This window comes from Paenibacillus sp. 1182, assembly GCF_017833915.1.
Classification (GTDB): domain Bacteria; phylum Bacillota; class Bacilli; order Paenibacillales; family Paenibacillaceae; genus Paenibacillus; species Paenibacillus polymyxa_D.
This window is the reverse complement of sequence record NZ_JAFICR010000009.1, coordinates 57,672-173,014: the sequence shown is the minus strand read 5'-3', so window position 1 is coordinate 173,014 and position 115,343 is coordinate 57,672. Positions and strand designations below refer to the sequence as shown.

Here is a 115,343-nt window from a genome sequence, read left to right as displayed (position 1 = left end):
TTCTTTCTTATGATATTCTAACAAGAATGATAATTATTATCAAGTCCTTTTTCGGTACAGAAAGGCGCTTTTCGCTTGTATACAATCATTTCTCTGCTACTTTATAAATCCACGCTGAAAAGGACACTGCTGTTCTCTCTAAAGACAAAAAAAAGAAGCGTCGCTCTGAACGATTCGCTTCTTGTGCTTGACCTTTTGTAATTGTTCCTGCTTGGTCGGCTTCATTCGTATGTGCTGTGAAATCTCGCCATAATGGTCATTTGTTTTGCGGCTCTGTGCCGCGCAATAGATTCCAGCGCGTTTTGCCTTGCTTAGCGCTTTTTGTGTTTGAGTACGTGCCATACGGCTTCACTCTCCTTCATTGGACTCCTTTTATCATAGCATCCAATAGTCAAATCGTGAATGGTTTGTCTGACTCAAGCATTCTTCAATTCATTAAATGTCTGAAAAAATATCCGGATCGCCACTGGAGGCCGCTACAATAAAAACAATAACTATAAAAATGATGATCAGTGTATAAATCAGTGTACCGATAATACTACATACCAGTCCAGCAATGGCCATACCTCTGCCTTGCTCGCCATGACGATTAATTTCCTTCAGGGAAAGACTGGACAAAATAATACCCACAATTCCGATAATCAACCCAAGATAGGGAATGACAACAGATAAAATCCCGAGCACCATCGAGGCAACAGCTTTACTATTGGTAGGTGGAACTACTGGGGGCGGGTTAAATGGGGCGTTATAATCGTTCGTCTCCTGAAAAGGATCGGAAGATCGAGGCTCCTTGTACAAATCACTCATCTGTTAAATTCAACTCCAATACGAAAAATAGCAATTATATAAGTTCTAGGGTACCACAATCTTACAAATCAGGACAGTACTTATTTCGAATTTTTAAATTAGAACGTTAAAAAGAAGAAACATAGCGATATTAGCACTTTTTGAGGTAACTGGGCATACAGTATTTTACCTGTTACAGATCAATTGTGCTCCATGAGAGCATCCTGCCAAGGAGGTCGGAGCTATGCTATATCGTGCAACATCCCACAGAAAGCGCTCGCCTCACAAACGTTTAAATGCAAACACACTTAGGATAATATCCACTGCTATGCTGCCATTTTACAAAGCTATTGCAACCCGACGTGCTTTTGCCGTCCAATGGTCACGAGCTGTCGTTCAGGCGAATTTGGATCGGATGAAATCCCTTCTCTGCTCAGTAGCTCCATTTGCCGCCAAACAAGGCTTAGGCACGAACGGCATCGGCTACTTTATTTCCTTTTTAGCTCAGCCACCGATGCTCTATTATACGAATGGAACAACGATTCCACCGGGGACTGTGCAGTTTACATTTGAGCCGAGAGTTCATCGCGCCATCGCAAAAGCCGTTTTTCCGCTGTATCGCGAATTGGCACGTAATCCATGTTTTGCTTCTGCCTTAGCCAAAGCGATCAACAGACAAGACCAGCGTGCAGTTCATGTCATGATCCGTAGTTTGATTCCATCCTCTGCGCTGAAATCCGTACAAATTGAGGACGATGGCTTTGCATTGCTTTTTAAGTATTCCTTTAGTAAATACCCCTATCGCAATCTGCTCTTTCGAGAGTTCACTTAAAAAGGTTGCTACTAGCGTGCTTGCTTGAGTTCTCCAATGAGCTCTTTTCCCAGTTGTATGGCCATATCTGTCAGCACTCGGATTTCGTCCTTGGATGCATGGTCCAAATGTGTCCCGCAGCAAATGGCAAAATTGCCCGCAAACTCTTTTCGTAAGCGAACTGCAATTTCTTCGGTAATATAAAACTCCTTGTGATTTTGCAATTGCACAGTTTGAATCGGCTCGAGTCTGGCCCCTGCTGTAATCGTTCCCAAATGGGGCTGATCACCGCCAGAAATGAGTACAACGATATCTTCCCCCATAAAATAGGCATCCAGTACAAGACGGATACGTCCGCTTTCTTTTTGCAAATGAATCATATGATCCTCTCCTGCTAAAATATTATTGTGAAACGATTCACTTTATAGAGTTCTACTCATTGTATCGCTTCCTGAACGGTTCGACAATTAAAAATGGCCCACAGCAGCCTATAAACCGTAGCTTGCTGTGGGCCTTCATTGTTATTCTAAAACAAGCATTCCATTTCCTACTGGGTGTTAACGGATCGTGATCGTATGCACAGTCTTACCGCTTGCGCCGTCATTATCCGTCACCGTTAGCTCCACGGTATACGTTCCAGCTGTGGTGAATTTATGCTTCACCTTGGAACCGACCGCCGTATCACCATCCCCAAAATTCCAGCTGTAACTGACGATCTCACCGTCTACATCACGGGAAGCTTTGGCGTTAAATTGTACATTTTTGTTCTTCTTAGCGGATTCATTAGCCTGAATAATGGCTACTGGCTTCTCATTGGATGTAGGTGGATTCGGATCAGGGTTCTGTCCCCCACCATTGGTTACATACAATCTTCCCGGCGCCTCCGTCTCCACTTCATTTCCCGCTGCATCCCTTACCCGGATCACGATGACTCCGCCTTCCAGGTTCAGAGAAGATGAAGTGAAATAAGTACCTTCATAGTGGCCTGACGAAGTCTCATTTAATGGAATATCGTTGCGGCCCAAAGTGGACAGGTTGAAAGGCAGCTCCACATGGAAGGACGCCTCCAAACCGGATGCACTGTCAAAAGATACCCGTACTGACTGCCCTGGAGTAATACGCACATCCTCAGCAGGGTTAATGTTTTCAAGCTTCGGCAGAGCTGTATCGACATACACCGAGCGCGTAACGGTTGTTTCGTTTTCGGCAAGATCCTTGGCCGTCACCGTAATTTGATTTTCACCTTCGTTGATAAGCAATCGCTTGTTAAAGGTGCCGTCACTTCCAAATTCGGCTGGCTCGCCGTTAATCGTCAAATCGGTGAGGAATTCGTCATACACCGTACCGGTGACGCTCACGACACCCGCATTCGTACGGGCTCCTTCATCTGGCGAAGTCAGGATCAGACCCGGTTTAGTCTGGTCAAGTGTCACGACCACCGGTTCGGAACGATCCGTTATTTTGCCGTATACCGCTGCTTGGACACTTAGCGGATTAGCACCTGGTTGAAGATCAACCGACAAACTGAACTGGCGATCCTTCACCTTCGTTGTGCCAGCCAGCTCCTTACCGTTAAAGAGCTGAATATCGGCTCCTTCTGCCGGAGAAGTTCCTGTTACGGTAATCGTCTCTTCCTGCGTATAGGTAGCCTTCGTAGGAGTCGTAATCGTTGGAGCATTCACCGGATATCTGACGATAGCCCGGATCATGTAGTTACCCTCCTCCTCAGGTGATTGGCTCCATGTGCCGCTTACACCTTGCCAACTTCGAAGCGCATTGGGACTGCTTTCATCTGTAGCAAGACCCGGCGACTGTGTGCCTACAGCAGACTGTGTATATACGATGTAGAAGTCACCTTGAACCGTCACCGGCTCTGGGAGCTGTACCGTCGTCCATTGTGTCTCATCCCGTACGGCAGTCCCGTCGAATGGACCAGCCAACAATCGTCCAGGTGCTCCTGCGGCACCGGAGGCGTCATAGACAGAATATTGGAATGCCGTTCCTCCCGGATTCGGGAAGGCAGAGTTCCAGAACAAAAGCGATGCTCCTGTCACTTGAGTCACTTCCGACTCAGGTGTCATTCTGACTGCCCATGAATTGCCTGCCGCGTTAAAGGCTCTAGCATTTTCTCCTGTCCCGTCATCGTAAGCAATGCCTCCTTGGAACCCGATAAAAGGTTTCAACATGACATTCGCTTCCACACTACCGTTCGGAGGAGCAGTAACGGATACACTGTCGCTATAATAATTTTCGGCTGCAATGGACAACGTGTATGTTCCTTCCAGCACGTCCAGCGTAAATTCTCCAGCCTCATTCGTTTCGACCGGAGCAATGCGTGCATCCTCCACCACCAACACTTTCGCTTTTTGGATCGGTTCACCGGATTGCTTGTCGGTAATGACCCCGTGAATCGTACCGTGAGGTATGGCCTGAAGACTAAAGTTTGCTCTGATGACTTTGTTATTCTCAATCGTGACTGCTTTCGTTTGAGGAACGTAACCGTAGGCTTCAGCCTTCAGCGTATAGTCGCCGGCTACATGGGTGAAGCTGTATTTGCCCGTGGTCGGATCCGTTTTTACCGAACGTCCGGTTTCCAATACCGTAACCGTAGCGCTGGCTGGAAGACTGTCGAGACCGACACGTCCACGTTCCACCGTTGTTTCTGCCGGCTTCACTTTCTCCTGGAATTCACTCTTTTCAGTACTTGTAATTTTGTACAGCGGGAACTGTTCTTCCGCTTTTTCCAGCTTGATATTCGACTCAGGTACGATGTCCTTAGTCACTGTCGTAGCTGGAATGCCAAGCACACGGAAATCGTCAATATACCAGCCGTTCTTGTTCACACTGTTATCCGATTTCAAACGGAAGCGAATTTGGATTTCATTGCCGGCGTAGCTATCCAGATTGTAATAAACTGGAGCCCACTTTTTCCCGTTCGTATTGTGAGAGAATTTGCCCAGCTCGCTCCACGTGTCACCATTGTTTTTGGACACTTCCACATAACCGTAATCATAGCCAGCCTCAATTTCAAACCAGTGATTGAAGGTCAGTGTTGCGTTGCGTACAGCTTGCAAATTAATTTTTGGTGAAACCAGCGAAAATTCAGCTCCGTTCTCATAATTGCTATCCAGATCGGTTGCCCACACATTGGGTCTGGACGCTGCGCTCTCTGGTCCTACTTCCTTGGGAATGCCGCGTTCCCACTCATCCTTAGTACCAGAATGAGTCCAGCCATTATCCGAGCTGCCGTCAAAATGATCGCTATACAGCGTATCCGGCACGTCTACTCTCAGAGAAGCCTCATTCGACTTGATTCCTTCATTACCACTATAATCCTCAGCCGCCACTGCATAATGATAGGTCGCTCCACCGACCGTGATGGTATCTGTGAGTGTCAGTGCTGAGGTTGTACCGATGGAAGTATAATTTTTGCCTGATTGGGTAGAACGATACACCTTATACTGCTTCACATCTTCATCGGAGGAAGCATTCCAGGCCAGTGTGACGTTGCCTACAGTATCTGCTTCAGCAGTCAAATTGCTCGGCGCAGCAGGTGCAACGGTGTCTGGCTCCTGAATCGACAGATCGTCAATATACCAGCCATCTTTCACAACCGTATTGTCACTAGTAAAGTTGAACAGGAGGTATACCTTTTGACCCGCGAATGCCCGCAAATCAAGATATTGTGTTTTCCAGCCGTTGCTGGCGCCGGTAAATGATAATACCTGCTCAAACGCATTCTGATTGTTTGTGGTTGCTACGTACACTTTGCCGAAATCAGAATTGTTTTCAAGATCGTACCAATGCTTGAAGCTAACCAGTGCCCCTTTTGAGCTCTCGGTCAGATCAATCGGAGGGGCCATAAAATAACTGTTGGAGTTGGTCTGATATTGGCCTTCGAGATTGGTCGCGATGACCTTTGTACCCGAATGTGCGCTTTTAGGGCCGCTTGTTGGAGTTCCCCATTTCCAAACACTGCCCTGTCCACCGATATTAATACCGGCAATGTCTTTTTCAAAGTCTTGTGTGTAGCCTGGTTTTACCCCTTTAGAGATTTTCACCTTATATACTTCAGTTTCAAATCCGTTATTACCGTAATCATTTACACGAATATAGTATTCCAGACCAGCGCTATCCACCAAAAAAGTCGGGATGGATGCTTGATATGTACCATCTTTGCTGTCGCCGGAGGTCCGTTCCAACGGAATATATACATAATTTGACGTACCCGCTGTTTTGGCAAATGCCTCAACGGCTGTCACGCCGACATCATCCGTTACATGAGCAGTCAGAGGTATATCAATACCCTCGAATGCCGCAGCGGGCGGTGTATGCTCGAGAACAGGTGCTTCCAGATCGTCGCCACCCGTTACAACTTTACCAGACACGGAGCCCAGACCCTGCATGACCGAACCGACCGCATCCAGCGCATTAATGACACCATGTCCGTAGCCATTGTTTGGTGAAGTAGGATATGTGCTGTCCGTTCGTGGTGTAGCCGTATTCATCAAAATTTCCTCAAGTTGATCTACGGTAAGCGAATGATTCGCTTGCAGCAACAGCGCTGCAAGGGCCGCAACATGAGGTCCCGCCATAGAAGTACCGTTATATCCGCCTTTATAGGCGCCACCAGCAACAGATGACCGGATATTAACACCCGGCGCGGAAACTTCGGGCTTCACTTCACCATAGGGTGAGGGTCCTAACAATGAGAAGCTGGCCAGATTATCATTGCTATCCGTGGCTCCAGTAGCGAAGGATTCCGGATAGTTCGCCGGATTGGCTACTGAGGCAGGTCCGCCCGGATTGGAAAGAGAGGTGTTACCTGCAGAGAATTCGGGGAAAATTTGAGCATCCCGCCATGCCTGAACCACAGGCCGGAACCATTCATCAAGACCCGGTCCGCCCCCCCACGAGTTGTTCACTACGTCTGGAGCAAGCTCGGGATGAAGATTCCCTTGGGCATCTTTTGGCGCAAGCAGCCATTGACCGCCATCCAGTATAATTGCATCCGTCGTTTCCGGATTAAAAATCCGAACCGCAATCCACTTCGCGCCAGGTGCAACGCCCACTCGGTTCGTTCCGTTTTCCTCAGAGCCGACCATCGTTCCCATCGTGTGCGTACCATGGGAATCGGCTTCCTGATCGACCGGAAGCGTCGAATGACTATGCGGATCGTACCAGCTCAGCTCGGGATTCACGACATTGCCTGCCGCGTCCAGACCCCGCCATTTGCGATGAAGGGCCGGATGTGTATAATCTACACCTGTATCCAGATTGGCGACCACGATTCCGGTTCCGTCGATTCCTTTTTCCCAAACTTGTGGTGCGTTAATATGGGATATGTTCCATTCCACCGTAGATGGGTCTACAGCGTTCTTACCTGCATTGCCAGGCTTAGCCGATGTTTTGCCATCGTCCTTCTCCAGCTCTACAGCTTTCTCTACCGATGCAGACTTCGCCGTTGCTGCTGTCGCTGTTGCAGCTGTTTCAGCCGTTTTGGCATTTGCTCCCTCTGCTTGCTTGTCAACTGTCACCTTTTGCAGATAACGCGTTTCATTCGGTAAGACTTTATCGACCTCAGGTAGTTTCGAAATATGATCCAGCACCTCCTTGGTGCTTGTTACAGCCAATGCATTGACAATAAAATAGCTTTTATATTCCTTCACTCCGCCGCTCTCTGATTGCTTGTCCAAGTAATTTTCAAGCCCATATTGGGTTCTTGAAGCGGTTTCACGCAGAGAGCTGATCACATGGCTGCGTGCAGCCATTTTGGCAGCGGAGGGTGTTATTTTCTCAAGTGAGGCCTTTTGGAGAGCATTTTTGGAAACCTTGTTGGTGTCTACCTGTTCTTTTAATTTGACCAGATAGGTAACATAGTTATTCTCCTCAAACTGTTTGGTCAGTTTCGGAGATACCTTCGCGGTCGTGACCTTGTGAGAGGCTGATTTCAGCTCCAGCTTGGAGCCATCCGGTGTGTTATTCGCCAAAGCAGGTTGAACAAAGGAAAAGGCCATTAGTAAAGATAGTCCGATAGACAGTGGTTTCTTGAATCGTTTAGGTTTAATCAATTACTTTTCCACTCCTTTTACTAGGTTTAATGTTTCTGAAATAACCTGTACAGAGTAAGACCTCATGCCTTGCACATCAAACACACGGGTTGCGCAACATGATGTGGTTGGCGACCACCTCCTTCATAGAATATAGAGGCACAAAAATATTTGGCTGTTCATAGATGGCAGTACTTCATAGGCGAGTTTACAATCCCAATAGAAGAGCGATGAAATTCAGTAGAAACCAAGGAGAAAAAGCAGGAGAACTTCGAAGAAAAACATGTTATATCATTACAGTTTATATTAAAAATTGATATATAATCATATATTATGGAATAGTATAAAGTTATCAAAACAGATATACAAGTCATTTTTTTGCATTTTTCTTGAAATTCTATGACTTTTATATTCTTTTATGTACGAAAACCCCTTTTTAGCGGCTACGTAATTAGTGCATTACACGGTTAGCAGGTGTATGCAATCTCTGTACGAGCCGCTCAAAGGGATTTTCGGAAGACTTTCTTAATCCTGTCTGATTATTTTTACTTAAGTACGGAGTTCACCGCAGCAAGCGCGTCGATCAGACCATATCCGTAACCATTGTTCGGTGAAGTCCGATACTGGCTGTCTGTCAGCGGAGTTGCTGTTTTTGAAATAACATCCTCCAGTTGGTCCACGGTCAAAGATGGTTTGGCCTGAAGCAGTAATGCTGCTAATCCGGCAGTATGCGGGCCTGCCATGGAGGTACCGTTCCATCCCCCCTCATACACTCCGCCCGGTACAGAAGAACGGATGTTTACACCAGGAGCCGAAATTTCAGGCTTCACTTCGCCATAAGGAGAAGGACCGCGCAGCGAGAAGCTGGCTAGCTTGTTGTTAACGTCCGTGGCTCCTGTCGCATAAGCCTCCGGCAGATTTGCCGGATTGGCTACAGACCCAGGTCCGCCCGGATTGGACAGTGTTGTGTTGCCTGCGGAGAACTCAGGGAAAATCTGAGCCGCTCTCCACGCCTTGGTGACTGGACGATACCATTCATCCAGGCCAGGTCCACCGCCCCAAGAGTTATTCACCACATCCGGTGCAAGCTCAGGGTGCTTTTTACCGTTTTTATCTACAGGAGCAAGAATCCATTGTCCACCGTCCAGTAAGATGGAGTCGGTGGTATCTGGATTGAATACTCGAACCGCAATCCATTTGGCGCCAGGAGCAACACCGATTTCATTCGTACCGTTGCTGTCCGAGCCAACGCTTGTACCCATCGTATGTGTACCATGTCCATTTGAATCAGTTGGCAGCGATGCTCCATCAACCGCATCATACCAGCTCAGTTCTGGATTCACGACCTGACCGGAAGCATTCAGACCACGCCATTTTCTTTTCAACGCCGGGTGAGTATATTCAACGCCTGTATCCAGATTGGCGACAACAATGCCTTTGCCGTCAATGCCTTTGGCCCAAACCTGTGGTGCTTTGATTTTAGAGATATTCCACTCGACACGGCTTGGCGTTACCGCATCCTTATATACGGATTCTTCCACCGATTTTTGCGCATTCTCTTCCGTCACAGCCGTATCTACAGCGGCCTGATCTGCAACCACTTGGTCAGCTGTAGATTCCTCAACCACAGGCTGGGCATCCTTATCTATTTCTACCTTTTGCAGTTCCCGCTTTTCATCCGGTAAAATTTTGTCGATCTCAGGAAGTGTGGCCAGATTATCCATGACCTCTTTGGTGCTGGTGACCGCAAAAGCGTTCACGATAAAGTAACTCTTGTACTTTTTGACGCTTCCGTTATTAACTTCTTTCTTTAAGTATTCTTCCACGGATTGTTGCGTTTTTTCTGCTGTATCCATGAGAGAGTTCACAACTGTTGTACGTACAGAAAGCTTAGCAGCAGCGGGTGAAATCTGCTCTGCAGAGGCCTTTTGGAAAGCATGCTTGGCAACGGACTCCGTATCCACCTGATCCTTCAATTTAACCAGATAGGTGACATACTCACTGGCACTGAATTGTTGGTTCAGTTTGGCTGAAACCTTGGCGGAAATGGTTGATCCTCCTCTGAGGTGGTTGTGCTGGAATCCCCATATACCGGGGAAATTAGAGAAAAGGCAAGAAGAGCGGTAAAACTGACCGACAGCGTCTTTTTGATATTTTTCGACTTAATCAATACTTTCCATTTCCCTTTACTTGGTTTTTTAATTCTCAAGGACAACCTTCCGGACAGCTACGTCAAAAGCTCACAAAATAGCCTCTGGTACTCACCTCCTTTAAAAAATATAGATTCCGCCGGGGTGAAATCCATAGATCATCATTCTGAGGTGAACAACCCTTGGTGCAGACCGTAAAAAACGAGCATCGGGTAGAAACAGGTGGACAAGTTTGAAAATGATAAGTGAAAAAAATGAAGAGAAAGGTAGGATAAGAAATTTAGAAGTAATCGAGGAGGTTAATGTGCAAGTATTAAAATACAATTTAAAACAAAAGAATGAAACATATGGTATCTTTTGAATCTAGTATAGTGTCATAAAATCAGATATTCAAGCATTTTTTTGAATTTTATTCCTTTTTTCCTTGAAGAAAAGAAAAATCTCTTCCATTTTCGAAGCAAATGCAAGTCTTCATTGTGCACTTGGTTTCGGAGATCAGAAGAGATTTTTCGACATTCAGCAAGAAACTTAAAAGAGTGTTATCTGCCGCTATTTACAGGTATGGGAACCGAGACGGCTCCATCTGGAAAGGATGATTTGGTTGGCTGCGGTCTGCGGCACAGACTCGTACATTCTCGGAAAGCCATTTGCCTGCATCCACAGCAATGATCCTGATTCACCAGTGCAAGAGCAGCCGTAAGGGCCTCTCCTGTGTGTTCAAAAAAATGCTTTTGTCCAATCATGTCGTAGCATCCAGTTTTCTGTAGTAATGCCAGCGGTTGAGGCTGGAGTCCGGAAACAAGCACTGTCCCGCCAGACTTCCGGTATTTCTGAATTAATGCAGTAAAGTTACCTTCTCCCGTCATATCCATAAAAGGAACCTTTCCCATACGTAACAACAAAATCCCTTGTAGGTGATCCGTCCGGCCTCCCACACCTGAGTTTTCCAATACCGAGGCTGCACCGAAAAATAGAGGGCCTTCCACATTGTAAATAGCCACTTGTGGACAATCATGCTGATCTGTAACCATATGCGCGCCTACTTTTTCATGTTTTACAGAAGGATCAGGAAGTACCTTGTCTACTGAAAGTGTACTGCTCATACGTTTAACAAACAATACAACCGCTAGAATCAGGCCTACCTCCACAGCCGTTGTCAGCGTCGTAAAAACCGTCAACAAAAAGGTGACAACCAGCACAATAGAATCCGCTGTCCGCGTTTTGAGAATGTGCGCAAAATGCTTGCGCTCACTCATATTCCACGCTACTACCATCAGCACCGGAGCCATACTGGCCAACGGAATGTTAGATGCATAAGGTGCAAAAAGCACCAGAATGAGGAGCACCACGAACCCATGTACGATGCCTGACATAGGAGAAACAGCACCATTACGGATATTTGTGGCGGTGCGGGCAATTGCACCTGTCGCAGGAATACCGCCGAACAGCGGTGTCAGCAAATTAGCAATCCCTTGTCCAACCAGTTCACGATTGCTGCTATGCCGGGCTCCCGTCATACCGTCAGCTACCACCGCTGAAAGCAGAGATTCAATAGCTCCCAGCATTGCAATAACAAGTGCTGGCGGCAAGAGTTTCACGATCAAATCCCACGTCACCGCAGGAATATGTAGCTCAGGCAAAGATGCTGGAATTGCGCCATACGCAGAGCCAATCGTAGCCACCTGCCCTGGAAAAAGTAAAGCTGCCACCAGCGTTGACAAGAGTAGACCAACCAGTGATCCGGGTATCTTGGGCCATTTTTTAGGCACCAAAATAAGCGCGGCAAGACAGATACAAGCCGTCAGGATACTATACACATTCAGTGAAGGAAGTCGATGGATGAGCTCTGCCATGGAAGGCAGAAAAGTTTCATGCCTCTCTACCCCGCGCAAGCCGAGAAAGTTAGCAATCTGACCACTGAATATCGTCACGGCAATTCCGGCCGTAAAGCCAATCGTTACTGGCTTGGGAATAAACTTGATCAATGCCCCCAGCCTGAGTACACCCATTAAAATGAGCATAATGCCCGCCATAAAACCGGCTATGAGTAAGTTCTCATAACCGTATTGCATGACAATAGCTAGCAAAATCGGAATAAACGCGCCTGTAGGTCCTCCGATCTGGAATTTGGATCCTCCCAGCAGCGAAACCAAAATTCCCGCAACAATGGTCGTATACAGCCCATATTCCGGCTTTACTCCTGATGCAATGGCAAACGCCATACCGAGTGGAATCGCCACAATCGCTACAATACTTCCGGAAATGAGATCCTTTCGCAAAGCCCCTGCGTTATAGCCTTCGAACCTTCCTATCCACTTCATTCCTGTAACCCTTCTTTTCTGTAATAGCATTACTTCTCGTTACGTATACCTTCCAGCAACGAGATAGCTTCGACCAAATGATTGTCAAAAATCCGTCGCGCCACTGCAAGCAGCTCCGTCAAAAGCGGATCACGTAGTGAATACACAACCGATGTACCTTCCTTGAAGCTGTTCACCAAATTTTTGGCTCGTAAAACGGCCAATTGCTGCGATACGGCAGAACCTTCAGAACCGAGCGCAGTCTGCAGCTCGTTCACATTCCGTTCCCCTTCACTCAGCACCTCCAAAATGCGGATGCGCAGAGGGTGAGCCAATGCTTTGAAAAAGTCGGCCTTAAATTTCTGGAGATCTCCTTCCATGCCTGCTCCGTCCCCCTCACAGAATTGTCCTATAAACGATCAACAATATCTGAATATTTGAATATTTAGTACAATAACAGCTTCGGGCCAATTGAACTATGATGTTACTCACACTTCACCATGAGTAAAGTCACATTTTTCCACACTTCTACCTTTCAGGGGTTGACAGCTTCCACAGGTTTCCATTAACATAGCAATTAACTTTAAGAAAAGGGGGCCGACAGACATGACCGTGCTTTACATGATAACGACAGACAGGCAGCATGATACAACCACATATTTGAGTTTTCGTCTCATCGGCCCCGTTCGGGCGACATGATGGGTGATATCACGCTGTCTGACGGCGTGATTAGCCAGGCTTTTTTATTTTTTTATGCTATTGGAAGAACAAGTTATTTTACGTATTTATGATGTGTTGATCATAAAATGTAATAACACTTTCGGTGCAAGAAGCCGTAGACGACAAGTCTGCGGCTTTTTTTGTTTTTTAAATCTTTTTATGCAAGTATTTATGAATTTACTTGAAGAAGGGAACTACCCATTTATATGAATATACAACATACAACCGACTCGTCCTTGCATGAAGGACCATACAGCCATCTGATGAAGCTTCCGGCAGGTGATCTAACCGTCTATGCTTCTCAGCAACTTTTCTCCTCACTGGATTACAAAGTGTTCGAGATGGCTAATAACAATTTACAAATTCCAGGTATCCGCTATATGGGATACACACCAGATGTACATGTAGGCGTCGGAACCTGCATCGGTACGACTGCTGTATGGGGAATGGAGGATGGTTACGTATCTCCCTCCATCGTCGGCAGTGATATTGGCTGCGGCATGCGCGTACACCTGACCAATCTGCACAAGGATGCTTTGAAGGAAACCAAGCTGCGCCGTAAGCTGGTCAAAACCATCGACAAATATTTGCCCATGGAAGCCCACCAACGCGGGCATTATTCGGATATCCGACTGGAGCATATTGTACGCAAGGGTCTACACGGCTTACCCAACAAATATATTCCGGACAGCTACACTCCTAAGAAATCCACCTCACTCACCCATGTAGAGCACAGTAAGTTCTCCTTTGACGAGGAGGTGCTGAATCTTGTCGAAGACCGTACATGGCACCGGGCTCACCGACAGCTCGGCACACTGGGTGGAGGCAATCATTTCGTCGAAATTCAGGCGATTGAAATCGCGGAGGAAAACCGTGAAACAGCTGAAGCTTGGGGGATGTTCGACGGTCAGGTGGCTGTGATGATTCATTCTGGATCGCGGGCTTGGGGTGGAGCAGTCAGCCAGGCTAGTTCATCTGCCATTGCCAAGACGATGAGCCGTCTCGGACTCGGTACCTCTGACCCGAGACTGGTATTCGCACCGCTGGACCATCCCGAAGCTGCACATTATGTCGATATGATGTATTCGGCGCTGAATTATGCCGTGGTGAACCGACATCTCATCGCATACTCCGTGCGTGAAGCCTTTCGCGATGTCTTTGGTACAAAGTGCGAGTTGCGTACTTTGTACGATCTAATGCACAATTATGCTTGGGAGGAATCCCATCCGGATCACGGTAGTGTGTTTGTGCATCGTAAAGGTGCTACGCGTGCTCTTCCAGCAGGACACCCCGACAATCCGCGGCCTTATCAGGCGACAGGGCATCCGGCCCTGATTCCCGGCTCTATGGGAACAGCCTCTTATATTATGGTAGGCTTACCGGGCGGTCAGGATAACTTCCACTCCATTTGCCATGGAGCAGGCCGTATTCGTTCGCGTTCTGCGACCAAACGACTCGTCAGTGTGGACGATTTTGCAGGGGCCCTGGGTGTAGGGACAGACGACGAAATTGTGGTCAATCAGGCATCACTGGAAAGCATTATCGACGAATCTCCGCAAGCCTACAAAAATGTAGATGATATTATCGAAAGTGTCACCGGGGCAGGACTCGCAGCAGTTGTAGCCAAATGCAAGCCGCTAGCTGCCCTGAAAGGAGCCAAATAATTTGAGTATAGACATCCCAGCTATTTATGAATTTGATGAACGTACAGATGGACGCATTACCGGTTATGCCGCTTATGCCCGTCTGATCGACGGTATCAGTGAAGCACTCTATAACCGCTATGGCGTAAAATACGTGCTGTATGCCAGCGATGATCCCAATATTGAGTATTGGGATCTGCTGGAGGAGGATATTCGTTCAGGCAGTCCCGACCTGGAGCATGTGGCACGGGTCTTCGATCGTTTGGAGGAACGCACCATCCAGTATGACGATGACGGGCCGACTCCTGAATACGGCGTGCATCTGTCGATGCGTAATAATGTATTCGCCTATCCCAAGTGGGGCATCGCGCTGGCGCGAGTTCCCTTTTTCCGTGATAATGGCGTGTACAATGAAGATTACGTATTTGCGATAGGCGACCAGGAGCTGCAAGGCTTCCTCGCGGGAGTACGCGGTCGTGAACGTAAGCAGAATATGAAGCGTGTCACCGTGTTTACCGACACAAGCCGTGGACTTTCTCGGCAGGCAGAGCCGATAACCCGCGCAATTACGCGAGATGACGTGATTTTGAAAGCGGAAATCAAACGGGATATTTTCCGATCACTTGATCAGTTTTTTGAAGCGGATCGTACCTTCTATCAGACTTATAACATTCCTTACAAGCGCGGCATTCTGCTATACGGCCATCCGGGCAATGGTAAAACAACACTTGTAAAATCAATTGCCAGCAGTGTACCGGGTCCGGCAGCCTACTGGCAAATTACGGAGTATACAACCAGTGAATCGGTCAAAGAGGTGTTCGAGGCGGCTACTCGCCTGGCTCCGATGGTGCTGGTCATTGAGGACATTGATTCCATGCCTCAGGAGGTGCGTTCTTTTTTCCTGAATACCCTCGACGGTGCTACATCCAAGGAGGGCATCTTCCTGATCGGAACGACCAATTATCCCGAAAAAATCGACCCGGGTCTGATGAACCGGGCAGGGCGTTTCGACCGGGCTTATGAAATCAGTTTGCCTGACGAAGCGCTGCGACTGGCATATCTCAAGTTGCGTAACTTCCTTGTTTTTGCAGGAGAAACGGGTACACAGAAGGCGGCAGCCATGACTGACGGGTTTTCGCTGGCACAGCTCGGAGAACTTTATGTCAGCACGGCTCTGGAGTGGCATGAGCAGGGAAAAGCCGATATTGAACTGATTATCAAAGGTATGCGAGGCGAGCTCGATAAGAGCCGTAAGCAGGACTGGCTAAAAAATGTGGCCGAAGGACGAGTCGGGTTCTTCTGATTTATCCTTTCATTGCCTTATCAAGAAATTTATGTTACGTTGATAAACAATAAAGTATCGAAAGGGTGACCTTAAGCCAATGATCTACTAATCCTATTCCACCAAAGAAAAAAATCGTAATCTTACGAATTTTCTGGATAGGATTAGTGTAGGCTTTTGGGTATTAACGATAAGAGCATTGCTTCTTTGACGGGAGCAGTGTATCTTCTTGTTCGTATGTCTGCCTCCTATCCAGAAACCAATGGATAAGGAGGTTTTTTGCATGAAAAGAATACTTGGGATTCTAATGATTAATATCTTCATTGTTATGGTGGGCGTGGGTTTAATTACCCCCATCCTGCCGGAACTGATCATTGAGTTTGGAGCCAGTGGGCGGGCAATCGGTTTATTGGTAGCAGCCTATGGCATAACGCAGTTCCTGCTCTCTCCCCTGACTGGACAGCTGTCTGATCGATATGGGAGAAAAGTTTTTATCCTCGTAGGTGTCATTGTTTTTGCTGTAGCTAAATTTATCTTTGCTATCGGAGATGAATTATGGATGCTGTATACCTCAAGACTTCTGGAAGGAATGGCAGCAGCCTTGATTGTTCCACCCATGATGGCATATGTAGCGGATATTACAACAACCGAAGAACGCGCCAAAGGGAACAGCCTGCTCGCCGCAGCCATGTCATTCGGATTTGTTATTGGACCTGGATTGGGTGGTCTTCTTGCAGGATATGGAACGAGAGTGCCGCTTTACACAGCGACAGGTGCTGCTATAGCTGCTGTTATTTTTTCAGTGTTTTGTTTGCCTGAAAGTTTATCGAAAGAGCAAATGAAAGCAGCACGGGCAAGAATGATTCAGAAGGAATCTATTTATAAACAATACGCGAGATCATTGAAGTCAAAATATACAATGCTCTTTGTACTTGTCCTGGTGATGACCTTTGGACTCGCTAATTTTGAATCTGTTCTTGGTTTATATGTAACGAACCGCTTCCAATTCTCGCCGCAAAATATTGCTGTCATTCTGACCGCAGGTGCTGTGATCGGAGTCGGTATGCAAGCATTAGTTGTTGCTAAAATAATCAATAAGTTTGGTGAACAAAGAGTGATCAAAGGATCGCTTCTTTTCACCTCTGTTGCTTATATTTTATTTCTCTTAGCCAAAGATTTCTGGAGTATCTTCCTTGTCACTTCCCTTATTTTCTTTGCCACAGCTATGCTTCGTCCAGCTCTTAATACACAATTATCGAAGATGGCCGGGAATGAGCAAGGATATGTAGCTGGTATGAATAATGCCTATATGAGTGTTGGGAATATTTTAGGCCCTACTCTAGCGGGTTTTTTATTGGATGCAAATCTGTTCGCTCCATTTATAGCAGGCTGTTGTATTCTGTTGATTACTTTTTTGCTTACATTAAAAATGAAATAAAAGAAGACAACTGATGAGCAAAAGGCAGCTACGGGTGCGAGGCTTATTTTTCAATGCCCGGCTGTAGCTGCCTTTTATTCAGTCTAAACGCTTATTTTAATAAATACTGTAGTTCCCTTTATTCCACTTCCCCGCTCAGACGATTCAAAAACTGAATAGCCCGTGGACTGGTGGGCTGCTCCAGAACCTCATGCGGCGTACCCTGCTCAACGATTATGCCCTGATCCATCAAAATCACATGGTCCGCGACCTCGGCTGCAAATTTCATTTCATGGGTGACAATGACCATCGTCATTCCTTCAGCAGCCAGTTTCTTCATGACCTTGAGCACCTCGCCTACCAACTCAGGATCGAGCGCGGAGGTCGGCTCGTCGAACAAAAGCACCTCAGGTTCGACCGCCATTGCCCGGGCAATACCGACCCGTTGCTGCTGTCCTCCTGATAACTGATGCGGATAGGATTCGGCTTTATCAGCCAACCCCACTTTTTTAAGCAATTCCAATGCACGTTTGCGCGCCTCGTCCTTGCTCTTTTTCTGAACCGTGACTTGTCCCTCCATCACATTTTGTGCTGCTGTCATATGTGGGAAAAGGTTGTAGGATTGAAACACCATCCCTGTCCGCTTGCGCAGCGCCAAAATATTTTCTTGCCGGAGCTTCGTTCCTTTCGCAAAATTCAGTGCAATATCCCCTACTTGAATCTCTCCTTGGTCAGGAATCTCCAGCAAATTTAAGCAGCGTAAAAACGTTGTTTTACCAGAACCGGAAGGACCGATGATAACAAGCACCTTCCCCTTACCCAACGTTACGTCAACACCCTTAAGCACTTCCAGCGAGCCGAACGATTTGTGTATATTCCGAATTTGGATCACCGGTACAATCTCCTTTATCTGACGGAAAAACGGCCTAGTCGCTTCTCCAGGTAATTTTGCAGCACAGTCAAAATAGTGCTAAACAGCAGATAAATAACCCCCGCCTCGGTATACACCAATAGCGGTTCGTATGTGGTAGCTACAATCTGGTTAGCCGTTCTGAACATTTCCACATAGGTGATGGTCGCAGCCAGTGAGGTATCCTTCACCAAGCTGATGAATGAATTAGCCAACGGAGGTATGGACACACGGGATGCTTGCGGTAGCACGATACGTCGCAATACTTGCCAGCGCGTCATCCCCAGGGAGTATCCCGCCTCCCATTGGCCTTCCTGAATAGATATGATAGCCGCACGTATAATTTCAGAGCTATAAGCCCCTACGCTGAGGGTAAAACCGATTACTGAAGCAATAAACGGGTCCAATGTAATACCTACGGAAGGTAAACCATAGAAAATAATATACAATTGCACCAGCAACGGAGTTCCTCGAATCACCCATACATAGAAGCCGAAAATCAGCTTGAGTATTCTCCATTTGGACAGCCGGGCTAACGCTGTAATCAGCGCCAGCACGAGTCCCAGAGCAAAGGAGATAAGCGTGAGCGGAATCGTAAAAGAAACCCCTGCTTTTAGCAGAGGCAATAATGAATCCATAATGATTTGTATTTGGCGATCATCCATTGTACAGACATCCTTTGAAAAGATAGGTTTGAGAAGATTCGGTTCGCCTTGGCGAACGTTTGGTCTTCATTTATTATTTGGATACGTCGGCTCCAAAATATTTCTCGGAAATTTTCAGATACGTACCGTCAGCCTTCATATCAGCCAACGCTTTGTTTACTTCCTTGATCAAATCTTCGCTGCCTTTATTGAATACAGCTGCGCTGTGTGAAGCATCTGGAGATTCGTCCACCTTTTTGATGGGTGCGTCTGGCTTTTGCTTTTTCAGATCGAGATAGGATAATCCATCATTGACGGTCGCATCCACCCGTTTGGAAGTGAGGAGGTCAATGGCTTGGTTGAATCCCTCTGTTGCCACAATTTCCGCACCGTTGCTTTTCGCGATTTGAGTCAGGTTGCTGGTCAGGGATTGCCCGGACTTTTTCCCTTTTAGATCAGCAAATTTATGGATGTCTGTATTGTCTTCGCTTACGATCAGAACTGCCTTGGAGACAATGTACGGATCGGAAAAATCATATTTTTGCTTGCGCTCGTCTGTAATGGATACTTCATTGAACACTGTGTCAAACCGCTTGGAGTTCAACCCTGCGAATATGCCGTCCCATTGCGTCTCGATAAACTCCGGTTGTACACCCAGGCGTTTGCTCACTTCAGTCGCAATATCGACATCGAAGCCCGTCAGTTTACCAGCAGCATCATGGTAGGTAAACGGAGCATAGGTGCCTTCCGTGCCAATTCTTAGCTTGCCGCTTGCTTTTACAGATTCAAGAGTAGCTGTAGCAGTGGTATCTGCTTTTCCATTATTAGATCCGTTTTCTCCGGTAGATGCATTATGGGTACTGGCGCCTTTATCGTTGTTCCCGCAGGCCGAAACCAGCAATGCCATCACGATGAGTACAATCGGCAAAAAACTAAATTTTTTCATGGTATCCACACTCTTTCCCTTTTCTTGATAACCTAGCACGCGGCTGGTCATTGAATAGTACATCATTCATTTTCACGCGTCAATGCTTTTATCCAATAATCCCTATGAAAAAGGTAAGTTATATATTTTTGTGGCCTAAAGTTATTCTAGGTTGACTCTTTCATTGGCAGGTTATTCATTATAACTCCCCTCACAGCAACTTTTTCTGTACCCTCACGTTGGAGATTTCGTATAATAGGTTTTAATATGCAATTTAGAAATATGTACCGGAGTGTGATCATGGATACCCAGAATTCAACCTTATCCTCTACTTCACCTGAAGGCAGTCCCTCGGCCTGGGCTACTTTCACTTCACCCTTAAAACAATCCAAAGCGTTCACCTTGTTGTGGCTTGGACATTGGATCGCAATGTTGGGGAGCTCAGTCACCACAGTCATTTTGCCACTGGTTATCTATTCCCTAACAGGCTCGACTACTATCATGGGACTGGCGATGACGGTTTATATGCTGCCTAATGTACTTATTCTGCCTTTCGCAGGAATGATTGTGGACAGAATTGACCGAATCCGTCTCCTTCTGTTTACGAATATCGCCCGGTTTGGGCTGATGTTCATTGCGGCCGTGCTGATGTTTACGGGCGGGATGAAATTGCCGTTTCTATTCGTTGGCCTAGCGTTATACGGATTGATGGACGGTATCTTTAATCCCGCTTATTCTGCCTTACGTGCACAGGTGTTCACACCGGACATACGCAATGCAGCCAACGCGCTTAGCCAGATTAGTATACAAGCCGTCCGTCTACTTGGTCCTCCGTTAGGAGGCTTCATTGTATCTTTTTCCTCACCGGGTGTGGGCTTTGGGCTGGATTCTATCGCTTATCTGATATCTTTTGCCTGTTTTTGGATGCTGAGCGCTCATTTGGCCTCCATCATCGGCAAAGGTCAGGTAGATCCAGAACAGCAAGATCAGGGGGGACAGCATTTTCTCAAGGATTTTATCGCAGGCTTTACCATTCTCAAAAGCCATCCTTGGCTATGGATTACGATTCTTGCCTTTTCATTCATTAATATTTGTTATTCAGGCATTATCGCTGTACTCATTCCATGGCTGTTCAAGGTTCATCATGGCTACAATCCAGTCGTATATGGCATTGCGATGGCAAGTAGCGGTATTGGCGCCATGTTGGGGGCCTTTGTGTATGGATCACGCAAGCATTGGAAGCATCGTGGCCTGCTCGCTTACTTAGGAGCTTTTGTCAGCGGTCTTGCTTTACTACTGTTGTCTGTAGTCACTTGGATGCCAGGACTGATTATGAGCATGATGCTCGAAGGGTTTGGCATTATGATATTTGCGATTATCTGGGAGACGAGCCTTCAGGAATTAGTCCCAGCCGAGTCTTTTGGACGTGTAGCTAGTCTGGATCTAATGTTTTCCTTTGCCCTGCTCCCTGTCGGCTATCTGGCAGTAGGTGCTGTGGCGGATAAGCTTGGTGGTATGTTCACCATGGGTATGTTTGCAACCATCGGCATGTGTATCGTGCTAGGCGTTCTGAGTGTTCCTCATATCAGGCGTTTTCAATAGGACTTTTCCTCAAAAAAAAGCTGCTCCCACAGGTTCATTTGCGAACCTTGCGGAAGCAGCTTCTTTCCATTTTAGCCTTGTGCCCCATAGGGGCTAGTCTATTCAATGATTCGTAAAGTTAGCCTCTAGTCCGTCCAACGGAACGGAAGATCAAGCTTACAATCACGACCAGCACAATCGCACCAATTAATGCAGGAACGATGTAGAATGATCCGATTTCAGGACCCCAGTTTCCCAGAATCAAGCTACCCAACCATGCGCCGATAAAACCAGCGATGATGTTACCTATCACGCCACCCGGAACATCACGACCTGCAATAATTCCTGCCAACCAACCAATAATACCACCAACAATCAATGCCCATAACCAACTCATTTTGCGTCACCTCGTTTAAGTTTTTATCGTTGTGTTCTATTATTAACCACTCGAACTCCTTTTGAACACACAAAAGACGATTGGTTAATATTACCACAGTATGGAACACTGATTTAGGGACTTGATACCATCTTACGTGCCTCTACGACTATTTATACCCCTTGTGTGAAAAGTGTGTCTCATATGCGTTTATCCTTGTATTCCTGCTTTTTTTGTGCCATCCTCACATTATGGCTTCATCAATGTCACTTCATGCATAAGTTACAAAAATAACAGATTATTAAGGAGTGACCCCAACTGGAGTGTCGAGTAGGATGTGCCGCGTGCTGCATTGCCATTACGATTTCTTCCCCTATTCCCGGCATGCCAGATGGAAAACCAGCTGGTGTTCCTTGCCCTCAGCTAACTTCCGATTACCGTTGCCGATTGTTTGGCAAACCTGAGCGCCCAGTTGTATGCAGTGGGTTCCATGCTGATGAGGATACGTGCGGAAGCACTAATGAAAGAGCATATCAGCTACTGAGAGAGCTAGAGGAGTCAACTTTACCGGGTAAAACTTAAGGAGAAGTTCATTCTATATGAAGGAGAATTTTGATTATGAACGTTATTGAAAAAAGAATTGCCGAATTGAAGCAATATCGACCCGATCTTACCGCCCCGAAGGATATAGATTTATTCTGGGCCAAAACACTGGAAGAAGTCCACGCCAAACCTGTACATGCGTTCAAAACTCTCGTAGAAACGCCATATCCTCATATTCTTGCCTACCGGGTTACTTTTGAGGGTGTCGATGATACGCCTCTGCATGCCTGGTATGTACGCCCCCGATTTGCCGGAGATCAAAAGCTGCCATGTATCGTTCTGTTTCATGGCTATACAGGCGGAAAAGGCTATCCTGAAGATTATTCCTCCTGGCTTATGCTTGGCTTTGCTGTATTGGCAGTAGATGTACGTGGTCAAGGTGGAGAAACGGGAGACCGTCTGGGTGATGCTCATGGTACGGTTAAAGGCTGGGTAACGAAAGGAATATTGGACAAAGATACCTGCTACTACAAAACGATTACAACTGATGCCCTTAGAGCCGTAGATTGGGTAGCGGAGCAGTCGGATGTCGATTCGGCTAAAATCGCAATCAGTGGCGCCAGTCAGGGCGGCGGACTTTCATTAATGGTGGCTGCGCTCAGCGATAAAGCTGCTATTACAGTAGCGGATATCCCCAATATGTGTCATATGGATTTTGGTATGATGAATTCTACCAGTTCGCTGACGGAAGCAGCTGAATTTGCTAACCGATTTCCGGAGCATTTGGAGCAGGTGCTACATACATTAAGTTATTTTGACGTGATGAATCTTGCTCATCGTATTCGTATCCCGATCATGGTATCGGTAGGGTTCAAGGATACTGTGTGTATGCCAGAGACGATTTTCGCCGCTTATAACCGTATTGAATCACCGAAAACGATTGAAATTTATCCGTTTACCGGACATTGGGTTGAAGGCTTTCAAAGACGTAAAACAGTTGAATTTTTAGTGCAGCATTTTTCATAATTCCTCCGGTGCACAAAAAAAAGAACACCACGCATCAACCTGCGTAATGTTCTTTTCTGCTGCATCGGGGCCAGTCCCGCTTACGCCAGACAAACTCCTCGACAACTCACACAAAACAAAACTTCTAAGATTACGATGCAGCTCGCTGTTCTGCTGCCGAATCCCCTGTCCATTTTCGCACCCAAACAAAATCCATAATCATCAGACCAAACGGAATGAAGGAGGCAAACATAATAAAAAGAGGCCGCCGTATAGACCAATGCAGTGCTGTTTTCCCATAGATCAAAGCAACGAGGAGCAACAAAAAGCTCACCCGGTATATGTTACCAATCACCATAACCGCCTGGGCCATGCCCGCTGCTTGCAGCGGCTGGTGGGTGAATAGTATCGCCAAATAAGCTATAGCTTGAATCCAGAGCATGAGTCGGACACGCCCTAAAGGTGTTCTTAACACAATTTCAATCCCCTCTCCATTAGCAAGGATGTACTCTCATCCTTTACACATCCTTTATTATAACGAAAAGGTCCCCAAACTCCAACCTATCCATTTTGAATTTTGACCTAGTGAGTTGTGTCTGATAGAGTTGTGTAAGAGGTGATTATAAATGCTTAAACTGGGTATACTGGACCAGTCTCATATTCCTGAAGGCGGTACTGCTCAGGATGCATTATCCAATACAACAGATTTAGCCCGCGAAGCTGACCAACTGGGGTACAGCCGTTATTGGGTATCCGAACATCATGCTTCCAAAACACTAGCGCATTCCAGCCCTGAGGTGCTGATTGCGCATTTGACTGCTCACACATCACGCATTCGTGTGGGTTCAGGCGGTATTATGCTGCCACACTATAGCGCGTATAAAGTCGCCGAAAACTTCCGTTTGCTGGAGGCACTCCATCCAGGACGTATCGACCTGGGAATAGGACGGGCTCCCGGCGGTTTACCGCTTGCTACTCGCGCCCTGCAGGAAGGCAAGTACCAATCTGTCGAACAATATCCACAGCAGATTCTCGATTTAATCGACTACTTCCATGATTCGGTGCCTGACAATCATCGGTTTGCCGGTCTTCATGCCTCCCCGATGATATCGACCGTTCCTGAATTATGGTTGCTCGGCTCCAGCGGAGAGAGCGCCCGATTGGCCGCGATGATGGGGGCCTCCTATGCCTTTGCCCAATTTTTCGGGACTCCAGGCGGTGTAGAAGCTACTGCACGTTACCACGAGCAATTTCAGCCTTCGATCCTGGGTGATAAGCCCCATTCCATGGCGGCAGTTACGGTGGCCTGCGCTGAAACCGAAGAAGAAGCTGAGCAGCTGGCGTCCAGTGCTAGTTTGTATTTCCTTTTGCTCATGCAAGGTAAAGAAATGAGTTCTCTTCCGTCGGTGAAAACAGCAATGTCCTATCCATACACAGAGTTGGATCGTGAGCGGCTGCGTCAGTCCGCAGCATGGCGTGTTGTTGGTACCCCTGAACAGTGTAAGGAACAGCTACTAAGACTGGCTGAGCAGTATCGTACCGATGAGTTACTGGTCGTTTCATCCATTCATGACTTTGATAAACGTGTTCAGTCCTACCGTCTGCTGGCCAAAGCTTTTGATTTGGTATAGACAGCCGTTGAACGGAGGCTGAGCTTCAGAAACATAAAAAACCCCCGCCAGCCTATAATGGCAACAGCGGGGGTTTGTCGTAGAGAAGGGTTCATTGGAACCAACCCATCTACACTATGGAAGTAATTCAAGCACTACAAAAGTCTAACACCATATGGTACTTTGGTAGTATACACATCGAAACTAAAGTTCCAGTTGTTACCTCCTAAAGTTCCAGTTCGTATATACCAAAGGCGCATATTCTATACTCCAAACCTTGGAAAAATTGCACCCAAAAGTCCCATTCTTTACTCATTCCGATAAAGTTAATAACGGTTAAATTCTAAGGTTCCTAAGGTTCTATACCCCAAACCAGCTTACCCTGCTGATATACAGTGCCATGGTCCCAGTCTGCAAATGCTTTTTGGGTAGCACCATAGGAGTAATCGTTGGTCTCATCAAAATTGCTCCAATTTGCAGCATGAATACGGGGTTGAATTTCTCCGCTTTCCCCACCGGGCTGAATCGTTCCGGCTCCATCTGTGAAAGAAATCTCCACATATTTATCAGCCTTGGCCTTTGGATTCGGCAATGTTACAAAAGTTGCTTTTACCTTCTCATTGCCAATCCTGGCCCAGTCTACAAAAAACTGCTGAGCTTGTTTGCTTTCATCTGTGTAATAGTAGCGAATTTTTAGATCGCTCAACTTCACAGCTGTTTTCCCTGTATTTTTGATATTAAATTCAGGACGGATTGCGTTATCCTTGGCATTTGTGTCACCGGTGCGATACTGTAGCACAATTCCTTGATCGTTACTGCCTGGTGTACTTCCTCCGTTGTCGTTATCGCCGCCGTTGTTGCCACCACCGTTATTACCGCCAGTGTTGCCATCTCCGCCGTTATCCCCACCGTTGTTTCCGCCTCCACCAATGTTGCTGGAGCCTTCCAGAATCGCCTGTTTTACGAATTTTCCAGAAGCGGACAATTGTGAATCAGGCCATCCGCCCTTACGGTCAGCACCAGACATCAGCGCAGCAGAGGTCTCATTTTTATCTGACAGCGACCAGTTAGTCCAACTGATTCCACGGCTAGCCAGAAAATCAGTCCATACTTTGGATTCATTCAGGAACGGACCACCGTTACCCGAAGCATCGCTTGTACCCCACTCGGTAGCAAATATGCCCACGCCTTTGTTCAGTGCATAATCGACCCGATCGCGCAAGAATTGTCCATGCGTACCCGCATAGAAATGTACGGTATACATTGTATTCTTGTCTGGAAGTGGATGGTCTGCTGCATCATGTACATCCTGACTCCATGTGCCTGTTCCTACAATAATAATATTGTCCGGGTCCTTAGCGCGAATAACCTGAGATACCTCAGACGCATAAGGTCGGATTTGATTGTTCCAGTTCACATTTCCATTCGGCTCATTGGCAAGTTCATAGATTACGTTAGGTAAATGGCCGTACTGAGTTGAAAATTCATTAAAGAAAGCTTTGGCTTCATTTTTATGAATGTTCGGATCGCCATCTGAAAGAATGTGCCAGTCGATAATGACGTACAAGCCCAGTTTCTGTGCTACCTCAATCGCTTCTTTCACTTTATTTTTCAAAGAAGGATTGGCGATATAACCACCTTCTTCAGTGTACAGTGCAACCCGAAATACGGAAATGCCCCAATCGTCCCGTAGCCATTTCATAGAGTCCTGATTTACCAGATCCCCAAACCATTGGACGCCGTGAGAGCTAATACCTTTGAGTTGCACAGGTTTACCGTTTTTATCCACCAATTTACCATTCTTTACTGAAAGTTGTCCGTAACGTTCCACAGGTGTCGTCCCAGCAGCCTCTGCTGTTTGCGTATTCCAGTTGAATCCGTTCGTTAACGTTAATAGTAATACTGCTGTTAGCATCACCGCTACTCTTTTTGCGATCCTTGACAGGATCCATTGCCCATTCATCATTTACACATTCCTTCCTTTTTATAAAGTAGATGAGACTTATCAGTACGTTGTTCTCTGCTCTTTTACCCCCTCCTTTATACAACAAGAGGATCAGGTCCAAACATCGATGTCACTTACCTGTATATGGATGATACTACTATTATAGTTAGTTCCATGTTACATTTCGACTTTATGATAGAAAATGAACAGGAAGTCACGGTTTTGGGATGTGTTCTACTTGGTTGGCTACTATGGAGTACTAAAGGGACAAAAGACTCATTTACTAATTGCAAAATTCGGAGAATTTTAGTTATTTTAATAAAAAAAGACCGCTTCCCGTGCCTTGGCTCGGTAGCAGTCTTATAGATGATCTTATATGTGATCGAATAATGTTACAAATATCGTCTTAACGTATGATCTCCCTATTACCCCTGAGCAGTTGCTTGAGGTTCTTTGGTCGTCTGATCTTTCTTCATATCGCCGCCATCCGTCGCTTGCTCTGTCAGTACAGTCTCAGATGAGTTACCTATTACCTTGTCAATAAGTTGTAGCCAAGGTTCTTCACTACCTCCACAGCTCTCAATATCACCGAGCAGGGACTCTAGCGTGGTTCCTTCTTCTGGCAAATCAATAACTAAACTGTCTTCGTCAACTTGGATGGTGCAGCAGGTTTTCATTGTAAATCCCTCGCTTAATTCATATTTGAGCATGCAGTAAGCTAGCTCAGATGGGATGAACTCCCATGGATTCCGGGATAAGCCCGTTGAATCCGTCTGAAATTATAAACCTAATGCACATCAATTGCAATGAACAAACCTTGAATTTTTAAGAATTAGCGAGTGGTACGGGCAGGAATGGAAATCTAAACGAAGTGTTCGTGCCAGTAATTTTGGATTTATAGAAAATCAGTTCAAACAATCAGCAAGCTCCGTAAAAATCACGCCAAGCGCATAAGCCCCCGCGTCTGGATAACCAAGGCTTCTCTCTCCTACCGTTCCGGCACGGCCCATACGCGCCACGATGTCTTCCGTCTTTTTGGCCCCTAATACAGCGGCTTGAGCACCACTTACAAAGGCTGTCTTCACGTCAAAATCTAATTTTGCGCTCTCCAACCAGCTATCTGCACATGGCACTAATGCATCTATAAGTGTTTTATCGCCAACAACGGCTCCTCTGCCGAAAGAACGTTCGCCTGTTGATTGTATGCCTTGCACCGCAGCCTGCATCATATCTGCGAATTCGGAAACGGTGAGTTCGGTTCGTTCGCCAGCAGATCGTGCCGCTGCGCGAAATGCTGAGCCCCAGATCGGACCCGAAGCGCCACCGCAGTATTCCATGATGACGAGCGAGCATGAATGAAGAAAGGCTCCCATCGTCAAAGAGTCTTGATTCAGGATGTCTCTCCATTCCCGTTTCAGCTGACGAAATCCCTTAGCAACGCTCATGCCAAAGTCGCCGTCGCCTGCATGAGCGTCAAGATCGCAGAAAGGTACCTCATTCTTGATGATAACCTCACTCATCTTATCGACTAGGTAGGTAAGATTGTTCAACGTAATTTTGTTGTTTTCAATAACTGCGAAGGCAGGGTCCGTTTCTACCTCAAAGGATACTTGCCGCTTTTCGTCTGCTACAGTTGAAATATCCGTGAATACGACATGATCAACAGGTCCAGCCACCTTGAACGCAGGCGCGTTGCTTTCATGAGAGAGGAGCGTTTTCAGTTCCTTGTCCAGCTTCATGATGGAAACCGAGATACCTGCCATATCGATACTCGTCATATAATTGTTGACAAAAGTACGATCAATCTTGACCCCCTTCGCTGCTAGTTCGCGAGTGACCGAATGGTTGAAGAGGTACAGTTCTTGCAGAGGCGTACCGCCGAAACCATTGATCAACAGGGCGATTTCTCCGCTGAATCCAGTTTCGATCTGCATGTCTCGAAGGAGATCGGTTACCATTCTGGCTGCCAGCGTATCTGCATCCGTCAGCTTCTCGCGGCTGGTCCCAGGCTCGCCGTGAATGCCAACACCGTACTCGATTTCATCATGCCCGAGCTCTAATGTTGGCGTGCCCTTCGCCGGCACGGTACACGAAGTCAATGCGAATCCGATACTGCGTACATTCGCAGCGGCTTTCTCGGCTACTGCTTTAACTTCCGCCAGACTCCGGCCCTCTTCCGCCGCTGCACCCGCGATCTTGTGGACGAGTACCGTTCCCGCCACTCCGCGCCGTCCGACTGTATATAGGCTGTCTTCTACCGCGATGTCGTCCTCAACCTTTACATAGTCCACTTCCAGACCGTCTTCAGTGGCCAGATGGGCGCCGTTTCTAAAGTTCATAATATCGCCGCTGTAATTTTTGATAATCAGCAGCGCACCTTTTTTCCCGGTCGTCGCTCGGATGGCCTGATATACTTGAATTTGTGAGGGAGAGGCGAAGACATCACCGCAGACCGCGGCATCGAGCATCCCTTGGCCAACGAAGCCGGCGTGGGCGGGTTCATGCCCGCTGCCACCGCCGCTGATGAGCGTTACTTTCTCCGCGTTCAATTCCTTTTTCTTGAGCACTTTGTATTTTGGCAGAAATTCCAACTCAGGATGCGCGAGCGCAATACCACTGCACATCTCAAGGACCAAATTTTCCGCACGGTTGATGACCTTTTTCATGCTACTTTACCTCCGCTTTGTACTGGCTCCCGATACGGTTGGCCGCAGCGATTGCCGCTGCAACCTGCTCCACTGTGACCGGAAACGGCATGGAATGAATCGATTCCTCCAAAATGCAGGCCTTTGCAGCTACTTCCATAAGTTCTTCCTGGCTGATATGATCGACGCCGATATCAGCCAAGCAAACCGGTAAACCGACGGCTAAACAGAAATCAAGTACCTGATGTAATTCTTCCGTCGGTGCGTTTTCGAGCACCAGCTGTGCGATCGTGCCGAACGCAACTTTCTCTCCATGATAATAATGATGCGTGCCTTCCAAAATCGTGAGTCCATCATGAATCGCATGGGCCGCCGCAAGTCCGCCGCTCTCGAAGCCGAGGCCTGAGAGTAAAATATTAGTTTCAATGATATTCTCGAGTGCTTGCGTAACCTGGTTTTCATCACATGCCGCTTTTGCTTTGGCACCGTCTTTCAACAGCATTTCATAGCATAGCGTTGCAAGTGCAATCGCCGCATTTGTACCTACTGCTGGCGCACACTGTCCTTCGCGTACTCCGTTAGGCAGTCCGGCATTGACCCTGGAGTAAGAACGGGAGGTCGCACGGGCTTCAAAGTAAGTCGACAGTGCATCACCCATACCTGACACAAGGAATCGGGTTGGTGCATTGGCAATTACGGTGGTATCGACTAATACGACACTCGGACTTTGCTTAAAATAGGCGTAATCGTCGAAAGCACCTTCCGGAGTGTACAGAACGGCCGAGTGACTTGTCGGTGCATCCGTCGCAGCAATCGTCGGACAGATGATAAGCGCTTCCCCTTGAGCCACACATTTCGCCGCGTCGATCGCTTTCCCGCCGCCGAGACCTACGATACAATCGCATCCGTTTGCAGTAGCAATTTCCTGAAGTCTGGACACTTCCTGTCTGGAACACTCACCCATAAAACCGCTTTCAATAAAGGTCACGTTATATTTACCCAAAGTGGAATCGAGTTTATCTTTTACCCGCGCCACATCGGCAGGATGCGCAATCAGTAAAGCGGATTTGCCGAAGGTGCTCACATAGTAACCCAAATTCAACAATTCGTTTTCACCTTGTACATATTTGCTTGGGCTGATAAAAGCTTTTCTCATCTATAATTCCTCCTTATGATTGTGTTGGCTTCGTTCTGATTAAAACTATAACCGAACCATGTAAACTTTACATTGGAGGAATCAAGGAATATATTATAATCTACAATCGTATTTTTTTGCACTAAGGATCACGAATTGTACTTTTTTGTTATCGCTTACAAGATAATTTACTATTAAGGGATGAGATCTTGATACGTGAACATTTGAGCATCCAGAAAATCTTTGATTTAAAAAAGTGGGAGCAGTTGCAGGATTCATTAGCATCCGTTACCCAATTAGCCATTCTCACCGTCGATTATAAGGGGAATCCCGTAACTAGCCACAGCCAATGCCAATCGTTCTGCAAGAAGGTTCGTCAGAATGAGAATCTTCTTCCCTACTGCCAAAAATGTGACTCTCGCGGTGGACTTGAAGCGGTACGTTCCAACAAACCTTATATTTATCTCTGTCATTATGACATCGTCGACATCGCGGTACCGATCATTATTGACGATAAGTACATTGGCGCCGTCATGGCAGGTCAGGTCCGCTTAGCCGATCCTTCGAGTGCCCTACAGCTGGAGCAAATCCTCACGTCAAAAAATGAAAAACTGTACAGTTCCAAATGGGAGGAACTTAAGAACGACTACGCCGATCTGCCCTCCATGACCTATCAGAAAATTCAGACGATCTCCAACATGTTATCCTTACTGTGTAATTATATTGTTGAAGAAGCGATGAACAAAAATCTTCTCGCAGAAATGTTCGAGAAGGCGTCGGCCACACAGTCCACTCCGCAGTTGTCCGAGATCCTTCCTGGCTACTCGCTGGAGCATATTGAAAACCTTAAGAAAGAAATGAATAATTTCTTAGCAAATGCCTATCTGAATTCCTCAGGAGATGTGGATATTTCGTGCGGAAATCCCGTACTCAAACCCGCCTTCGAATATATCTTTGAGCACAAGGGTGAAACTTTTTCTTTGAAAGCCATGGCTGACTTGTGCCACATTAGCCCAAGCTATTTTAGTCGGCTGTTTGCCAAGGAAACGGGTGAGAACTTTTCCAGCTATCTTTCCCGCCTGAAGATTAAATGGGCGAAGCAGTTGCTCGAAGCTACAGATATTCCTGTATCTCAGATCAGTAGCGAGCTCGGCTTTAATGAGCCGGGGTATTTCATTAAAATATTCAAAAAGTATGAAGGAACAACGCCCGCGGTGTACCGAAAGTATTACAAGGGATAAAACAAATGAAAAACAGATGATTCACGGGTCTAACGTCACCATGATCATCTGTTCATATTGTTCTGCTCAAATTACGTATCCAGGTTGTGCTTCTCAGGCTACCTGAGATTGTGTTTTACGCTCAACACCATCTCCTTTTTATCAGCAATTTTATGGAGTGTTTTTTATCTTTACTGTAGTGTTTCTGACTGATCCTGGGCGTTCGTTTCATTGTGCATGGATTCCGATTTTTTCTTGCGAAATAATTTGGCAAAAAACTTGCCTATCACGCCAAACACACCTGCACAAGCAGCACCAATAAGTAGGATAACCTTAATTCCCGCGCCCTTAAAAAAAGCAATGAGTAATGCCAACAAGCCTACTTTTTTAGCTACTGCCAAGCCTGCTCCTCCCAAAATCAACCCGGTTAGGCCGTATTCGGAAATTTTGTCCGTTGAAGCATTAAAATCCTCGTACCGCTCACCTGATTTGACTGTCAGCTTGGGTAATATGTTCTCATTCAAAAACTTCTTATCTGCGTCCAAATGCGCAGGATCGGACACTAATATTGCAGAGATATAACCCTGACGAGTGAGCAAGCGAACATTATAATTGATCAGCTTTTCCTTGTTCCCATCCTCCGCCAACATAGACCAGGTTAGATTATGGGTCGCTTCATTATAAAAAGGCTCGACATCCCAGCCCGTAACATACAAGCGATCACTTTCCGCTTTTTCCTTATTACTCTCTTCCGTCCCCTTTTTATAACTATCTAGAATGGCATCCGCATCGATATCTTCTTTTTCATCATCCTTGATGTGTCCAAGTTCATCGTATTCAAAAACAACTTCCCAATTTTGATTTTCATCTTTCGGAAATATACTCCCAATCTCCTTACCAGATGGCTTGTCATGATTCATCTCGTTTGCCTTTGCTGTGTTAGCTGCATCCAAGAAAAGAAGAGATGAGTCCAGTTCAACCGCAGCCATTTTTCCCAAGTCTACCTTTCGGCCGCCCTCAATCCAATTTAATTGTTCATTAGATGAGGCCCACGCGTTACCCCCACTGAGTAACACCAGACTAAGCGCCAACAGCGCTCCAAAAATCGTTTGGCCCCATTTCATTTTGTTACTACATCTGTTATCTAGTCTCTTGTTCAAAACTCATTACCCCTTTATAAATTCCAATATCTCCCGTGTCCCCAACCATATTAGCCACTGCTTCATATTTTGTCAATTCACAGTAGCAAAGGGAGTTTCCGAGACTTAATACTCATTTTTATACATATGTATGCAAATATTCTAATCTAATCGAACTGAATTTATAACATGTGAATAAGCGATAAGAAAACCTCATAAAGGACAAGCACAATTGCGCAATAGCACTACTTCTCCGTTCCAGTTTCCTACTTATGAATTCCTAAAAGAGGCTTATTCCTTGATACGACAACCCCATTGACTTCTAGCTTAATTTCGAACAATCCATCTAGCATAAAAAATGTCGAATTTCATCAGATTAAGGAATGCATAATTCATCTAACAAGAGACTTTAGTCTTAGTGACTTTTTGCCTGTTTTTAGACATATGTCAACTTTTTTATTTAAAAGAATGTATAGGCTTTCATAGAGTCGATTTAATTAGAAATAAGCTAATAATTGAGTAGCCTTCTAAGAGTTCACTGCTTGTTTTGGAGACTAGGGACTATTCACCAATACTTTATAGTGTCACCATAGCGCACAACTGGTTATTCTCTACGAGAAAAAAACTTATTCCTCTCATGTTCGAGTGAAATAAGTTTTTTAAGATAAATTATAATTTTGGGGCCAATTAATTGTGTGAATTCTTTTTACAATCTGTTATTCTCGCTCTTTTAATTAGCTATTAATATCTTTATTTACATGCATTTAATCTATTAACTTCAACAATATCATTTACGTTGTATTCATCAAACTTTTCAAGAAGAGCACCAAAACCTTTTGATAGTTGAAATTCCATTTCTTCCTGATATATTGGACAAACAACTAAAAATTGTATTGTTTTATCTTTACTTAACATTAACGAGCTAAATCCTTCATCTTCACGAATAGGAGGTAATAATAGCATACAAGTGAAATTATTGTCATTTGCAATTGGTTCTGGAGGATCCCCATTAGGTATAGTGTCTCCATAACAAAACCATGTGTTTCTTTCATGCGGGAACTTGCCAAGTTTTCTTAGCCAACCAAATGGCCAATAATCTTTAAAATCTTTAATATCCTCTTTAGCCACAGGCCATGATGCCGGAAGATACATGATAAGTTCTGTATATTCCCAATCTTTATTATCTTCTGAAACTTGTGCAGGTAATAAGCTCATTCCTGACGTTATAATAGTATGAAAGTCTCTTTGGTCGTTTGCTCGAAAAATGATTAAGTTTATATTTAGACTTTCTGAAACGGTCTCTATATTTATTAAATCTGGCTCACCAATGTATTTCTTATAATGTTCTAATAATTGATTATTTATATCCAATATTATCACTTCCTCTTATAAGCAATCTCTTTGTATTGAAGTCCTCCCATAGGCTGTTAGAATACCAATAGGCTTCCTTGAGGCCACTTCCCTTTCCAACCACAAGGTATATGTCCTGAATTATATATTTCCAACAATTCTGTATGAAAGCCTGGTTTTACATACGTGCTATAGGCATATTCCATCATTGCAGTAAGCAAATCCCACTCAACGCTCTCATATATACAATTGTTTAATTTATTTCTTTCTATAAAAGTAGAAATATTTTTAAGGACTCCATCCTTAAGTAATAATTTAGCCTCCATAGTAATATTATTCCACTGTCTGTATTCTTCTCGCCAATTCTCATGTAGAGTCGAAGTTAGTTGATTTCTTATTTGGAGTCTAACATTATCCCAAGTAGAATTAACTTTTTTTTCAACATCAACCCAGTTACGTATTTGCGTAACATTAACATTGAGTGTAGCATTAATAGCATCCCCACAGTTACTGAAAAAGTCAATTTTAGATATTGTATTATCGTAAAAATCCTTTACTTCGTTCATTTTCTTCCCCTCAGTTTAGTTTTATTTTTTGAAATAAATATTTATATATAGAATTTATTTGTCCTGGTATTTTTGGTATTGGATCATCATCTTGTAAACCATATTTTAACCGTTGGCTTCTAGCTTTCTCCACTACATCTAAGGTTTGTTTTTCGGTTAATCCGGCCTTTCTCAACGATTTATATAATGCTACGTTATATTCAGCATTTGTAGGAATTAAACCTATTTTATCCCCTTTTCTATATCTATTAAAAAATTCTTCCATAGTTTTATGTGCCATAAAATGTGGTGAACCAACATCCTTAAATGCATTGCCCTCTAATTCGATAGTATATCCTTCATCTGACGGGATTACCTGTTTGCCATTCCCATCTTTTTTAAATGCAGCATCTTGATTAAGGTGATGCTTTTGCTTCCCAGATTTATCATATTTCCACTCACCATACTTCTTAACAGTTACTTTTTCTTTACTTCCTACTGTTCCCTCAACCTTTTTCGCCGCGTTCTCTTCCATTTCCTTCATGACCTTGTTGTAATTCTTCTGCACATCCGTCTGTGGAAGTGGTCCGCTGTCCATCTTATTAACGTGCGGAACTGGCGCTCCGTTGGCTGTGGCCAACTTCCCGGGGCTGAGGCCGTCTGCCATTTTACTCAGCTGCTCATTGAACTTCTGTCCCAGTTTACTGCCGGCCTGCTCCAGCTTGGTTACAGCTTTGCCAAAGCCTGCCCCGACTGCATCTACACCTTTGCTAATCCATTGCGGTGTAACTTTGCTGCCTACTTTTTCAGCGAATCCGCCAATGGCCTTGCCTACTTTGGAATCCAGTACGCCTACGGTGACAAAACCCAATCCCGCGTCCTTTGCTACTGAGCCCCAGTTGATCTTTTCACCACTCAGCACCTGACTCGCTAGATTTTCCGCGGCATTTGTGACACCGCCGATCGCTGCTTTCCTCAGTAAGGTTCCCCCTACACCGAGAGGGCCAAAGATTGCTCCAGATACCGCCCCGATTCCCGATTCCTTCAAGCCGGTCAGGGCATAGTCGCTGAAGTCGCTCACTTCCCCTCGGGCGATATCTGATGCGGCCAAGCTTGCTACACCCAAGCCACCCGCCAGCAGCGCTCCTCCGGCTACCGCTGCAATGACCACCGTACCCGCTCCAAGCGTCGCTACCGTAATGGCTGCTACCACGGCTACGGCTCCCACAACTGCCAAACCGCCCAAAATATTCATCCCCAGCTTGCCCCAGTTAAACGGTTCAGGGGGTGGCGGCGGTGGAGGTGGCTCGCCTTCCTTCGGTTCATCATCAAACGGCGGGTATGCAGTTCGGTCGCTACCGTCCGCCCAGACGTTTCCTCCCAACACGTGGTATTCGTTTTCTACCGAAAGCCCCGTGCTTCCTCCCGTTTGATACGCCATGACCTGGCTGGTTCCATCAATAATGATTTTCTTCGGCGTATTCAGAATGATTTCTTGCTCTGCTTCTAACGATAACTTCTTGGGACTAGTTAATTCAATCCCAGTAGCATCGTCCAGACTCATCTGCAATGTCCCACCCGGATCACCCATGATATGGATGCGACCCGGTGCCATTTTCAGCTCACTTCCATGCTCCGTTCCAAAATATCGATCATTAGGATTACTCGTTTTCGCGCAACCGTCTCCATTTGTACGAACCGCACCCAAAATCATTGCTCTGGAACCAGACGCATCTGGAAAGTACAGGCTTGCCTGTGTTCCCACCTTCGGCATACTGTACATCGCACTTCCCGTTGGGGGAGCGAACGGATACCAATGCGGCTCGGATACCCCATCATCCTTATCAATCGCCAGCCGCAGCTTCACTTCCTCTCCCCGTACCGCAATGACCTCTCCTTCCAGAGAAATTCCGATTGTTTTGGGATTGGGGATGAAATCACTGCGAATGCCCTCTGCGCGGGCCAACACATAACTGAATAGCAAATGCCCCTTTTCCATGCGGCTTCGCAATTCAGTTACAATCATTATTTTCTGGCGAAATTGCACCTCGTCTCCAAGAGCATACCGTTCTCCGCTTTCAATCTCGTATTTGAAAAAGTCGGTATCATGTAGCCCGGCTGACTTTCCGCCTGCCCGCTGATAGCCCTTTAAATCCTTACTTGCCGTATATGGCGTATCCTTCCGAATTGTTCGCTGGGTGCCAGCAGGCATGCCGAAATACAGCTTCGGCGATGCGGACTCCCATATGTCGCTGACCACCACTGTATGTAAACGGCTCGCCATCCGTTTCATAAACTCCCAGTCGGTTTCATCATACTGTAAAATGGCTTCGCCTACCGACTGCTCTCCAGTCTGGTACAAGACATCACTTCGCTCATAGCCTTGAGCAAGCTTATTCACTAACTGTTTATATGTGTGTTTCTCCTCAGGAAAAGACCGCTTTCTTTTGACAATATCCAGCTCAAATGAGCCACTGATTCCTTCCAGTGTAAGTGTATACACTCCATTATGGTTCTCAACTTCTACCGTATGGACGACACCCTTAAACAAGCTGATTTCCTCTTGTCCATTCTGCGCATACACATGTAGCTGATCCTCTGAGGTCGCATCCAGCGCAGCCGTGGCATGACTCGACTCCTTACAAATGCCTGTGAGTGTAATACGCCCATGCTCACCCGGCTTCCACTCGATCTGAACATCCTTTAAGACCTGAATGGGGTAGGGGGAATCTATTCGAATCTGATCATATCCTATCATGTTTCAAACCTCCCTTCCAGCTACTCCTCCTGCTGGCCATTCGTATGAAATTCGATAAATCCATGATATAAACAACTCTGAAATGAAGAGGTCGTCAAGGCTGGCTGGCCTTCCACCTTTGTCGGTTCTTTTGTGTTTTTCCACTTATCCGTCAGCATTGGTAGGCATGGCTTCCCTGAGATTGTGGATCCATCTTCGGCGATCAGATATATAGTCTCGGCACTCGGCTGTTCTGGACTGGTACAAATTCCAAAATGAGGGACATTCTCAGGAGAATAATCTCCTTCATTCATCATGGGTTTACCGTTAACATAAGCCCCGTGGCTGTTCGGCAAATTGATCTTTCGAGGATGGGTCCCGCAAGTGCAACGCATACAAGCCCCCCGTACGACATAATACTCATTGTCTGACATGTGCCCTTTCCCTCCCTATTTCACCTGAATTTGCTCCAAAGCGATCCCGGTATAATCACGCCGCAGTATACTTTCTGCAATGTCCAAACGGACGATGATCATCGGGATAGCACTCTCCTGGATTGTAAATATCTTGTGGCCCCGAATAGCATCTGCACGTAATACCAGCTTTCTAAGCACACTTTGATCTAAATTCCATTCGCTTTCTGGATGTACTGCTGCAAGCCGCTCCACAAAAGGAATATAGTAATTCTTCTGTATCCTCTGTTCGATCTGAGTAAGTATCGTTAATTTCATAGGCATCTCCGGCACATAGGCCTGGACAAGGCGTTTTAAAGCATCTGAAATGAGTGGGATGGGACTTTCTAGATAATCAATAAAAATACTTTCTGCATCTGCCTTCACGTGAAACATCAATGGCTTGACAATATCCTCCGGCTGCAAATCATACAGCTTCCACGGATCAATCGTTTCCATCACCTTTTGTAGCGCAGGAACATGGGTATACCGCACATCCTGTTTTAAGAGGAAATAATCCATAAAGATTCCTCCTTTCGTGTCTCAGCTCCCTCACTACGCGTAAAACGGCACAATATTTCGCTATCATCTCGATACTCTCCAGCAAATATCGTGCATACATTTGCTTTTGGCATCCTTTCTAACGAAGGGGAAGCTATAAAAACTGGCATCTGGCTTTTCAAGAACTCTACAGTGAGCAGATGGTATTTGACCGCCTCAATTTGTTGAATTTGTTCAATATCCATCGTCGAGATCTTACGGGCATAATCTGATTTAAGCTTTTCCAGCTTAGTCATACGATTGAACAGAGGCTCGAAAACAAAGTCTGCCGACCATTCCACAGCGCATTCAGTCTCATCCAGAAACCAATTTTCATCATAGGCATCTAGACGATAAACCGCTTTATTTTTCGCAACACGAGTTCTGAGCAAGGAGATATAAATATATCGAATATCCCCCTTACGACCTTGCTCGTGCTGAAGGGTAGCGAGCTGGCATAGCGACTCTAGAGCTGCTATAAGCTCGTCTTCAATGGCTTGCTGGCGCGTCAGAAAGTTGTTTTCAATAAGAGCCAAATCATGTATCCATTCCGTAAATACGTGCTTTTCCAGCAAATCCTGCAACGCAGCATCCCGATCCATGAGCTTCATTCAATGTTCACCTTACCCCCGGTTAATCTCACATCGTCCATGATGTCGAGTTTGGCTCCGGATTGAATAAAACTTACGCCTTCTTTCCCCTCCATAATAATTTTCGCTCCCCCTGTAATTTGGATATCTTCCTGAGCAGACAGGGTTATTTTTTTGTTACTATTAATTTCGATCCCGCCTTCATCCGTGAGACGCATGAGCATTTGCCCACTGTTGATAATTTCTACTGCACCAGGCTTGAAAACGACTTGTTTGCCGTATTTGGTGCTGATACTTTTAACCGCAGGATCACTTCTTTTAACAGGATCAGAGGAGGCAAGATCGACAGAACTGGCGGCAAAAGCATGCTGCTCCCGTTCATCCGGAAAGTACAGACGGATTTGATCCCCTGCTTCCGGCATAACATACCAGCCGCTGCCATCAGGAGAAGAATAAACCGTAGAATAGGGAAACCACATAGCCCCGGATGCACTCGAGCCTTGATCAATTTCCAGCTTGATTTTTACTTTCTCTTTGGAAATATCAATCACCTTGCCAAACAGAGAGGCTCCTGACAGATCATAGGCATAGACAGTTGGGCATTTTAACCCATGTTCATCACGTAAAATGTAACGATTCACGATCAGATTTCCTTCTGTGGTCGTTTCCGCCTTGGCTATGTAAAGCGTTCTTTTGTGAAAAATGACGGAACTACCGAGTTCTAGCACTTTGTTGCTGGTCACTTCATAGCTCAAGCTGTTAGACTCGCCATATTCCGGCAGTCCGTTACGGGACATGAGCTTGTGCTCCTTCAAGTCTTTTTTTATGGAATAGTTATGTTCGTTCAGCGATTGAGGGGCACTAGAATGGGGGACACCAATCACATATTTCAGTCCTTGTTGCATCGTAATTGGAATTAAAGCAGCATGTAGCCGAGAAGCAATTCTTTTGACAAAGGCCCAGTCCGTTTCATTATATTGCACTAATAATTCACCGATAGCTGCGCTATGAGAAGCCTCATCAATCACTTCTGCATCAGTATATGAACTTGTAACATGCGAAAACAGTTTGTTATACGACTCTCCTGTTTTTTGGAATGAACGACGTTTAGGGCGAATGTCCATCATTAAGGTTTCACTGCTAGCCTCAATCGTAAGCTCGCGTACTCCGTTTACAGCTTTTACAGCAATATTCGTGACGATTCCCTGAAAAAACCGGATCTCCTTGCCTTCACTTTTTAAGAAGACTTCGATGTGCTCATCTTCATCTGCTTTTTCTACGTATTGATCCAGCTTGTCCTCCGAAACAATTCCACGTATGCAGAAGCTCACATGTTCGTTTAACTGTTTAATGAGATGGATACTTAATACACGCTGAAACTGATAAGGGGCCACTTGTACATCTGCCGTGGTGTAAATGGGGTTACTCATTCATATCCCTCCTTTTCTGCCTCGTCAACCGTTTGAATGGTGCGTATCATCTGTAGGGCGACATCCCGCCATTCAGCATACTGCTTATACGGACAACAAAATGTTCCCATGACCGTCTTTCCTTCCAGCTCAAAGTAAAACATATTGTGGTAGATGGGCTGGTCCAGCGCAGGACTTTTAAAGTCAAAATAGCCAATCTGCTTACCATGTACCTCTTCTATTTTTTCTTCATAAAATACATGGGCAGGATTCATATTTTTCATCATTGCCTTCATGCCAGAAGTGAGCTGTTCCACCCATTCATCTTGTAGCGTCTGGTCCACCCGATTCAGGGTAACATCCACACTGCCCAAATCATTCGTCAAAATCATTTCTGGACGTTGCTCATGAGGATATTTAATCTTTTGCAAATGCTTGGGCATTGGACTAAAGATAGAGGGGACATGCATTTTCAGCCGATCCTTAAAGAAAGACCGCTCTTCAAACACATAGGATTGACCGTCAATGATTATGGGTCCTGCTAAAATATTGTTAGGCCTCTTCAGCTTCTCCATCTCACGGAGCTGATCCAAAATCTTTTCATCCTCATATTTCATAATGCACACTCCTCTACCTGATTTTCTAATCCACAATCATCCGTCCGGCTCCGCCGCCCTGCCAACGGCCTGCTGTTCGTTTTCCACGTCCGGCGCCTTCCAGAATAAGAACTAGCTGTCTATGCAACTGAGCATGAGAATAATCTCTGTATTCCGCACCATTTCGGTTTGCGATGTAATGCTGAATGGATTCCCTGTCTACAACTTCCGAGTTCAGGCACATCAACGCAAACATACAATCCATCGGATCTGATGCACCACTTTTAAGCAGCTCGGATGCGAAGTAGCGCATCGTCTCCGGGCGCAATGTACTCTGCTTCAAACCCGCAAAAGGAGCATGGATATCACTCCATGTATTGAATTCCGTTGCCATGTCGGCAAAATCCTGATAATCCGAGCGAAGCACGGCTCCCTCTTTGAGCTTGAATCGGCCCAGCTCCATCTCATCCAGACCGATTTCTGCCTCATCCTCCAGCACGATATCTGCATGATGGGCTGTGAAATCCGGGCGATCTGTTTGTTCCAAAAAGAGCAGCTTCAACACCGACAGCCGCCCTGTGGCCGCATACGACACTTCCTGCTCCTGCTCCAGCAGATACAATCTACCCTTGTGCTTCACGATGCCTCTACCAATGGTTAGCGTGTACTCCCCGACAGTTACGTTCATTCCTGTAATGATGCCATCCGAATAATCCTGATACCGGATATCGAGAAAGCTGCGGGGGTAGTCCCGCAGGTTCTCTAGCATCTCGGTTTTGAGAATACGGCCTTTCTCGAACTTCGGCACGATATGGGTTAACATGTGGTTTCCTCCTCTCCGTGCCGATTTCGGCACAAGTGTCGCCCGGCACCTCAGTAATGACATTGCGTAGCAACGTTATGCGCCAGCCGGGTCGCTCTGCGACGTCATTACTGCTCTTCTTTATTCAAGGGAACGGACAACCGATTCACACCGGGTGCAGGAGCCGGGACAGGCATCTCTGTCAGCGATGGATTTTGCTTAATATACTCAGAGTAGTCCAGCCAATTTTTGTTCACCACATAGGTACGAGCGATTTTGTCATGCAACGCCTGCTTTTTTTCAGTGAAAGCTGCCATGATATAGCCTACAAATATAGTGACTAAGCTAATGATTTTACCCCAGTAGCGGGCGTTGGCCCGTCCGAAAGATATTTTTTCATTATTTTCATCCGCAACGACAATCCCCGCAGCCAGCTTGCCGACCGTTCCTCTGCATTTTGATGATTCCATGATGGTGTGGTAAAGCCAATCCAATAAAAGAGGGCCAAAAATAATAATAGCTCCCAAAATTCTCACCGACACATCGTCTAAGTGTGAAACAAACTCCGAAAAATTCGGCATTTTTACGAACGCAGAGACAAACCCTATCGTCACAAACGGCAACGTATCAATCAAACGAATAGTCACAAATAAAATAGTATAATCTAGCAAATGGGCTAAAAATCTTTTCCAAAAACCAGCGTACATCCTACTGCTCCTCCTGTTTAAAGCCTGCTGTTCATCAGAATCTTTGAATCTGTGTGCCAACCTAAATGTTACATTCCAGCTCCGCGCCCAGCCTGCTCACGAAGGATATAATTCAGCTCGCGTTTGTCCACAACGTAGGTACGGGCAATCAGATCGTGGAGAGCCTGTTTTCTCGCCGTAAAGGCTGCCATAATAAAGCCGGCGAACAAAATGATGACTGATAGAAGCTTACTCCAGTAGCGGGCACTAGCACGTCCAAAGCTGAGCTTGTGATTAAACTCATCTACTACAACGATGCCGAGAGCCAGCTTGCCCACCGTGGCTTTGCATTACGATGATTCCATAAGCGCATAATATAGCCATATAGCTCCCCAATTCAGCAAGGTCTGTCCTATTACTTTCATGGTAACAATAGAAGACGATCCGTCTGAGAGCAAAGAGCTTTCTGCCGGAGACGGTACCCAATCCCCTAAGGTCCGAATTACCATCCAGATCAATCCAAATATTAAAAATACAAACCATAGAATAAGGCCATCGATGATATAAGCCAAAGTTCGTTTCCAAAAACCTGCATACAGCACGTTATCCCCTCCAAGTGTTGTGTACTTTTCTAATTTCAGCATTTTGCAAAACCCTTAATTTACTATTTCGTGCCGTCAAAGAAATCCAGCTCGGAGAGATCATTCTCGAAGGCAAAAAAGCGTTTGGGTCCCAGATGCAGCAATTCATCTCGGCGAGTAATCGGCACTACATAAAAGCCCCAGCGGCTATCTCCGACAAAAACAAAATATTTCGTTTCCCCATTACGGATGGAGTCCGTATCATCCTGCGGGATATCCCGCCCGTACAGCACTGCAATTTCCTCATACGGCATGGGTTCAAAAGCTTCTGGCCGACTACGATACACATGGCGCTGACGCAGCTTGCCGCCGTCGGCCGTCAGGAAGAACTCCACCTCAGCCGCATGAGACGGCCGGGAAATAGAACCGCGTACCCGATTGCTTTCCAAACTCGCAATCAGCTCCTTCTCGCGTCCCGTATGCGTCCATGCGCTGACCGTGTACGGAATAGCCGGAATATGATTGGTAATGACAGGCTCAATCGTGCCCATTTTTTTAGCGTTCAGGTAACGGATAGCCCCGCGCAGACAGGCCATTTTCAACTCAGGTACCCGGCTGAGGTCCTCTGCCTTTTGACGAAACTCAATACTGCGCCCCGGTACAAATTCCTTGAGTGCTTCGCGAAATACGTCAATCCGGCAGGATTGCCCGGTTAGCTTGATAATCGAATAATCCTGCAAGCGTCCCTCCAGATAAAACTCATCCAGAAACTTGCGCACAATATTGTAGATGTCCGCCTTAAGAAGCTGCTGTATTTCCCGAATGTTAAACACCACATCAGGCAAACCATATTCATCACGAAACCGTCCGTTCTCGATGACTGAAACCAGCCAACGGTCCATCACTGCAATGTTCAGGTCGCTTTCAGCAGATAATACCTGCTCGGATTCGAAGCGGCTGCGCAAGATCCCCGTACGTAGAAAAAATTCCTTTTTCATATTTTCTGCCGCGCTCCACAACAGATGAAAATTACTCAGTACCCGCTGATATTCATCCCGTGTAGCATGCTCATACTGTTTGAACGCGGTAGGCAAGATGGCCTCTGCCTCTCGGTAGCGCTCCTCCAGTCCCGCATATACAGCATCTACACCAAACTCATCCACATGACGGTACAAATCTCCCGAAGGAATGCCGATCAGGGCATCAATATCGGTGTCAGGCAAACGCGTCTCGGCAGCATAATAACCTGCAAATACAATTTTCATAAACTGCATAATCCGATACGTCAGATTATTGCCGCCAAAGTTGGTATCCCCGTTTTCATATGTTGTGTGAATATCCAGCTTGTAAGCAATACGTCCGTCCTCAATTCGGAATCGGCAGGAAGACAAATCTGTCGTGCCTCCACCACAATCAATAACAAGTGCCTGGTACTCCTCACCGTCCGCAAAAGTCCCTCGTTCCATCTGGTCTGCCAGCGTGTTGTACAGCACAGCCAGCCCTTCGTCCAGCGCATCCTCCGCTTCAATCTGGTAATCAGGCAAAATATCACTAAACATCTCTATAAACTGGGGCTGCAGCTTTACCGGAGCAGAAAAGTGCAGGTTGCGGAACCGACACTTAAATTGCTGCTCGGCTGTAGCAATCACATAACGGATAAAAGCAGCTAAAATATCACTGCGGGAAGCGGTTGCTGTATTCCCCTCGGAATCCATTAATTCCTCAATTCTCTTATAATCGTTGACCCACCGCTTGATCCCCCGCAATACTGTTGCACGGCTTCCTGCCACGTCAGATCCACGTAGTGCATCCTCCCCAAATACATAAAGGATATGTTCTGGATTGGAGCAATCTGCGACGCGAATAGCAGTCGGCAATACTTCGATCCAGTCGCCTTCTGCCCCTTCTGGGCCGGGGAATGACACATAATTGATGGCGTTCAGCCTTACTGTGCTGCTCATACCTGTATCAGGAGCCGTAACGTAGGAGCTATCCAAATAAGCACCTGCTGTGGTGTTCGAGGTGCCAAAATCAATCGCAAGTACCGCATCTGTAGTTTCCGTGCCCCGAATGATCAGCTCTGCCACCGGAATCCGGTGACCTTGAAGCTTCAGCGGCAGCATTGGCTTATCTCCATAGTAGAGGTTATAAAAATATTCTGATTCCTGTCTTCGCAGAAACAGCAGGCTATAACTATGATTGGACGTCTCTCGCAGTTCAGCATCACGATGACGAGAAAGATAATATACGCCTGTTCGTGTCTCATCCTTCACCAAATTCAAAACACCGCACAGTTCTCCTGTTGCATTCACCAGCAGCACATTAGATGAGCTCAGCCAAGGCAAATCGGATTCAATCCGGTAGTTGTCCATGCGACCTGTGCGTACACCCTGATACAGCGTGATTTTGGCGGGAACCCGGATGCCGCTGCTCTCCTGCCGACGGTCGTTCCAGTTTCGCTGTAGTGCCGATTCCATGCGTTCAAAGCCGCCAGGATTTGGCCTTGTGATGAGTAAATGCTCTTCCGCGCTCCGAAAACGTAAAATCACGCGAATCAACTCTTCACGTGCCAGGCGATTGGCAAAGCCCTCGACCAGTCGTTCCTTATCGCATATTCCGCGTAACTGAAAGGTCGTCATTTGCTCCAATTCCGCCCGCGTGTATTTCGCCGTGAAGCGTATGCTTTTTCGATCGGTGAGCGGGTCTAGCAACCTGTATGTATAGGGTCCGTTCATCGTTCACATGTCCTTTCTTAGCCATTTAGCCTTAATAGAGGGCGATAGCGTCTATTTTCATCGTAGGATCTTCCTCCAAAATGCCGAAATGACTTGTCCAATACAATTCCGTCGTAAAACGTGCCGGAAGAAACAAATCCAGAATCAAATCCACTTTAATCCGTGACAATGGTGTCTCCTCTTGGCCGATATAGATGAGCAGTTCGTCTTTTTCCTCACAATTGGTGTAAATGATTGAGCGATGAAAGACGCGCCGCATCGTTTCTTTTAGCAAATGTACGGCTTCTCCCGTCTCATACAGGCGCAGCAATCCTTCAGCAATCACGTCCTGATCCTCACGGTTTAATTGTCCAAAGCCTTCCTTTACCTTCGGGCCAAAAATGCCCTCTGCAATATCACGCTGAACAAACCGGATATGGTACTCCCGCCGATTCATCCCTTGATACAAGTCCATTTCCGCCAGGAAATGCATCATAATATCAAATAGCGATTCTCTCAGCTCTAGATACTCTTCAGCATCCGGTGGAAACAGATCCCGAAAAATAGAATAAAAGCGGTAGTACGGATTGATTTCCACTACCTGCTCCAAATGGGAAGTATTCAACTCTGCCAGACTAAGCTCCATATACGGAGAGTAGCTGACAGCGGGTACGAAGCGGAATTTATCTACATCCAGCCCCTGTTCCCTCGCGCGCATGAGCAAATCCCAGACGTAATTCACACCCATTCTCCTTCACACTTGTACTCCGGAAAATACATCTGCACTTCTGATACTAGAAAGCTCATTAAATCGGATAAAATATAAGCAGGCGCAGTGGGCAAAACATCGTCAGAACCACGTCTGAACCCCAAACGCATGATCTGCTTGCCTTCCTCTGTCCGTACGTTATCGCTGACAAACGGATTTAACGGATACGTCTGGGTTTTGGTTAAAAGGTTGCTTACATCATTTCTCCCTGCACCTCCCCAGATGTCTACACGTTCCAGCTCAAGCCCCTGCGCTGCTTCAAACGAGTTTACGATGCGCATGATTTCCGCTTTGGCACGGACAATCACGGCCTGTTTTCCTGCATAGCGGCCCAAAAAGCTGTCCTGTCGCCGATTGGACAATAACGGATAAGTCTGACGACTAAGTCTCGTTGTAACAGGCTTCGTAACCTTCAACACATTCCATTCGCCAGACTTATCACGTGGTGTGACAATCGTCAGTTCCTCTTCTGTACGCTTGATATACCGGATATCGCCTTCAGTCCCGTCAATCAAGTAACCATGCTCAGGACCTGTTTTTCGCAAAGGTAGCACATGCTCATAATTCACACGATCCATAGCGGGTATAGGAAAGCCGCTGTTCTTTAGAGATAGCCTTTCAATGTTCCAAAGCGGAAAAACGTCACCCTTCTTAAAACCGTCGAATTCCTCCAATGAAATTGTAATTTCATGAATTTCTTCATGGGCGGCCGGCTCGCCGTCTCCACCAATCAATACACAGTCCACAAACTTATAAGCGTACGGGTGATTAATTGTTTTCCACGGCATGCCATTTTGCATAAACGTGTGATATAACTGCTCAATCTCTAAAATATAAGAACGGTTATGCTCCAGACGAAAACGAATCGGATAATTGCCGGTTTCCGTGACCAACATTCCTGAGAAAATTCGTTTGCTTCGCACCAGTGCTGAGATTCGTTCGGTCTCCATCTCAAGGAAAAGCGTAAACAGCGGCATCGATCCGCCTTCGCGTACCACCTCTGCCACATGGCTGATGTCAATCTGCTTTTCCTCCGTATCAGACGGTAACACAGGGTATAAAAATTCATGAATCGGGTCATAGTCCTCACGCGATGTCAATGACACGTACACATCAATCTTTTCTTCCGTATTCTCAATTTCCTCAAATACCCGCCGTTCTAGCTGGCGGGTCATTTCTTCCTGATATTCGACGAGGTTCATAAATACCCCCGCCATCATATTTTTCAGTAAACGTCTCTGCTCCAAATCGTCCATCTTGCTCAAACGGTCCTGTACCAGCTCTTTCACGACGTCTCACTCCTTTCGGCTCCAGCTTCATTGAACATAAAAACTTAACTTCCATTCGCAGCAGCCCGATCTTGGTTCTCTGAATCAGACGCTCCTTCTGCTTTAGAAGCGGAATCAGCAGTTCCTTGTTCTTTGCTGGTGCCCGCCTTGGCCGAAGAGGCATTTCCATCGCCCGTACCGCTATTTTTTGCCGCTGAAGAGACTTCCTTCTTCGCGGGTGTAGTTCCCGCTGAAGCCGTTGGCGTAGCCTTCGTTTGCGATTCTGCAGCAGGGGTTGCAGCGACGGAAGCTGAAGCATTACTCGCTGCGTCCCCTGCGTCCGTGTCGTTCAACGCTCCGTCAGACAATCCCAATCCAGCAGGAAGCTGACCGTTTTTCTGCTGCTCAGCGCTCTGCTTTTCCTCCGCCTTGGCTATGCTCCGCTCCAATGCCAGAACACTTTCGAGCTTATCGATCTCCTGATAAATTTCCTGTGCCCCGCTATAGGCATCAATGGCTCCTTCATAATCGAGATCCTTCATCATTCGATCTCCTTTAGCCTGAAGCTTGCCAGCTTGAATCTCCTTGAGCTGCTGCTGAATAGCAGTCAATTTATCGTTGGCCTCGGTAATTTTCTTCTCCAGTTCTTTTTGCGCAGACGTATAACCGGATTCCATCGCAGCCTTATTTGCTTTTTTGTACAGCTTGAGTGCATTCGTGTAATCGCCGCCCTGAAATTTCAAATCTCCGTCCTTCATCCAGCTCGCCGTCTCAGCATAGCTGTCCAGTTGGTCGATTTTATGCTCAATATCCTTCACATTGAAAGGCGGGTACAGACCAGCGCTTTTCCGTGCTTTCTCGTAGCTGGCTTCAGCTTTGGTAAAGTCCGCCTTTTCCACGTAGCCGTCTCCGTCCACCAGTAATTGAGATAGTTTCTGCTCGGCTGTATATAGTCGCTTATGAATCTTATCGTTAATTTTAACCGCCGCGTTTTTCGCTTCACTGTAGGACTTGAGTGCCTTCGCATAATCTCCTGCCCTGGCATAATCATCCGCGGCCTGAGCCGATTCGACCATCGTTTCCAGCGCAGCCGCCTTGTTCGCTGCCATACGCGCCAGTGTAATCCATGCTCCCCCTCCCACGATTACAAAGGCGAGCAACGCAATCAAAATCCGTTTGATCAGCTTACGGCGGTTTTTAGGCTTTTCCTGAAAAACTTTATTTACATAAATGGCCGCAGCCGTGTAATTGTTCACCGTCCGGTGCTGTTTGCTTAGCAGAACCTCTTCCAATGTGTCCGTCAGCATGGCCGGATCCTTCGCTTCCTCTAGCGCCCCCAGCATTTCCGCCAGCTCAACGTCCTCCCACATCCCGGATGTGGCGAGCAGGATTACATCTCCATCTGCAAGCTGGGTCTTTTTGGCGTAATGGGCATGAACTCCATTCGGATTTCCCAAGTATTCCAGCAGATTACCTCGTTCCTCATGTGTGCTGGTCGCTTCGTCTGGAATGCGTCCATCATCTGCCAATGACTGAGCCAGACTATGATCCTTGCTGCGAAAATTAAGCCTTCCATTGCGAAAATGATATAGCCGCACATTACCGCACGAAACGTACACCATTTTGTTGTAGTTGGTCACTACCATCAGCAGACTGGCTTTGAGCCGAACACGACGGCTTTCAAATTGCAGCCATTCCTGCGCTTCACGCAGATCTCTCATCAAGCGCCGCTTGGACATGGAAGGCTTCTCCATGAAGTTTTCAAGCACCGTTTTGACAACCATTTCTGCGCTGCGCAGCTCCTGATCCGAATCCAGACCGTCTGCGAGGACATAACAGGCCATGTCGTCCGTCTCCATGAATGCAAAATAGTCCCGGTTGTCTATGTAAGAGCCCGCTTCCGACACAAAGGCGGTACTAAAATCGCTGTTGTCCTTGCGCATCGCTACCCCCGTCTTTCTTGTTTCATCCTATCGCCAAAATAAGTACTGTTGCATTATCCTGACTTTTAAAGCCTTTATCATTAATGGCGTCGATCATGGCATCCGCTGTTTCCTGCGGTGTTCCACCCTTGCGCATAATCTCTTCCAATTCAATCTCCGTCAGCGCCTCCTGAATGCCATCGCTGCACAACAGCACATGATCGCCCGAATACAGACGAATCGGTGCACTCCCCAGTTCCATGCTCTCAAAGCCCTCATAGCCCAAGTAGTTGACCAGTTGATTGCGCACTGGACTCGTTTTGGCTTCCTCCGAGGTCATTTGTCCAGCAAGCACTCGTTCCTCCAGCAGTGTTTCTGCTGTATGCTTGGAATTGACTGTTTGGAAATGACCATTACGGTAAATCGTAATCAGGCTGTCACCCACCGCTCCGTAATGCAGCTGATATCCGCACACAATGACCGCAGCCAGCGTCGTTCCTCCACCCTGTCCATTCAAATTTTGCAAAATGCCGCGATTGCTTTGAGTTGCCGCCTCTGCAAAATATCCGTTCAAATTCGTTGCATCTTCCAGCTTGGCAAATGCCTTTGTAAAAGTCGTCACAGCCAAGGTACTGGACATACGTCCATTGGCCAGTCCACTAATACCGTCTGCGACAACAGCCAGCGTACCGACAGGTGTCGTCATACTGGAGAAATAATCATCCTGCTCGCTCCGGCTCCCGATCGTTTGACCATTTCCGATTTCAATTCCACTTACGGTACGGCTGCCGGAACTTCGCGTCAGTCGTATACGGATCATGAGAAGAACAGCGAATAGCACCGCAGCTCCACTTACAACAAAATAAGGCTGCATATCGTTACCTCCCTGCACCATTGCCCAATTCCATCCTAGTTTTCGTTATCCCACTCAAAATGGGCGCCACACAGCGGGATAAAGATAAATTTGCTGTGTCCCAGCTGAATCACGTCATAGGCAGCCAGCTCTGCTGGTGAATATACCGCCTCGTTATTGTGGTACGCTAAACCTGATGAATCGCCTGGCAGCAAGTAAAAGTTGCGTTTCTTCGGATCATACACAATGACCGCATGATTTCTGCGAGAAATCGTGTTGTCCCCGATAATGCGGACATGCATTTCCTCTGCGCGTCCGATAAAGTTCTTCTCTGCCATAATGCGATAGTCCTGACCCACCTGTGCTCCTTCGATGCATACCAGCCATCCAGTTACCGGATGAATACCCACCGTCTCACCCAAATACGGCATTGTTTTGTCATTATCTCCCGCGACGTTTGTTTTCGCTGCTGGCTCCGCGCTCTTGGGTGCAGCTATATTTACTACCGTGTTGCAATAAGGACACGTATTTCCGTGCTTTCGTGTACTGAACATGTGTCCGTTCGGGCATCTTGTCAAACTCATAGTCGGTTCCTTCCCCCATTGTCATGATTGTCTTTTCAGCGATCTGAGAATTTTGCAGCATCCTCATCTATTTAACGAGCACCCTCGTATTGGCAATATATAATAAGTCACCTGAGTAAATCCGGTATGGCTCACCGCTTTCCAACTTCTTGGTTACACTTTCGTTGGCAGACCGCAAGCCTGTACCATTACCGGAATCCACATCCTCTACAAACCAGTCGCTATTCACCCGGTTGAGTACCGCATGTTCCACACTTATCAGGGAGGCATAATCTGTACCTGCCAAATCAATATCCGCCTCCGAACGTGACGTCGTTTTGCCGATTAAGAGCGACGTTTCCCCTTCGATATACCATTCTTTAATGGACTCGCCCTCTTCATCAATCAACACCAGCTTGGCAATCCGCTGACGTTGTGCCCTTGACTTGGCCACAGGTACAACGGACACCAGGTTGCGCAGTATGTATACAAGCACGCCGATTCCAATACCTGTCGCGACCACGGTTTTCAAACCGCTGTAGCCTGTACGATTAAACACATAAAAGGCGATCGCCAGCATCAGCCCGAACATGGCAACATCTATGATGAAAACCCATCTGTTCTGCGCCGTTTTCACTGCTTGCTTCCCCCATTTCTATCCTGAAATCATCATTTTTTTCGAATACCAAAAAATTGGTTAAACATCGCTGAGGTATCCGTCGGATCACCGGATTTTTTCGTTTTTTTCCCTGGTGAGCCTTCCTTCGTTTTCGGATGAAAACCAAAAAATTGCTCAAAATCAGTTCCTATGTCAGCTGGATTGAATCCTTTGGCTGTCGTACGCGCACCACCGGAAGATGTATCCCCTCTCCCTCTCTCTTGCTGTTCCCCGCCAGCTCCCTCAGTTTTTCGGATGAGCTCGGCATCGTATGCCTGCCGCAATGCTTCGTCACGCAAGGTATTGTAAGCCTCGTGAATCAGCTTGAACTTGCGCGTTGCTTCCTCGCTTCCCTGGTTGGTATCAGGATGATACTTTTTGGCCAGTTTACGGTAAGCCTGCTTAATCTCTGCCTCCGAAGCATCCCGGCTGACACCGAGCAGCTCATAGTAGTTAGTCATTGTGTGATGTTCCCCTCTCCGAAAAAAATAAATATTAAGAGACCCGTAGGCCTCTTAATATTTATCCACCCTGCACTTATGTGCCGGGTGAGTGTGTGTTTAAGCTGCACTTAACGTGAAGACGTTAAGCTTAAACCGGATATCCGCCGTCGATTGTAGCCAGCTCGGTTTTGTCTTTCTTTTGTTTGATGTAGAGTGTAAATGCACCTACACCTTCTGTGTCGCCGAAGTGCTCGTTGTAGTCTACAACGAAAGCATTCGGGAAGTGGATTTTACGCACAACTTGATCAGCTGCGATAACTTCCAATGTTACTTTACGGTAGCTGTCTGCTTTTTCAGCAGGAACCAGAGACCACAAAGCCAGTTTCAGCGTGTCATCCGCGCTGTCACCGTCTACTGCTGTGATGATTTTACCGCTGATGCGCAGCGTGGAGCCTACGTCAGTGGAGCGTGCATTGGAATCGTCCGGTGTATCGGTGTCATAAATAACCGTTTGGATGTTATCCAAGCCCAGCTCAATTGTTTCTTGTCCTTCTACTTTCAATCTGAATCCCATGTGTGTTGCCTCCTTGAAATTAGGTAATATGATGGCGGAAGAAGCAGAGCTTCTTCGCGATTTATGTATAAAGGCGGTTCTGGAAAGAAACGCCTCTAACATCTTTCGTAGGGCTCGGATCATGATTTGACCGAGCTGGTTCCTTTAGTGATCATGACTTCCAGGTTCTTCACATTACCGTTGAAGACCAGGTCGATATGGCACATATTGCTTTTCTCATCAATAATGAAGCTCATATCGTCTCCGTCCTGAATGATCGAGTTAACAGATCCTCTGCTGCTCAGCCACTTGCTCTTCTGACTGCTCGGATTGTTACTGAAGAAACGGACGATATTCTCGTGTTTGAAGTCCCCTGTCTGGTAGCGCAAAATACGTTCAATATACGTGCTGACCAGCGTCTTGTAGATGGAGTCAAAACCGTCCTCGGACATCGCCATGCTTCTCGCCTTGTAGACGGTAATCCGGCGGATATCCTTATCCTGGATCTGTGCATTCTCCGACGAGAATACAAAGCCGAAGTTTTTACGGTTGATGGCATCCTTGATCGTGTTAGTGAAACCGGTGATCTCCTTGGCCATCGTCGTTACCGTGCGCAGACTGTTGTCTCCTGCTTCGATGTCGAAGCGTACGCCAGGGAAGTTCTTATTGACCGTTTTGAACGTCTCACGCAGGTATTCAGGACACTGATAGGAAGCAACCAAGCCGGCGGCAACGTAGGCTGCACCTACATAAACGCCCTCGATCCACAGCTTGAGAATATCCTCTTTCTCCTTAGAGAGCTGTACACCATCTTCGGTCTGTAGCATTTTGCTGTCGATAATGACACCCGATTTGTCCTTCGGAATAATCGTAAAGTTCGGTACACAAGGAATTGCAAATTCGCTATATTCTCTGCGAACGAGACTGGCGCATTTATCGACATATTTATCGATGCCTGCTGTTGCCATACTGTTGAAAGTCGTTTCTTCACCGGATTCAAAATTAAAGAACATTTGAATTTTGTAATCCTTCACGACTTGCAGCAACATCGAGAGCGATTCCATAGAATTTCCGCCCTGCTTAACGACCTTCTCGTTGCCCTTGAAGCGTTCACGTGAAACCTTTACCTTACCGGCTGCTTCCAGCTCGACGGATGGAACGATACCGAACCAGATCGTGTCGCTGAATTCATTCTTAGCATTCACAGTGTTCAGGTACGTTTCCAGGCGCGGAATATTGCTACTTTTTACCAGCATGTCCAGTTTGTTGTTCGCCACCAGCATTGTCGGCAGCATGCCTTTGCTCTTCGTTGCATATTGATCGAAGAACATTTTGACACCGAGAATTTTTTCCACAAGCGGCTTAACCGCCTTTACGAAATCGTCCTTGGCATTTTTATAGAACTCCAGATACGTGTTGTAGTTCTGAACCTCAACTGCTGTATCCACCTTGGTCTGAACAGCTGGCAGTGGCACAAACGTGCGAACTACCAAATCCTTCACATAATCAGAAGGCGTATCTGTGATAGAGTTATAATCTTCTTCGAATACTTGAGAGAGATCGCCAGTGCTGTTCTCATCCAACAACATCAGCTCAGTGCTGTCGCTCTTCGGCGCTTCAATAATTTTCAGTTCGCCGCTTTCCCCAATGGAGAGCATGCCCACCTGGATCAGTTCACCGGAGTTTTCCTCTTGCGCGCCACCGAGCAGAAGGCGGGTTTTGATGTCCTCAATTGCCAGTGGAAGCATAGCCATAACGTTGTTGTAGTTTTGACTCGCTTCCTCGAACATGCCATTCAGCTTGTCCCCCATGTCGAGTTTCTTCGGGTCACCATCATCCAGCTTGTCGTATTCACCGTACATATAGTGAATTTCTTTGCGGACTTGGCGAATATCATCCATGACCTTTTTCGGTGAAATCATATCCAGCAGATTTTCAAATTTGAAATCTACATTAGTGATTCCTTGACTCCGCTTGGTATCGATGAGCGTAAACAACATTTTCAGAAAGTCATTACTTTGATTTACACGAATTTCAGAAATGCTATCCTCATCAATTCCTTCTGGCTTTTTAAGGGTGTAGACGACTTTTTGATTGGCCGCGTTAAAAAACGAATACACGGTCGGCGAAAACTTATCCAAAAATTCGTCAAAGCTGCGCACCAGAAGGTGCTGATTAATTTCCTTGATCTTCTCATCGCTCAAGCTGTCAATACCCTTCACATCACCTACTATGGTGATCAGGTCCAGCTTTTCCGGGTTAATCTCTTCAAAAAGCATTGTCCGGTTGGTTTGATAAATGATTTCCATCGCTGTCGGCAAATGAATAAAGTATGAGTTATAGGTCCATTGCTCCATATACGGACACGGGATGTCCAATTTGAAACGGACGAATACTCATTTTTAGTTCTTTTGCCTCCTCCCCCCTACTTAACATTTAAATTCGTCAAAGGATTGAGCTTATACCACATTTACGGTACAGGCATGTAACCTCGAAAATCGGTCCGAAGCGTTATTCGGCTTTTAACGGCAAAGCATGCACATGAGATGTTTTTTCAAAATCAAAAGTCAGATAACACAGAAATTTCAAATTTATGATTTCGTATTCCTAACTTCAATCCCAATTTTTGCCGTTGATACGAGAGCTATCATACAAAGTACCCTTCAGTTTTGTCAATTTCTGTAGTCTCAGATTGAAATAGGGCATTTTGACTCATTTTATGCGTGAATACGTAATTTTCATGATATGTTAGACCTGTTTCTTCAGGGAAATATTCACAAATGGAACTTAATTACCGATAGAAGTCCATTGGATATTTCTGATAAGCGTAAAAGAATCAAATTCATGGCTAATGTGAGGGTTATCAGCTGTTTTGATCCTTTATCCCTTATATCCCAAGGATTAGGAGAGTTGATCCCCCATGTTGGCCTCGGCGATGGAGGAGCTTATGTTCAGAATAAGGAAACTAGGGATTATCATTTTCATGACTTTTGTACTATTTTTACAAATGGGCTTAAACGGGGTCATTTGCACTGTAAATCAGGCTAATGCAGCATCTTTAGGCGCTGTCCCGATCGAGGGTTATGATGCCGTTTTTGTATTGGATACCAGTTATTCCATGAGGGATACCGATCCTGAGGGCATTGCCGCGGAAGTCATCAATATGTTTATGGATTTGAGTGATGCAGACCGCACACGCGTCGGATTCGTTGCCTACAATCATAACGTGGTCGCCTCGAAACCACTAACTTCGATTGCCGTGGCAGCGCAAAAATCCCAGATCCAGCAGGAAATCAGAACACTTAACCGTTCCGGTTATACGGATTTGGGACTTGGGTTGCGCAAAGGCTCGGAGCTACTAGCGGCAGGAGCATCCCAAGGGCGTCAGCCTTTTATGATTCTATTGTCAGATGGAGAGACTGATTTTGGTGCCTCCTCTGGTTCCCGATCCAAAGGTGACTCCAATAACGATGTATCCTCTGTCATCAAATCTGCACAGACCAAAGGATATCCGGTGTACACGATTGGTCTGAACCATGATGGCACAGTGAACCGACAAGAACTCGAACGGATCGCTTCTCAAACGGGTGGAGCTTCTTTTATTACGAGTAGTGCCGAGGATCTGCCGGAAATTCTGAACCGTATTTTCGCCAGTCAAATTCGCTCCAAGCTCGTTCCAATTGCTGCAATTACGACCACTGGCGAGATGCAGGAATTAACTGTAACTCTACCTGATTCCAGTATGGAGGAAGCCAATCTGGTGCTTTTGTCGGAGCATCCCCTTCTGGAAACACAGCTATATTCCAATTCAGAAAATGTCCGCAGGTACAAGTCGAGCCGATATGCGATTTTAAAAATCGAGCATCCACAGGCAGGCAAAGTGAAGTTGAAACTACGGGGCATACGCGGGGATTTGGTGAAAATCAATTTACTTGGCAGCTACCGACTGGAAGCCGAAGCAACCATAGGAGGAAAGCAAGCATCAGCCACTCATGGCAACAAGCCTGTGCAGTTGCTGAAAGGTCAAGCCACACCGTTTCAAGCTCAGCTCCTGTTACCCGACAGTCAAAAGCTTACGGATGAAGCCGTATATACGTCTCTCCAAGCCCATATAATTGTTACTCCAAAGGGGGGCACAGCCAAAAAGGTGCCTATGACCTATAAGTCAGGAGCCTTCCATACCGAATATGCATTCCCTCAAACCGGGGATTATACATGGCAGCTATCTCTGGATAGTCCGCAATGGTACCGTAAGGGAACTGTACATAAAGTTCACGCGGCCAATGTAGCGCCACAGGTCTTAAAAGACCTGACGATTCACCTGGTGAAAGAAGACGGTGATTCCCGTCGAAGTGTATCGGATTTTATTGTTGACCCGAATCATGACAAGCTGAACTATAAGTTGGATTCAGAAGCCTTTGGGGATGCGATCCATGCTGAGATTAACGGTAATGATCTGCTGCTATCCGAGCTCCGCACAGGTGACTCTCAGCTAAAGATTACTGCCACCGATCCGGAAGGAGCATCCAGCAGCGCTACACTAACCGTTACCGTACAATCTCGGTATACAGCCATTAAATGGACAGTAGCCATCAGTATCGTGGTAGCCGCTCTTCTGTATTGGTTCTTGCGGCCGAAGCCGCAGTTTGCCGGAAGAATCGAAGGATATTTTCTCGCTACAGCAAGTGGGCAGGAGATTCCGGTAAAATCCTGGCCGCTCACCTCCTTTCCGGGTCGTAAGGTCAGCTTGCAGGAGTTGTTCCGTACGCTTGACGTTCACGAACCGTTGCCAGAAGCGGAACGGATCCTATTTTCCGCAGGTAAAAAAGGGAGCCTGATCGTGAAACATGATACACGCTGTGCCTTACAGCATGGAAAGATCAGATTAGCTCGCAACAAAAAAGCGGTCATGGAGTACAGTGACAAACTGTACATTACATTCGAGGATGGTGTCACTGAAATCGAGCTGCGATACAAAGCGATTAAACCAAATACTTCAGTGTACACCGACCATATCCAAGCTCCGACAGGATAATGTCGGTCACAACGTAAAAAAAGAGAAGCGCCGTCTCTTACGATTAACGAACCGTAAGAGTAGGGCGCTTCCCTTTTTTTATCCAATATTCCGCACGTAGTGCGGCTTTAAACCATCGAAGTGAGCGGCAGCGCTTGTTAGCCTGTACCTCCAGACCACGCCGAATGACATACGGCAGCAGAGAAAGTCCCGCATTTTCAATCTGAATCCGCTCAGCATGATCTGCAAATAATCGGCCTGGCACATCTGGCGGAGGTGTTCCTTTTCGGCAATAATACAGCGTAGCGGCCAAACTATAGATATCCGACACAGGTCCCTGCTGCGAACGATTAGAATAAAATTCCAGCGGAGAATAGCCCGCTGTGGTGAAAATCGGATGCTCTTTGCCTTCAAAATGCACAGCCGAACCAAAATCAATCAGCTTGACGTTGCCATTTTCCCCAATCATAATGTTGCCCGGCTTAATATCCCGATGAATAATTCCTTTGTCATGAATGTACTCCATGGCATCAATTAAAGGTAGCAGCGTATGGTACAAAAAAGTGGGGTCATACGTTGGCGCAGCCTCTTCTTTCATCATTCGATCCAAGGTCTTGCCTGCACAGTATTCCATGACCAGATAAGCAGTTCCATTTTCCTCAAAGTGATCTATATAACCGACAATTCCCGGATGACTTAACTCCTTCAACATTTGCCCTTCACGCAAAAAATAATGCATAAACTCCACATATTTGGATTGCATCGAAGCACCGCAAGTGACCGTTTTTCGATCCATCCCCCGCAAAGCCAGTGCATTCGGAAAAAATTCCTTCACAATGACTTTTTCTCGGTTGTCCAACAGCCTTGCCGTATACACGATGGCCAGCTCACTGCGGGACAAGGCGCTTCGAATTTGATATGTATTTCGCAGCTTCGTATTGCGGGCAAGCAGATTCCCGCTTGTATCCACGATCATGACTCGTCCTCCTGTCAGGTTCTTAGCTTATGTCTTTTGTATATATCGGCTTATTACATATCTTTTTATTATACCGTAAAATAGATTATTGGAAAAACAAATAACCTGCCATAATCTCCCTTAGAGAAATGATGACAGGTCTTTTGGCATTCATCTGGTTCTTTTTTCTCAAATCATTTAACCCAGTTTCGTTCCAGGCTTCATGCTGCGCACACTGTTCGTATTTTTCTTCCGTTCACTACGCAGTTTGCCTTTACCTTGTTCTGGAGTGCGAATGGTAAGGGCAATCAGGAACGATACGACGCACAGCACAGCAATTGTGGTAAAGGTCGGGATGAATCCGCCGAGCAAGGCTGCGATAAATGACCCCGCCAGCGCACCAAGGCCAAAGCCTTGATACACAATACCATAGTTTTTACTTTGATTTTTCAGTCCAAAGAAATCAGCTACGATGGCAGGAAAGACTGTAATGTTGCCGCCGAAGCAAAAAGCAATTCCTGCTACACAGGCAAAGAACAAACCATAATTCAGCGGTACCAAACTTAACACTGTAACTGCAGCCGCCGTTGCCAGCAACGCACCCGCTACTACTTTCAAACGACCTACTTTATCCGATAGCGCACCTAAAATGATCCGACCCGCCGTGTTGAAAATGGCGACCATAGCGACCGCATTAGCGGCTGTTGCTACATCCAGACCGGCCATCCGTACGCCGATATCTTTGACGACTCCAATCAGGTAGAGACCACTCATACAAGCGGTAAAGAACATGACGAACAGCAGGTATGCCTGCTTGGTGCGCAACATTTCTTTAACGGTGTAGTCCCGCTGTACGACCCCATTTTGTACCGAAGGCTTGTTCACGACTACAGCTTCTCTTACCAGGAAAGAACCACCCACAATCATGATCAGCACGATCATTCCCCAATATAAGAACGCTTGCGATACACCAACGGACTGAATCAACGAACCATTAATATACTTGAATATAAGACTGCCTGTTCCATATGCCCCAACCGAAATACCGGAAATAAGTCCTTTTTTCTCAGGAAACCATTTAATCAGATTAGAAAGTGATGTAATATATGCCGTTCCATCCGCAAAACCTACGACAATACCCGCCAAAATATATAGCAGGGATAACGAAGTTACCTGTGAACTGAGCATGAGCCCTGCTCCTAACACGACACCTGCACACAAAATCAAACGACGTAGTCCCCATTTATCCTGTAGTTTGCCTGCGAATAAGGTAGCAAACGCCAGTGCAAAACTGGTAATTGAAAATGTAATGGCAACCGAACTGAGGTTCCAGCCAAAGCGGTCCACCAACGGTTGATTAAATAAACTCCATGTGTAAATGGTTCCTAATCCCATTTGTACAATTATTGTTCCAAGTACGACAAGCCAACGATTTCCGCTGTTTGTTTTCATTTCAATCTCCTCTTTTCATTCCGGCTCTACAGCGTCAATTTGTGATTATGATAACCGGGAATCCAGTATACTTTGCGCCTGAGGAGGAGCAAGTCTGTAAGGATTCTCTCTACACGGGTTATTATAACCCTGCATGTCAGCCAGAAATCGTTTGAGGAATGAAATGCACATATAGCGGAATGAAATGCCTTTAAAGTCGCATAATTTGCCGAAATTCCTTGGCCTTGCTACGGCTTACTGGAATTTCAGCCTCTAGTCCACGCAAACGCAGGAGATACGTATGATTAAACCAAGGTACAATTTCACGGATCTGCGACAGATTAACTGTGTACGATCGGTGACAGCGGAAAAAGTCCTGCTGCGGCAACCGGCTATGAAATTCTGAAATGCTCATCGGCATCGTATATTCTTCGTGCCTAGTAAAGACACGGGTCACCTTTTCCTGCGCACACGCATAGTAAATATCGTTCGCATCCGTTACGATGATTTTGTCATTTTTCAGCAGATTAATACGACCTGGCGCAGCAACGGTGCTGGCTTCAGCAGCTCGGGGTTGCGCCGTCTGGACAGGCTCCTGTATTGGAACGTTCTGCTGCTCATAAGCATTTTCCAGCTTACGCAGCATAGATGCGATCCGTTTTTCATCATAGGGTTTGAGGATGTAGTCGAACGCCTCCAGTTCAAAAGCCTGCGCCGCATGTTCTTTATAGGCGGTCGTAAAAATAATATAGGGCTTTTTGGCAAATTTGCTAATGTTCTGTGCCAGCAGCATCCCGTCCAATGAAGGAATATTAATGTCCAGAAAGATCGCATCCGTCTCCTGATCTTGCAGAAACCGAAACACATCTAGCCCATCCTCGAAACTATCGGTCACCTCAATGTTGCTATGAGTCTGAATAAGATACTCCAGCTCTTCACGCGCCGGAAGTTCGTCTTCTACAATTATGGCCTTCATGACTTCTCCTTTGGTATGTCAAAATAAACTTCGGTGCCCGGCTCATGCTTCAGAATAATAACTCCTTCGCCGTACATAAGCTTGAGTCGTCTGTGCACATTGTACAAGCCGATCTGTTTAGCCGGAACCCGATCATGATACAGGTTATCCACAACATCATCGCGTATACCCACCCCGGTATCTGCCACAGAAATACGCACCTTTTCTCCACGATCCTTTACAGAAATGGTTACTGTACCTGCCCCCTTTTTCTTGAGGATTCCATGATTAATCGCATTCTCAACCAGGGGCTGGATAATAAGGCTTGGAATACGCACAGACACCTCATCCATTACATACTCTACCTGAAGCCGGTTGCCGAAGCGTGCTTTTTCAATTTCTACGTAATCAGACACCTGCTGAAGCTCCTTATGAATTTCAATCAAATCATCATTCAGCTCCAAATTATAGCGCAGATAACCCGATAAATTAATGATCAGCTCTCGTGCCTTATCCGGCTTGGTGCGTGTCGTCGAGGCAATGGCGTTCAGCGCGTTGAACAGAAAATGAGGATTGATCTTAGTCTGGAGTGCCTTTAACTCGGCCTTATTCGCCGCTTCCTTAATTTGCTCCACACGCGATACTTCCATTAACGTGGAAATGATTTGAGACAAGCCAATCGCCATCGTCTGCAACGGATACGTGATTTTATAAGCTTTGCGATAATAAATCTTCAACGTTCCGGTTACTTCTCCCCGCTCCTCTAACGGGATAATGAGCAGGGACTGGATTTGGGGTGTTTTATCGTCTGCAATATGATTGCGGATCGTGATTTTACCGCTGCGGATCGTCGATTTAGTCACATCGCTAATGATCTCATCTCCGATGTGATAACGCTCTTCGCCAAAACCGACATAGGCCAGCACATCTCTGGTATCCGTGATCGCCACCGCGTCTGCCTTAATATCTTCTTTTATGATCGAACAAATGGTATGCAAGGATTCGGCATTAATGGAGCGAAAATAAGGCAGCGTCTTGTTGGCAATATCCAGTGCCAGCTTGGCCTGTCTGGCCGCGATATTCTCCTTTTCCCCCTCCACACTCTGGATCAACAGAACGATTAAACCGATACTGACTTCTCCGATAATCATCGGTAGACCAATCTTGGAAACGATGTCCACTCCAAGGCTATGGGGTTGTGCCATCACCATAATGAGCAGCATCGTCAACGCTTCGCAGACCATACCTGCGGCGATACCGACCAGCCATCTCTTGGAACGATTGACCCGGCGGCCGATGTATCCTGACACCACACCTGCCAGAATACTCGTAATCAGACACGGAATCGAGGTCACTCCCCCGATATCAATCAGATAACGATGGATACCCGATATAATACCTGTAACGATCCCAACCCAGGGTCCAAACAAAATACCGCCTGCCATAATTGCTATGATTCGAACGTTAACAAGCGAACCTTCAACTTCAATCCCGGTGTAGGTGCCGAACAGTGCAAACATGCAAAAAATCAATGTTAGTATGGCCAGCTCTGCCGGAGAATGACTGTTCTTTTGCAAGGTTTCCTTAAACCGTGGGATACGTGTAATAAAAAATAAACAAATCAGCAACAATGCTGCGCGCTCAAATAGCTGCATCAGCATTTCCAACAAGGCATTCACATGCGTTCCTCCCAAATAAAAACGGATATGCCTACATAGTTGTTATCGTGTACGTCGTTCATACACACCATACCCAAGTATCATCAAGCCACATACGAATAAAATAATAACAAATATATTGTCAACAAAACTCGGCATATCAGGTTCTGACATAGAAATGCCCGAACTATTCAATTTAACAGGTACGGAATTCGCAGCCCATTGAATGACCGCTATAAAGCGCTCCATCGTATATATCACTCCGCTACCCAATAGGCTCAACACGCCGAATAACAAATATTTAAGCTCCATAAGAATTTATCCCCCCCTTAGTTACAAAGCATTTAAACTGCCACAAATTATACCATCAACTTCCATCTAATTATAGCTTCTAGAAATCGCCTCTTCTTCATTTCCCTTCTTCAAACGCAGAAAAAAACCGGAGAGTACCGCTTGATAGCGATACTCCCCGGCTCTCTAGTCCGATGAAGAAGCTTGTCGGTTATTTGCTTTTGCTGATTTCGGTAGGACTGTTGTACTCCTTCTGATCATGTACCAGTTCTTTTAATTGGATAATCAACGCCTCTAGCTCACTAAACCCGGTCACCATATTGGAGGTTATATTTCGTTGTTCCTCTACTCCAGCCAAAATTTGTTCTGATGCTGCACTCGCCTGTTCCGTTACACTTGAAAATTCCGTCATCTCTTGAACAACCTGAGATGAATACTGCTGCATGCTATTCGTACTGTTTTCCACATCCACGGCCTGCATCAGCACTTTATTGGCGTTTTGCAGGATGTCTTCCAGTACAATTTCAGTCGAATGTGCCGATTCCATACTTTGCTGTAGCCTGTGCTGTCCCATGTCAAATTGGCTTACGACAGAATCCATCTGAGTTCTCAGTTGAGTCAAAATAGCTTCCATCGCCACCGAGGTGTTCCCTACCATTTCAGCCAAATTACGCACTTCGCCAGCTACGATGGCAAATCCTTTTCCATGCTCTCCCGCTCTGGCGGCCTCAATGGATGCATTCAAGGACAGCAAATTAGTTTGTTTCGAGATTTGAGTAATATCTTTAAGCATGGCAGACATGTTATCACTTTGTACTCTAAACTCGTCCAGTTCTTCTTTGGTACGACTCATGACTTGACCCAAATCCTTAATTTGAGACGTCAATGCAAGCAGTTGACTGCTCCCTCTGTCCCCGGCATTTTTCGTATCTTCGGAAAGCTGCTTCAGTTCTCGGGAATGATCAGCTACCTCTCGCACGTGCTGGTCAGATTGAGCCAAGTTATCCGTAACCTCGGTGATATTCGAAGCTTGCATTTCTACCCCTTTGGCAACCTCCTGAAATCCGATAGCGACTTCATTTGTCACGCTGCCCGTCGCATCTACTTGATTCCTGAATCGTTCTGTAAAGCTATGCAATCCAGCCACTGCTTGTCTAACTTGCTCAAACAGAAATTCAATTCGTTGCCTTGTAGCATCGATATCTTTATTTTGCTCTTCACTTTTCTTAAACTGCTTTTGATTTAACACCGATACCACTAACAGTAGCAAACCAATGAGTAAAACAATAATAAACTCATGCACATAGCGCAAAGAACCGGTAGCCGGGGGAATTGGGGGCGTACCGATTGTTATTTGCACAAATATATTACAGAGATTTAAGGTCATAGCTACCAGAAAATACCGGTAAGACGGATACAGCAAAAACAAAGAGCAAATTAATATGGTGGTCCCTACCTCGACGTTAGATAAGTTCAAAAATATACACATTAATACGCTAAAAAACGTAGTAATCCACGGAATAAGGCGGATTCCTTTCTTTTTCACATTCAGGATCGTTAAAACTGCCGCGACTACAAATCCTACACCATTAGATACCCACATCGAGGGATTAGATAATGCCGGGACGATGCCGCTCAAGGCCATAATCCAAAAAATAATGATCACCAATTTGTTTCTTTGCCACAACAATTCACTCGTTCTGTCCATGATTGTGTACGCGCTCCTTAGAATATATATTAGGTATTTATAAAATAAAAATGTAAATACCATACTTTATATATCGTCATATCAGAACACGTAGTGAATGAAAATCATGCAAACACTCCACATTCCCTTTAATCGTCAAATTACAACAGGACAACTCTTAAAGGGAAAGAGTATGTAATTGTAAATAAATGAATGCAAAGAATCGCCCCCCTGACAGGGAGCGATTTTGAATTCATTTTTGATGATCTTTGCAATTGGAAAAGGTTCATGTACCACTGATAATATTAGGATTCCTTGTTTTCAGAAGCCTCTTCAGCGCCTTCGGTTGCCGCTGCATCACCTTCCACAGCAGCATTTTCTACTTCAACTGCACGTGGAACGATAATAGAAGCAAGCAGTTCTTCTTCAGGGACGTGCAGTGTTACTCCTTTAGGGAGTTTCAAGTCGCTAGCGCTCAGCTTGTCACCAACATCCAGCGCGGATACATCCACCTCAATGGTAGATGGCAAATCAGCCGGAAGACCTTCGACCTCAACTTCCGTTTCCTGAACTTGCAGAATACCGCCTGTTTTTGTACCTGCAGGTGTACCCTGATAATCAATAGAAACACGCACGCGAAGCGGTTTGTTTTTGGAGATTTTCAGAAAGTCGGCATGCAACCATTGGTTATCACGCTGTTGATAATCTTTAATAATAACTGGAATGGTTTCTCCACCCTCTACTGTGAGGTTAAACACCTCTGAACGTCCGGTTTTGACTACTTTATTAAATTCCTTGGCATCGACATGTACAGGGGTTCCTTCAAGCTCAGAGCCGTAAACCACAGCTGGAATCCGTCCTTTTAACCTCAATCCACGAATGGCCGAACCCTTCTTCTCTGTTCTCGGCTGGGCGGTCAGTTGAATACTTCCTCCATTAGAACTCATGATATACAACCTCCTTCAGGTTACCTTACAAATGATTTTCCTCCAAGAATCTTGCCTGTTTACCAGTCGTACTACAGGATGTAAGCCAGCTAGCTGGCAAAACTAAACAAGTCCATAATTCTATTTTACCCCTTTTTTCTGAAACTGACACACGTTTGCATAAAAAAATAGCATTTCTCGAAATGATCGAAAAATGCTATTTTTGTGTATATACGCAACCAAGCACGCAAGTCTAACCGGCCCGATTATCATTTACCAGTAACAAATATTCTTCTCTGCCACTATGAATCAGTACCTGCATCACAGACTGGTTCTGGTCTATATCAATATATCGATCTGCCTCAACATCCTTGGCATCCCAGTGATTAAGCCGGACAATGTAGCCAATTCGCTGTATATCAGGAGCCACCTGAATACGCGCTATTGCACGACCGTCATCCAAATCCCGAAATTCGACATGTCCGTCGCGATGCCCAGTTCCCCATACCCATACGTTCCAGCCAGTGTATTGCCGATCCGTACGCTCGTAGATCAGTTCAATCGTACGAAATGGAGCGACTTCATTATCGTTTCCAAGCTGCACATCTGTCAAAGCCATGGCTGTACCTGCAATTTCTTGATCTGTTCCCTCATCCGAGTCTTCCAATTCGTTCTCCGCCTGACGATTAGCCTGATCTTGTTCAGTCAAAAAGGAGACTCGTGCAGGTTCTTCCTGATCATATAACACCATCATTGACCAGCGCGATACAGTTACACGATGGCCTACGACTTCATACCGTGTCTCATTACCAGCCCCGTGTGCGTCCACGACCACATGCCAACGATCCGATTCCGCAGGCAATACTATCGTCTGCTCCGTATCCGAGCCGTTATAAATCACCACAATATGATTCCAGGCATCGCCGTTAGCATGGTGCCTCAAAGCAAAGGCCACCACATGCCCACTGCTTTGCAGCACTTCCATGTGCTGCTCCACCAGCTCACGTTGGTCCATTCGGAATGCTGGGTGGCTGCGTCGCAAAGCAATTAAGCCTTGGTAGTAATCAAACACGGGGCGAAACCTCGCCTTGTTATCCCAATGAATGGCATTGACCACATCTGAGCTCCGGTAACTATTGTGGTCTCCATATTTGGAGCGCAACAGTTCATCCCCTGCATGAATAAAAGGAATACCTTGAGATGTGAGTACCATGCCGTTGGCCAACAGGGACTTGCGCACGGTTTCGTCCTCTAGCAGGTTATTTTCATCCAGTTCCCCATACGGATCTGCTTCGGCAACAGCATGTTCAGGTGTCCTCCCATCCTGTGGCTTCCCCTGCTCCCATTGTGGAAAACGACAGTGCTCCCGCAAATGTCTTACCGTCAAAATTTTATCCCACAGATTGAGATTATCGTGGGCAGTTACATAATTGACGGTCTCCGATGGCTGAGCTGTGAAATCATGAATAGCCCCAAAAGCACCTTTGAGCACCTGCTCCTCCTGATGTTCTGCCCCCGTGGCAAACCCGCTTCCAGTACCGTCGCTATCCCCCTTAATAGCAGAACGGTAGTTGTCGTTAAAAACAGCAAAGCCTTTGTCCCGTTGTGTTCCTTTTAGCGTAAGCAAGGGTTGTGGAGATTCTCCTCCCGTCCAAGGCTCACCATAGATCAGCAGATCCGGACGCACTTCAGAGCGAAGTTCTTGCGTAAGCTGCACCACGGTTGGTGTATCAATCAGACCCATCAGATCAAATCGAAAGCCGTCTATATGATATTCCTCTGCCCAATAGCGTAGTGAATCCTTGATATACTTGCGCACCATCGGACGTTCGGTTGCCACCTCATTGCCTACACCTGATCCATTGGTGAGCTGCCCTTGTTCATCCGTGCGGTAATAATATCCAGGTACAACAGGCTCAAATGGCCCCTGTTCCACCGAATACGTATGGTTGTATACAACGTCCATAATGACACCGATGCCGGCAGAATGCAAAGACTTTACCAGCAGTTTCAGCTCTCGTATACGTGCCTCTGGATCAGCCGGATTGGAAGAATAAGACCCCTCCGGCACATTATAATGCTGGGGATCATAGCCCCAGTTATATTCAGTATCTAATTCCGCAAAGTCATTCACCGTATGAAAATCAGCTACTGGAAGCAAATGAACATGTGTAATGCCCAGTTCCAGCAGATGATCCAGCCCGATACTGTTCCCCTCAGGATCCTTCAATCCCGTATACGTAAAGGCCTCAAACCGTCCCTGAGCAGCAGATAAGTCTTTTTTCCCTGTATTAAAATGGGTATCCATCGAAAAATCACGCACATGAACCTCATAGAGAATGGCATCCGTCGGCCGCTTAAGGGTAGGCCCCGCATCCAATTCCCATCCATCCGGGTTGGTTTGAGCCAAATCAATGATCGCTGTACGTTGCCCGTTGGCTGATACCGCTGTGGCATATGGATCGGCAGCATAATGAACAGTGTTGTCCGCCCACTCCAGCCTGTACATGTAATAATATTTGTTCCAGTCACCTTCCAGCTCTATAGACCATACCCCTTGATCATCACGGATCATGAGAAATTCCTGACCCCCGCCGTGCTCCTGAACGTTCCCCTCCTGATCGTACGCCCCCGCATCGCTATACAACGCTATATGGACCTGCTTCGCAGTCGGGGCCCATACCTTGAACTTGCTGCCCGCAGGCGTATAAGTAAGACCCAAATCATAGCCTTCATATATGGGATATTTTGTGTGCTCAAGCTCTTTAAGCTGATTGAAATCTGACATTTCTGTTCACCACCCATTTCTGTACATCGGCTTACAGCCTCTGTTCATCCATCATTTATGATGTTTATGACTTGTCAATATACCTCAGGATTTGCAAAATCCTCACCTCATAGGCTATCAAAATAAGACAAGCTTGAAAAGCTGGATGATTTAAATAAGGATGACGCTCCCATTTCAACACGCACACTCCATTTTATGACAAAACGATGAACAGGCTACAGCTTTCGCCTTCAAAGCATCACATTTATTTCCCAGCTTTCATCACGTTCAGGAGAGTCGGCGGTTATCCATTTGAAAAATTTCGTCAGCCATTCGCATAGTAGAGCTTCGATGCGAAACAAGGATGATCGTTTTGTCTTGCTGCTGTTCTTTTAACGATTTTAAAATAATCGCTTCGTTCAAACTGTCCAAATTGCTAGTTGGTTCGTCTAGCAGTAAGAGGGGCGCATCATGAACAAAGGCTCTGGCCAGCCCCAAGCGCTGGCGTTCACCACCAGACAGCCTGTCCCCCAACTCTCCGACCCGGCTGTCATATCCTTGAGGCAATGTCATAATAAAATCGTGTACTGATGCCTTACGGGCTGCTTCCACAACCTGTTGATGTGTAGCATCCGGCTTTCCAATTTTGATATTAGCTGCAATGGAATCGTCAAACAGGAATGTATGCTGATCGACATAGCTCTGTAAGCCTCTCAAATGTCGGGTTCCAATTTCCTTCAAATCGTGTCCGGATAGCAAAATTTCACCTTGCTGCGGGTCCCTAAATCGCATCAGCAACTTCAGCAGTGTAGACTTGCCAGAGCCGCTTTTACCCTGAATGCCTAAAATCCGCTTATGCGGTATCATGAGACTTACATCATTCAGCACCGTTTGACCATCGTATGAAAAAGTCACCTTGTCTACTCGTGCCCCAGTAAAGGCGACACTCATCCCGTCGATATTTTCCTCTACCTCCGGAGTTTCCTCCAATAGACTCAACACTCGTTCCCCGCTCGCCAGCGTTTGAAGCAAATTGTTGGACAGATTGCTCAGTGCGATGACCGGACCAAATGAACTAAACAGGGCAATGACAGAAATCAGCATACCTGTAAAGTCAACCTGACCATTAGACATACCGTACAATCCAGCCAGCAGCATCAAGAATGAGAATCCAACTACAGCCGCATCTGTGATGGCTCTTGTGATGCCTTCATGATGCTTTAAGTCCTTCTGCTTGGCATCCAACTGATCCGTACGACGGTTAATCTCATTCAAACGTTGTTCTCCTTGTCCATATTGCACAATTTCCTTCATCCCCCGTAAGCTGTCCAAAAAATAACTGCTCAGCTTGCCAAAGCTGCTGCGGTATTCCATCCCCTGACGCTTGCCCATACGTGACGTGAGCAGAGGAATAAATAAACCGACAGTTAGGTAAGCAAGCGCAGCAAGCCAGCCTAGCAGAGGCTCATAAGAACCGATAAAAAACACCATGAGCAGTGAGGTGATGATGCCAATCATAACAGGAGCTATCGTATGCGCATAAAATACTTCCAGCAACTCAATATCACTTGTAATGAGTGAGATCAGATTTCCCTTGTCCTTGCCTTCCAATTTGGCTGGAGCGAGTCTTCGCAGGGCTTGAAGCATCTTGTCACGTAGTACAGCCAGCAGCTTGAAAGCGAGATAGTGACCACTCATTTGCTCGCCATAACGGAATACCCCGCGCAGTACGGCGCAAACCACGATCGTTGTCAGCAAAAACGATAGGGTGTAGCCTGTCGTGATGCCCGTTGCTGTAAGCAGAGCCAGGGCTCCAAACACTATAATGCCAATAGCACAAACAAAACCAAGCACTCCTGTAACAATCGTGATGAGCAGCACAGGTAAAAGAGGTCCCGCCAGTACCAATAATTGGCCCATGATCCGTAATCCGTGTCTACGCATATACAGCCCCTCCTTTTCCAAACTGCTCTACCCGGTGTTGACTGAGATACATCTCCGCATAATGCCCCTGCTGGCTCAACAGCTCATGGTGCGTCCCGGATTCTGCCACCAAACCGTTTTGCAGCACATAGATACAGTCGGATTGGACTACGTTTTCCAGTCTGTGAGAGATAAGAATCACTGTTTTTTGACCTGCCAGCGCATGTATAACCTCCATAATGCCTTCCTCACTTTCACTGTCAATGTTAGAGGTGGCCTCGTCAAAAATGTAGACACGACTATCATGTAGCAATGCTCTGGCTAGTGCTAGCCGTTGGCGCTGTCCTCCTGACAGATTTGCTCCCTGCTCTTCCAGTTCTGCTTCCAGACCTCCTTCTGAGAGGATAAAATCATACAGCTTCACTTGTCGCAAAGCTTCCAGCATGTGTTGCTCATCCGCGTGCTCATTGCCCATTTTTAAATTTGCTTCCACGGTGCCTTTAAAAATATAGCTGTTAAAACCGATCCAGGTCATATGACGCATGCGGCTTTCTTCCGAAATATCGGTAAGCTCGGTTCCTCCAATCGTCAGGCTTCCTCGATACCCCTCGTGATGCCCAACAATCAATCCGGCTACCGTACTTTTACCAGAGCCTGATTCCCCAACAATGGATACAAAGCTGCCCTGGGGAATATCCATGGATACATTTCGTAAGGTATCTCTTTCGTCGTAGGCGAAACTCACCTGTTCCAGACGAATATCTGTGGTTTCTATGCTTTTTTGTCCTTGGATAAGGTCCTCTGTGCTCAACATTTGGAATATTTTGTCACTTGCAGCCATTCCGTTCATGGCGATATGAAAGTAAGAACCCAGAAGACGCAGAGGAATAAAAAATTCTGCCGACAGCAAAACAATGATGATTGCTCCTGCCAAGCCAATTCGTCCAGAAGAATATTCGCTTACCGCGACCAGTACACCCGCAGCGGCACCACCAAATGCGATAAGATCCATAATGGCCACGGAGTTAAGCTGCATAGTCAGCACTTTCATCGTCATTTTGCGAAAATCTTCAGCTGCTGTGTTCATTTCCTGATGTTTATCCTGGTCTGTTCCGTACATTTTGAGCGTAGTCAGACCTTGCACATTCTCCAAAAAGCTGTGGCCCAAATTGACGTAACTACCCCAATATTTCCGAAAAAGCTTTTTAGCCATCCTCATAATGACAATGATCGACACTGGAATTAAGGGAACGCAGATCAATAGTATAATGGCTGCTTTGAAGCTGACAAAAGAGAGGGTAATGAATAACGTTACGGGGGCAAGCAGACTGTAAAATAGCTGAGGCATATATCTACCGAAATAGGTTTCAAGCTGCTCTACCCCTTCTACAGCAACCTGAATAACCCCCGAGGTGGAGGTATGATCTGTATATGCGGGCCCTATCTTCAGCAACTTGCTGTAAATTTGCGAGCGCAGCGTTTTTTTAGCATTTACCGAAGCACGATAGGATAACATACTGGCTGCATAATTGCTCAGGCAGCGAACTGCAATAGCAGCAATAACAATGACCGTCATAGATAGAATCAGCTTGCGAGTCACTTGTCCTTCCCATGCCTGCTGCATAACAAAGGCCATAGACAACACAGCGGCTATACTCCCCAAAAGACCGATCCACTGCACAAGCACACCCCATACGATATATTTTCGAGAATGTTCCACTAGACCGAGCAGACGGCTGTCGACCATTTTAGACTTTTTTTTTGGAGTAGGTGCAGGTGAAGATGATGGTGTTATTTTTGCTGCAGCGTTTCTCACTGTTCCGATTCGGAATATAAAGTAATAATATTTAAAAAGGATGACCAAGACGATGAGCGTTTTGCCCCACACATTAGGGGTGAAAATAAAGCCTATAATCAGCATCGTTGACGCTAAGCCCAATGTCGTGATTTTCGTAGACAGCTTCAACGACCTTGTTTGAACAAAACTCTCTAGATGCTTTTGGTACAGAGAGGTATTCGAAAACCACTGGTGAATCCTTTCGGACCCCCGCATAAAGAAAAAGGTCGCGAGCAGCAGAAACGGTGTAGTCGGTAGCAACGGTAGCACTACACCAATAACTCCAAGCGCTAAAAATAAAAACCCTAAGGTAATATAGATCGGTTTCACTATAATCCTCCCTAATAGTTATAATAGTAATGGTTTCATTTTATAGATAATGATAATCATTATCAATATAAACAATTTAAGCAGGTTGTTATGTGATGTAAATCACGCATATAAAAATCCTCTTGAAGCACATCTCTACAGAACACGCTAGTGTTGATGTGGATGCTTTGTCTTCAAGAGGATTATCGAAATTTAATGTTAGTAATCCGTTGTTTTATGAATTTATAATATCATATTGCTCCAATATCTGCCGATGTAACGGGTGGTCTGCGGTTATGGAAGTATAACGCGTCAGCGCCACACCCAGCCCTTCGTTGCGGATCACCTGCTGAAGCTCGACTGCCTCGGGGTCTTCCGTAATATCAAATTTACAGGCAGCAGCCATTCCTAACGCCAGATGATCCGTCGGAATGCCATACTCCTGCGCTTGGAGCGCGGGACGTACAAGACGGTCATTGGGAGACAGCTTGCGTAATGGTGAACGTCCGACCCGAGTAACATCGTCTATTAGATTAGGGTTGCGGAAGCGATCCAAAATTTTAGAGATGTACTTCCTATGCTCCTCTTGATCCAAACCGAAGCGCTTCACAAGCACCGCTCCCGTTTCCTCCAGTGACCCTTGTATCGAATCCACCACCTTGCTATCCTTCATGGCCTCCTGAATGGTAGCATAACCTGCGGTATAACCAAGATAAGCTGCCACGCAATGTCCCGTATTTACCGTGAACAGCTTTCGTTCAATGTAAGGCTCTAGATCCTGCACGTACAGGATACCTTCGATTTCTTCATGCTCAGATGCCATTTGCGAACGATCCACCACCCACTCGTAAAAAGGCTCTACCTGCACATGTAACGGGTCCTCGTGTTGCTGGATCGGCACAATCCGGTCTACGGCAGCATTTGGAAAATACACCGAAGCCTCAGCCTTGGCACGGGTCGCCTCATCTAATAGCGCAAAAACATGCTCTTTCAGTTGCGCACTACCTCCGATTGCATTTTCACAGGCAATCACATGCAGCGGCCTCGCTCCTCTCTCTACCCGCCGCTTGATTCCTTCCGCAATACCTGCTGCTATGTGCTTGAGGATGCTGACCCCTACCGCGGTCGTTACCAGATCTGCGTGGTCTACTGCATCGGCTACAGCCGCTGCATCCTTGCCGTCAATCGCCGTCACATTCGTGACCAGCTCCGTATCCTTTGTATCATTGGCTAATTCTACGGTGTATTGTTTACGACGGCGTAACTCGGATACAAGGGTGTCGTTGACATCTGAAAAAACAACCTCATAGCCTGCACGCGACAGAATCAATCCGATAAAGCCGCGACCGATATTTCCTGCTCCAAAGTGGACGGCTCTCATAGCTCCAGCTCACTTTCGAACAGATCTATAATTTCCTGTGGGGTCACCGCATTGCGAAGTTTATCCATATTTTCTTCCTCCGCACACACCACAGCGATACTCGTCAAAATCTCCATATGATCGCCGCCTTGTGCTGCAATGCCGATTACCATGTATGCTTTTTCTCCCCCAAAATCTACGCCTTGCGGAAACTGGACGATGGAAATGCCTGTGGATTGAATAAGCGTCTTGGATTCCTTGGTGCCATGTGGAATAGCCAGCCCGTTCCCGATATAGGTGGACACGATCTCCTCGCGTTCCAGCATCTTGTCAATGTACTCACTTGAAATATGTCCTGCATCCAGCAGGATTTGTCCAGCCATACGAATCGCCTCATATTTGTCTTTGGCGGTTGCATTCATTTTTACTTTGTCTATCGTCATAATACTCACGGTAGGTTCCTCCCTGTCCCTAATTTACTGTGTAAAAATCCAGCTAGCTCACTCGATATATAATTGACAATATGATCCCTGCTACCGTGTTCCAGTAGCGTAACCATGTCTTCCTGCAAGAGTAATGCACTAATCTCGCTCAATACCTCCAAGCTTTCTCTCGGCAGCTCACGAGGTCCCAACATGAGCAGCACGCATTCTACCTGTTCGCCTGTATCCGCCAACAGCGGCTCTGCCAGCTTATACAAGGTAAGCGAAGGTTTGCGAATATAGTGGCTACGCGTATGAACTAAAGCAATGGAGGTATCAGAGATCACCTGACTACCTTGGCGCTCTCTTTCCATGAGTTGTGCAGCAACCGCAGAAGGCTCTGTAACATTCCCCCGCCCCGCCTCCAACATGCATATAGCCTCTACGGTCGCCGCCATATCCATCTCCTGATTTTCCAGCGGGTACACTTGAAATTGCTGTACAATGTGTACAATTTCATCGAGACTTTTCCGCAGACCGGTAAGCCACTCCATGTCCTGACCGGGCTGAACGACGTGTTCCTGCTGATGGTCATCAGGATGATTGAGTGTAATATGCTGGATAAATTGACGCAGGCGATCACTCTCCTCCTGCGTCAGCAGCGGGCTGATCTTAAGATAGCGATCTGGTTCAAGCGGTAGCTCTACTGTCGAAATGATCAGATCATAATCCTCCTTGGGGATCCGCGCCGCCTCGTACCATGAGGCCCTATCCACAATTTTGATCTGTGGCAGCTCTTTGGCGAGCCTTGTTGCCAGAAGTCTGGATGAACCAATGCCGCTCGTGCAGACTACGATGGCCCGCACCTCCCGCCGCAATTGTCGCAGCCGCTCCAGCGAAGCGCCGAAATGCATGACGAGAAATCCGATCTCTTCATCAGGGACTTTCATTTCTGTCATGTCCGCCGCAGCCTTTTTCACTGAGTCGAATAAGCTGCTGTAATCCTTGCGGATTTGCTGAAGGAGGGGATTACGAATCGACTTGCCTTCCTTCAAACGTTTGAATACCGGAGCCATATGGGCAATCAGTCCTTCACGCAGAACACGGTCCTCTTCCAATGGCGTGCCTGTTTCTTCCTCCACACGACGAATCAACTCATGAACCGACTCCAGCAGTACAAGATCATCGAGCGGCAGCAGCCGGGTAGAATGATCCTCGGCATCACGGAACAGCAGCCTGAAATAAGATCGTTCCGGGTCCGGAAAGTTAATATCCAGCGCCGCTGACAATTCTGCGCATATGCGTTCTACCATAGCTGTACGCAGCATGATATTCTCATCCGAATCTGTTTTTAAATAGGAGAGAAGAGGATCCATAACATACCCGAGTCGTAGACGTGCCAGCGAAACGCAAATCTGAATCAGCAACTCCATATATTTGCTTTCCACCATGTTTTCCAGCCACTTTTCATGGGGCTGCCAGAGGGCCTTTTCCACGATCAGCAAGTTCCCTCTGCCAATCATCTCCAGCAATTTGTCGGAGACACGAGTCACAGAACGAACCTCTCCCTGGCTGGAAAACAGATCAGATTCATCCAAATGTTCGAGGGCCAGCTCGGAAATCGCCCGTCTTTTGTCTATCTCCCGTCCGGTAATCTCGACACCATATCCCCGTCTGCGGACAAGCACGAGCCCTCGATCTCCGATCCAGTCTTGTAATTCGTCCAGATCATGACTGACCGTAGTTACCGTGACTTTCAGATCTGAAGCCAGCGCCAGCAGCTTGATCGGCTCCCGTGTATCCAGCAGCATGCAGAGAACCACGATCTTTCTCTCCTCAGCCGAATATTCGTCTGGATTCGTATACAGCAATTGCTTTCGCAGGCATACAAGCTGAGCTGGGTCTGCATCTATACAGATACCAATCCCTGACTTTTTCTCCAGCTTCACCTCATGAGTTGCCAGCCAATGCTCGACTGCGCCCAGTTCCCGATGAACCGTCCTTGTGCTGACATTGATCTTCGTGGCAATTTCCCCGGCAGTAACCTCTTTGGACTGCTCCAGAAGATATTCCACGATGTCACGTTGTCGTTTCGTAATATTCATAAGCGCATACCGTTCCTTCCCAAGCTCATCCCTCCAGCAGGAGACGTACACTGCATACAGTCCGCCTGACTATGACGGGGATTAAGAATCGGATTTCAGACGTTCAACCAGCGCTTCGTATTCAGGACTCTTCAGAAAATTGTCAATGGAAATGTGTTCAGCATTCGGGACTACTGTTTTAGCCCGGTCTGTCAACGTTTTTTGCGTAATGACAATATCCGCATCCTGTGGAATTTCACTGATTGCCGTATTCGTAACTGTTACGCCTACGCCCGCCTGCTTCATTTTTTTGCGTAAAATCGAGGCACCCATCGCGCTTGAACCCATACCTGCATCACAGGAAAAGACAATCTTGTTCACTTCGGATTTATCCTTGAGCGTTCGATCTGCGACAATCTCGGCAGCACGATCAGATTCGTGGTTATCTTCCATTACAGTGGCGTTAGCACTGGCACTCTTGCTTTGACTTTTCATATCTTTCAGGCGAGATGCAGCTTCCTCCAGCCCCTCTTCTTGTTGCTTACCTGTCTTGAGTAACACTGCTGCAACAGCAAAGGATACGACCGCAGCAGCGATCACCCCGCTCAGCATTGGCAAATATCCACCTTTTGGCGTCATTAGAAAATAGGCGATGATACTACCCGGTGAAGGAGCAGCAACCAGTCCGGCACCTGTCAACATGAAACAGAAGGTTCCCACAACACCGCCAGCTATAGCTGCAAGAATCAGAATCGGCTTCATCAAAATATAAGGGAAATAAATTTCATGAATCCCGCCGAAAAAATGAATGATGACTGCGCCAGGAGCTGACGACTTCGCAGAGCCTTTACCGAACAGACAGTAGGCCAGCAAAATACCAAGCCCCGGCCCAGGGTTGGATTCCAGCATGAACAGTACGGATTTGCCTGTTCTTGCAGCTTCCTCCAACGCAATCGGACTCAATACTCCGTGATTCAGCGCGTTGTTTAAAAATAATACTTTTCCGGGCTCAATAATGAGGTTGACAAGCGGCAATAGCCCCGCGTTCACGAGGAACTGTACCCCTGCCGACAACACTTGACTGATCATTTGTACAACCGGGCCGATCGCCACATGGGCAAGCAGTGCTAGAATGGCACCGATAATCCCGGCCGAAAAATTATTGACCAGCATTTCAAAGCCTGATCTGACTTTGCCTTCAATGGCCTTGTCGAACTTCTTCAATATCCACGCAGCCAGCGGACCAGCTACCATCGCGCCCAGGAACATCGGGATATCGGCTCCTACTATGACACCCATCGTCATGATGGCACCGATCACACCTCCACGCTGTCCGTGAATCATCGTGCCCCCTGTATAACCAATCAGCAGCGGCAACAAATAATTTTTCATCGGATCAACCAACTGTGCAAAACCTTCGTTCGGGAACCATCCGGTCGGAATAAAGAGTGCCGTAATCAACCCCCACGCAATAAAGGCTCCCATATTGGGCATAACCATACCGCTAAGAAAACGGCCAAAACGCTGTACGGCGACACGAGTGCCTCCTTTTGAACTTGGCTTTGCGTCCAATGTACTCATATTCAAATCCTCCTTGTAGGTAAGCATCACTACCTTTTCTTAAAATTCATACTAAATGACAGCGCTATCTTCATCAACGAAATGAAAACGTACTTTCGTCATGAACGTTGATGACAACATTTAAATTTAAATTATCCAGGAAGATATTATACCTGCATAATTCTTCTTAATATGACCTGTAGCTATAGAAATTAGTCGAAAAACCGCGCTGGATTATGTATGATTCCTATATGGGGACAACCCACTATATCAGAACAACACACGTAATTACGTTTTCAAAAAAAGACAAAAAAATAGCCGCTACGTCAAATCATAGCGACTATTTTATACAAAAATCGAGCAAACTAACGATGCTCTTATTCAATTAAAAATCAATATAAAATTCCGAATAACACGCTATTATTTCATGCTGCATTGCTCTATTTATTACTCCGAAATCAACTGCTCATACTGATCCGCCGACAGTAGTTTGCCCAATGATTCCTCCACATCTTTATCCATCTCTACTTCTACCATCCAACCTTTGTCATATGGAGATTCATTCACTAGCTCAGGTGTACCTTCCAGCGCTTCATTCACTTTTAATATGGTTCCCGTCACCGGAGCAAAAAGGTCGGATACCGTCTTCACCGATTCAATCGTACCGATCTCCGCTCCCTGCTCAATCGTTACTCCCGCCTCAGGTAATTCTACAAAAACAATATCACCCAGTTGGTGCTGTGCAAAGTCTGTAATACCAATCCGCACCGTTCCATTCTCTGTCCGCTGAACCCACTCATGTTCGTCTGTATACCAAAGTTGCTGCTTCACTTCACCCATTCTGTTCCCCTCACTTCCATATGAATAAAATCGCATTTGCTCACCTGTATTAGACAGGTTAAGATTATGACAATACGAACACTCATGTCAATAATACTAACAAAAATACTTCATATCACCTCCTATAGCGCTCTATATAAAAATATAATAATTTATAACAAACGCTTACATATCCTTATTTATATATTAAATGTTTTTTCTATTGTTTTTGATGACATTTTTATTGACATTTTGAATGAATTTGCGTATTAATGGGTTATAGCAAATACTTTGGGAAACACCCGACAACTGCAAACGCGGATGAACGCAGAGGGAGAGACTGCCAAAAAGATTCGCATAGCTGTTGCCGCTTGTGAGACAGTTGTGCACGCGAATCGGATCAAGTTGTTATCTGCAAAGCCAGGTAATATACTGCTGATCCCGAAGGTAGCGCCGAAGGAGTAAGCCTGCATTGCAGGTGAATCTCTCAGGCAAAAGGACCTCTGCCGGACGCATCTCTGGAGAGCATTCGCTATTGGAGCGGATCACCCAAGAGGAAACCCGGTACATACCGGGGTAACTTTCTGGTATCAAGGACAGAGCTGAAAAAAGAGTATAGACTGCTGTCTATACGTTTTTTTCGGCCTGTCTTTTTTGTTTTGCCGATCACACCGGATAGGAGTGGAAACATGACTAATTTGCGAAAAACACCGCTATATTCGTCCTACGGGACGCAGTCTGGGGTTCGTTGTATTGACTTTGGCGGCTGGGAGCTCCCCGTTCAGTTTAGCGGTATCCAAAAGGAGCATGAGGCCGTCCGGCAACGTGCGGGTTTATTCGATGTATCGCATATGGGTGAGTTTTTGGTTGAAGGCAAAGAGGCCGAAGCTTTTCTACAAAGGGTGACCACGAATGATGTCAGCCAGTTGGAACCAGGTCAGGCACAATATTCACTCCTGTGTTACCCCGATGGAGGTGTAGTAGACGACCTGCTTATTTACTGCAAAGGACCGGAGCGCTACATGCTCGTTGTGAACGCCTCCAACATTGATAAGGATTGGGATTGGTTACTTCGTCATGTGCCTGCATCCGTTCACATGGAGAATGTGTCTGATTCAATAGCATTGCTGGCATTGCAGGGACCGGAAGCAGCACGTATTGCCGCAGCCGTGGCAGATACGGATATTACGAATCTGGCATCTTTCCACTTTCATGAGAACGTGCCATTGTTCGGAGCAAAAGCACTCGTCTCACGAACCGGATATACGGGCGAAGACGGTTTTGAATTTTATGTACCTGCTGCGGAAGCACCCGCCGTATGGGAGGGTTTGCTTCGTTCCGGTGAGTCGTATGGGCTGATTCCCGCTGGACTTGGTGCTCGGGATACACTACGCTTTGAGGCTCGGTTGCCGCTGTACGGACAGGAGCTATCTGCCACGATTTCACCACTTGAAGCCGGTCTAGGGTACTTCGTCAAGCTGAATAAAGGAGATTTTATCGGTAGAGAAGCACTGCAACGTCAGAAAGATCAAGGGATTCCTCGTAAATTGATCGGGCTGGAAATGATTGATCGCGGCATCCCACGCGCCCATTATCCGGTATTCGCAGAAGGACAACGCATCGGTGAGGTCACAACGGGGACTCAGTCGCCCACCTTGAAGCGTAATCTGGGCCTCGCCTTGGTGGACAGTCGTTTTAGTGCCCTCTCCACACCGCTGGAGGTTGAGATTCGTGGCAAACGCCTGCGTGCCGAGGTAGTGGCAGCACCCTTTTATAAACGCCCGCGCTAATCTTAAACTCTCTTCATTCCAATAAAGCAAACATGTCAGATATGAACTTCCGGGTTTTTCAGCTCACACTTTTTTATTAGCTAATTACGATTTAAAATTTTGCTTTTCGAAAGGAGCCAGAACCTATGAAGCAGCATCGTTATCTCCCTATGACTGAACAAGATCAAACCGAAATGCTGCGTGTGGTGGGTGTATCATCCATTGATGATTTATTCAGTGACATTCCAGAGGCCATTCGATATCAAGGGGAACTCCCTCTTTCTTCTCGACTCGATGAGAAAGCCTTAACCCGCCACTTGGCCGAGCTGGCTGGACACAACGCCAATACAGACACACATGCCAGCTTTCTTGGCGCAGGAATTTATGATCATCATATTCCGTCGGTCATCCAGCACATCACTTCACGCTCGGAATTCTATACAGCCTACACCCCCTATCAGCCGGAAGTAAGCCAAGGCGAGCTACAAGCCATTTTCGAATTTCAGTCGTATATTTGCGAATTGACGGGCATGGCTGTAGCTAATGCCAGCATGTACGACGGAGCGACTGCACTGGCGGAAGCGGGCTCACTGTCCGCCGCAGCTACCCGCCGTAAACAGCTTATCGTATCGAGGTCCGTCCATCCAGAGGCACGTCAGGTATTGGCAACCTATGCACGCGGATTGAATTTGGACATCGTGGAGATCGGCTGTTCGGACGGTGTAACGGATGCTGATGCGTTAGCGGCGGCCGTATCGGAACAGACCGCGGCTGTTTTGGTCCAAAGCCCCAACTTTTTCGGAGCCGTGGAAAATCTACAGCCGATGGCTGACCTCATCCATGCACACAAAGGTCTTTTGGTCGTCAGTGCCAACCCACTGGCACTTGGCTTGCTGGAGACACCCGGCAAACAGGGCGCGGATATTGTGGTAGGAGACGCGCAGCCACTTGGCATCTCCTCTTCTCTCGGCGGTCCGACCTGTGGATACTTTGCCGTTTCTCAGGCACATATGCGCCGTATCCCCGGCCGTATTGTGGGTCAGACCACTGATCGCAATGGTAAACGCGGCTTCGTGCTGACCTTGCAAGCGCGCGAACAGCATATCCGCCGCGAAAAGGCCACCTCTAACATTTGTTCCAATCAAGCGTTGCTAGCTTTATCTGCATCTGTATACTTGTCTGTTATGGGTAGACAGGGGATCAAGGAAGTAGCCGAGCTAAATTTGCATAAAAGCCGGTATGCTTTAGAGCAATTGCTGAGCTTGAAGGGCGTAACTGCCTCGTTTAACGCACCGACCTTTAACGAGTTTGCCCTGAGACTGCCTGAGGGTACAGATATGAGCAGACTCCAGGCCGAGCTGCTAGCTGCTGGATTTATCGCTGGCTACGATTTGGGCCGGGACTATGAGGAACTTGCTGGTCACATGTTGATTGCCGTGACGGAGCAAAGAACCAAAGAAGAGATTGACCAATTTGTGCACACCTTGGGGGGATTGCTATGACACATACCGGACAGGATCAGAAACAAGAGCTGTTAAAGGAACACGATCAAGCGCTCATTTTTGAATTGAGCCGTCCGGGTCGCATCGCCTATTCCCTTCCCGAGTGCGACGTTCCCCGTCGCCCGGTGGCAGAGCTTTTGCCAGACTATACGCTGCGCAGCGAACCTGCAGCATTACCCGAGGTATCCGAAGTAGACGTTATTCGGCATTATACCGCCTTGTCCCGGCGCAATTTTGGCGTGGACAATGGATTTTATCCGCTCGGCTCCTGTACGATGAAATACAATCCGAAGGTGAATGAGGATGTCGCCCGATATACAGGCTTCGCCAAAATCCATCCATATCAGCCCGAGGAGAGCATCCAGGGTGCCATGGAGTTGCTGCATACGCTCCAAAATGATTTGGCTGCGTTAACTGGCATGGATGCCGTCACGCTTCAGCCCGCCGCGGGCGCCCATGGCGAATGGACCGGGCTGATGATGATTCGCTCATACCACGAAGCACGTAGTGAGCGACGTACCAAGGTGCTCGTGCCGGATTCGTCGCACGGAACGAACCCCGCCAGTGCAACCGTCGCAGGCTTCGAAACAGTCACCCTTCCTTCCACCCCTGAGGGGCTAGTGGATCTGGATGCGCTGCGTCAAGCCGTAGGCAACGACACTGCTGCGCTCATGCTGACCAACCCGAACACGCTTGGGCTGTTCGAGAAGCAAATCACTGACATTGCTGCCATCGTGCATGACGCGGGGGGTCTGCTCTACTATGACGGGGCGAACTCCAACGCCATCATGGGGATTACCCGTCCCGGAGATATGGGCTTCGATGTAGTGCATCTCAATTTGCACAAAACGATGAGTACCCCGCATGGTGGCGGTGGCCCCGGCGCTGGGCCTGTCGGCGTAAAGCAACGGCTCATCCCTTATTTGCCCAAGCCGCTTGTCGCACGGGATCCACAGGGGGTGTACCACTGGGACCGGGAACAGGGAGATTCTATTGGACGGGTTAAAGCCTTTTACGGGAACTTCGGTATTCTCGTCCGTGCCTATGCCTATATCCGTAGCTACGGTCCTGATGGCTTAAAGCGTGTATCGGAATGTGCTGTACTCAATGCCAATTACATGATGCATCGGCTCGCTCCATATTTTGATCTGCCCTACCCTGGACATTGCAAACACGAATTCGTGATGTCAGGGCGAGGCTTGAAAAAATTTGGAGTGCGCACGCTTGATGTAGCCAAACGTCTGCTTGATTTCGGCTACCATCCACCTACAATTTACTTCCCGCTGAATGTAGAGGAGTGCATCATGATCGAGCCCACGGAAACAGAAAGTAAGGAAACACTTGATGCTTTTGTCGACACTATGATTCATATTGCGCGGGAAGCAGAAGAGAACCCTGAGCTGGTGCTCAATGCACCATATACTACTCCAGTCACACGATTGGACGAAACTACTGCAGCCCGCAAACCTGTACTGAATTGCTCATGCAGTTGAAAACAAATTCTACTTAAAGGATGCAAAAAAGCCGGTATCTAATTAGATACCGGCTGCTGTATGTACACAGCAATTTTTTGTTGGAAAAAGATATAACCTTTGAAATGTAATACCCTTCCTTAGCCTTCGATGCTTTGAACCAATTCAACAACCTGTTCTGCTGTTTGCATGTCCAGAGCTTTTGTAGCCAGTTTTTCCATGTCCGCACGGGACAACTTGGAAATTTGACTACGTGCTGGCAGAATGGAAGTGGCGCTCATACTGAACTCATCAAGTCCGAGACCCAGCAGCAACGGAATTGCTGTTGTATCTCCTGCCATTTCGCCACACATACCAACCCAACGTCCTTCACGGTGAGCGGCATCAATAACCATTTTCACCAGACGCAGAATGGATGGATTGTATGGTTGATACAGGTAAGAAACCCGCTCGTTCATGCGATCCGCTGCCATTGTGTATTGAATCAGATCGTTTGTACCGATACTGAAGAAATCTACTTCTTTTGCGAATTGGTCAGCCAATACCGCTGTAGAAGGAATTTCTACCATGATGCCCAGTTGAATTTCTTCGGATACGGATACACCCTCAGCTACCAATTTTTCCTTTTCTTCCAACAAAACAGCTTTAGCTTCACGGAATTCGTTCAGCGTAGCAATCATTGGGAACATGATGCGCAAGTTACCATGCACACTCGCACGCAACAAAGCACGCAATTGAGTGCGGAAAATATCCTGGCGATCCAGACACAGGCGAATAGCACGGAATCCGAGGAACGGATTCATTTCTTTCGGCAGGTCCAGATAAGGAAGTTCTTTGTCACCACCGATATCCAAAGTACGGACTACAACCGGTTTACCTTCCATTCTTTCCAGAACAGTTTTGTACGCTGTATACTGTACTTCTTCGGATGGAAGCTTATCGCGTCCCATGTACAAGAACTCCGTACGGTACAAGCCAACGCCTTCACCACCGTTGTCCAGGACACCAGCTACATCATTAGGCGTACCAATATTGGCTGCCAGTTCGACATGGACACCATCGACAGAAACCGTAGCTTCGCCGCGCAGCTTGCGCCACTCTTCGCGTTGCTTGTCGTATGCCACTTGTTTAGCACGGTATTCTGCAACAATCTCTTCGGTAGGGTTCACGAATACGTGACCATCCAAACCATCAACGATAATCAAATCGCCGCTTTTAGCTTGAGACAATATATTTTTCGTTCCCACAACTGCAGGAATTTCAAGTGAGCGAGCCATAATAGCCGAATGCGAAGTACGTCCGCCGATATTCGTTGCAAAACCTTTAACAAATTCACGGTTCAGCTGAGCTGTGTCGGAAGGTGTCAAATCTTCTGCAAGCACAATCGTTTCTTCGGCAATTTCTGCAGGACTAACAAAATGAACACCAAGCAGGTGATTCAGGATCCGCTTGGTTACATCACGCATGTCCGATGCGCGTTCTTGCAAATAGGCACTTTTCATGTTTTCAAACATGGAAATGAACTGTGTAGCTACTTCATTCAAAGCATAGTCAGCATTAAGCTGCTCGTCTCTGATTTTAGCTTTAACCGGATCGATCAATTCAGGGTCATTCAAAATGAGCAGGTGAGATGCAAAAATTTCTGCTTTTTTCTCTCCCAGTTCCTTAAGCGTTTTCTCCTTAATCGATTCCAATTCGGTTTGAGATTGTGCCAAAGCCGCATCCAATCTTGCGATTTCAGCTTCAACATCACCAACCGCGCGTCTCTCTACAGCGTAATTCGGATGCTCCAAGATAAACGCCCGGGCAATGGCTATGCCTGCCGAAGCGGCAATCCCAGAAATCTTAAGCATGAACTTCGCCCAGCCCTTCGTTGACGATTACATTTTCAAGAGCTTTCAGTGCTTCGGCAGCTTCAGCGCCTTCGCAGATAATGTTAATAGTATCGCCTTGTTCCAGACCCAGAGACAATACACCCAGAATGGATTTCAAAGTTACTTTTTTACCGTTAGCTTCGGCAAAAGATTCAGCACCGCTGAATTTGTTAGCTGTATTTACCAGCGCAGTTGCAGGACGTGCATGGATACCGTCTTCATCCGTAATTCTAAAAGTTGTTTGCATAATTTGTTCCTCCCACTTTCCTAAAGATAATATTTGTTTACACGCAGTATACCGAATAATTGATCAGACGGCCTAAGCCGCCTAATCAACTAATCCGAAACACATAGAGTTTATTTTATCGTAATTATACCATCTTCGCCAGCCTTCAATACTCCAGTTTTGTTTAAAGTTACCGAAGAACCTTCAGGAAGGTTAGTAAAAATGACAGGTGAGATGATGGATTTAGCGTTTGCCTTCACGTATTCCAGGTCTACTTTCATAATAGGCTGGCCAGCTGACACAAGATCGCCTTCGTTCACCAAAACGTCAAATCCTTGACCTTTAAGCTTCACTGTATTCACCCCGATATGAACAAGCACTTCTTTACCGCCATCGGATTGGATACCAACCGCATGCTTGCTCGGGAATACATTGAATACTTTGCCGTAAACAGGGGACACAATCGTTCCATCATTTGGCACGACCGCAAAGCCGTCACCTGTCATACGTTCTGCAAATACCGGATCGGGAACCGTCGAGATATCAACCAATTCGCCGTTAACAGGCATTACAATATCTTCTACAATAATGGTTTGTTGTTCTTCTCCAGCTTCCTTCTCCTCTTGTGGAGCAGGTTGCGCCGGAGCTGGTGCAGGTGTACGTCCAGCCATGATATCAGCCATTTGAGTTTTAATGGTGTCGGAACGTGTACCGAAAATTGCCTGTACATTGTTACCGACTTCAAGGACACCCGATGCGCCAAGTTGTTTCAAACGAGCTTTGTCAACGTTCGATTTCTCATTAACCTCGATCCGAAGACGTGTGATACAAGCATCCAGATGCTTGATATTCGATGAACCGCCGAAAGCTGCCAAAATGTTGTGTGGGAGCTCGTCACTACTACCAGTTGCTGCGCCATCCACATTTTCTGTGGCTTCTTCACGCCCTGGTGTTTTCAAGTTGAATTTCCGTATGATGAATCGGAATCCGAAGTAATAAATAACTGCCAAAATCAGACCGACGATGATTACATACCACCAAGGCGTACGGGTTGGAATAATCCCGAAAATCAGGAAGTCAATAAATCCGCCTGAGAAGGTCATACCGATTTTGACATGTAAAATTTGCATGGTCATAAATGACAGACCTGCGAATATACAGTGTACTGCAAACAGCAGTGGAGCTACGAACAGGAAGGAAAATTCCAGTGGCTCCGTAATACCTGTCAAGAACGAAGTCAATGCTGCTGAACCCATAATACCTGCTACATATTTTTTGTGTTCTGGTCTTGCTTCATGGTACATCGCAAGCGCTGCTGCTGGCAAACCGAACATCATGAATGGGAATTTACCCACTTGGAACGTACTTGCTGTCAAAGCCACTCCGTCGCGAAGCTGGCTGAAGAAGATCTGCTGGTCACCGTGAACAGTTTGACCTGCTTTGTTAACATATTCACCAAACTCAAACCAGAACGGTGAATACCAAATGTGATGCAAACCAAATGGAATCAGCGCGCGTTCGATAACCCCGAACAGGAACGCCGACAAAGTCGGGTTGGAATACACCATAAAGTGAGATACTGCGTTAAGTCCTTGTTGAACTGGAGGCCAGATCAGAACCAGTGCTAGTCCGACAATAAGTGAGGATACCGCCGTTGCAATTGGAACGAAACGCTTACCCGCGAAAAAGCCCAGATACGAAGGAAGCTCAATTTTGAAAAAGCGGTTGTACATGGCTGCGGCCAGTATACCGATGATTATCCCGCCGAACACCCCGGTTTGAAGCGTTGGAATTCCCAACACGTTCGCATAACCCGGTATTTTTTGAGCAATCAGACCAGGTGTGACACCCACGGCTGTACCCAGAGTAATGTTCATAACGAGGTAACCGATGATGGCAGCCAGACCTGCTACACCTTCACCGCCCGCCAGACCGACGGCTACGCCGACTGCGAACAACAGTGCCAGATTATCAAAAACGATTTGTCCGGCATTCATCATGATCGTCGCAACCGATTGAACCCAGCCCGCATTTAATGCCGGAATATACTGGAGAAAATCAGGATTGACCAGCATGTTACCGATACCCAATAAAAGCCCCGCAGCTGGCAAAATCGCTACAGGAAGCATTAATGCTTTACCGACACGCTGTAAAACGCCGAAAAGCTTTTTAAACATACCTTCCACATCCTTCTCTGAAATTTAGAACAGAGGCAAAACAACAAAAAAGGCATGAGCCGATTTAAGTATGTTTGAAAACAACCTTGGGATATAGCTTACCCCAGTAGGCTGTAAACAATCATAACTTAAAACAACTCATGCCTGATCGAATCAGTAACACGTTAAATGTTCAGTTGTTGTCTTCCTCATTGCAAAATTGATTATAGCACCCCACTAAATGCGAGGCAATACTTTTTTATTCCGGTTTTATCACTTTTTGTTGCTCCCCCTGCTCTTTGCGTTGGGACAACCGCTGCAGATGCATTGTCAAATAACTAACCTCAGCCGGATAAACAGGTTTACGTAGCCTTTTCTCCATAATCTTCGTCAGTTTCCAGGACAGCATATACATTTCTGGATATTCTTCATTCAAAAGCTTGTCCAATCGATAAATCTCCTGCACAATCTCTCCCCGGCGCACACGTTCAATCGCAAACCTCAGATGAGTCAGCAGTCGAGAATAATCAAGGGATTGGAGAGGAATTCGATAATCCAGTGTCGTCTCGACAACCTGAACCATATCAGCAATCAGACGAGAATCCTTCCTAACCTCGGAAATATGCTGGTTTGTCATGGCGCTATAAATATGCAGGGCCACGAATCCGATTTCATCTTCTCCCAGATCTACATTCATCTTATCCCTGATTAAAGCAACAGCCTGCTCAGCCATCTTGTATTCCTGAGGATATATTTCCCTAGTCTCATACAAAAACGGATTATGAATCGTAATTCCCTGTTTATGACGGTTGATGGAAAAAGCGATATGGTCAGTTAAAGCAATCAGAATGTGCTCATTTAGAGGCTTCTTTGCTTGAAGCTGAACAAGATGAAGCACCTCACCGATGACCTCGATGAGCTTTTCATCCAGCTCAGGAAGCAACCGTTTGTATTGCTCCTGTTCTTCATGGCTTTTTAATATAAATAATTTTTCAACTGAATCCAACGGCATAAGATCGCCGGGTCTGCGATTGAAACCGATTCCTTTTCCAATCACGACAACCTCATCATGCTCGGGGTGCATTCCTATAATCACATTGTTATTCAGCGCTTTGGCCACTTTTAGGCTGCTCACATCCGCACCTCTTTTATCAGAACCTTGATCCTAAGAATTATAGCATGAAGCTCAGAGGAATCCACGTTAAAGTACCAAATATTCGGCTAAAGGTCAATAAAAAGAAAACGCTTTTCATCACATTGCCGGAAAATGCTGTGATGAAAAGCGGTCTTTTGGTTAGGGATAGAAGCTCCCAAAGACTTATCGTTATTCTTTATCTGTTAGTGCTGCCTCCACCGAGGCTGGAAGAGGCTGCTTGTTCGCTTCACCGGAGGACGGCACGGAATGAAGGCCTTTTTTCCCAGTGGTAAGCCCCTTGATTAACTGTTCCACATCAATACCGGATACACTCTTCAGCATCTCGGGCGCCGTAGCCATCAGTTCGGTGACATAATTACTGACACGCGCTGCTCCTTCTCCTTTTCCTGTATCAACTACGGTGAGTTTATCAATGGACGCAATCGGTTCGGCAATACGTCCAGCCAGATCAGGCAACATTTTTACGATAATATCAAGCACGGCAGCCTCTCCAAACTTCTGGAACGCCTCCGCCAGTTTTTCCTTGGCCTCCGCTTCTGCAAGTCCACGCAAACGGATGACATCTGCGTCTGCCGTACCTTTGGCGCGTTCGGCATCCGCTTCTGCTTGCCCGTTTAGACGTTTTTGTTCAGCTGACGCTTTAGCCTGTGTCTCAATCGAGTATTGCAGTGATTCAGCCTCACGCATTTTACGCGATTTATCTGCTTCCGCCGCTTGTTCGACCGCATACCGATCGGCTTCTGCCTTCTTTTTCACTTCCGCATCATATTGCTTTTCACGTACCTGTATTTCCTTGGATTGAAGGTCAATTTCCCGTTCTTTGCGCACCAGCTCGACCTTCATCTGCTCCTCGACGGCAGTCTGCTTGGCACGGGCCTCCTGGATGTGATAAGCCTGATCGGCTTCTGCCTTCGCTGTATCCTGTTCTTTTTTAAACGAAGCCACTTTCAGTTCTTTCTCTTTGGCTGCCTCGGCAATGTTGGTATCTCGCAGCAGTTCGGCCTTCTGGCCTTCCTGTTCCGCACGCGCCTTCTGAATCCGGGCATCCCGCACAGCTTCGGCTTCCGCAATCTCAGCATCCCGTTTCACAGCGGCAATTCTCGGCTTACCAAGCGCATCCAGATATCCGTGCTTATCACGCACATCTTTGATGGTGAATGAAACAATTTGCAAGCCCATTTTTTTTAGATCACGAGCAGCCACGCCCTGTACTTCCTGCGCAAACCGATCCCGATTACGATAAACTTCCTCCACTGTCATCGAGCCGAGGATTGCGCGTAAATGCCCTTCCAGCACTTCCTGAGCCTCTCCCCTAAGAGCCTCCAGTGGCTTCCCGATGAACTGTTCGGCTGCTGTAGCCACATCTTCAATAGAACTGCCGACCTTGATGATCGCCACACCATCCGCAATCACGGGAACTCCTTGCTCCGTATACACTTCCGGTGTGGTTACGTCCAGTTTATGGGATAACAGAGAGATGAATTCGGACTGCTGGAAAATAGGCCAAATGAAGGCCCCCCCGCCGCGTACAATTTTAATTTTACGTCCAGAGTCATCCTCGGAAATATTTTTATTTCCCAGAAAAGAACCCGTCACAATCATTCCTTCATCCGGCCCTACCGTTTTGTAGCGGGCCCAAAAGGCGATCCCTAATATGACAATAACGATAACAACAATCCCAGGGACCAGCACAATATCTTGCAAATTTGACACTCCCGATCACGCTCCCTTCAAGTTAAGCGAATGCGCCGTCTAGGTGTCCAGGTACGCTACGCGGACGACGCCCTCTGCGACCTCAACCACGACGATACGGGTTCCCGCAGCAAGCGGTTTGTGATCGAAGCTCGATGCTGTATGTATGGTGTTGCCTGCACCCAAGCGGATCATAACCTCCCCGTAACCAACCTCAGGAACAGGAATGGTGACCTCACCAATCCGGCCATTCAGCTCACGCATGGAGAAGCCGCTGGAAACCTCCGAATTCGTCATGGGTTTGATAAACGCAAAGAACACGAGTATTCCGATGACAAACGAAATCCCTAAAGCAAGCACGACGACCCATCCCGTGCTCAGCCCGGTATACTTTGTCAGCAGTACTCCAGCTCCGCCAAAAGCGGTCATGGCTCCAAGTAAAACGACAGGTCTGAACCAATCAAGGCCCGGCAGCTCCAATGCACCATCCAGCCAACTACCGAGTACATCCCCGATCAGCACACTGACCACGGTAAAGATAGCGCCCCCTGCCAATAGCCACCAAAATATGATTTCCATTCGACTCCTCCTTCCATGTACCTTTTCAGTCTGGTTTCCAGTCTATAACTATGTTTACGTATTCAATCTTAAAAAGTTTCAAAATTTTCCTCCAATATCCCAAATCAAACCCAAAAAAGCACGTTCGTACGTCTAATGACGCACAAACGTGCTTTAAATGATACAAATGTCGTTTTACAGGGATGCTTTGTAAATTTCGACTACATCTTCGCGATTGAGCTTGTTAAAGCCACCAAAAGATCCGAATTTCACAGCTTTATCAGCCATAACATCGATTTTGGACGCATCAATCTCGTAATCAGCCAGACGGCTTGGTGCACCAATCGAGTTCCAGAAATCACGCAACGCCTGAATACCTTCCAGCGCCACTTCCTCATCACTCTTGCCTTCTGGGTTTACATGGAACACATTGACCGCCAATTGTTTGAAGCGTTCAGGCTTCACATGCAGATTGTGTTTCATCCAGTTCGGGAACAGAATAGCCAGTCCTCCACCATGTGGAATATCATAAACAGCAGACACCGCATGCTCGATATTGTGAGTAGCCCAGTCACCTGTTAGCCCCATGTTCAGGAAGCCGTTCAGCGCCATCGTACCACAATACATAATTGTTTCACGCAGCTCGTAGTTTTCCAGATCGTTGACCAGACCTGGAGCCGCGTCCATTACCGTACGCAAAATCGTTTCGCACCAGCCAAGTTGGACCGGAGTATTGGATTCCAGATGGAAATAATGCTCCAGCGTGTGTGACATCATATCTACGATTCCGTAAACCGTTTGATTTTGCGGCAGTGAGTATGTGTTCACTGGATCAAGAATAGAAAACGCAGGGAACGCAAATACGCTGCCCCAGCCCAATTTTTCCTGTGTTTTTTCATTTGTAATAACAGAACCCGCATTCATTTCAGAACCAGTGGCTGCCATAGTTAAAACCGTACCTAATGGCAATGCTGCCTGTGGTGCCGCTTTACGCTCTGCAAAATCCCACATGTCGCCATCATATTTTGCACCAACAGCAATGGCTTTGGAACAATCCAGCACACTACCGCCTCCTACAGCCAGAACGAGGTCGATTTGATGTGTTTTACACAATTCCACGCCTTTATGTACTGTAGATAAGCGAGGATTCGGTTCCACACCAGCCAGTTCCGTTACCTCTGCACCGATTTCACCAAGCAAACCTATTACATTATCATACAAGCCGCTGCGCTTAATGCTGCCGCCGCCATATACAAGCAATACACGTTTACCATATTTAGGAACTTCACGCTTGAGAGCCTCCAATTGTCCTTTACCGAAGATCAATTGTGTAGGATTATAAAATTCGAATGCTTTCATCGCAAACGCTCGCCTCCAATAGTTCTAAAGTTTAATATTAAGAAACTACTCTATTATAACCTTTTCGGTTACAGGAAACAAATCTGCTTTGTTTTCAGAAAAAAACCACACTCCTTGAGGAGCATGGTTCCATGTCATATCTTGGGAGGGTTCTCGTAGTATAGTATGTGCTTCGCAAGCAATTTTATTCTCCCAAAGTATATCCCAATTGTTTCATAAAACGACCAAAGGCCTGCTGTCCGGACGGATTCCGTTTATATACTCCTGCATGCTCTAAAATTTCACTGAATTTCAGTCCAACCTCATTTTGTATGGTACGAACAGCCGTCTCCTTGTCAGGCAAACGACCGAACCGAGTGTTTAACTGGTAAATCCAGTCTGCATGCTTAAACAGCGGATGTCCTTCTTGCTGTACAGCCACAGCCAGTTTGTCATCCCCACACAAAATATCTGCAATTCCATCCAGTTCATCCTTGAGCCGCCCCGGTAATATGGCAAGTCCCATAACTTCGATCAGACCGATATTTTCCTTCTTGATGTGATGCATCTCGCGGTGAGGATGAAAAATACCTTCCGGGTACTCTTCACTCGTTCGGTTGTTGCGCAGTACGAGATCCATCTGATACCTGCCTTCGGAATCACGGCGCACAATCGGCGTCACAGTATTATGCGGAATCGTTTCCCCCTCTTGCTCTGTATGAGAGAGGACATCAGCTACAGGATCACTATAAGCTTTCCAGGCTTCAAAAGCAGCATTTCCCGCTTCCAACAGCGCCTCGGCATCTGTTGACGTAAAACGGATGACCGACATCGGCCAATTTACAATCCCTGCTGTAACCTGCGGGAACGCTTCATTATGGTATACGCCGTCCACACCCGCTTTTTCAATTGGGAATGTATGACGACCACCCTGAAAATGATCATGGGTCAGAATCGATCCGCCGACAATCGGCAGATCCGCATTGGAGCCAATAAAATAATGCGGAAACGCTTTCGTAAAGGCCAGTAATCGGCGCAGTGTATCCTTCGTGAGCTTCATCGGTACATGATTATGATGGAACACGATGCAATGCTCGTTGTAATACACATAGGGTGAATATTGAAAAAACCACGGTTCCCCATTCAATTCCACCGGAATGATACGCAAATTTTGACGGGACGGATGATTTACTCTTCCTGCATATCCAACGTTTTCACGGCATAATTGACACTTGGGATAAACAGGCGGCGGCAAAAGCTTCGCCATCGCAATTTCCTTGGGACTTTTTTCTGGCTTGGACAAATTAATCGTAATTTCCATATCTCCGTAAGATGTCGACTGATTCCAGTACACATTGCTGGCAACCCGATCCATTCGGATGTAGTTCGAATCGATAGATAATTGATAAAAAGCATCAGTCGCCGCCTCTATGCCACGTTCAGCCTCCGTTTGATGAAAGTCACGGATGACTTCAGATGGTCTCGCCATCAGTAGGCCCATAATTTTGGAATCCAGCAAATCACGATACGTATCTGTGTTTTCGGGGATAAGGCCTATGGCAAAACCATAATCTATCAATACATTAAGCACAGGCTGGAGGGCTTCAGGGGCCATAATGCCCCCTACATCCCTACCTGAATAAGGCTCGGAAAAACCAAACTGATCCAATAACAAATTACGGCTGTAATCTGTGTCTTGCGGACCGACCAAGCCCTTATTTTGTGCGAATGCAACCAGTTGCTCCACCGCATATAGAGCCGACTGCTGTACAGTTTCGTCGATGTCATGGGCCAGATGCCGGGAATGTTCCCGGCCTTGGCCTTTATCTGCAGATTGGCGCTCGCTCATATGTCATCGTCTCCCGTCTATTCGTCGCCGTAGCCGTGAGGGTGCGACTGATGCCATCCCCATGCTCCGCTAATAATATCCTCCAGTTGGGTACGCGCTGGACTCCAGCCCAACACCGAACGAGCCTTGTCAGAAGATGCAACCAATATCGCTGGATCGCCTGCGCGGCGAGGTTCTGTCACAACTGGAATCTCGAGCCCGGTGACCTTGCGTGCTGTCTCAATTACTTCTTTCACAGAGAAGCCCTGTCCGTTGCCCAGATTGAACACGTTGCTGTCATTGCCTTCGCGCAAATAATTTACTGCACGCACATGAGCATCCGCCAGATCACTTACGTGAATGTAATCCCGAACACATGTGCCGTCAGGTGTCGCATAGTCCTCACCAAACACAGCGATGTGTGGACGCTGTTTCAAGGCTGTCTGGAGCACCAATGGGATCAGATGACTTTCTGGTCGGTGATCTTCGCCGATCTTGCCGCTCTCATGCGCACCAGCCGCATTAAAATACCGTAAAGACACATATTTGATGCCTAAAACTTTATCAAACCACGACATCATGCGCTCCATCATCAGCTTTGTTTCACCATACACGTTGGTTGGCTCTGTACGGTCACCCTCTTCAATCGGTACCTTTTCCGGTTCGCCGTAGGTAGCCGCAGTAGAGGAAAATACAATTCGGCGCACTCCGGCATCTTTCATCGCCTCCAACAAGCTCAGCGTGCCAAATACATTGTTGTCGTAATATTTACCAGGATTTTGCATACTTTCTCCAACCAGCGAGTTGGCTGCAAAATGGATAACTGCATCGATACTATTTTCAGAGAACAGTTTGGACAGTAATTCTTTATCCCTCAAATCCCCTTCATACAACTTGCCCCCAAGCAACGCTGCTTTGTGCCCGGTTTGCAAATTATCCAGCACCACAACTTCTTCTCCCAGATCCAACAATTCTGCTACGGTATGTGAACCGATATATCCAGCTCCACCTGTTACTAAAATGGCCATGTTATTCGTCCTCCTTCAGTTCTTTAACTCCGTCTCCTGCCTTGCATACATAAAAGCTGGCTTCCAGCCCTGTGCGGGTCTGATAAGCTTCGCCGACTTCCTTCACAAAACGTTCAACATCGTCCTCATGAACCAACGAAACCGTACACCCTCCAAATCCAGCTCCCGTCATACGAGCACCCAACGTGCCAGGAATGCGTCGGGCTTCTTCAACCATGACGTCCAGCTCCGTGCAGCTGACCTCATACAAATCGCGTAATGAATCATGAGAAGCATTCATTAACTGACCAAAAGCTGCAAGTTCATTCGCCGCGAGAGCATCGACAGAGGCCAATACACGAGCGTTTTCCTCCACCACATGCTGTGCCCGCCGACGCACTGTTTCGTCCGTGATGTGGTGCTGAAGCTCTCCGAAACGCGTCTCATCCAGCTGAGCGAGGTATTCCAGTGACGGCTCCTGCTGCTGCAAAATGGACAGTGCTTCGGCACATTGGCTACGACGCTCGTTATAGGCCGAGTCCACCAAACCGCGACGCTTATTTGTATTGCCGATCACCAACTTATAATCTCCCGTACGGAATGGAACTTTGCGGTAATCCAACGTATCGCACATCAGTAGAATTGCATGATCAGCTGCTCCGTTCGCTACAGCGAACTGGTCCATAATGCCGCAATTGACACCAACGTAATTGTTTTCTGCTCGCTGGGACAACAAAGCGATTTCGACCGTATCTGTTTTCTGTTTTTCAATAGTGAGGAACGCGTATCCTGTAACAACCTCAATGGAGGCTGAAGAGGATAATCCAGCACCGTTCGGTATTTCTCCGTGATAGAGCAGGTCATATCCCTTAGACGGATAAACTCCCTTATCAGCTAGCTCTACCAACACGCCCACCGGATAGTCCACCCACTCATCCGTTTTGTTTTTACCTATTTCTCCGCGGGAGATAGATACTTCATACGACAGGTTTGTCGAAGCAAAATGAATCTCATCATCATTACGCGCACGAAGGATCAGCGTCGTTCCAAATTCCAGCGCAGCCGGGAGTACATAACCACCATTATAGTCGATATGCTCTCCAATCAGATTGACACGTCCAGGTGCATGAAATATCCGCAGTTCATTGCTGCTTTCACCATATTTTTTAATAAAATGTTTCTTTAATTCAGTAGAGTTCATATCCGCATCCACCTCGTATACCGTTAGTAAAGGCCACCTGATTTCCCTGTAACATCTTAATCAGGTTGACATCTCTTATGATTTCAGTATAAATGAAAGCGTCACACAATGTAATGCATCCATGTGTTTAAGCTATGGATAAATGTGACTTGGATATGTACAATGTAAGTATACCGCATACGCTAAACTATTCACAAATGCAGGAAGGATGACCCTATTTTGCAAACGCATTCATATAGTTATGCTGTCGCCTCTAATCCAGTGTTTTATGAAAATAGCCCACTGCATGTGCTTTTTGCAGGAGAGAGCCAAACCAAATCCGGTCATGCCGTAGGGCCGAAAATCTATGATTACTATCTGCTCCACTTTGTAGAATCGGGCAAAGGCATCTTCCGAACGGAACAGCACACATATCAGCTTGAAGTAAACGATTTTTTCCTTATCCATCCTGGTCAGCTGGTGAGCTATACCTCTGATGAAGAGGAACCGTGGCGTTATCGTTGGTCTGCGTTTACTGGACACCATACTGAGCAGGTGGTGCAGGAGGCAGGGTTGCGTGTTCACCAGCCTGTCTTCCATGCTTCCGATCAAAGTCCAATCCCCGGTTATTTGAAGCAAATGCAATTGGCCTTTTATAGCAGAAAATCTAGTTCTCATTTATCAGCCTTGGGCTATTTGTATCTGATTATGGGGGAAGCAGGCAATTACCTGAGCGACTGGACTGATCCGTCCGGGGCGGATTCACAAATTCAACGTACAGTCAAGCAGATGGTGCAATATATGTCCACTCAGTACGCACATCCCGTTTCCATTGAGCAAATGTCTGAAGGACTTGGTTATAACCGTGCGTATTTGTCACGGATATTCAAAAAGGAAACGGGCATCTCCCCCGTCACCTATCTGCTTAAGCTAAGAATTGACAAATCACGTCAACTGCTGCGTGAGCGTCCTGAACTATCGGTAGAGCAAGTGGCCGCTTCGGTCGGACTAACTGATGCCTTATATTTCTCACGTCAATTCAAGCGCTTCTGTGGTCAGTCTCCAACCGAGTACCGAAGCAAGGTTAAGCAGTATCCACAGTCGTAAAACAGACTTAAACAGCCCGCATCCTTTAAACGGATACGGGCTGTTAATTTATATTGTATAAGAGAACACGAAATTAGGCCGATGACTACAAATTAACTTTCGCCATTAGGCTGTGCCGCCGCCCTGTCAGTTCCCGGCATTCAGAATCGAATCAATCCGATCCAGTTCCTCCTGAGAAAAGTCCAGATTGGATAAAGTAGCAACATTTTCTTCAATTTGGCTTACACGGCTTGCCCCAATCAAGACAGAGGTCAGACGTTCGCCGCGCAGAGCCCAGGCCAGCGAGAATTGAGCCAAACTTTGTCCGCGTGCAGCAGCCATCTGATTCAGGGCGCGTACCTTGCGAAGTGTCTCTGGCGTCACATGGTTCTCATTCAGGAAAACCGATGTACTCGCTGCACGTGAATCCTCAGGAATTCCGTTCAAATATTTATTGGTCAGCAATCCCTGCGCCAGCGGGCAAAAGGCAATGCTGCCTACCCCGTTTTCGTCCAGTACATCTTGTAATCCATTTTCAATCCAGCGGTCAAGCAAGGAGTATTTCGGCTGATGAATCAGAAGCGGTGTTCCCAGTTCCTTCAGAATGCGAGCTGCTTCCGCTGTTTGCTCCGCACTATAATTGGACACACCCACATACAGCGCTTTGCCAGAACGTACGATATGATCCAGTGCTCCCATCGTTTCTTCCAGCGGCGTATCAGGATCAAATCGGTGAGAGTAGAATATATCGACATAGTCCAGCCCCATCCGCTTCAGGCTCTGATCCAGACTAGATATCATATACTTGCGAGATCCCCAGTCTCCATAAGGCCCTGCCCACATATTGTAGCCCGCTTTGGTGGAGATGACCAACTCATCCCGGTACGGTTTCATATCACTGGCTAAAACTTGTCCAAAAAATTCCTCAGCTGATCCCGCAGGAGGGCCATAGTTATTAGCTAAATCAAAATGCGTAATTCCCAGATCAAAGGAGCGGGTAATCATGCTACGGCCATTCTCCGCGTTGTTAATCCCGCCAAAATTGTGCCACAAGCCCAGCGAAATAGCGGGCAGTTTTAGACCTGATCTCCCTGTACGGTTATATTTCATACTTTCATAACGATCTTCGCCAGCTAAATAAACCATGCTATCCCAGCCTCTCTCGAAACATTGTAATGTCCATCACAACATCATCATAGCGCTTTTATCCAGGCGTTGACAAGAAAACGATTACAAACCTAATTGATGAGCAAGTTTTTCCATAACTTTACCGATTGGATCAGTGATTAAAAGATCCGCCTTATGATCATACGAGGTCGGATCTGTATTCAACAGCACCGTATGTTTACCACGAAAATAAGTAATCAAGCCCGCAGCGGGATGTACTGTCAGCGACGTTCCTCCAATTAACAGCAGATCAGCCTGTGAAATAGCCTGAACGGATTGAATAATGGTATCCTGATTCAGCTCCTCCTCATATAAAACGACATCCGGTTTGATAATTCCTCCATCTATCGGACATTTGGGTACAACCTCAGAGCTGTTCATCACTTCATCTAGACTGTAAAAGCGTCCACATTCCATACAGTGGTTGCGATGTACCGAGCCATGAAGTTCTAGTACATTCACACTACCTGCAGCCTGATGTAAACCGTCAATATTTTGGGTCACAACCGCTTTTAGACGGCCTTGTTTTTCCAATGACGCGAGGAAATGATGACAACCGTTCGGCTCCGCATCGGGATGCAGCATTTTGCTGCGATAGAAGTCGAAGAACACCTCAGGATGCTTCACAAAAAATGAACGGCTCAGCATAACCTCAGGGGAATAAGGCAATTTCTCCTCACTTTGATACAGGCCTGCTGCCGAACGAAAATCCGGAATACCGCTTTCCGTCGATGTGCCTGCTCCGCCGAAAAAAACAACATTCTGCGATTGCTGTATCCATTCCGCCAACGTATTAACTTTCATACCCTACGCACCTCCAGTTCTTCATATCCACGAACAACCTTATCCGCATCCAGTAAATGACCAGAACGTTCTGCTTCTGGCGCAAATCCAATAGCGAGCCGCACTCCGGCACGCTTGCCCATCTGCATGTCCCCATTACTGTCTCCGATGACTACCACGTCCGCCGGCGACAATCCTAGTAATGCGCAGGCTTTTTCAGCCATTTCCGGGTCAGGCTTACCGTATGTAACCCTATCATGTCCGATAATCTCGTCAAAATAAGATGTCAGCCCCATCCACTCCAAATGCTCCTGTGCAGCCTCGGTACTGTCAGAGGTCACAACTGCCAGCTTCAGCCCGGCATGGCGGCTTTGCTCCAGCAATGTCCGCAATCCTGGAAACACCTTCGCTGCCCGATGTCGCCGAATATCAGCCATCGCCGTTTTATTAAAGTCGCGGACAAGCCGCACAGCCTCATTCCACGGTACACCAGCAGTATAAAGCTGCCAAGCCAGTACCCCTGTACTTTCGTCCACCGTCCCCACGGCCAGCGGGCCAGAAGGATCGTAACCGATCACACGCCCCTCCTGATCGTGAACAGTACCTAGAACGGTACCTTTTTCCACCGTAAAACCGGCACCCGCCACGGCAAGATGCTGCTCCATCATATCCAGTATAGAACGAGCCCAGGGGCCCCACAACTGAATAAAATCCAGCAACGTTCCATCTTTATCCAATAGAATACCACGGCATGGGTACCGCTCCCCCTGCACGATCAGCTCAGACATGCAGCATACCTCCTTTACTGATTCTTAGGAGCCACATCCACACTTTCTTTCATCCAGTCCTGTAAAGCCGTTACCGTCTGATTCCATTGCTCGACAGCGCTAATTTTTGCAGGATTATCCCCTTTTTGGGCACCATAACTGCCGAATTGAGCATGATTACCCCCTTCGACTGTAAAATACAGCGTGTTGGCTGGTAAATAAGTTCTACCACTTTGGACATTTTCCATCTGGACGACTCCATCATCACTTCCCAGTAGAGAAATAACAGGCAGATTTTTATCCTTTAAATTTCCTTTGTTATCCGGGTAGGAGGCAAGGAAAAATACACCTTTGACCTGATCAGGATGCGCAGCTGCATATCGGGCCGCCATCACTCCACCTAACGAATGACCTCCAATAACAAACGCTTCTTTCGGATATGCCTTTAGCACTTCATTCGCTAGATCCGGGGAGATCAATGCAAGGTTGAGTGGCATTTTTGCAATAATCACATGATGACCCTTTTCCGCCAGACGGCGTGCCAAAGGCGCATAGCTTTCGGGCTTCACCAACGCCCCTGGATACAAAATGACTCCAGCTCCGCTTCTTTTTACAGGCTCAAAACCAACCCAATGTTCTTGTTCATTTACTTTCACAGCATCCGCTACTTCGGCTAATGCAGCCGCCGCCGTCTCGTCAGGCTGATAAGGCGTAAATACCTTCCATGCTCCCCACCCTGCTATCAGTGCAATAATAATCAGGATGCCTAAGAGAACTTTCCATATTCTCCGAGGACCACGTGTCCCATATGAATTGTATGATCTTCTTGTTCTTCTTCTCATTGTAAAAGTCCCTTTCGTCTTTCGTACCTCGTAATTCGTAATTTGAATATAAAATGTGCCGCTGTATTCTCAGCGTAACTATAGCCTTGTTAGGGTAACATCGTTGCACATACAGGGTCAAATCAGCATACATTTCCAGGTATTAGCCCGTCTTTGTCTGGTGTTCAAGCTTTCGCCACACAATAAGGTTATGATAACGCTTACTATTGTGAATAAAATCACAATGATAAAGTCCAGAGTATCGTACCTTGTTCCTTGTAAAGAATTATTTTTTAAATAGTTTATTCGGCAGAAGCCGCTCGGAGGGAAACACATGACGACAAGCCATGATGTACAAGGGGAAAGCTTCTTTCTCAATTTGCGATTTCTGTTGATCATATGCGTATTTGCAGGAAATGCTCTGGAACCTCTAGTCGGTTCATTTCATATTGCTCAACAATGGTTCAGCTGGATATTCATGTTTCATATGCCGTTGTTTGTACTCGTTACAGGCTACTTTGCCCAAACATCTTTGACCGGATCTGCAGGCCGAAAAGTTCTGCTTCAGATCGGTATGCAATATCTTATTTTTCAATCGCTCTATTCGATCTTGGATGTTGCGCTCTTCCACGTTCCCCATATCCATCATTCGTTCTTTGCTCCTTATTTGCTACTCTGGTTCCTTGCCAGCCATATCTGTTGGAGACTGCTAATGCTGTCTTTTCAGAAAATACCACCTGTCCTCCAATTGGGTATATCCGTGCTGCTCGGTATCCTCGTCGGGTATCTCCCTGTGGATGGTATATGGCTGAGCGTATGCAGAACCTTTGTTTATTTGCCTTACTTTATAGCAGGTTATCATTTGAATTATGCGGACGTTCGGCGGTTCTTCACAGCTCCAGTCCGCATAATCGCTGGCTTTATATCTCTTCTGCTTATGGTACTGGCGGGAACGTCGTATTTCGACATCCCGGCAGGCTGGCTGTATGGCAATATGACTTACGGTGAATTGGGCCATACCGAATGGTACGCAGGAATTTACCGCATCGGCATTTATGGAGTTCAATGGATAGCATCCATGGCGTTCCTAAGCTTTGTTCCAGCTGTCACAGGACGTATAACCGAGATGGGAAGACGGACACTATATGTCTTTTTACTGCATGGCTTGATCGTCCGTACCGTCGTTGCGAAGGGAGTCTACGAATATATAGACACTCCAGTGGAAGTCATGTTGATTGTGGTGTGTGCTGCTGGTCTGTGCTGTATGTTGACCATGCCTTGGGTTCGAACTGCAACACGACCTCTGATTGAGCCACAGGTAGAGTGGATGCTAAGGCCAGCTCCTTATCCTTTTAGACGGTCCGCATAATTTTTTTATCCATTTTTTATTTAACATTGAACACGCCACAACCCACTTACAGACCAACATGTGAGCAAGTCTACCCCCTCTTTACTCCACTTGGAGCCTGTTTCATACAGGCGTGACGTGGTAAGTAAAGGATGCGCGCAACAAAAAACAACTTTTTTATTAAGGGGTGATTTGTAATGGCACGTAATCAAAATCAGGGGAAAATGAGTCGCGAAGAGGCAGGTCGTATGGGTGGAGAAGCTACTTCCAAGAAGCACAATAAGGAATTTTATCAGGAGATTGGTAAAAAAGGCGGGGAAGCAACTGCAAACTCTCACGATAAAGAATTTTATCAGGAAATCGGCAAAAAGGGTGGCGATGCTACAGCTGAGTCGCACGACAAAAATTTCTACAGAGACATCGGTCGTAAAGGTGGCAGAAATTAAGGTGTAATGTCCTCTTCCGCTCTCCTTTAACATATAAACAAGCTGAGCCCATCTGCTTTATTGCGGTATGGGCTCTTTCATATTTTCCCTGATACACAAACCTATCAGTATAGATATTTCTAATAGATTCAAATTAAAACCTCTTCTAAATGCAATATATAGACAAATAAAACTGCTCATGTCTATATATTGTTGATTACAGAACACTTCTTGTATTTTTTCAATATCTTCATATATGTAGAAAAAAGCTCACATCTATGATAGACTCTTTAGAAAACATCTGCGCTATCACGGCGTCCATTGAACGCCATACTATTTTTATACTTTGGGGGGAAACCAGCATCATGACAGCTAAGACGAAAATGCGTTCCGATATGATTAAAAAAGGCTTTGATCGCGCTCCTCACCGCAGCTTGCTGCGCGCAGCGGGTGTCAAGGAAGAAGATTTTGACAAACCGTTTATTGCGGTATGTAACTCGTATATTGATATCGTACCGGGCCACGTCCATTTGCAGGAGTTTGGCAAAATTGTCAAGCAAGCCATTCGTGACGCAGGCGGTGTACCTTTCGAGTTTAACACCATCGGTGTAGACGACGGCATTGCCATGGGCCACATCGGTATGCGTTATTCTCTGCCCAGTCGCGAAATTATAGCTGACTCTCTGGAAACTGTCGTGTCCGCTCACTGGTTTGACGGCATGGTTTGTATTCCTAACTGTGATAAAATTACCCCTGGCATGATGATGGGCGCATTGCGCGTTAACATTCCAACTATTTTCGTCAGCGGCGGTCCTATGAAAGCTGGTAAAGACAAGAACGGTCGCTCTATTTCCCTGACCTCCGTCTTCGAAGGCGTAGGTGCATATCAGGCTGGTAAAATCGACGATCAAAGCTTGCTTGAATTAGAACAATATGGCTGTCCGACATGTGGCTCCTGTTCAGGGATGTTCACAGCGAATTCCATGAACTGTCTCGCAGAAGCAATGGGTCTGGCTATGCCGGGTAACGGCACCATTCTCGCAGTAGCAGAAGAACGTAAAGAATTCGTTAAACAATCTGCACGCCAATTGATGGAATTGATTAAGCTGGATCTTAAACCACGTGATATCGTGACTAAAGAAGCTATTGATAATGCATTTGCATTGGATATGGCAATGGGCGGTTCCACAAATACAGTATTGCATACATTGGCACTTGCCCATGAAGCAGAAGTTGACTACCCTATCGAACGTATTAATGAAGTCGCAAACCGCGTACCTCATTTGTCCAAATTGGCACCTGCTTCCGACTATCATATTGAGGATGTTCATAATGCAGGCGGCGTAAGCGCAGTACTGAATGAATTGTTGAAGAAACCGGGCGCACTGCATGGAGACTGTATTACTGTAACCGGAAAAACCATTCGTGAAAACGTAGAGGGTCAGGAAATTCTGGATACTAACGTCATCCACAAACTGGACAACCCTTATTCCGAACGTGGCGGTCTGGCTGTATTATTCGGTAATCTTGCACCGCAAGGCTCCATCATTAAAGTCGGTGCAGTTGATCCTTCGGTTGGTGGTTATCACAAAGGTCCTGCTATCTGCTTTGATTCACAGGAAGATGCACTGGCAGGTATCGCCAACGGTAAAATTAATGAAGGACACGTGGTTGTTATCCGTTATGAAGGTCCAAAAGGCGGACCTGGTATGCCTGAAATGCTCGCTCCAACTTCACAAATCGTGGGTATGGGGCTTGGTGCCAAGGTGGGTCTGATTACAGACGGACGCTTCTCAGGTGCTTCCCGTGGTATCTCCATCGGTCATATTTCCCCCGAAGCTGCAGAAGGCGGACCTATCGCTTTTGTTGAGGACGGCGATATCATCGAGCTGGACTTGAACAATCGTAAGATTGAGCTCCAGATTACGGACGAAGAATTTGAACGTCGTCGCGCCAACTGGAAAGGCTTTGAGCCGAAGGTGAAAACAGGTTACCTGGCGCGTTATTCCAAGCTGGTGACGAACGCAAGTAACGGCGGAATTATGAAAATCTAAATGCTTTGCTAAGATAGGACTACTTTATGAACGGCTAAAAAGCCTCTCGATCCCTGACAAAGGATCGAGAGGCTTTTTTATTAGGTCATCAGGGTTAGCCTATTCAGTCAGCTCGCTGTTGAGTGCATGGACATCATCTCTCTGAGCTGTTTGCTCAAGAGCTTCGTTTGAGCGGTGTGAGTCTCCCTGATGAAAACGTTCAAACAAGGTATCCAGTGGCATCACAATTATTTTTGGTACCATTACATCTTTTTTTTCACTCAATTTCTCTAAGCCCGAAGGATGGATAACACGAAATAACAGCTTAAGATATACAGTGGACACATGCTTAAACAATCCTTTGGGAAGCTCTCGAACTTGAAATCCCAACTTCTCTGGTCCCCGATGAATCATACTTACTGCATAGATCGCCTTTACACCTTTCATTTCAGAATCATGTACAATGCGTTGGGTCAGATCAGGAAGTTGTTTTTTTACAATCCGAATTAATTGAATAGCTAGATGTACCATCGACTTTGCCGTCGAACCCAATTGGAACAACTTTTTATTATCAAAATGAAGTTCGATTACCGGGTCCCCTTTTTTTAGCCACCTGCTGTTCTCCATATTTACATTTGGCCCATGATAGATACGGCGACGATAATAAAAGATCGTATCCTCCTGACTTACGGGACGAAGACGAAACAAAACATGAAATAGACGCTCATACTGAAGCCATCCAAATACCAGCGTTCTTTTATACCAACCCATACTGGACATCTCGGAGGCAGTAGGTTGATTGACAGACTGACGGCAAAACAATGTATCCACCCGCACGCTGCGTAATTGTCGTTCTTGGGCGACCCTCAGTAGCTTCTCCAGTGCGATTAGCATATTCTGTGGCGCTTCCGCGTCTGCCCCCAATGTCGTACCACAGTCATGGAGCAGCATCACCTCGCCACCCCTTAGCTTTTTAAGCATTCTCTCTGCCAATTGTTTCGCTCCAATGCTTGCCTTCCAGTCCCCGAACATGGAAGACCATAATACGATTCGACGACCATTGGTGTTGGAAATATCAAAGAAGTTCACTATCCCCCAAGGTGGGCGATAAAAGGTCGTTCCCTCGCCAGTTACTCGACGAATGACTGACTCTGTCTGGGCAATTTGTCTTCTAACAGTAACAGGCCGCATAAGCCAATTCGATTTGTGCACATAATTATGAATACCGATTAGATGACCTTCATCATGCATGCGTTTCAGAAGCTCAGGGTGTTTTTCTGCATTTATCCCAACAACAAAAAAAGTAGCTTTGGCATCAAAACGCTTCAGTAAATCAAGCAGCTGCGATGTATACACTGGATCAGGGCCATCATCAAAGGTGAGCGCATATTCTTGTTCACTTTTGCCGCGCCTGAACACCCGGAAACCAAATATACGACTAACCAGCGCCGGAATAAAAGCATAAAAAGTTGAAATGTAAAACATCCATAACAGCAAAGTCTGCACGTTTTATCCCCACTTTTCTATTCTGAACTCCCCAAGCAGGCTTCCTGAGGAAAACTCACTTACTTATATGTTATCACAATGACGTAAACATGCCGAGATTTCGCTACTTCATACGGTCAGCATTGAGGTCCAATTTAGTGTACAATAAATAAAAATCTAAAAGGAGTCGTTGTATCCATATGCTTCCATTGTACAAAAAATATTGGCGTACCGTTTTTGATATCGGTTTGATCGTATTAACCGTGTATTTAATTATGTTCGTATCCAGCAAACTGTATCAACTTGCCGCACCTGTGTTCCTTTCGTTCGTCGTGTTCTGGTGCATTGAACCTGCTGCCCGTTATTTTCATCGAAAAGGAATGAAAAAAACTTTTGCCTCCGCACTCTCCGTATTGCTGTTTATTATCCTTTTACTTGCTATTTTTTTCGGATTGGGTCTGATTCTGGTTACGCAATTTACGAAAGTCGCGCAAAACCTCCCACAGTATACTCAGATTATCCAAGCGGAATTCACGCGGTATCTTCATCTTTCTCAAGATAAAATCGCTGCTTTACCTCCGGGTGTTACCGAACGTGTGAATGAATATTTTGCGACTGCCACCACCATTGCTACGAAATGGGCACAGCTAGGCTTATCCTTTTTCATACAGTTCCTCAGTTCTTTCACTGTTTTTATGGGCAACTTTGCCATTGCAATCATTTTAGCGTTCTTTTTAAGTATGGAAATTAATCTTTGGAAGAGCATTGCCCGTAGTAAAACACCCAAGACACTAAAAACTGCTTATCTTTTTCTGAAAAACCACGTACTTAAAGCTATCTCCGCTTTTCTCAAGGCTCAAGCTCTACTGGTAGGGATTACCTTTGTTCTCGTATTTATAGGTTTACTCATTTTGCAAGTGGATAATGCCCTCTCATTGGCGCTCGTGGCAGCTTTGTTTGATATCCTGCCCCTGTTGGGTGTACCTGTTATTTTTATTCCGTGGGCCGTGTATCTGTTCATCACAGGCAATACCGGCCTGGCAGTAGGCCTGCTTATTGTCATGGCTGTCACGGTTATCGTTCGTCAGCTGGCAGAGCCTAAAATCACTGGTAATTCCATCGGTGTTTCATCTGCCTATCTGATGCTTTCCTTTGCCATTATATCGTTGTCCATCTTTGGACTGGCCGGATTAATCCTATCCCCCATTCTGATCATTTTGCTCAAGGAATTGTGGCAGCAAGGCTATCTGCAGCAATGGATTCGGTTTCCGACAGAGGAATTTGACGAGCCTCCGTTTATCGTTAAAATACAGGAGGAGGATCGTGAAGCTACTCGTGGTACTCAGGAGGATTGAGCTAACAGATCCATCACTTGACCAAACAATGCTGTAGCTTGATTTGCAGAATGTGTTGAAGCATTTTGCACAAGGACGGCGACCGCATAACGAGGCCGCTCTATCGGACCATACCCTATAAACCACTGGTGATTGATGGGGTGACCGTTCTTCAAAGCTTGGGCCGTACCTGATTTGCCGGCCAGATTCCATGATTTATTACGCAACGAGGCACCAGTCCCCTGTGTCACAACCTTTTCCATTGCTTCACGAAGCGTGCGAGCCGTCGATGTATGAATCAAGCGGCTACCCTCAGGTGAAGGTGCAGCGTGAGTAGGTAGTTCCAGTAAGGTGCTACCATCTGCATAACTGATGCGTTTGACGACGCGTGGTGCATGTACTTGACCATCATGCAGCAAGGTGACGATGAGATTGGCAGCTTGGAGAGGCGTCACCAGCACATCACGTTGGCCGATAGCTGTCTGTACACGTACGCCCGGATCAGACGCGTTCGTATGGGGGCCGAATACGGCTCCCTTTTCTTCGTGATCCAGCGGTCTGAATTGAGGTAGTCCTGCAAGATTCCGCTCCTGCCAGCCCACAGTTCGGCCCAATCCCAGTGCAGAGGCTGTGGCCTGAATTTGCTCAGGATTAAGCCGTTCGCCGAGATGAGCGAACACACTATTACAGGATACGGCAAGCCCTTCCTCCAGGTTCAGGGTACCGTGTCCTTCTTTTTTCCAGCAAGCCAAACCGTACTTGCCATAAGTTCCATGACAATGGAATTGTTCCTGCGGTTGGACAACACCTGATTCAAGTGCAGCAGCAGCCGTAACCAACTTAAAAATGGAACCAGGCGTTATCGCCTTAAGTGCACGATTAGACCAGTCTGTTTTTTTCTGGGGATCAACATGACCGGGATTATAAAAAGGGCGAGACACCATCGCCAGTACATCCGCGTTGCCTGCATCGAGCACTACCACCGCCCCTTCTGCCAAATGACTAGATTCCGTCAGCTTTTCAATCTGTTCCTGTATAGGTAGATCAATTGTAGTCTGTACCTGTAATGGATAGTGACCATTGGATGGAGCACTGACACGCAGCGGTACATGAGCCAATGGACGACGCTGCGCATCTACAAATCGGGAGACGAACGTTTCACCGACGCCGCTCAGTAGCGGCTCCAGCGTTCTTTCCAGCCCGGCTGCCCCCATCGGCAGTTCACTCGCTCGGTCGGCACGTTCATACAAAAAGCCAAGCCATTGCCTGCCATTGGGGAAATCCCTGTAACGTTTCGCATAAGGTACAAGCTCAATAAGCGAAGGGGCTAACTTCAGCAGCTTGCCTGCTTCATGCGGATTGATTTGTACGGGCTCTCCGCGCCCATCTCGCCATATGAGCGGGGATTGCAGCCCTTTCCATCGTGTCAGTAGTTGCTTCTTATTCGTACGCAGTAGCTCGGCCAGTTCTTCGCCATGTAAAGCCGCTTTGCCATCTACATCGGGAAAAAGTACTGGCGTCCATACTACTCCGCCAGTCAAGGGTCGCCCATGCCGGTCCGTAAACTGTCCACGTCCAGAGTCGATAGAAATGCCCTCCTGTCGCTGACGTGCTGACATTTCCTTAAGCGAATGCCCCCCATAAACGGACATATGAATGCCCGCTGTCCCCTGAAGCCAAGCCAGTCGGAATAATAAAATCAGCAGTAGCGCCATCACCCCCAAGGCCATATATGCAATTCGACGTTTTCGTATGAAACTGCTACCACGCCTCGGCACACCCATCCTTCTTTCATCTTTTTTCCAGTAGTATGTCCTGTAGTTGAAAAAGAAAACCCACTCAACTTTTAACGTTGAATGGGTTAACCACGGAGATCAGTGACAATCCTGATTCCCATGGTTTAGTTATATCTACACCGTAAACCGCGAAAGCTGTTCCTTCAAGTTCACTGATACTCCTTCCAGTTTATCCGACAAACCTACCAGTTGATTACCAATATTGGCCTGTTCAGTGCTGAGTGAAGCGACTTCCTGTGAAGTGGCCGAGGATTGCTCAGCTACTGCACTTACATTGGTCATTGCCTCGGACAATGTGGTCTGTGATTCACTCAGATGATGAATGGAGGCGGTGACCGTTCCCAACCGAAGCGCGAACTCTCCCATTTGCTGCTGCACCGATTGGAAAATGTCCGTTGTTTCCTGCACGGCTCCCATTTGCTCCCGGAACAGCGGGTACACCTCAGATAATGCCTGTACCGTTTCATTCATCTCATTGACGATGTTATTAGTAATACCCGTAGCTGTGCGAATAGCTTGACGTGATTGTTCAGCCAACTGCCGAACCTCATTAGCTACCACCATAAAACCACGCCCAGCCGTCCCCGCTCGTGCTGCTTCAATCGTCGCATTCAGTGATAGAATATTCGTTTGTTTAGCAATATCCTGTAATACGTCCAGCACCTTAAAGACATCGGAAGTTGTCTTCTTCAGTTCATCTACTTTGCCTACCAGAGCATGCGTAGTTTCTTCCGTAACCTTAGTCTTGCTCAATAGAGTTTTCAGTTGAACTGTCCCTTGTTCACTGGATTGTTCAACTTCTTGTGCGACCAGACTCATTTCATGATTGGAAGCCATAACCGTATCCATTTGCTGAGATATATTCCCGGTTAGTCCGCTGCCACGTTCGGCCTCTGTTGCCAAACTGGCGGCGCCATGAGCAATTTCTTCCGTTGCTGCTGCTATTTCTTTGGCTGAAATGGCTGTCTTCTTCGAGGCATCGCCTAGTTCCGTCGCTGTTTTCAGAACCTCCTGAGCTGAGGCATTCGTCTGCTCTACCAGCAATGTAATTTGCTCCATCATGATATCAAAGCTTTCTGACAACTGCCCAATTTCATCCTGAGCCTTATAGTTCGTTCGAATTTGCAAGTTGCCTTTGGCGCCTTCGACCATTAAATCCTTCAGGTGTGTCAATGGACGAGCCACGAGACGCACGATCCATAGGCCAATGAACAATGCAATGAGTGCAGCCACTGCAGCAAATATCCAGGTCGTGGTTAGAATCCCCTTAGCGTCTCTCACCAGCTCAGATACAGGTACTACACCCACGAGAATCCATTTGGAAGTTCCCAGCGTATTATGAACCGCAAGCACATTTTGCTCTTTGCCGTCTGCTTCCTGCTCCATAATTTGATTTCCTTCGATCCCCTCAAGCTTGGAAACGTAATCCAGCTTTGTCTTTCCTCCAGCCAAGCTCTCATTGTTAGAGCCTACAAACTCCCCCTTGTCTGTCACAAGGCTAATCATACTGCCTGAGCCCAAATTAACACCTTTCAACTCGTCCTCCACCGCACTGGACTTTAAATCCATAACCAGAACGTAAGTCCCTCCCAACCCAGACATACTGTTCATGGAGCGTGCTAGGCGAAAGGTCTTGCTGCCATTGTCATTCACCTGTGTAGGTAACCAAACAATTCCCTTGTTTTTCAAAATATCCTTAAACCATGCTTCCTGCCGTACATCTTTTTGTGTTCCAGTGCCCATAGCAGCAAACTTGGTTTCTTCCGGGTACAAATACAATGAATCAATCGCTTTATTCGTAAAAGCAATATTCGTTAATTTCTTGTTTACTTCGCCCATAGCAACAAAAGATGCAAAGGGATTTTTATCTTGCTTTACAGCCTTTTGCAACTGATCACTTAATTCAGTATCAAAAAATACCTGTGTCGATGTGTCTTGAAAGCGCTCTAGAATAATGTCAAGCTTTTCTGAAGTTTGCTGAACGGTCTGCTGATAAGCCGTTGCTGCATTTTGCTCAATCGTACTTTTAGCCTTGTAGTATGAGAGCATCCCCAAGCTGACCACAAATAACATAATTGCCGCAAAAAAGATCAGAAACAACTTCATTCCAACCGAACGTATCGGATTATAGTTTTTGACCAAATGCATGAAATCTTTACTGTACCTTTCTGGCTTAAGTAAACGCTTTAAATTGTGTGTACCCTTACGAATCGCCTTAGCTAACCAGGGCGCAACCTTCGAAGACATCGCAACCGTTTGTTCCCCTTTATTCGTTGCTTTACTGCCTTTCAAACCCTGCATTTGATCCGTTTTCTTGGGTTGCCTTTTTACTGTATTCCCCTCTTTTTTCCGTAAACCCATTCCTCTCACCTACCACCATATAATTAGTTTCTAATTCCACGTCATCCATTATGTATCTATTATCTATATAACTTCTATCGGAACTATTCGACAAGGAATGTAGCTTTCCTTTGAGCATCGACTAAATTTTGTGAAACTTTTTTCCTAGAAAACTATTCAAAAAAAGGCCTCTCCAACCGATAGGAGAGGCTTTTGATTCTTTCACCTGTGACTTAAGGCTTATTTATTTCTTTTTACGCATCATATCAAAATACGATACGGGCTGATCTACCTTCATTCTAATTCGTTGAAGCGGGTGACGAGCAGCATCCAACTCGTTGCCTTCCTCATCCCAGATCGTTCCGACCGTTTGTTTGAAGAATGTTCCGTTCGGACCGAAAAATTCAATTTCATGACCGGGTTTAAAATGGTTCCGTTGTTGAATAGTTGCGATCCCACTCGCGGCATCGTAGTCCATGACTAGTCCAGCAAAATCATAAGGGACTGCCTTTTCTTCCGGCTCATAAATATGATCCTCATGATCCGGTGTATCGTAGAAAAACCCTGTATTCAGCGGACGATTAGCTGCCTTGTTAATTTCTTCAATCCATTCTGGTTTGAGCACATAATTTTCAGGATCAGCCATATAGGAATCAATCGCTTGACGATAGACATTCACGACCGTTGCCACATAGTGGATAGACTTCATCCGTCCCTCTACTTTAAAACTGTCTACACCTACATCAATCAGATCAGGGACATTTTCAATCATACATAGATCCTTGGAACCCATAGAAAAAGCATTATCACTCTCTTCAAACAATGGAAGCTGGTTAACACCGAGCTGGAACTGTTTCAGTGCATTGCTAACCTGTGCCTCTTCTTCAGATATCCAAACCTCACCTGGGCGGGCATCCTCAAACAGATCGTATTTCCAGCGGCAAGACTGACAACATCCCCCACGATTGGAATCACGGTCTGTAAAGTGATTGGACAACACGCAGCGGCCGGAAAATGAAGAGCACATCGCACCATGGACAAAAGCCTCGATTTCGATGTCCACATGCTTTTTAATTTCTTCGATTTCCTCCAGACTGGTCTCACGTCCAAGTACCACACGCGGTAACCCCTCGTTTTTCCAAAACTTTACCGCTTGCCAGTTCAGCGTGGACTGCTGTGTGCTCAAATGCACTTCCAATCCAGGAACAGCGCGCAATGCCACGGATACAATAGCCGGATCAGCGACGATAACGGCATGAATTCCCGCCTCGTACAGATTGCGCAAGTACTCCTCAATTCCGGCAATATCTTCATTGTGGGCATAGATATTGGTGGCCACAAGCACTTTAGCACCATACTTGTTCGCAAATTCTACACCTTCGCGCATTTCCTCAAAACTGAAATTATCGGCGTTAGAACGCAGACCATATTTTTGTCCACCAATATATACAGCATCCGCGCCATAGTGAACGGCAAACTTCAGTTTTTCCAGATTTCCGGCAGGAGCCAACAGCTCCGGCTTGTCCAAACGATTCCGTTTACCTATATATTTTCTCGCTTTGGTTATCGTCCCCATGACGTTCCCCCCTCTGTAAATTCATTTTAAAATTAATAAACCTGCTCTTTATAGAAAAATCCGAAGGAAAGTTCCCGTTCAGGATCTTGAAGACGGCGAACTTCATCCAGCCAGCTTTCATCATAAGCGTAAGCATCTGGGTCGGCTGTATAACTATCTATTGCTTTACGATAAGCACGAACAACCGCCTCATTGTAAGCCGTAGGCTTCAATAAGCCCTCGATCTTAAAGCTATGCACGCCCGCCTCCATTAGAATATGCAGGTCCTCCATGATGCAAAAATCATCTGAACTCATAATATGTGTCCCATTTATATCCTCGTAAATAGGGAACTTCTCTTCTTTCCGCTCTGCTTCAATCAGAAACAAGCCGCGTCCTCTACCCAAATCCCCTTCTACATTACGTCCCTGGTGCAGCATATAACTTTGAACAAGCTTACGCTTGGAGTGATAAATATTAGTCATGCCATGTACCTGAACCTGTGCTTCTATGTTCAACTTTGGTATCATTTCGGTAATTTCATCCATACTCAGCTCACGAGCCAAAATGACCCGGGAAGCCCCCTTTTCACCCCAATAGTTGGCGGTTGCGAAGTTGGTAGAGATCATCTCACCGTTCCAGAACAGCTTCAGATGCGGGGCATACTCCTTCACGGCCATAAGCACTGCGGGATCATTAAACTCAATGGCGTCTATGCCGCATCCAGCTAGGGTCTGCACATATTCGGGAATGAGCGGCAATAGCTCGTTCGTCATCAAATTCGTCATAGATACATATACCTGCGCCGCATGCTTGCGTGCTTCTTCTACCACTTCACGGATTTGGTCCGGTGTAAAATGTCCCGGCAGTCGCATTCCAAAGCGGTCATCTCCAATAAGTAATGCAGTAGCTCCAGCCCCCAGCATATGGCGGGCATCCTCCGGAGAGCTGGAAGTTGCCAGTAGTTCGGGTTTGTAAGCCATAGGCTCACCTCCTAATTTGTCTTACGGTTACTTACCTGAATGTTATGCAAATGTTCTTTATACGTTTTGGCAAACAAATGTTCATGTGTCCCGTCTTTTTTGGTCACATAAAATAAATAATCTGTAGCTTTCGGCTGTAAAGCCGCTATCACTGAGTTCAGACTGGGACTTGCAATCGGCCCTGGTGGAAGTCCCAGATGCAAATACGTATTATAAGGGCTTTCCACAGCCAAATCCTTGTAATACAGCCGTTCTTTTTGCTTGTCCAGCATATATTGAACCGTAGCATCAATTTCCAGCTTCTTACCCTGTTTGAGCCGGTTATAAATGACGCCAGCTACTACAGACCGCTCATCTTCCACAACCACCTCGCGCTCTACCAAAGAAGCAACCGTCAGCAGTTGATGCAGCGTTTCACCCCGCTGTTTCAGCTTGGCATCCAGATCGGAAACAGTCTCCAACCGCTTTTGTGTCTGTTCTAGCATCACCTGTATCATATCTTTGGCCGTGCTGCCCTTTTTCAGCTCATAGGTTTCCGGGAAAAGGTAGCCCTCCAGCGCATAGCGAAGCCCCGCCTGCTTTGGAATGTCCCGCACCAGCGCGACGTCAAAAGCGGACGGATCGTTGGCCAGCTGCAAAAATTGCTGCCGGTCTGCCAGTCCTTCCTTTTGCAGCTTATCAGCCATCTGTCTAATCGTAAAACCTTCCGGGATTGTAAAACGAATCATTTCCTCTTTGACAACATCTCCAGCCGATAACTTAGTAATCAACTGATCAAAGGTTGCGCCAGGCTGCG

The 115,343-nt window shown here is 46.5% G+C and carries 88 protein-coding genes, 3 pseudogenes and 1 riboswitch (1 of these 92 only partly in view); of the genes and pseudogenes, 18 read left to right on the top strand and 73 right to left on the bottom strand.

What is annotated here, in order from left to right:
* Positions 1 to 138: 138 nt before the first annotated feature.
* Both JOD82_RS18760 and JOD82_RS18755 read right to left on the bottom strand, forming a co-directional pair.
* A complete protein-coding gene (locus JOD82_RS18760; RefSeq protein ID WP_049816899.1) occupies positions 139 to 342 on the bottom strand; it encodes a hypothetical protein in 204 nt (67 codons plus the stop codon).
* A gap of 93 nt (positions 343 to 435) precedes the next feature.
* Positions 436 to 807, bottom strand: coding sequence for a DUF4190 domain-containing protein (locus tag JOD82_RS18755; RefSeq protein ID WP_029515642.1), 372 nt, complete (start codon positions 805 to 807; stop codon positions 436 to 438).
* A gap of 223 nt (positions 808 to 1,030) precedes the next feature.
* Here JOD82_RS18755 and JOD82_RS18750 point away from each other — a divergent pair, with 223 nt between their 5' ends.
* Positions 1,031 to 1,618, top strand: a complete 588-nt coding sequence (locus tag JOD82_RS18750) for a hypothetical protein (protein WP_029515643.1) — start codon at positions 1,031 to 1,033, stop codon at positions 1,616 to 1,618.
* Between the two features lie 11 nt (positions 1,619 to 1,629).
* On the opposite strand, the gene lpdD is transcribed toward JOD82_RS18750, so the two are convergent.
* The 5 genes and pseudogenes from lpdD to JOD82_RS18725 form a co-directional block, all read right to left on the bottom strand.
* Positions 1,630 to 1,977: a prenylated flavin chaperone LpdD gene (gene lpdD / locus JOD82_RS18745; RefSeq protein ID WP_029515644.1), complete on the bottom strand. Its 348-nt coding sequence runs from the start codon at positions 1,975 to 1,977 to the stop codon at positions 1,630 to 1,632.
* Between the two features lie 177 nt (positions 1,978 to 2,154).
* On the bottom strand, positions 2,155 to 7,668 hold the full coding sequence (locus tag JOD82_RS18740) for a S8 family serine peptidase (RefSeq protein ID WP_069012513.1): 5,514 nt from the start codon (positions 7,666 to 7,668) through the stop codon (positions 2,155 to 2,157).
* 524 nt (positions 7,669 to 8,192) lie between these two features.
* A pseudogene (locus JOD82_RS18735) lies at positions 8,193 to 9,817 on the bottom strand (S8 family serine peptidase).
* 519 nt (positions 9,818 to 10,336) lie between these two features.
* Positions 10,337 to 12,118 carry a SulP family inorganic anion transporter gene (locus tag JOD82_RS18730; protein ID WP_029515646.1) on the bottom strand — a complete coding sequence of 594 codons (1,782 nt, stop codon included), beginning with the start codon at positions 12,116 to 12,118 and terminating at the stop codon, positions 10,337 to 10,339.
* A 29-nt stretch (positions 12,119 to 12,147) separates the two neighbouring features.
* Complete coding sequence (locus JOD82_RS18725; RefSeq protein ID WP_013311437.1) at positions 12,148 to 12,477, bottom strand: ArsR/SmtB family transcription factor; 330 nt, start codon at positions 12,475 to 12,477, stop codon at positions 12,148 to 12,150.
* A gap of 546 nt (positions 12,478 to 13,023) precedes the next feature.
* On the opposite strand from JOD82_RS18725, the gene JOD82_RS18720 reads away from it, so the two are divergent.
* The 3 genes from JOD82_RS18720 (at position 13,024) to JOD82_RS18710 (ending at position 17,180) form a co-directional block, all read left to right on the top strand.
* Positions 13,024 to 14,481, top strand: a complete 1,458-nt coding sequence (locus tag JOD82_RS18720) for an RtcB family protein (protein WP_029515647.1) — start codon at positions 13,024 to 13,026, stop codon at positions 14,479 to 14,481.
* 1 nt (position 14,482) lies between these two features.
* Positions 14,483 to 15,763 carry an AAA family ATPase gene (locus tag JOD82_RS18715; RefSeq protein ID WP_029515648.1) on the top strand — a complete coding sequence of 427 codons (1,281 nt, stop codon included), beginning with the start codon at positions 14,483 to 14,485 and terminating at the stop codon, positions 15,761 to 15,763.
* A 262-nt stretch (positions 15,764 to 16,025) separates the two neighbouring features.
* Positions 16,026 to 17,180 (top strand): MFS transporter, encoded by a 1,155-nt coding sequence (locus JOD82_RS18710; protein ID WP_069012512.1) that lies wholly within the window; start codon positions 16,026 to 16,028, stop codon positions 17,178 to 17,180.
* A gap of 118 nt (positions 17,181 to 17,298) precedes the next feature.
* Here JOD82_RS18710 and JOD82_RS18705 read toward each other — a convergent pair whose 3' ends face one another.
* The 3 genes from JOD82_RS18705 to JOD82_RS18695 all read right to left on the bottom strand — a co-directional run bounded on the left by JOD82_RS18705 (position 17,299) and on the right by JOD82_RS18695 (position 19,659).
* On the bottom strand, positions 17,299 to 18,051 hold the full coding sequence (locus tag JOD82_RS18705; protein ID WP_069012511.1) for an amino acid ABC transporter ATP-binding protein: 753 nt from the start codon (positions 18,049 to 18,051) through the stop codon (positions 17,299 to 17,301).
* Between the two features lie 14 nt (positions 18,052 to 18,065).
* Positions 18,066 to 18,734, bottom strand: coding sequence for an amino acid ABC transporter permease (locus tag JOD82_RS18700; RefSeq protein WP_069012510.1), 669 nt, complete (start codon positions 18,732 to 18,734; stop codon positions 18,066 to 18,068).
* A 73-nt stretch (positions 18,735 to 18,807) separates the two neighbouring features.
* On the bottom strand, positions 18,808 to 19,659 hold the full coding sequence (locus JOD82_RS18695) for an amino acid ABC transporter substrate-binding protein (RefSeq protein ID WP_209949781.1): 852 nt from the start codon (positions 19,657 to 19,659) through the stop codon (positions 18,808 to 18,810).
* 279 nt (positions 19,660 to 19,938) lie between these two features.
* Here JOD82_RS18695 and JOD82_RS18690 point away from each other — a divergent pair, with 279 nt between their 5' ends.
* Positions 19,939 to 21,240, top strand: coding sequence for an MFS transporter (locus JOD82_RS18690; protein ID WP_069012509.1), 1,302 nt, complete (start codon positions 19,939 to 19,941; stop codon positions 21,238 to 21,240).
* A gap of 118 nt (positions 21,241 to 21,358) precedes the next feature.
* Here the strand turns inward: JOD82_RS18690 and JOD82_RS18685 are convergent, their stop codons facing one another.
* Positions 21,359 to 21,616, bottom strand: a complete 258-nt coding sequence (locus JOD82_RS18685; RefSeq protein WP_013311445.1) for a GlsB/YeaQ/YmgE family stress response membrane protein — start codon at positions 21,614 to 21,616, stop codon at positions 21,359 to 21,361.
* 297 nt (positions 21,617 to 21,913) lie between these two features.
* On the opposite strand from JOD82_RS18685, the gene JOD82_RS29270 reads away from it, so the two are divergent.
* Both JOD82_RS29270 and JOD82_RS18680 read left to right on the top strand, forming a co-directional pair.
* Positions 21,914 to 22,177 carry a YkgJ family cysteine cluster protein gene (locus JOD82_RS29270; protein ID WP_238437904.1) on the top strand — a complete coding sequence of 88 codons (264 nt, stop codon included), beginning with the start codon at positions 21,914 to 21,916 and terminating at the stop codon, positions 22,175 to 22,177.
* Between the two features lie 36 nt (positions 22,178 to 22,213).
* Positions 22,214 to 23,164, top strand: a complete 951-nt coding sequence (locus tag JOD82_RS18680) for an acetylxylan esterase (protein ID WP_069012508.1) — start codon at positions 22,214 to 22,216, stop codon at positions 23,162 to 23,164.
* 130 nt (positions 23,165 to 23,294) lie between these two features.
* On the opposite strand, the gene JOD82_RS18675 is transcribed toward JOD82_RS18680, so the two are convergent.
* Positions 23,295 to 23,618, bottom strand: a complete 324-nt coding sequence (locus JOD82_RS18675; RefSeq protein WP_029515655.1) for a DUF3817 domain-containing protein — start codon at positions 23,616 to 23,618, stop codon at positions 23,295 to 23,297.
* A gap of 151 nt (positions 23,619 to 23,769) precedes the next feature.
* On the opposite strand from JOD82_RS18675, the gene JOD82_RS18670 reads away from it, so the two are divergent.
* Positions 23,770 to 24,774 (top strand): LLM class flavin-dependent oxidoreductase, encoded by a 1,005-nt coding sequence (locus JOD82_RS18670; RefSeq protein WP_069012507.1) that lies wholly within the window; start codon positions 23,770 to 23,772, stop codon positions 24,772 to 24,774.
* A gap of 331 nt (positions 24,775 to 25,105) precedes the next feature.
* Here the strand turns inward: JOD82_RS18670 and JOD82_RS18665 are convergent, their stop codons facing one another.
* The 4 genes from JOD82_RS18665 to JOD82_RS18650 all read right to left on the bottom strand — a co-directional run bounded on the left by JOD82_RS18665 (position 25,106) and on the right by JOD82_RS18650 (position 30,499).
* Positions 25,106 to 26,719 carry a cellulase family glycosylhydrolase gene (locus JOD82_RS18665; protein ID WP_069012506.1) on the bottom strand — a complete coding sequence of 538 codons (1,614 nt, stop codon included), beginning with the start codon at positions 26,717 to 26,719 and terminating at the stop codon, positions 25,106 to 25,108.
* A gap of 404 nt (positions 26,720 to 27,123) precedes the next feature.
* The gene (locus JOD82_RS18660) at positions 27,124 to 27,375 is read right to left on the bottom strand and encodes a hypothetical protein (RefSeq protein ID WP_039273050.1); all 252 of its coding nucleotides are present in this window, start codon (positions 27,373 to 27,375) and stop codon (positions 27,124 to 27,126) included.
* A gap of 228 nt (positions 27,376 to 27,603) precedes the next feature.
* Positions 27,604 to 29,364, bottom strand: a complete 1,761-nt coding sequence (gene dhaK / locus JOD82_RS18655) for a dihydroxyacetone kinase subunit DhaK (protein ID WP_069012505.1) — start codon at positions 29,362 to 29,364, stop codon at positions 27,604 to 27,606.
* Between the two features lies 1 nt (position 29,365).
* Entirely contained in the window at positions 29,366 to 30,499 is a 1,134-nt protein-coding gene (locus JOD82_RS18650; protein ID WP_069012504.1) for a glycerol dehydrogenase, read from the bottom strand.
* Between the two features lie 188 nt (positions 30,500 to 30,687).
* Here JOD82_RS18650 and JOD82_RS18645 point away from each other — a divergent pair, with 188 nt between their 5' ends.
* Positions 30,688 to 31,719: a PocR ligand-binding domain-containing protein gene (locus JOD82_RS18645; protein WP_069012503.1), complete on the top strand. Its 1,032-nt coding sequence runs from the start codon at positions 30,688 to 30,690 to the stop codon at positions 31,717 to 31,719.
* 170 nt (positions 31,720 to 31,889) lie between these two features.
* Here JOD82_RS18645 and JOD82_RS18640 read toward each other — a convergent pair whose 3' ends face one another.
* The 22 genes and pseudogenes from JOD82_RS18640 to JOD82_RS18535 all read right to left on the bottom strand — a co-directional run bounded on the left by JOD82_RS18640 (position 31,890) and on the right by JOD82_RS18535 (position 55,177).
* Positions 31,890 to 32,822 carry a DUF2167 domain-containing protein gene (locus tag JOD82_RS18640; RefSeq protein WP_069012502.1) on the bottom strand — a complete coding sequence of 311 codons (933 nt, stop codon included), beginning with the start codon at positions 32,820 to 32,822 and terminating at the stop codon, positions 31,890 to 31,892.
* A 765-nt stretch (positions 32,823 to 33,587) separates the two neighbouring features.
* Positions 33,588 to 34,208 carry a suppressor of fused domain protein gene (locus JOD82_RS18635; protein WP_051718019.1) on the bottom strand — a complete coding sequence of 207 codons (621 nt, stop codon included), beginning with the start codon at positions 34,206 to 34,208 and terminating at the stop codon, positions 33,588 to 33,590.
* 56 nt (positions 34,209 to 34,264) lie between these two features.
* Complete coding sequence (locus tag JOD82_RS18630) at positions 34,265 to 34,753, bottom strand: hypothetical protein (RefSeq protein ID WP_069012501.1); 489 nt, start codon at positions 34,751 to 34,753, stop codon at positions 34,265 to 34,267.
* 10 nt (positions 34,754 to 34,763) lie between these two features.
* Positions 34,764 to 37,490, bottom strand: coding sequence for a hypothetical protein (locus JOD82_RS18625; RefSeq protein ID WP_245231610.1), 2,727 nt, complete (start codon positions 37,488 to 37,490; stop codon positions 34,764 to 34,766).
* A 20-nt stretch (positions 37,491 to 37,510) separates the two neighbouring features.
* Entirely contained in the window at positions 37,511 to 37,903 is a 393-nt protein-coding gene (locus JOD82_RS18620) for a DUF4280 domain-containing protein (protein ID WP_069012500.1), read from the bottom strand.
* A 15-nt stretch (positions 37,904 to 37,918) separates the two neighbouring features.
* Complete coding sequence (locus JOD82_RS18615) at positions 37,919 to 38,443, bottom strand: hypothetical protein (RefSeq protein WP_069012499.1); 525 nt, start codon at positions 38,441 to 38,443, stop codon at positions 37,919 to 37,921.
* Positions 38,425 to 39,072 carry a hypothetical protein gene (locus tag JOD82_RS18610; RefSeq protein WP_069012498.1) on the bottom strand — a complete coding sequence of 216 codons (648 nt, stop codon included), beginning with the start codon at positions 39,070 to 39,072 and terminating at the stop codon, positions 38,425 to 38,427. The genes JOD82_RS18615 and JOD82_RS18610 overlap by 19 nt, the downstream gene beginning before the upstream one ends.
* The gene (locus JOD82_RS18605; protein ID WP_069012497.1) at positions 39,069 to 40,481 is read right to left on the bottom strand and encodes a contractile injection system protein, VgrG/Pvc8 family; all 1,413 of its coding nucleotides are present in this window, start codon (positions 40,479 to 40,481) and stop codon (positions 39,069 to 39,071) included. Before JOD82_RS18605 ends, JOD82_RS18610 begins: the two co-directional genes overlap by 4 nt.
* Complete coding sequence (locus tag JOD82_RS18600; RefSeq protein WP_039272935.1) at positions 40,478 to 41,077, bottom strand: hypothetical protein; 600 nt, start codon at positions 41,075 to 41,077, stop codon at positions 40,478 to 40,480. Before JOD82_RS18600 ends, JOD82_RS18605 begins: the two co-directional genes overlap by 4 nt.
* Positions 41,078 to 41,102: 25 nt before the next feature.
* Entirely contained in the window at positions 41,103 to 41,879 is a 777-nt protein-coding gene (locus JOD82_RS18595; RefSeq protein WP_069012496.1) for a DNA and RNA helicase, read from the bottom strand.
* 107 nt (positions 41,880 to 41,986) lie between these two features.
* Positions 41,987 to 42,565: an RDD family protein gene (locus JOD82_RS18590; protein WP_029515674.1), complete on the bottom strand. Its 579-nt coding sequence runs from the start codon at positions 42,563 to 42,565 to the stop codon at positions 41,987 to 41,989.
* A gap of 68 nt (positions 42,566 to 42,633) precedes the next feature.
* Positions 42,634 to 43,188: pseudogene (locus tag JOD82_RS18585) on the bottom strand (RDD family protein).
* A 20-nt stretch (positions 43,189 to 43,208) separates the two neighbouring features.
* On the bottom strand, positions 43,209 to 45,860 hold the full coding sequence (locus JOD82_RS18580; RefSeq protein ID WP_029515676.1) for an Hsp70 family protein: 2,652 nt from the start codon (positions 45,858 to 45,860) through the stop codon (positions 43,209 to 43,211).
* A 31-nt stretch (positions 45,861 to 45,891) separates the two neighbouring features.
* Entirely contained in the window at positions 45,892 to 46,581 is a 690-nt protein-coding gene (locus JOD82_RS18575) for a hypothetical protein (RefSeq protein ID WP_029515677.1), read from the bottom strand.
* Entirely contained in the window at positions 46,578 to 47,897 is a 1,320-nt protein-coding gene (locus JOD82_RS18570) for a normocyte-binding protein (protein ID WP_069012495.1), read from the bottom strand. Before JOD82_RS18570 ends, JOD82_RS18575 begins: the two co-directional genes overlap by 4 nt.
* A gap of 44 nt (positions 47,898 to 47,941) precedes the next feature.
* Positions 47,942 to 49,819: a serine/threonine protein phosphatase gene (locus JOD82_RS18565; protein WP_069012494.1), complete on the bottom strand. Its 1,878-nt coding sequence runs from the start codon at positions 49,817 to 49,819 to the stop codon at positions 47,942 to 47,944.
* Between the two features lie 22 nt (positions 49,820 to 49,841).
* Entirely contained in the window at positions 49,842 to 50,672 is an 831-nt protein-coding gene (locus JOD82_RS18560; RefSeq protein ID WP_069012542.1) for a PP2C family protein-serine/threonine phosphatase, read from the bottom strand.
* Positions 50,673 to 50,707: 35 nt separating this feature from the next.
* A complete protein-coding gene (locus tag JOD82_RS18555; RefSeq protein WP_028542470.1) occupies positions 50,708 to 51,235 on the bottom strand; it encodes an FHA domain-containing protein in 528 nt (175 codons plus the stop codon).
* Positions 51,236 to 51,302: 67 nt separating this feature from the next.
* A complete protein-coding gene (locus tag JOD82_RS18550) occupies positions 51,303 to 51,851 on the bottom strand; it encodes an FHA domain-containing protein (protein ID WP_069012493.1) in 549 nt (182 codons plus the stop codon).
* Between the two features lie 32 nt (positions 51,852 to 51,883).
* Complete coding sequence (locus JOD82_RS18545) at positions 51,884 to 52,333, bottom strand: J domain-containing protein (protein WP_069012492.1); 450 nt, start codon at positions 52,331 to 52,333, stop codon at positions 51,884 to 51,886.
* A gap of 130 nt (positions 52,334 to 52,463) precedes the next feature.
* Complete coding sequence (locus JOD82_RS18540; protein ID WP_013311475.1) at positions 52,464 to 52,889, bottom strand: hypothetical protein; 426 nt, start codon at positions 52,887 to 52,889, stop codon at positions 52,464 to 52,466.
* Between the two features lie 119 nt (positions 52,890 to 53,008).
* The gene (locus JOD82_RS18535) at positions 53,009 to 55,177 is read right to left on the bottom strand and encodes a hypothetical protein (protein ID WP_023989860.1); all 2,169 of its coding nucleotides are present in this window, start codon (positions 55,175 to 55,177) and stop codon (positions 53,009 to 53,011) included.
* Positions 55,178 to 55,815: 638 nt separating this feature from the next.
* On the opposite strand from JOD82_RS18535, the gene JOD82_RS18530 reads away from it, so the two are divergent.
* Complete coding sequence (locus tag JOD82_RS18530; protein ID WP_245231609.1) at positions 55,816 to 57,903, top strand: vWA domain-containing protein; 2,088 nt, start codon at positions 55,816 to 55,818, stop codon at positions 57,901 to 57,903.
* A 43-nt stretch (positions 57,904 to 57,946) separates the two neighbouring features.
* Here JOD82_RS18530 and JOD82_RS18525 read toward each other — a convergent pair whose 3' ends face one another.
* From JOD82_RS18525 to gcvH, 15 genes are all read right to left on the bottom strand, one after another.
* A complete protein-coding gene (locus JOD82_RS18525) occupies positions 57,947 to 58,858 on the bottom strand; it encodes a serine/threonine protein kinase (protein WP_029515684.1) in 912 nt (303 codons plus the stop codon).
* A 177-nt stretch (positions 58,859 to 59,035) separates the two neighbouring features.
* Positions 59,036 to 60,289 (bottom strand): L-lactate MFS transporter, encoded by a 1,254-nt coding sequence (locus JOD82_RS18520; RefSeq protein WP_069012491.1) that lies wholly within the window; start codon positions 60,287 to 60,289, stop codon positions 59,036 to 59,038.
* A gap of 190 nt (positions 60,290 to 60,479) precedes the next feature.
* Positions 60,480 to 61,244 (bottom strand): LytR/AlgR family response regulator transcription factor, encoded by a 765-nt coding sequence (locus tag JOD82_RS18515; RefSeq protein WP_029515686.1) that lies wholly within the window; start codon positions 61,242 to 61,244, stop codon positions 60,480 to 60,482.
* Complete coding sequence (locus JOD82_RS18510; protein ID WP_176715758.1) at positions 61,241 to 62,902, bottom strand: sensor histidine kinase; 1,662 nt, start codon at positions 62,900 to 62,902, stop codon at positions 61,241 to 61,243. The genes JOD82_RS18515 and JOD82_RS18510 overlap by 4 nt, the downstream gene beginning before the upstream one ends.
* A 42-nt stretch (positions 62,903 to 62,944) precedes the next feature.
* Positions 62,945 to 63,193 (bottom strand): hypothetical protein, encoded by a 249-nt coding sequence (locus JOD82_RS18505; protein ID WP_029515688.1) that lies wholly within the window; start codon positions 63,191 to 63,193, stop codon positions 62,945 to 62,947.
* A gap of 190 nt (positions 63,194 to 63,383) precedes the next feature.
* Complete coding sequence (locus tag JOD82_RS18500) at positions 63,384 to 64,880, bottom strand: methyl-accepting chemotaxis protein (protein WP_029515689.1); 1,497 nt, start codon at positions 64,878 to 64,880, stop codon at positions 63,384 to 63,386.
* Between the two features lie 284 nt (positions 64,881 to 65,164).
* Positions 65,165 to 65,806, bottom strand: a complete 642-nt coding sequence (locus JOD82_RS18495; protein WP_029515690.1) for a 50S ribosomal protein L25 — start codon at positions 65,804 to 65,806, stop codon at positions 65,165 to 65,167.
* A gap of 232 nt (positions 65,807 to 66,038) precedes the next feature.
* Positions 66,039 to 68,573, bottom strand: a complete 2,535-nt coding sequence (pulA, locus tag JOD82_RS18490; RefSeq protein ID WP_069012490.1) for a type I pullulanase — start codon at positions 68,571 to 68,573, stop codon at positions 66,039 to 66,041.
* Between the two features lie 267 nt (positions 68,574 to 68,840).
* Positions 68,841 to 70,496, bottom strand: a complete 1,656-nt coding sequence (locus JOD82_RS18485; RefSeq protein WP_069012489.1) for an amino acid ABC transporter ATP-binding/permease protein — start codon at positions 70,494 to 70,496, stop codon at positions 68,841 to 68,843.
* Positions 70,489 to 72,642 (bottom strand): DUF454 family protein, encoded by a 2,154-nt coding sequence (locus JOD82_RS29630; RefSeq protein WP_208332641.1) that lies wholly within the window; start codon positions 72,640 to 72,642, stop codon positions 70,489 to 70,491. The genes JOD82_RS18485 and JOD82_RS29630 overlap by 8 nt, the downstream gene beginning before the upstream one ends.
* Positions 72,643 to 72,856: 214 nt before the next feature.
* Entirely contained in the window at positions 72,857 to 74,002 is a 1,146-nt protein-coding gene (locus tag JOD82_RS18475; RefSeq protein WP_069012488.1) for a mannitol-1-phosphate 5-dehydrogenase, read from the bottom strand.
* Complete coding sequence (locus JOD82_RS18470) at positions 73,999 to 74,433, bottom strand: PTS mannitol transporter subunit IIA (protein WP_069012487.1); 435 nt, start codon at positions 74,431 to 74,433, stop codon at positions 73,999 to 74,001. Before JOD82_RS18470 ends, JOD82_RS18475 begins: the two co-directional genes overlap by 4 nt.
* On the bottom strand, positions 74,430 to 76,508 hold the full coding sequence (locus JOD82_RS18465; RefSeq protein WP_069012486.1) for a BglG family transcription antiterminator: 2,079 nt from the start codon (positions 76,506 to 76,508) through the stop codon (positions 74,430 to 74,432). Before JOD82_RS18465 ends, JOD82_RS18470 begins: the two co-directional genes overlap by 4 nt.
* Before the next feature lie 81 nt (positions 76,509 to 76,589).
* Positions 76,590 to 78,068 (bottom strand): PTS mannitol transporter subunit IIBC, encoded by a 1,479-nt coding sequence (locus JOD82_RS18460; RefSeq protein ID WP_069012485.1) that lies wholly within the window; start codon positions 78,066 to 78,068, stop codon positions 76,590 to 76,592.
* 426 nt (positions 78,069 to 78,494) lie between these two features.
* Entirely contained in the window at positions 78,495 to 78,887 is a 393-nt protein-coding gene (gene gcvH / locus JOD82_RS18455) for a glycine cleavage system protein GcvH (RefSeq protein ID WP_069012484.1), read from the bottom strand.
* A gap of 392 nt (positions 78,888 to 79,279) precedes the next feature.
* A riboswitch (glycine riboswitch) is annotated at positions 79,280 to 79,379 on the top strand.
* 176 nt (positions 79,380 to 79,555) lie between these two features.
* Here gcvH and gcvT point away from each other — a divergent pair.
* The 3 genes from gcvT to gcvPB all read left to right on the top strand — a co-directional run bounded on the left by gcvT (position 79,556) and on the right by gcvPB (position 83,630).
* Complete coding sequence (gcvT, locus tag JOD82_RS18445) at positions 79,556 to 80,656, top strand: glycine cleavage system aminomethyltransferase GcvT (protein ID WP_209949780.1); 1,101 nt, start codon at positions 79,556 to 79,558, stop codon at positions 80,654 to 80,656.
* Between the two features lie 125 nt (positions 80,657 to 80,781).
* Positions 80,782 to 82,137 carry an aminomethyl-transferring glycine dehydrogenase subunit GcvPA gene (gcvPA, locus tag JOD82_RS18440; RefSeq protein WP_029515700.1) on the top strand — a complete coding sequence of 452 codons (1,356 nt, stop codon included), beginning with the start codon at positions 80,782 to 80,784 and terminating at the stop codon, positions 82,135 to 82,137.
* Positions 82,134 to 83,630: an aminomethyl-transferring glycine dehydrogenase subunit GcvPB gene (gene gcvPB / locus JOD82_RS18435; RefSeq protein ID WP_069012483.1), complete on the top strand. Its 1,497-nt coding sequence runs from the start codon at positions 82,134 to 82,136 to the stop codon at positions 83,628 to 83,630. The genes gcvPA and gcvPB overlap by 4 nt, the downstream gene beginning before the upstream one ends.
* Positions 83,631 to 83,749: 119 nt before the next feature.
* On the opposite strand, the gene ptsP is transcribed toward gcvPB, so the two are convergent.
* From ptsP to JOD82_RS18385, 10 genes are all read right to left on the bottom strand, one after another.
* Complete coding sequence (ptsP, locus tag JOD82_RS18430) at positions 83,750 to 85,462, bottom strand: phosphoenolpyruvate--protein phosphotransferase (protein WP_029515702.1); 1,713 nt, start codon at positions 85,460 to 85,462, stop codon at positions 83,750 to 83,752.
* Positions 85,455 to 85,730 carry an HPr family phosphocarrier protein gene (locus JOD82_RS18425; protein ID WP_013372579.1) on the bottom strand — a complete coding sequence of 92 codons (276 nt, stop codon included), beginning with the start codon at positions 85,728 to 85,730 and terminating at the stop codon, positions 85,455 to 85,457. Before JOD82_RS18425 ends, ptsP begins: the two co-directional genes overlap by 8 nt.
* Before the next feature lie 110 nt (positions 85,731 to 85,840).
* On the bottom strand, positions 85,841 to 87,886 hold the full coding sequence (gene ptsG / locus JOD82_RS18420) for a glucose-specific PTS transporter subunit IIBC (RefSeq protein ID WP_069012482.1): 2,046 nt from the start codon (positions 87,884 to 87,886) through the stop codon (positions 85,841 to 85,843).
* A 238-nt stretch (positions 87,887 to 88,124) separates the two neighbouring features.
* Positions 88,125 to 89,000 (bottom strand): glucose PTS transporter transcription antiterminator GlcT, encoded by an 876-nt coding sequence (gene glcT / locus JOD82_RS18415; protein WP_029515704.1) that lies wholly within the window; start codon positions 88,998 to 89,000, stop codon positions 88,125 to 88,127.
* A gap of 189 nt (positions 89,001 to 89,189) precedes the next feature.
* Positions 89,190 to 90,725, bottom strand: coding sequence for a flotillin lipid rafts scaffold protein FloT (locus JOD82_RS18410; protein ID WP_069012481.1), 1,536 nt, complete (start codon positions 90,723 to 90,725; stop codon positions 89,190 to 89,192).
* Between the two features lie 48 nt (positions 90,726 to 90,773).
* Positions 90,774 to 91,292 carry an NfeD family membrane protein gene (locus JOD82_RS18405; protein WP_069012480.1) on the bottom strand — a complete coding sequence of 173 codons (519 nt, stop codon included), beginning with the start codon at positions 91,290 to 91,292 and terminating at the stop codon, positions 90,774 to 90,776.
* A gap of 174 nt (positions 91,293 to 91,466) precedes the next feature.
* Positions 91,467 to 92,630, bottom strand: a complete 1,164-nt coding sequence (locus tag JOD82_RS18400) for an iron-containing alcohol dehydrogenase (protein ID WP_069012479.1) — start codon at positions 92,628 to 92,630, stop codon at positions 91,467 to 91,469.
* Between the two features lie 184 nt (positions 92,631 to 92,814).
* Positions 92,815 to 94,458, bottom strand: a complete 1,644-nt coding sequence (locus JOD82_RS18395) for a UDP-glucose--hexose-1-phosphate uridylyltransferase (protein ID WP_029515708.1) — start codon at positions 94,456 to 94,458, stop codon at positions 92,815 to 92,817.
* A gap of 17 nt (positions 94,459 to 94,475) precedes the next feature.
* The gene (gene galE, locus JOD82_RS18390; RefSeq protein WP_013311504.1) at positions 94,476 to 95,465 is read right to left on the bottom strand and encodes a UDP-glucose 4-epimerase GalE; all 990 of its coding nucleotides are present in this window, start codon (positions 95,463 to 95,465) and stop codon (positions 94,476 to 94,478) included.
* 1 nt (position 95,466) lies between these two features.
* Positions 95,467 to 96,645, bottom strand: a complete 1,179-nt coding sequence (locus tag JOD82_RS18385) for a galactokinase (RefSeq protein ID WP_029515710.1) — start codon at positions 96,643 to 96,645, stop codon at positions 95,467 to 95,469.
* A 219-nt stretch (positions 96,646 to 96,864) separates the two neighbouring features.
* On the opposite strand from JOD82_RS18385, the gene JOD82_RS18380 reads away from it, so the two are divergent.
* Complete coding sequence (locus JOD82_RS18380) at positions 96,865 to 97,731, top strand: AraC family transcriptional regulator (protein WP_069012478.1); 867 nt, start codon at positions 96,865 to 96,867, stop codon at positions 97,729 to 97,731.
* 126 nt (positions 97,732 to 97,857) lie between these two features.
* Here JOD82_RS18380 and mgrA read toward each other — a convergent pair whose 3' ends face one another.
* From mgrA to JOD82_RS18360, 4 genes are all read right to left on the bottom strand, one after another.
* Positions 97,858 to 98,856: an L-glyceraldehyde 3-phosphate reductase gene (mgrA, locus tag JOD82_RS18375; protein WP_039272878.1), complete on the bottom strand. Its 999-nt coding sequence runs from the start codon at positions 98,854 to 98,856 to the stop codon at positions 97,858 to 97,860.
* A gap of 84 nt (positions 98,857 to 98,940) precedes the next feature.
* A complete protein-coding gene (locus JOD82_RS18370; protein WP_039272876.1) occupies positions 98,941 to 99,681 on the bottom strand; it encodes an NAD-dependent protein deacylase in 741 nt (246 codons plus the stop codon).
* Entirely contained in the window at positions 99,678 to 100,448 is a 771-nt protein-coding gene (locus JOD82_RS18365) for an HAD family hydrolase (protein ID WP_069012477.1), read from the bottom strand. Before JOD82_RS18365 ends, JOD82_RS18370 begins: the two co-directional genes overlap by 4 nt.
* 14 nt (positions 100,449 to 100,462) lie before the next feature.
* Positions 100,463 to 101,269, bottom strand: coding sequence for an alpha/beta fold hydrolase (locus tag JOD82_RS18360; RefSeq protein WP_039272872.1), 807 nt, complete (start codon positions 101,267 to 101,269; stop codon positions 100,463 to 100,465).
* 313 nt (positions 101,270 to 101,582) lie between these two features.
* Here JOD82_RS18360 and JOD82_RS18355 point away from each other — a divergent pair, with 313 nt between their 5' ends.
* From JOD82_RS18355 to ilvD, 3 genes and pseudogenes are all read left to right on the top strand, one after another.
* Positions 101,583 to 102,617 carry an acyltransferase family protein gene (locus JOD82_RS18355; RefSeq protein WP_209949779.1) on the top strand — a complete coding sequence of 345 codons (1,035 nt, stop codon included), beginning with the start codon at positions 101,583 to 101,585 and terminating at the stop codon, positions 102,615 to 102,617.
* A 176-nt stretch (positions 102,618 to 102,793) separates the two neighbouring features.
* Positions 102,794 to 103,033, top strand: a pseudogene (locus JOD82_RS18350) (KGG domain-containing protein); the annotation flags it as partial.
* A gap of 353 nt (positions 103,034 to 103,386) precedes the next feature.
* Positions 103,387 to 105,075, top strand: coding sequence for a dihydroxy-acid dehydratase (gene ilvD / locus JOD82_RS18345; protein WP_039272868.1), 1,689 nt, complete (start codon positions 103,387 to 103,389; stop codon positions 105,073 to 105,075).
* Between the two features lie 99 nt (positions 105,076 to 105,174).
* On the opposite strand, the gene JOD82_RS18340 is transcribed toward ilvD, so the two are convergent.
* Positions 105,175 to 106,560 carry a polysaccharide deacetylase family protein gene (locus JOD82_RS18340; RefSeq protein WP_165149661.1) on the bottom strand — a complete coding sequence of 462 codons (1,386 nt, stop codon included), beginning with the start codon at positions 106,558 to 106,560 and terminating at the stop codon, positions 105,175 to 105,177.
* A 179-nt stretch (positions 106,561 to 106,739) separates the two neighbouring features.
* On the opposite strand from JOD82_RS18340, the gene JOD82_RS18335 reads away from it, so the two are divergent.
* Positions 106,740 to 107,894: an AI-2E family transporter gene (locus JOD82_RS18335; protein ID WP_209949778.1), complete on the top strand. Its 1,155-nt coding sequence runs from the start codon at positions 106,740 to 106,742 to the stop codon at positions 107,892 to 107,894.
* On the opposite strand, the gene JOD82_RS18330 is transcribed toward JOD82_RS18335, so the two are convergent.
* The 5 genes from JOD82_RS18330 to mltG all read right to left on the bottom strand — a co-directional run.
* A complete protein-coding gene (locus JOD82_RS18330; RefSeq protein WP_209949777.1) occupies positions 107,882 to 109,657 on the bottom strand; it encodes a peptidoglycan D,D-transpeptidase FtsI family protein in 1,776 nt (591 codons plus the stop codon). The genes JOD82_RS18335 and JOD82_RS18330 overlap by 13 nt on opposite strands.
* Positions 109,658 to 109,783: 126 nt before the next feature.
* Positions 109,784 to 112,030 carry a methyl-accepting chemotaxis protein gene (locus JOD82_RS18325; RefSeq protein WP_209949776.1) on the bottom strand — a complete coding sequence of 749 codons (2,247 nt, stop codon included), beginning with the start codon at positions 112,028 to 112,030 and terminating at the stop codon, positions 109,784 to 109,786.
* Between the two features lie 223 nt (positions 112,031 to 112,253).
* Complete coding sequence (locus JOD82_RS18320) at positions 112,254 to 113,585, bottom strand: peptidase U32 family protein (protein WP_069012471.1); 1,332 nt, start codon at positions 113,583 to 113,585, stop codon at positions 112,254 to 112,256.
* A gap of 32 nt (positions 113,586 to 113,617) precedes the next feature.
* Positions 113,618 to 114,547, bottom strand: a complete 930-nt coding sequence (locus tag JOD82_RS18315; RefSeq protein WP_069012470.1) for a peptidase U32 family protein — start codon at positions 114,545 to 114,547, stop codon at positions 113,618 to 113,620.
* 11 nt (positions 114,548 to 114,558) lie between these two features.
* Positions 114,559 to 115,343: the 3' portion of an endolytic transglycosylase MltG gene (gene mltG, locus JOD82_RS18310; protein WP_069012469.1), read on the bottom strand. Its footprint extends 244 nt past the window's final position; only the last 785 of its 1,029 coding nucleotides appear in the window; its start codon lies off the right edge, out of view; it ends in the stop codon at positions 114,559 to 114,561.

Coding starts and splice junctions, on each gene's coding strand:
- JOD82_RS18630 (WP_069012501.1), bottom strand. CDS start 34,753: ATGAACGAAGTAAAGGATTTTTACGATAATACAATATCTAAAATTGAC.
- gcvPA (WP_029515700.1), top strand. CDS start 80,782: ATGAAGCAGCATCGTTATCTCCCTATGACTGAACAAGATCAAACCGAA.
- JOD82_RS18475 (WP_069012488.1), bottom strand. CDS start 74,002: ATGAGAGCCGTCCACTTTGGAGCAGGAAATATCGGTCGCGGCTTTATC.
- JOD82_RS18395 (WP_029515708.1), bottom strand. CDS start 94,458: ATGAGCGAGCGCCAATCTGCAGATAAAGGCCAAGGCCGGGAACATTCC.
- JOD82_RS18535 (WP_023989860.1), bottom strand. CDS start 55,177: ATGGAAATCATTTATCAAACCAACCGGACAATGCTTTTTGAAGAGATT.
- dhaK (WP_069012505.1), bottom strand. CDS start 29,364: ATGAAAAAGGTCATCAACCGTGCGGAAAATTTGGTCCTTGAGATGTGC.
- ptsP (WP_029515702.1), bottom strand. CDS start 85,462: ATGCTTAAGATTTCTGGGATTGCCGCTTCGGCAGGCATAGCCATTGCC.
- JOD82_RS18355 (WP_209949779.1), top strand. CDS start 101,583: ATGACGACAAGCCATGATGTACAAGGGGAAAGCTTCTTTCTCAATTTG.
- JOD82_RS18640 (WP_069012502.1), bottom strand. CDS start 32,822: ATGAAATGGGGCCAAACGATTTTTGGAGCGCTGTTGGCGCTTAGTCTG.
- JOD82_RS18500 (WP_029515689.1), bottom strand. CDS start 64,880: ATGGACAGAACGAGTGAATTGTTGTGGCAAAGAAACAAATTGGTGATC.
- JOD82_RS18540 (WP_013311475.1), bottom strand. CDS start 52,889: ATGGGATTCAGATTGAAAGTAGAAGGACAAGAAACAATTGAGCTGGGC.
- JOD82_RS18620 (WP_069012500.1), bottom strand. CDS start 37,903: ATGTCAGACAATGAGTATTATGTCGTACGGGGGGCTTGTATGCGTTGC.
- JOD82_RS18335 (WP_209949778.1), top strand. CDS start 106,740: ATGCTTCCATTGTACAAAAAATATTGGCGTACCGTTTTTGATATCGGT.
- JOD82_RS18425 (WP_013372579.1), bottom strand. CDS start 85,730: ATGCAAACAACTTTTAGAATTACGGATGAAGACGGTATCCATGCACGT.
- JOD82_RS18495 (WP_029515690.1), bottom strand. CDS start 65,806: ATGAGTTCTAATGGAGGAAGTATTCAACTGACCGCCCAGCCGAGAACA.
- JOD82_RS18460 (WP_069012485.1), bottom strand. CDS start 78,068: ATGAGTACATTGGACGCAAAGCCAAGTTCAAAAGGAGGCACTCGTGTC.
- JOD82_RS18660 (WP_039273050.1), bottom strand. CDS start 27,375: ATGAAAACCTGCTGCACCATCCAAGTTGACGAAGACAGTTTAGTTATT.
- ilvD (WP_039272868.1), top strand. CDS start 103,387: ATGACAGCTAAGACGAAAATGCGTTCCGATATGATTAAAAAAGGCTTT.
- JOD82_RS18555 (WP_028542470.1), bottom strand. CDS start 51,235: ATGAGTTTGACAAGATGCCCGAACGGACACATGTTCAGTACACGAAAG.
- mgrA (WP_039272878.1), bottom strand. CDS start 98,856: ATGGTTTATTTAGCTGGCGAAGATCGTTATGAAAGTATGAAATATAAC.
- galE (WP_013311504.1), bottom strand. CDS start 95,465: ATGGCCATTTTAGTAACAGGTGGAGCTGGATATATCGGTTCACATACC.
- lpdD (WP_029515644.1), bottom strand. CDS start 1,977: ATGATTCATTTGCAAAAAGAAAGCGGACGTATCCGTCTTGTACTGGAT.
- JOD82_RS18545 (WP_069012492.1), bottom strand. CDS start 52,333: ATGACTAACTACTATGAGCTGCTCGGTGTCAGCCGGGATGCTTCGGAG.
- JOD82_RS18670 (WP_069012507.1), top strand. CDS start 23,770: ATGCTTAAACTGGGTATACTGGACCAGTCTCATATTCCTGAAGGCGGT.
- JOD82_RS18385 (WP_029515710.1), bottom strand. CDS start 96,645: ATGAACTCTACTGAATTAAAGAAACATTTTATTAAAAAATATGGTGAA.
- ptsG (WP_069012482.1), bottom strand. CDS start 87,886: ATGTTTAAAAAGCTTTTCGGCGTTTTACAGCGTGTCGGTAAAGCATTA.
- JOD82_RS18595 (WP_069012496.1), bottom strand. CDS start 41,879: ATGTTAACCCATATCGTGCCGAAGTTCGAGAAAGGCCGTATTCTCAAA.
- JOD82_RS18405 (WP_069012480.1), bottom strand. CDS start 91,292: ATGGAAATCATATTTTGGTGGCTATTGGCAGGGGGCGCTATCTTTACC.
- JOD82_RS18465 (WP_069012486.1), bottom strand. CDS start 76,508: ATGAATATTACGAAACGACAACGTGACATCGTGGAATATCTTCTGGAG.
- JOD82_RS18650 (WP_069012504.1), bottom strand. CDS start 30,499: ATGAGAAAAGCTTTTATCAGCCCAAGCAAATATGTACAAGGTGAAAAC.
- JOD82_RS18710 (WP_069012512.1), top strand. CDS start 16,026: ATGAAAAGAATACTTGGGATTCTAATGATTAATATCTTCATTGTTATG.
- gcvH (WP_069012484.1), bottom strand. CDS start 78,887: ATGGGTGAAGTGAAGCAGCAACTTTGGTATACAGACGAACATGAGTGG.
- JOD82_RS18725 (WP_013311437.1), bottom strand. CDS start 12,477: ATGGAAGGAGATCTCCAGAAATTTAAGGCCGACTTTTTCAAAGCATTG.
- JOD82_RS18730 (WP_029515646.1), bottom strand. CDS start 12,118: ATGAAGTGGATAGGAAGGTTCGAAGGCTATAACGCAGGGGCTTTGCGA.
- JOD82_RS18580 (WP_029515676.1), bottom strand. CDS start 45,860: ATGAACGGACCCTATACATACAGGTTGCTAGACCCGCTCACCGATCGA.
- JOD82_RS18755 (WP_029515642.1), bottom strand. CDS start 807: ATGAGTGATTTGTACAAGGAGCCTCGATCTTCCGATCCTTTTCAGGAG.
- JOD82_RS18625 (WP_245231610.1), bottom strand. CDS start 37,490: ATGATAGGATATGATCAGATTCGAATAGATTCCCCCTACCCCATTCAG.
- JOD82_RS18320 (WP_069012471.1), bottom strand. CDS start 113,585: ATGGGGACGATAACCAAAGCGAGAAAATATATAGGTAAACGGAATCGT.
- JOD82_RS18600 (WP_039272935.1), bottom strand. CDS start 41,077: ATGAAATATGAGGATGAAAAGATTTTGGATCAGCTCCGTGAGATGGAG.
- JOD82_RS18590 (WP_029515674.1), bottom strand. CDS start 42,565: ATGTACGCTGGTTTTTGGAAAAGATTTTTAGCCCATTTGCTAGATTAT.
- JOD82_RS18760 (WP_049816899.1), bottom strand. CDS start 342: ATGGCACGTACTCAAACACAAAAAGCGCTAAGCAAGGCAAAACGCGCT.
- JOD82_RS18365 (WP_069012477.1), bottom strand. CDS start 100,448: ATGTCTGAGCTGATCGTGCAGGGGGAGCGGTACCCATGCCGTGGTATT.
- JOD82_RS18720 (WP_029515647.1), top strand. CDS start 13,024: ATGAATATACAACATACAACCGACTCGTCCTTGCATGAAGGACCATAC.
- JOD82_RS18400 (WP_069012479.1), bottom strand. CDS start 92,630: ATGAAAGCATTCGAATTTTATAATCCTACACAATTGATCTTCGGTAAA.
- JOD82_RS18485 (WP_069012489.1), bottom strand. CDS start 70,496: ATGCGTAGACACGGATTACGGATCATGGGCCAATTATTGGTACTGGCG.
- JOD82_RS18560 (WP_069012542.1), bottom strand. CDS start 50,672: ATGCAGCCTTATTTTGTTGTAAGTGGAGCTGCGGTGCTATTCGCTGTT.
- JOD82_RS18515 (WP_029515686.1), bottom strand. CDS start 61,244: ATGAAGGCCATAATTGTAGAAGACGAACTTCCGGCGCGTGAAGAGCTG.
- gcvPB (WP_069012483.1), top strand. CDS start 82,134: ATGACACATACCGGACAGGATCAGAAACAAGAGCTGTTAAAGGAACAC.
- JOD82_RS18685 (WP_013311445.1), bottom strand. CDS start 21,616: ATGAGTTGGTTATGGGCATTGATTGTTGGTGGTATTATTGGTTGGTTG.
- JOD82_RS18680 (WP_069012508.1), top strand. CDS start 22,214: ATGAACGTTATTGAAAAAAGAATTGCCGAATTGAAGCAATATCGACCC.
- gcvT (WP_209949780.1), top strand. CDS start 79,556: ATGACTAATTTGCGAAAAACACCGCTATATTCGTCCTACGGGACGCAG.
- JOD82_RS18605 (WP_069012497.1), bottom strand. CDS start 40,481: ATGAGTAACCCCATTTACACCACGGCAGATGTACAAGTGGCCCCTTAT.
- JOD82_RS18530 (WP_245231609.1), top strand. CDS start 55,816: ATGTTCAGAATAAGGAAACTAGGGATTATCATTTTCATGACTTTTGTA.
- JOD82_RS18360 (WP_039272872.1), bottom strand. CDS start 101,269: ATGAGAAGAAGAACAAGAAGATCATACAATTCATATGGGACACGTGGT.
- JOD82_RS18565 (WP_069012494.1), bottom strand. CDS start 49,819: ATGCGCAAGGACAACAGCGATTTTAGTACCGCCTTTGTGTCGGAAGCG.
- JOD82_RS18695 (WP_209949781.1), bottom strand. CDS start 19,659: ATGAAAAAATTTAGTTTTTTGCCGATTGTACTCATCGTGATGGCATTG.
- JOD82_RS18315 (WP_069012470.1), bottom strand. CDS start 114,547: ATGGCTTACAAACCCGAACTACTGGCAACTTCCAGCTCTCCGGAGGAT.
- JOD82_RS18330 (WP_209949777.1), bottom strand. CDS start 109,657: ATGGGTGTGCCGAGGCGTGGTAGCAGTTTCATACGAAAACGTCGAATT.
- JOD82_RS18690 (WP_069012509.1), top strand. CDS start 19,939: ATGGATACCCAGAATTCAACCTTATCCTCTACTTCACCTGAAGGCAGT.
- JOD82_RS18610 (WP_069012498.1), bottom strand. CDS start 39,072: ATGAAGCTCATGGATCGGGATGCTGCGTTGCAGGATTTGCTGGAAAAG.
- JOD82_RS18750 (WP_029515643.1), top strand. CDS start 1,031: ATGCTATATCGTGCAACATCCCACAGAAAGCGCTCGCCTCACAAACGT.
- JOD82_RS18520 (WP_069012491.1), bottom strand. CDS start 60,289: ATGAAAACAAACAGCGGAAATCGTTGGCTTGTCGTACTTGGAACAATA.
- JOD82_RS18525 (WP_029515684.1), bottom strand. CDS start 58,858: ATGATCGTGGATACAAGCGGGAATCTGCTTGCCCGCAATACGAAGCTG.
- JOD82_RS18370 (WP_039272876.1), bottom strand. CDS start 99,681: ATGAAAGTTAATACGTTGGCGGAATGGATACAGCAATCGCAGAATGTT.
- JOD82_RS18325 (WP_209949776.1), bottom strand. CDS start 112,030: ATGGGTTTACGGAAAAAAGAGGGGAATACAGTAAAAAGGCAACCCAAG.
- pulA (WP_069012490.1), bottom strand. CDS start 68,573: ATGTCAGATTTCAATCAGCTTAAAGAGCTTGAGCACACAAAATATCCC.
- JOD82_RS18665 (WP_069012506.1), bottom strand. CDS start 26,719: ATGATGAATGGGCAATGGATCCTGTCAAGGATCGCAAAAAGAGTAGCG.
- JOD82_RS18615 (WP_069012499.1), bottom strand. CDS start 38,443: ATGGATTATTTCCTCTTAAAACAGGATGTGCGGTATACCCATGTTCCT.
- JOD82_RS18505 (WP_029515688.1), bottom strand. CDS start 63,193: ATGGAGCTTAAATATTTGTTATTCGGCGTGTTGAGCCTATTGGGTAGC.
- JOD82_RS18700 (WP_069012510.1), bottom strand. CDS start 18,734: ATGGATGATCGCCAAATACAAATCATTATGGATTCATTATTGCCTCTG.